This window comes from Pseudonocardia sp. Ae150A_Ps1 (assembly GCF_001932315.1).
Classification (GTDB): domain Bacteria; phylum Actinomycetota; class Actinomycetes; order Mycobacteriales; family Pseudonocardiaceae; genus Pseudonocardia.
The window spans coordinates 1,035,971-1,149,429 of sequence record NZ_MCIJ01000001.1 but is presented as its reverse complement, the minus strand read 5'-3'; the positions used below and the strand labels follow the sequence as shown (position 1 = coordinate 1,149,429).

Annotated in this window: 105 protein-coding genes and 5 pseudogenes (2 of these 110 running past the window's edge); 56 read left to right on the top strand and 54 right to left on the bottom strand. The window is 74.7% G+C overall.

From position 1 onward, the window contains the following. Together Ae150APs1_RS05010 and Ae150APs1_RS05005 are read left to right on the top strand one after the other, a co-directional pair. Positions 1–423: the 3' end of an NDMA-dependent alcohol dehydrogenase gene (locus tag Ae150APs1_RS05010; protein ID WP_075296109.1), read on the top strand. 702 nt of this gene lie to the left of the window's left edge; the window shows 423 of its 1,125 coding nt (coding positions 703–1,125); its start codon lies beyond the left edge, outside the window; the stop codon is at positions 421–423. 72 nt (positions 424–495) lie between these two features. After that, the gene (locus Ae150APs1_RS05005) at positions 496–1,584 is read left to right on the top strand and encodes a dipeptidase (RefSeq protein ID WP_075296107.1); all 1,089 of its coding nucleotides are present in this window, start codon (positions 496–498) and stop codon (positions 1,582–1,584) included. On the opposite strand, the gene Ae150APs1_RS05000 is transcribed toward Ae150APs1_RS05005, so the two are convergent. The 6 genes from Ae150APs1_RS05000 to Ae150APs1_RS04975 form a co-directional block, all read right to left on the bottom strand. Next, complete coding sequence (locus Ae150APs1_RS05000; RefSeq protein ID WP_075296105.1) at positions 1,581–1,865, bottom strand: hypothetical protein; 285 nt, start codon at positions 1,863–1,865, stop codon at positions 1,581–1,583. The genes Ae150APs1_RS05005 and Ae150APs1_RS05000 overlap by 4 nt on opposite strands. Next, the gene (locus tag Ae150APs1_RS34185) at positions 1,862–2,149 is read right to left on the bottom strand and encodes an AbrB/MazE/SpoVT family DNA-binding domain-containing protein (RefSeq protein WP_075301692.1); all 288 of its coding nucleotides are present in this window, start codon (positions 2,147–2,149) and stop codon (positions 1,862–1,864) included. Before Ae150APs1_RS34185 ends, Ae150APs1_RS05000 begins: the two co-directional genes overlap by 4 nt. Positions 2,150–2,231: 82 nt before the next feature. Then, a complete protein-coding gene (locus tag Ae150APs1_RS04990; protein WP_075296103.1) occupies positions 2,232–3,752 on the bottom strand; it encodes a GDSL-type esterase/lipase family protein in 1,521 nt (506 codons plus the stop codon). Positions 3,753–3,816: 64 nt separating this feature from the next. Then, a complete protein-coding gene (locus tag Ae150APs1_RS04985) occupies positions 3,817–4,320 on the bottom strand; it encodes a DUF309 domain-containing protein (protein ID WP_075296101.1) in 504 nt (167 codons plus the stop codon). A gap of 51 nt (positions 4,321–4,371) precedes the next feature. After that, positions 4,372–5,289 (bottom strand): TIGR03854 family LLM class F420-dependent oxidoreductase, encoded by a 918-nt coding sequence (locus Ae150APs1_RS04980; RefSeq protein ID WP_010232801.1) that lies wholly within the window; start codon positions 5,287–5,289, stop codon positions 4,372–4,374. A 32-nt stretch (positions 5,290–5,321) separates the two neighbouring features. Then, entirely contained in the window at positions 5,322–5,903 is a 582-nt protein-coding gene (locus Ae150APs1_RS04975; RefSeq protein ID WP_010232803.1) for a TIGR03086 family metal-binding protein, read from the bottom strand. A 177-nt stretch (positions 5,904–6,080) separates the two neighbouring features. Here Ae150APs1_RS04975 and Ae150APs1_RS04970 point away from each other — a divergent pair, with 177 nt between their 5' ends. Continuing rightward, entirely contained in the window at positions 6,081–6,413 is a 333-nt protein-coding gene (locus tag Ae150APs1_RS04970) for a DUF3817 domain-containing protein (RefSeq protein WP_029239675.1), read from the top strand. A 160-nt stretch (positions 6,414–6,573) separates the two neighbouring features. Here the strand turns inward: Ae150APs1_RS04970 and Ae150APs1_RS04965 are convergent, their stop codons facing one another. The 8 genes and pseudogenes from Ae150APs1_RS04965 to Ae150APs1_RS34535 all read right to left on the bottom strand — a co-directional run. After that, complete coding sequence (locus Ae150APs1_RS04965) at positions 6,574–7,098, bottom strand: hypothetical protein (protein ID WP_075296099.1); 525 nt, start codon at positions 7,096–7,098, stop codon at positions 6,574–6,576. Between the two features lie 11 nt (positions 7,099–7,109). After that, the gene (locus tag Ae150APs1_RS04960) at positions 7,110–7,364 is read right to left on the bottom strand and encodes a helix-turn-helix transcriptional regulator (protein WP_010232807.1); all 255 of its coding nucleotides are present in this window, start codon (positions 7,362–7,364) and stop codon (positions 7,110–7,112) included. 202 nt (positions 7,365–7,566) lie between these two features. Continuing rightward, a complete protein-coding gene (locus Ae150APs1_RS04955; RefSeq protein ID WP_060575651.1) occupies positions 7,567–8,397 on the bottom strand; it encodes an SWIM zinc finger family protein in 831 nt (276 codons plus the stop codon). Beyond that, positions 8,390–11,461, bottom strand: coding sequence for a DEAD/DEAH box helicase (locus Ae150APs1_RS04950; RefSeq protein ID WP_075296097.1), 3,072 nt, complete (start codon positions 11,459–11,461; stop codon positions 8,390–8,392). The genes Ae150APs1_RS04955 and Ae150APs1_RS04950 overlap by 8 nt, the downstream gene beginning before the upstream one ends. Before the next feature lie 42 nt (positions 11,462–11,503). Continuing rightward, positions 11,504–11,986 (bottom strand): SRPBCC family protein, encoded by a 483-nt coding sequence (locus Ae150APs1_RS04945; protein WP_010232440.1) that lies wholly within the window; start codon positions 11,984–11,986, stop codon positions 11,504–11,506. Beyond that, the gene (locus tag Ae150APs1_RS04940; protein ID WP_075296095.1) at positions 11,983–12,345 is read right to left on the bottom strand and encodes a metalloregulator ArsR/SmtB family transcription factor; all 363 of its coding nucleotides are present in this window, start codon (positions 12,343–12,345) and stop codon (positions 11,983–11,985) included. Before Ae150APs1_RS04940 ends, Ae150APs1_RS04945 begins: the two co-directional genes overlap by 4 nt. A gap of 77 nt (positions 12,346–12,422) precedes the next feature. Continuing rightward, positions 12,423–12,590, bottom strand: coding sequence for a pirin-like C-terminal cupin domain-containing protein (locus Ae150APs1_RS34180; protein ID WP_254849423.1), 168 nt, complete (start codon positions 12,588–12,590; stop codon positions 12,423–12,425). A gap of 436 nt (positions 12,591–13,026) precedes the next feature. Beyond that, positions 13,027–13,224 (bottom strand): annotated as a pseudogene (locus tag Ae150APs1_RS34535) (pirin family protein); the annotation flags it as partial. 283 nt (positions 13,225–13,507) lie between these two features. On the opposite strand from Ae150APs1_RS34535, the gene Ae150APs1_RS04930 reads away from it, so the two are divergent. Both Ae150APs1_RS04930 and Ae150APs1_RS04925 read left to right on the top strand, forming a co-directional pair. Further along, entirely contained in the window at positions 13,508–14,404 is an 897-nt protein-coding gene (locus Ae150APs1_RS04930) for an SMP-30/gluconolactonase/LRE family protein (protein ID WP_060575654.1), read from the top strand. 7 nt (positions 14,405–14,411) lie between these two features. Continuing rightward, positions 14,412–14,837 carry a TIGR03668 family PPOX class F420-dependent oxidoreductase gene (locus tag Ae150APs1_RS04925; RefSeq protein WP_075296093.1) on the top strand — a complete coding sequence of 142 codons (426 nt, stop codon included), beginning with the start codon at positions 14,412–14,414 and terminating at the stop codon, positions 14,835–14,837. 376 nt (positions 14,838–15,213) lie between these two features. Here Ae150APs1_RS04925 and Ae150APs1_RS04920 read toward each other — a convergent pair whose 3' ends face one another. Next, the gene (locus tag Ae150APs1_RS04920; RefSeq protein ID WP_249266213.1) at positions 15,214–15,993 is read right to left on the bottom strand and encodes an alpha/beta hydrolase; all 780 of its coding nucleotides are present in this window, start codon (positions 15,991–15,993) and stop codon (positions 15,214–15,216) included. 239 nt (positions 15,994–16,232) lie between these two features. Here Ae150APs1_RS04920 and Ae150APs1_RS04915 point away from each other — a divergent pair, with 239 nt between their 5' ends. Genes Ae150APs1_RS04915 through Ae150APs1_RS04905 form a run of 3 tightly spaced genes read left to right on the top strand, consistent with a single transcriptional unit; the run spans position 16,233 to position 19,320 of the window. Beyond that, complete coding sequence (locus Ae150APs1_RS04915) at positions 16,233–17,204, top strand: glycine betaine ABC transporter substrate-binding protein (protein ID WP_075296089.1); 972 nt, start codon at positions 16,233–16,235, stop codon at positions 17,202–17,204. Continuing rightward, a complete protein-coding gene (locus tag Ae150APs1_RS04910) occupies positions 17,201–18,421 on the top strand; it encodes a glycine betaine/L-proline ABC transporter ATP-binding protein (protein WP_349289872.1) in 1,221 nt (406 codons plus the stop codon). The genes Ae150APs1_RS04915 and Ae150APs1_RS04910 overlap by 4 nt, the downstream gene beginning before the upstream one ends. Further along, positions 18,421–19,320, top strand: a complete 900-nt coding sequence (locus Ae150APs1_RS04905) for an ABC transporter permease subunit (RefSeq protein ID WP_075296087.1) — start codon at positions 18,421–18,423, stop codon at positions 19,318–19,320. The genes Ae150APs1_RS04910 and Ae150APs1_RS04905 overlap by 1 nt, the downstream gene beginning before the upstream one ends. A 7-nt stretch (positions 19,321–19,327) precedes the next feature. On the opposite strand, the gene Ae150APs1_RS04900 is transcribed toward Ae150APs1_RS04905, so the two are convergent. The 4 genes and pseudogenes from Ae150APs1_RS04900 to Ae150APs1_RS04885 form a co-directional block, all read right to left on the bottom strand. After that, on the bottom strand, positions 19,328–19,723 hold the full coding sequence (locus tag Ae150APs1_RS04900) for an MmcQ/YjbR family DNA-binding protein (RefSeq protein ID WP_075296085.1): 396 nt from the start codon (positions 19,721–19,723) through the stop codon (positions 19,328–19,330). Continuing rightward, positions 19,720–20,100, bottom strand: coding sequence for a VOC family protein (locus tag Ae150APs1_RS04895; protein WP_075296083.1), 381 nt, complete (start codon positions 20,098–20,100; stop codon positions 19,720–19,722). Before Ae150APs1_RS04895 ends, Ae150APs1_RS04900 begins: the two co-directional genes overlap by 4 nt. After that, positions 20,097–20,939, bottom strand: coding sequence for an AraC family transcriptional regulator (locus tag Ae150APs1_RS04890; RefSeq protein ID WP_083679935.1), 843 nt, complete (start codon positions 20,937–20,939; stop codon positions 20,097–20,099). The genes Ae150APs1_RS04895 and Ae150APs1_RS04890 overlap by 4 nt, the downstream gene beginning before the upstream one ends. A gap of 27 nt (positions 20,940–20,966) precedes the next feature. After that, positions 20,967–21,493 (bottom strand): annotated as a pseudogene (locus Ae150APs1_RS04885) (LysE family transporter). 142 nt (positions 21,494–21,635) lie between these two features. Here Ae150APs1_RS04885 and Ae150APs1_RS04880 point away from each other — a divergent pair. Then, entirely contained in the window at positions 21,636–22,526 is an 891-nt protein-coding gene (locus tag Ae150APs1_RS04880) for a LysR family transcriptional regulator ArgP (RefSeq protein WP_075296081.1), read from the top strand. A gap of 10 nt (positions 22,527–22,536) precedes the next feature. Here the strand turns inward: Ae150APs1_RS04880 and Ae150APs1_RS04875 are convergent, their stop codons facing one another. The 4 genes from Ae150APs1_RS04875 to Ae150APs1_RS04860 form a co-directional block, all read right to left on the bottom strand. After that, complete coding sequence (locus Ae150APs1_RS04875) at positions 22,537–22,749, bottom strand: hypothetical protein (RefSeq protein WP_075296079.1); 213 nt, start codon at positions 22,747–22,749, stop codon at positions 22,537–22,539. An 88-nt stretch (positions 22,750–22,837) separates the two neighbouring features. Then, a complete protein-coding gene (locus Ae150APs1_RS30275) occupies positions 22,838–25,291 on the bottom strand; it encodes a transglycosylase domain-containing protein (RefSeq protein WP_249266535.1) in 2,454 nt (817 codons plus the stop codon). Positions 25,292–26,694: 1,403 nt separating this feature from the next. Continuing rightward, complete coding sequence (locus Ae150APs1_RS04865) at positions 26,695–27,069, bottom strand: nuclear transport factor 2 family protein (protein WP_075296075.1); 375 nt, start codon at positions 27,067–27,069, stop codon at positions 26,695–26,697. Between the two features lie 19 nt (positions 27,070–27,088). Further along, entirely contained in the window at positions 27,089–28,096 is a 1,008-nt protein-coding gene (locus tag Ae150APs1_RS04860) for an LLM class flavin-dependent oxidoreductase (RefSeq protein ID WP_075296073.1), read from the bottom strand. Between the two features lie 161 nt (positions 28,097–28,257). Here Ae150APs1_RS04860 and thrS point away from each other — a divergent pair, with 161 nt between their 5' ends. The 8 genes from thrS (at position 28,258) to Ae150APs1_RS04820 (ending at position 37,330) form a co-directional block, all read left to right on the top strand. Beyond that, positions 28,258–30,306, top strand: a complete 2,049-nt coding sequence (gene thrS, locus Ae150APs1_RS04855) for a threonine--tRNA ligase (RefSeq protein ID WP_075296071.1) — start codon at positions 28,258–28,260, stop codon at positions 30,304–30,306. A gap of 54 nt (positions 30,307–30,360) precedes the next feature. After that, positions 30,361–30,963, top strand: a complete 603-nt coding sequence (locus Ae150APs1_RS04850; RefSeq protein WP_010232723.1) for an HIT domain-containing protein — start codon at positions 30,361–30,363, stop codon at positions 30,961–30,963. 43 nt (positions 30,964–31,006) lie between these two features. After that, entirely contained in the window at positions 31,007–31,621 is a 615-nt protein-coding gene (gene pgsA, locus Ae150APs1_RS04845) for a phosphatidylinositol phosphate synthase (RefSeq protein WP_075296069.1), read from the top strand. After that, positions 31,614–32,540, top strand: a complete 927-nt coding sequence (locus Ae150APs1_RS04840; protein ID WP_060575667.1) for a phosphatidylinositol mannoside acyltransferase — start codon at positions 31,614–31,616, stop codon at positions 32,538–32,540. The genes pgsA and Ae150APs1_RS04840 overlap by 8 nt, the downstream gene beginning before the upstream one ends. A 5-nt stretch (positions 32,541–32,545) precedes the next feature. Then, on the top strand, positions 32,546–33,709 hold the full coding sequence (locus tag Ae150APs1_RS04835) for a glycosyltransferase family 4 protein (RefSeq protein WP_075301689.1): 1,164 nt from the start codon (positions 32,546–32,548) through the stop codon (positions 33,707–33,709). Further along, positions 33,706–34,290 carry an NUDIX hydrolase gene (locus tag Ae150APs1_RS04830; RefSeq protein ID WP_227012572.1) on the top strand — a complete coding sequence of 195 codons (585 nt, stop codon included), beginning with the start codon at positions 33,706–33,708 and terminating at the stop codon, positions 34,288–34,290. The genes Ae150APs1_RS04835 and Ae150APs1_RS04830 overlap by 4 nt, the downstream gene beginning before the upstream one ends. 16 nt (positions 34,291–34,306) lie before the next feature. Further along, a complete protein-coding gene (pdxS, locus tag Ae150APs1_RS04825; RefSeq protein WP_033199523.1) occupies positions 34,307–35,224 on the top strand; it encodes a pyridoxal 5'-phosphate synthase lyase subunit PdxS in 918 nt (305 codons plus the stop codon). Positions 35,225–36,115: 891 nt separating this feature from the next. Continuing rightward, positions 36,116–37,330 carry a glycoside hydrolase family 16 protein gene (locus Ae150APs1_RS04820; protein ID WP_075324266.1) on the top strand — a complete coding sequence of 405 codons (1,215 nt, stop codon included), beginning with the start codon at positions 36,116–36,118 and terminating at the stop codon, positions 37,328–37,330. Here Ae150APs1_RS04820 and Ae150APs1_RS04815 read toward each other — a convergent pair whose 3' ends face one another. Continuing rightward, positions 37,331–37,885, bottom strand: coding sequence for a helix-turn-helix domain-containing protein (locus tag Ae150APs1_RS04815; protein WP_010240436.1), 555 nt, complete (start codon positions 37,883–37,885; stop codon positions 37,331–37,333). A 54-nt stretch (positions 37,886–37,939) separates the two neighbouring features. On the opposite strand from Ae150APs1_RS04815, the gene Ae150APs1_RS04810 reads away from it, so the two are divergent. From Ae150APs1_RS04810 to Ae150APs1_RS04800, 3 genes are read left to right on the top strand one after another with little or no spacing between them, the layout of a single operon-like run. Then, positions 37,940–38,647, top strand: a complete 708-nt coding sequence (locus Ae150APs1_RS04810; protein ID WP_075296065.1) for an AzlC family ABC transporter permease — start codon at positions 37,940–37,942, stop codon at positions 38,645–38,647. Beyond that, positions 38,644–38,952, top strand: coding sequence for an AzlD domain-containing protein (locus Ae150APs1_RS04805; RefSeq protein ID WP_075296063.1), 309 nt, complete (start codon positions 38,644–38,646; stop codon positions 38,950–38,952). The genes Ae150APs1_RS04810 and Ae150APs1_RS04805 overlap by 4 nt, the downstream gene beginning before the upstream one ends. A 60-nt stretch (positions 38,953–39,012) precedes the next feature. After that, on the top strand, positions 39,013–40,476 hold the full coding sequence (locus tag Ae150APs1_RS04800; RefSeq protein WP_060575670.1) for a DUF2867 domain-containing protein: 1,464 nt from the start codon (positions 39,013–39,015) through the stop codon (positions 40,474–40,476). 4 nt (positions 40,477–40,480) lie between these two features. Here the strand turns inward: Ae150APs1_RS04800 and ugpC are convergent, their stop codons facing one another. Genes ugpC through Ae150APs1_RS04780 form a run of 4 tightly spaced genes read right to left on the bottom strand, consistent with a single transcriptional unit; the run spans position 40,481 to position 44,821 of the window. Beyond that, positions 40,481–41,722 carry a sn-glycerol-3-phosphate ABC transporter ATP-binding protein UgpC gene (ugpC, locus tag Ae150APs1_RS04795; RefSeq protein ID WP_010224895.1) on the bottom strand — a complete coding sequence of 414 codons (1,242 nt, stop codon included), beginning with the start codon at positions 41,720–41,722 and terminating at the stop codon, positions 40,481–40,483. 35 nt (positions 41,723–41,757) lie between these two features. Next, positions 41,758–42,591 carry a carbohydrate ABC transporter permease gene (locus tag Ae150APs1_RS04790; protein WP_029239211.1) on the bottom strand — a complete coding sequence of 278 codons (834 nt, stop codon included), beginning with the start codon at positions 42,589–42,591 and terminating at the stop codon, positions 41,758–41,760. After that, a complete protein-coding gene (locus tag Ae150APs1_RS04785) occupies positions 42,591–43,553 on the bottom strand; it encodes a sugar ABC transporter permease (RefSeq protein WP_010224899.1) in 963 nt (320 codons plus the stop codon). Before Ae150APs1_RS04785 ends, Ae150APs1_RS04790 begins: the two co-directional genes overlap by 1 nt. Further along, positions 43,550–44,821, bottom strand: a complete 1,272-nt coding sequence (locus Ae150APs1_RS04780) for an extracellular solute-binding protein (protein WP_083679934.1) — start codon at positions 44,819–44,821, stop codon at positions 43,550–43,552. The genes Ae150APs1_RS04785 and Ae150APs1_RS04780 overlap by 4 nt, the downstream gene beginning before the upstream one ends. Before the next feature lie 238 nt (positions 44,822–45,059). On the opposite strand from Ae150APs1_RS04780, the gene Ae150APs1_RS04775 reads away from it, so the two are divergent. Beyond that, entirely contained in the window at positions 45,060–46,091 is a 1,032-nt protein-coding gene (locus tag Ae150APs1_RS04775) for a LacI family DNA-binding transcriptional regulator (RefSeq protein ID WP_075296059.1), read from the top strand. Further along, the gene (locus Ae150APs1_RS04770) at positions 46,092–47,366 is read left to right on the top strand and encodes a DUF4032 domain-containing protein (protein WP_075296057.1); all 1,275 of its coding nucleotides are present in this window, start codon (positions 46,092–46,094) and stop codon (positions 47,364–47,366) included. It begins immediately after the preceding gene. 9 nt (positions 47,367–47,375) lie between these two features. Here the strand turns inward: Ae150APs1_RS04770 and Ae150APs1_RS04765 are convergent. After that, positions 47,376–49,477: pseudogene (locus Ae150APs1_RS04765) on the bottom strand (elongation factor G-like protein EF-G2). Between the two features lie 120 nt (positions 49,478–49,597). Here Ae150APs1_RS04765 and Ae150APs1_RS04760 point away from each other — a divergent pair. Continuing rightward, on the top strand, positions 49,598–51,004 hold the full coding sequence (locus Ae150APs1_RS04760) for an NAD-dependent malic enzyme (RefSeq protein ID WP_075296055.1): 1,407 nt from the start codon (positions 49,598–49,600) through the stop codon (positions 51,002–51,004). Between the two features lie 10 nt (positions 51,005–51,014). Here Ae150APs1_RS04760 and Ae150APs1_RS04755 read toward each other — a convergent pair whose 3' ends face one another. Both Ae150APs1_RS04755 and Ae150APs1_RS04750 read right to left on the bottom strand, forming a co-directional pair. After that, the gene (locus Ae150APs1_RS04755; RefSeq protein WP_075296053.1) at positions 51,015–51,725 is read right to left on the bottom strand and encodes a hypothetical protein; all 711 of its coding nucleotides are present in this window, start codon (positions 51,723–51,725) and stop codon (positions 51,015–51,017) included. After that, a complete protein-coding gene (locus Ae150APs1_RS04750; protein WP_139316804.1) occupies positions 51,722–51,904 on the bottom strand; it encodes a hypothetical protein in 183 nt (60 codons plus the stop codon). The genes Ae150APs1_RS04755 and Ae150APs1_RS04750 overlap by 4 nt, the downstream gene beginning before the upstream one ends. A 147-nt stretch (positions 51,905–52,051) precedes the next feature. Between Ae150APs1_RS04750 and pdxT the strand changes: the two genes are divergently transcribed. Together pdxT and Ae150APs1_RS04740 are read left to right on the top strand one after the other, a co-directional pair. Continuing rightward, a complete protein-coding gene (pdxT, locus tag Ae150APs1_RS04745; RefSeq protein WP_075296051.1) occupies positions 52,052–52,666 on the top strand; it encodes a pyridoxal 5'-phosphate synthase glutaminase subunit PdxT in 615 nt (204 codons plus the stop codon). A 97-nt stretch (positions 52,667–52,763) separates the two neighbouring features. Beyond that, the gene (locus tag Ae150APs1_RS04740; RefSeq protein WP_060575679.1) at positions 52,764–53,258 is read left to right on the top strand and encodes a hypothetical protein; all 495 of its coding nucleotides are present in this window, start codon (positions 52,764–52,766) and stop codon (positions 53,256–53,258) included. A gap of 47 nt (positions 53,259–53,305) precedes the next feature. On the opposite strand, the gene Ae150APs1_RS04735 is transcribed toward Ae150APs1_RS04740, so the two are convergent. The 3 genes from Ae150APs1_RS04735 to Ae150APs1_RS04725 all read right to left on the bottom strand — a co-directional run bounded on the left by Ae150APs1_RS04735 (position 53,306) and on the right by Ae150APs1_RS04725 (position 57,866). Then, positions 53,306–54,433 carry a hypothetical protein gene (locus tag Ae150APs1_RS04735; protein ID WP_075329520.1) on the bottom strand — a complete coding sequence of 376 codons (1,128 nt, stop codon included), beginning with the start codon at positions 54,431–54,433 and terminating at the stop codon, positions 53,306–53,308. 903 nt (positions 54,434–55,336) lie between these two features. After that, positions 55,337–57,487 (bottom strand): cation-translocating P-type ATPase, encoded by a 2,151-nt coding sequence (locus Ae150APs1_RS04730; protein ID WP_283160236.1) that lies wholly within the window; start codon positions 57,485–57,487, stop codon positions 55,337–55,339. A 100-nt stretch (positions 57,488–57,587) separates the two neighbouring features. Then, positions 57,588–57,866 (bottom strand): DUF1490 family protein, encoded by a 279-nt coding sequence (locus tag Ae150APs1_RS04725; RefSeq protein WP_249266005.1) that lies wholly within the window; start codon positions 57,864–57,866, stop codon positions 57,588–57,590. Between the two features lie 296 nt (positions 57,867–58,162). Here Ae150APs1_RS04725 and Ae150APs1_RS04720 point away from each other — a divergent pair, with 296 nt between their 5' ends. Both Ae150APs1_RS04720 and polA read left to right on the top strand, forming a co-directional pair. Then, the gene (locus Ae150APs1_RS04720) at positions 58,163–58,912 is read left to right on the top strand and encodes a YebC/PmpR family DNA-binding transcriptional regulator (RefSeq protein WP_010232547.1); all 750 of its coding nucleotides are present in this window, start codon (positions 58,163–58,165) and stop codon (positions 58,910–58,912) included. A gap of 94 nt (positions 58,913–59,006) precedes the next feature. Then, positions 59,007–61,823 (top strand): DNA polymerase I, encoded by a 2,817-nt coding sequence (gene polA / locus Ae150APs1_RS04715; RefSeq protein WP_083679932.1) that lies wholly within the window; start codon positions 59,007–59,009, stop codon positions 61,821–61,823. 4 nt (positions 61,824–61,827) lie between these two features. Here polA and Ae150APs1_RS04710 read toward each other — a convergent pair whose 3' ends face one another. From Ae150APs1_RS04710 to Ae150APs1_RS04700, 3 genes are all read right to left on the bottom strand, one after another. Beyond that, positions 61,828–62,361 (bottom strand): hypothetical protein, encoded by a 534-nt coding sequence (locus tag Ae150APs1_RS04710; RefSeq protein ID WP_060575683.1) that lies wholly within the window; start codon positions 62,359–62,361, stop codon positions 61,828–61,830. Positions 62,362–62,493: 132 nt separating this feature from the next. After that, positions 62,494–63,033 (bottom strand): molybdenum cofactor biosysynthesis protein, encoded by a 540-nt coding sequence (locus Ae150APs1_RS04705; RefSeq protein WP_075296045.1) that lies wholly within the window; start codon positions 63,031–63,033, stop codon positions 62,494–62,496. Positions 63,034–63,040: 7 nt separating this feature from the next. Beyond that, complete coding sequence (locus tag Ae150APs1_RS04700; RefSeq protein ID WP_075296043.1) at positions 63,041–64,186, bottom strand: alpha/beta hydrolase; 1,146 nt, start codon at positions 64,184–64,186, stop codon at positions 63,041–63,043. Between the two features lie 140 nt (positions 64,187–64,326). On the opposite strand from Ae150APs1_RS04700, the pseudogene ruvC reads away from it, so the two are divergent. The 8 genes and pseudogenes from ruvC to Ae150APs1_RS04660 form a co-directional block, all read left to right on the top strand. Beyond that, positions 64,327–64,884: pseudogene (ruvC, locus tag Ae150APs1_RS04695) on the top strand (crossover junction endodeoxyribonuclease RuvC); the annotation flags it as partial. 227 nt (positions 64,885–65,111) lie between these two features. Further along, complete coding sequence (ruvA, locus tag Ae150APs1_RS04690; protein WP_075296041.1) at positions 65,112–65,720, top strand: Holliday junction branch migration protein RuvA; 609 nt, start codon at positions 65,112–65,114, stop codon at positions 65,718–65,720. Between the two features lie 50 nt (positions 65,721–65,770). Further along, positions 65,771–66,799 carry a Holliday junction branch migration DNA helicase RuvB gene (ruvB, locus tag Ae150APs1_RS04685; RefSeq protein WP_075301685.1) on the top strand — a complete coding sequence of 343 codons (1,029 nt, stop codon included), beginning with the start codon at positions 65,771–65,773 and terminating at the stop codon, positions 66,797–66,799. A 406-nt stretch (positions 66,800–67,205) separates the two neighbouring features. After that, positions 67,206–67,580 (top strand): preprotein translocase subunit YajC, encoded by a 375-nt coding sequence (yajC, locus tag Ae150APs1_RS04680; protein ID WP_075296039.1) that lies wholly within the window; start codon positions 67,206–67,208, stop codon positions 67,578–67,580. 146 nt (positions 67,581–67,726) lie between these two features. Then, entirely contained in the window at positions 67,727–69,487 is a 1,761-nt protein-coding gene (gene secD / locus Ae150APs1_RS04675; protein ID WP_075296037.1) for a protein translocase subunit SecD, read from the top strand. Then, positions 69,484–70,650, top strand: coding sequence for a protein translocase subunit SecF (secF, locus tag Ae150APs1_RS04670; RefSeq protein WP_075296035.1), 1,167 nt, complete (start codon positions 69,484–69,486; stop codon positions 70,648–70,650). Before secD ends, secF begins: the two co-directional genes overlap by 4 nt. Beyond that, positions 70,647–71,216, top strand: a complete 570-nt coding sequence (locus Ae150APs1_RS04665; RefSeq protein ID WP_010228317.1) for an adenine phosphoribosyltransferase — start codon at positions 70,647–70,649, stop codon at positions 71,214–71,216. Before secF ends, Ae150APs1_RS04665 begins: the two co-directional genes overlap by 4 nt. A 128-nt stretch (positions 71,217–71,344) precedes the next feature. Continuing rightward, positions 71,345–73,633, top strand: a complete 2,289-nt coding sequence (locus Ae150APs1_RS04660) for a bifunctional (p)ppGpp synthetase/guanosine-3',5'-bis(diphosphate) 3'-pyrophosphohydrolase (RefSeq protein WP_075301683.1) — start codon at positions 71,345–71,347, stop codon at positions 73,631–73,633. Positions 73,634–73,637: 4 nt separating this feature from the next. Here the strand turns inward: Ae150APs1_RS04660 and Ae150APs1_RS04655 are convergent, their stop codons facing one another. Continuing rightward, positions 73,638–73,835 carry a hypothetical protein gene (locus tag Ae150APs1_RS04655; RefSeq protein ID WP_083679931.1) on the bottom strand — a complete coding sequence of 66 codons (198 nt, stop codon included), beginning with the start codon at positions 73,833–73,835 and terminating at the stop codon, positions 73,638–73,640. A 228-nt stretch (positions 73,836–74,063) separates the two neighbouring features. Further along, on the bottom strand, positions 74,064–74,906 hold the full coding sequence (locus Ae150APs1_RS34175) for a peptidylprolyl isomerase (RefSeq protein ID WP_075296032.1): 843 nt from the start codon (positions 74,904–74,906) through the stop codon (positions 74,064–74,066). Between the two features lie 131 nt (positions 74,907–75,037). On the opposite strand from Ae150APs1_RS34175, the gene hisS reads away from it, so the two are divergent. Both hisS and Ae150APs1_RS04640 read left to right on the top strand, forming a co-directional pair. Continuing rightward, positions 75,038–76,345: a histidine--tRNA ligase gene (hisS, locus tag Ae150APs1_RS04645; protein ID WP_075296030.1), complete on the top strand. Its 1,308-nt coding sequence runs from the start codon at positions 75,038–75,040 to the stop codon at positions 76,343–76,345. Between the two features lie 2 nt (positions 76,346–76,347). Continuing rightward, a complete protein-coding gene (locus Ae150APs1_RS04640; RefSeq protein ID WP_075296028.1) occupies positions 76,348–76,893 on the top strand; it encodes a class I SAM-dependent methyltransferase in 546 nt (181 codons plus the stop codon). A gap of 1 nt (position 76,894) precedes the next feature. Here the strand turns inward: Ae150APs1_RS04640 and Ae150APs1_RS04635 are convergent, their stop codons facing one another. Then, entirely contained in the window at positions 76,895–78,385 is a 1,491-nt protein-coding gene (locus Ae150APs1_RS04635; RefSeq protein WP_249266212.1) for a YibE/F family protein, read from the bottom strand. Positions 78,386–78,486: 101 nt separating this feature from the next. Here Ae150APs1_RS04635 and Ae150APs1_RS32615 point away from each other — a divergent pair, with 101 nt between their 5' ends. The 5 genes and pseudogenes from Ae150APs1_RS32615 to Ae150APs1_RS33300 all read left to right on the top strand — a co-directional run. Next, positions 78,487–80,511 carry an intein-containing Rv2578c family radical SAM protein gene (locus Ae150APs1_RS32615; RefSeq protein ID WP_075296024.1) on the top strand — a complete coding sequence of 675 codons (2,025 nt, stop codon included), beginning with the start codon at positions 78,487–78,489 and terminating at the stop codon, positions 80,509–80,511. Between the two features lie 56 nt (positions 80,512–80,567). Further along, positions 80,568–82,412 (top strand): aspartate--tRNA ligase, encoded by a 1,845-nt coding sequence (gene aspS / locus Ae150APs1_RS04625; RefSeq protein WP_075296022.1) that lies wholly within the window; start codon positions 80,568–80,570, stop codon positions 82,410–82,412. Next, positions 82,413–83,354, top strand: a complete 942-nt coding sequence (locus Ae150APs1_RS04620) for a DUF389 domain-containing protein (RefSeq protein ID WP_010235436.1) — start codon at positions 82,413–82,415, stop codon at positions 83,352–83,354. 11 nt (positions 83,355–83,365) lie between these two features. Then, complete coding sequence (locus tag Ae150APs1_RS04615) at positions 83,366–84,568, top strand: hypothetical protein (protein WP_075296020.1); 1,203 nt, start codon at positions 83,366–83,368, stop codon at positions 84,566–84,568. Between the two features lie 33 nt (positions 84,569–84,601). Further along, positions 84,602–85,315 (top strand): annotated as a pseudogene (locus Ae150APs1_RS33300) (SGNH/GDSL hydrolase family protein); the annotation flags it as partial. 245 nt (positions 85,316–85,560) lie between these two features. Here Ae150APs1_RS33300 and Ae150APs1_RS04605 read toward each other — a convergent pair. Continuing rightward, positions 85,561–86,715, bottom strand: a complete 1,155-nt coding sequence (locus Ae150APs1_RS04605) for an aminotransferase class I/II-fold pyridoxal phosphate-dependent enzyme (protein WP_010235448.1) — start codon at positions 86,713–86,715, stop codon at positions 85,561–85,563. Beyond that, positions 86,712–87,227, bottom strand: coding sequence for an Lrp/AsnC family transcriptional regulator (locus Ae150APs1_RS04600; protein ID WP_010235450.1), 516 nt, complete (start codon positions 87,225–87,227; stop codon positions 86,712–86,714). Before Ae150APs1_RS04600 ends, Ae150APs1_RS04605 begins: the two co-directional genes overlap by 4 nt. 121 nt (positions 87,228–87,348) lie before the next feature. Here Ae150APs1_RS04600 and Ae150APs1_RS04595 point away from each other — a divergent pair, with 121 nt between their 5' ends. Beyond that, entirely contained in the window at positions 87,349–87,726 is a 378-nt protein-coding gene (locus tag Ae150APs1_RS04595) for a DUF4282 domain-containing protein (protein ID WP_075296016.1), read from the top strand. Between the two features lie 33 nt (positions 87,727–87,759). Here Ae150APs1_RS04595 and Ae150APs1_RS04590 read toward each other — a convergent pair whose 3' ends face one another. Further along, entirely contained in the window at positions 87,760–87,972 is a 213-nt protein-coding gene (locus tag Ae150APs1_RS04590; protein ID WP_060575695.1) for a hypothetical protein, read from the bottom strand. A gap of 488 nt (positions 87,973–88,460) precedes the next feature. Between Ae150APs1_RS04590 and Ae150APs1_RS04585 the strand changes: the two genes are divergently transcribed. Continuing rightward, a complete protein-coding gene (locus Ae150APs1_RS04585; protein ID WP_075296014.1) occupies positions 88,461–89,336 on the top strand; it encodes a hypothetical protein in 876 nt (291 codons plus the stop codon). Between the two features lie 40 nt (positions 89,337–89,376). Next, complete coding sequence (locus Ae150APs1_RS04580) at positions 89,377–90,765, top strand: replication-associated recombination protein A (protein WP_075296012.1); 1,389 nt, start codon at positions 89,377–89,379, stop codon at positions 90,763–90,765. Between the two features lie 19 nt (positions 90,766–90,784). On the opposite strand, the gene Ae150APs1_RS04575 is transcribed toward Ae150APs1_RS04580, so the two are convergent. Then, positions 90,785–91,849, bottom strand: coding sequence for a S1 family peptidase (locus Ae150APs1_RS04575; RefSeq protein WP_075296010.1), 1,065 nt, complete (start codon positions 91,847–91,849; stop codon positions 90,785–90,787). A gap of 367 nt (positions 91,850–92,216) precedes the next feature. Between Ae150APs1_RS04575 and shbA the strand changes: the two genes are divergently transcribed. From shbA to Ae150APs1_RS04550, 5 genes are all read left to right on the top strand, one after another. Continuing rightward, a complete protein-coding gene (gene shbA / locus Ae150APs1_RS34530) occupies positions 92,217–93,032 on the top strand; it encodes an RNA polymerase sigma factor ShbA (RefSeq protein WP_075296008.1) in 816 nt (271 codons plus the stop codon). A 440-nt stretch (positions 93,033–93,472) separates the two neighbouring features. Beyond that, positions 93,473–96,133 carry an alanine--tRNA ligase gene (alaS, locus tag Ae150APs1_RS04565; RefSeq protein WP_075296006.1) on the top strand — a complete coding sequence of 887 codons (2,661 nt, stop codon included), beginning with the start codon at positions 93,473–93,475 and terminating at the stop codon, positions 96,131–96,133. A 59-nt stretch (positions 96,134–96,192) separates the two neighbouring features. Beyond that, positions 96,193–96,558: a Holliday junction resolvase RuvX gene (gene ruvX, locus Ae150APs1_RS04560; RefSeq protein WP_217695611.1), complete on the top strand. Its 366-nt coding sequence runs from the start codon at positions 96,193–96,195 to the stop codon at positions 96,556–96,558. Between the two features lie 130 nt (positions 96,559–96,688). Continuing rightward, complete coding sequence (locus tag Ae150APs1_RS04555; RefSeq protein WP_083679930.1) at positions 96,689–97,831, top strand: endolytic transglycosylase MltG; 1,143 nt, start codon at positions 96,689–96,691, stop codon at positions 97,829–97,831. Positions 97,832–97,945: 114 nt separating this feature from the next. Then, positions 97,946–98,998 carry a 2,3-butanediol dehydrogenase gene (locus Ae150APs1_RS04550; protein WP_075296004.1) on the top strand — a complete coding sequence of 351 codons (1,053 nt, stop codon included), beginning with the start codon at positions 97,946–97,948 and terminating at the stop codon, positions 98,996–98,998. Positions 98,999–99,509: 511 nt separating this feature from the next. Here Ae150APs1_RS04550 and Ae150APs1_RS04545 read toward each other — a convergent pair. Next, entirely contained in the window at positions 99,510–100,382 is an 873-nt protein-coding gene (locus Ae150APs1_RS04545) for a fused MFS/spermidine synthase (protein WP_075296002.1), read from the bottom strand. Positions 100,383–100,475: 93 nt separating this feature from the next. Here Ae150APs1_RS04545 and Ae150APs1_RS04540 point away from each other — a divergent pair, with 93 nt between their 5' ends. From Ae150APs1_RS04540 to aroB, 4 genes are read left to right on the top strand one after another with little or no spacing between them, the layout of a single operon-like run. Then, entirely contained in the window at positions 100,476–101,114 is a 639-nt protein-coding gene (locus Ae150APs1_RS04540) for an A24 family peptidase (RefSeq protein ID WP_075296000.1), read from the top strand. Between the two features lie 44 nt (positions 101,115–101,158). After that, a complete protein-coding gene (aroC, locus tag Ae150APs1_RS04535) occupies positions 101,159–102,361 on the top strand; it encodes a chorismate synthase (RefSeq protein ID WP_075301677.1) in 1,203 nt (400 codons plus the stop codon). After that, on the top strand, positions 102,358–103,047 hold the full coding sequence (locus Ae150APs1_RS04530; protein WP_075295998.1) for a shikimate kinase: 690 nt from the start codon (positions 102,358–102,360) through the stop codon (positions 103,045–103,047). The genes aroC and Ae150APs1_RS04530 overlap by 4 nt, the downstream gene beginning before the upstream one ends. Then, on the top strand, positions 103,044–104,165 hold the full coding sequence (gene aroB / locus Ae150APs1_RS04525) for a 3-dehydroquinate synthase (protein WP_075295996.1): 1,122 nt from the start codon (positions 103,044–103,046) through the stop codon (positions 104,163–104,165). The genes Ae150APs1_RS04530 and aroB overlap by 4 nt, the downstream gene beginning before the upstream one ends. Positions 104,166–104,226: 61 nt before the next feature. Here the strand turns inward: aroB and Ae150APs1_RS04520 are convergent, their stop codons facing one another. From Ae150APs1_RS04520 to Ae150APs1_RS04510, 3 genes are all read right to left on the bottom strand, one after another. Next, entirely contained in the window at positions 104,227–104,823 is a 597-nt protein-coding gene (locus tag Ae150APs1_RS04520) for a DUF308 domain-containing protein (RefSeq protein ID WP_010228621.1), read from the bottom strand. Positions 104,824–105,000: 177 nt separating this feature from the next. Then, on the bottom strand, positions 105,001–105,516 hold the full coding sequence (locus tag Ae150APs1_RS04515; RefSeq protein ID WP_075295994.1) for a hypothetical protein: 516 nt from the start codon (positions 105,514–105,516) through the stop codon (positions 105,001–105,003). Further along, positions 105,513–106,232, bottom strand: coding sequence for an MBL fold metallo-hydrolase (locus Ae150APs1_RS04510; protein ID WP_075295992.1), 720 nt, complete (start codon positions 106,230–106,232; stop codon positions 105,513–105,515). The genes Ae150APs1_RS04515 and Ae150APs1_RS04510 overlap by 4 nt, the downstream gene beginning before the upstream one ends. 31 nt (positions 106,233–106,263) lie before the next feature. Here Ae150APs1_RS04510 and Ae150APs1_RS04505 point away from each other — a divergent pair, with 31 nt between their 5' ends. Further along, positions 106,264–107,343, top strand: a complete 1,080-nt coding sequence (locus tag Ae150APs1_RS04505) for an aminopeptidase P family protein (protein WP_075295990.1) — start codon at positions 106,264–106,266, stop codon at positions 107,341–107,343. Here Ae150APs1_RS04505 and Ae150APs1_RS04500 read toward each other — a convergent pair whose 3' ends face one another. From Ae150APs1_RS04500 to Ae150APs1_RS04475, 6 genes are all read right to left on the bottom strand, one after another. Then, positions 107,344–108,540, bottom strand: coding sequence for an ABC transporter permease (locus Ae150APs1_RS04500; RefSeq protein WP_075295988.1), 1,197 nt, complete (start codon positions 108,538–108,540; stop codon positions 107,344–107,346). Further along, positions 108,537–109,424, bottom strand: coding sequence for an ATP-binding cassette domain-containing protein (locus Ae150APs1_RS04495; protein ID WP_010229231.1), 888 nt, complete (start codon positions 109,422–109,424; stop codon positions 108,537–108,539). The genes Ae150APs1_RS04500 and Ae150APs1_RS04495 overlap by 4 nt, the downstream gene beginning before the upstream one ends. Before the next feature lie 29 nt (positions 109,425–109,453). Next, positions 109,454–109,735, bottom strand: coding sequence for a CPBP family intramembrane glutamic endopeptidase (locus tag Ae150APs1_RS04490; RefSeq protein WP_075295986.1), 282 nt, complete (start codon positions 109,733–109,735; stop codon positions 109,454–109,456). Between the two features lie 90 nt (positions 109,736–109,825). Further along, positions 109,826–110,197, bottom strand: coding sequence for a hypothetical protein (locus tag Ae150APs1_RS04485; protein ID WP_075295984.1), 372 nt, complete (start codon positions 110,195–110,197; stop codon positions 109,826–109,828). Between the two features lie 35 nt (positions 110,198–110,232). Continuing rightward, complete coding sequence (locus Ae150APs1_RS04480; RefSeq protein ID WP_075295982.1) at positions 110,233–112,020, bottom strand: histidine kinase; 1,788 nt, start codon at positions 112,018–112,020, stop codon at positions 110,233–110,235. Between the two features lie 345 nt (positions 112,021–112,365). Then, positions 112,366–113,031, bottom strand: a complete 666-nt coding sequence (locus Ae150APs1_RS04475) for a response regulator transcription factor (protein WP_075295980.1) — start codon at positions 113,029–113,031, stop codon at positions 112,366–112,368. A gap of 222 nt (positions 113,032–113,253) precedes the next feature. On the opposite strand from Ae150APs1_RS04475, the gene efp reads away from it, so the two are divergent. Beyond that, positions 113,254–113,459, top strand: partial view of an elongation factor P gene (gene efp / locus Ae150APs1_RS04470; RefSeq protein WP_060576593.1) — the 5' portion only. The gene runs 355 nt beyond the window's last position; only the first 206 of its 561 coding nucleotides appear in the window; its start codon is at positions 113,254–113,256; its stop codon lies off the right edge, out of view.

The window sequence follows — 113,459 nt, the reverse complement described above, 5'->3', positions numbered from 1 at the left end:
GCGACGCACGCGGTCGAGTCCATGGAGGAGGCCACCGAGCTCGCCCAGCAGTTCACCAACGGGCAGGGCGCCGACCAGACGATCATCACCGTCGGCGTGGTGAAGCCGGAGCACGTCGGACAGGCGATGGCGTCGATCCGCAAGGCGGGCACCGTCGTCGTCACCGCGCTCGGGGGCATCAACTCCACCGAGCAGCTGCCGGTCTCGCTGGCCGACGTCACCCTGTTCCAGAAGCGGATCCAGGGCGCGATGTTCGGCATGTCCAACCCGAACTGGGACATCCTGCGGCAGCTGGACCTCTACCGCTCCGGCGGGCTGAAGCTCGACGAGCTGGTCACCAAGACCTACTCGCTCGACCAGGTCGCGAACGCCTACGAGGACATGCACGCCGGCGCGAACATCCGGGGCGTCATCCGCTTCTGATCCCCGCGACGACACGGAACCCGGGCCCCGGGGCGCGACGCAGCGCCCCGGGGCCCGGCGCATACTGCGGCCGTGGACGATCTCCTGCTGCTCGACGGGCACAACGACCTGCCGTGGGCGCTGCGGACGCTGGACGGGCCCGGACCCGATCTCGCCGCCGGTGACCCGCGGCTGCACACCGACCTGCCCCGGCTGCGTGCCGGCCGGGTGGGTGCCCAGTTCTGGTCGGTCTACGTGCCCGGCGAGTTCGCCGCCGCCGACGCCGTCACCGCCGTCCTGCAGCAGGTCGACCAGGTGTACCGGCTGGTCGCGCGGCACGGCGACGCACTCGCGTTCGCGGGGTCCGCCGACGAGGTGGAGCAGGTCGTCGCCGGCGGCAGGCTCGCGTCGCTCATGGGTGCCGAGGGCGGGCACTGCATCGCGAACTCGCTCGCGGTGCTGCGGATGCTCCGCACGCTCGGGGTCCGCTACCTGACGCTCACCCACAACCTGAACAACGACTGGGCCGACTCCGCGACCGACACCCCGGTGCACGGCGGGCTGACGGCGTTCGGCCGCGAGGTCGTCGCCGAGATGAACCGGATCGGCATGATCGTCGACCTGTCGCACGTCGCCGACACGACGATGCGCGACGCGCTGGCCGTCACCGACCGGCCGGTGCTGTTCACCCACTCCGGCGCCCGCGCGGTCACCGACCACCCGCGCAACGTGCCCGCCGACGTCCTGGAGTCGCTGCGCGGCAACGGCGGCGTCTGCATGGCGACGTTCGTCCCGCGGTTCGTGTCGGCCGCCGTCACCGCGTGGGACGAGCGCCTCCTCGACGCGATGACCGCCGCCGGTCTCGACCACCGTGACCTCGACGCGCGGGCGCGGTTCGCCGCGGCCTGGGACGGGCCGCCGGCGCCGCGGGCGACCCTGGACGACGTCGTCGCGCACGTCGAGCACCTGCGCGAGGCCGCGGGGATCGACCACGTCGGCATCGGTGGCGACTTCGACGGCACCGCCGGCCTGCCCGACGGCCTGGCCGACGTCGCCGCCTACCCGCGCCTGTTCGACGCGCTCGCCGACCGCGGCTGGTCCCGGGAGGACCTGGACAAGCTGGCGGGGCGCAACGCGCTGCGGGTGCTGCGGGCCGCCGACGACGCGGGAGTGTCCTCCTAGCGGATGGACACGACGCTCACCCCGAGGTCCAGCCCGGTCCACGCGGAGTCGGCGGTGACCGCGGGTCCGCCGAGGCGTGCGGCCGGCGCCAGGCAGCATCGGTCGCCGAGCGACAAGCCGGTCGGGCGGGCGGCAGGCCACAGCTTCGCCGCCGCGAGGTAGGTCTCGACGACGTCGCTGCCGGGCTCGGCGCGCAGCCAGGCCAGCACGGCTGGCGTATCGAGGACCGCGCGGCGGGGCGGGGATCCGTGGCCGGATCCGGTGGGGTCGTGCCCGGTCACGAGGAGGCGTCCTCGGCCGCGGCCTCGGCGCGGCGCTCGGCGATCAGCTCGTCGGCGGCCGAGGTCTGCGATCCGCCCTGCCAGGACTCGTCGATCTCCCTCCGCATCCGCGCGACCAGCTGGGCTCGGGACTCCATCACCACCCGGCCGTCCTCGACCGACAGCAACAGCGTCGACCCTGCAGCGAGGCCCAGGTCGCGACGGACCTGGGCGGGAATCAGTACCCGGCCGTCACGATTGACGACCACTTCCGAGGAATCGGTGTCCCCGCCGTGACCTGACATATCGCAAGTCTGGTACACGACGGATCCACGATCTGTCAGATACCCGCTACATCTGACAGACAGTGAATGCTGGTTGCGCGGGTCAGTCGCCGTCACCCGGCTGCGTCTCGCGGGACACCGCGAGCGCCCCGGCGGCCGAGGCCGCCAGCCGCAGCGACCCGACCGCCGTCGGGTGGAAGGGATCGGGCCGGTCGAGGCCCTGCACGTCGGGACCCATCCCGTCGCTCGACGGCGCGCACAGCGGGGTCAGGTTCGGAGCCGCCGTGGTGAACCCGAAACGGGCCGCACCGTCGGCGAGGACGTCGTTGAGCCGCCGGTTCCGCTCGGCCAGCAGGTCGATCTTGGCCTGGTCGAGGCCGGGTGCCCCGGCCGGGCCGCGCATGTCCGGGCACGAGGCGTCGAACCGGCCCGGGAACGGGTCGTAGGACAGCGTGACGACGACCCGCGGTTGTCCGGGCAGCGAGTCGAGGTCGGTGAACAGGGCCCCGACGTCACGCGCGAACGTCGCCAGCCGGGACTCGAACTCGCCGTCGGAGAGGCGGTCGTCGCAGGTGGGGAGGCCGTAGCAGTACAGGAGGAAGTGCGACCAGGCCAGGTCGTTCGGGCCGATCTCGACGACCACCCACTGCAGCCCCTGGACCTGCTTGAGCCGTCCGACCTGCGGCGGCACGGTGACGCCCGCGCGCGCCTGCGGCCCGCGCAGCCCGGCCGCCACGCTGGCCCCGGCACAGGCCAGGTTGAGGACGTCCTCGCCGCGCAGCAGCGACAGCTGGGCGGCGGTGGAGTCGATGCTGCGGGCGCACGCGTCGTCGTCGGGGTCGACGGTCCCGTCGGGCCGCTGCCGGACGTCGCCGCCGACCCGGGCGGCCCGCGAGTCCCCGATGACGGCGCCGGTCACCCCGGTGACCGGCGGCCCGGCGGGGGAGGGGCTGACCTGTGTCGCCCCGACCAGGTCGGTGACCGAGGTGATCGAGCCGAGCCCGGTCGTCGTGCCGTGCAGGGCGGCGACCCCGGCACCGCCCCAGAGCAGCACCGACGCGGCGACCGCGATCGTCGTCATCCGGCCGATCGGGCCGGCGTGGTCGTCCCAGTGCACCGGCTGCCGGTCGGCGCCCCGGGCCTTGCGCAACGCGAGCACCAGGCGTGCCCAGGCCGTCAGCGCGCTGCCCAGTAGCGCGACCAGCACCATCCCGGCCGCGCCCCACAGGTACCAGGTGGTGAAGCCCTCGGTCAGGGTGCGGACGGCGTCCCCGGCGCCGTCGACCGTCTGCGGCCCGAGCACCGGTCCGTTGTCGGCCGGGCGCTTCAGCGGGCCGATCGACAGCCGCGGGCGGATCGGGCCGTAGACCTCGACGCGGGTCAGGTCGAACTCGGCGTTGCCGAGCTGGACGATCTGCGCGGGGCCGGACAACGACAGCGGGGGGACGCGGGCCCCGACGCCGACGTCCTGCCCGAACACCTCGACGTGCTTCTCCGGCGTCACCATGATCACCAGGGGGACGCCGACGACCGCGATCAGTGCCAGCAGCAGGATCGTGGGGAGCGACCGGGCCTCGCGCAGCAGCGCGCGGACCCGGACCGGGAGCGAGCGGCGCTCGGGCATGGCCGCCATCGTGCACGCACGCGGCACCGCGCGTCACGGCCGAACCGCCCGGATCCGGTGTGCCTCAGCCCACCGCCCGGTCGCGCAGGTGCGGCCGCAGCCGGGCCTCGTCGACGGCGGCCGCACCGTCCCGCTCGATGTCGTCGGCCAGCGCGTCGGCGTGCGCGGTGACGCCGTCCAGGTCCAGCGCGGCCGGCGCGGGCATCCCCATCACCCGCCACAGCCGGATGCCCTCGGCGCCGCGCCGGAGCAGCGAGACCGCGCCGCGGGCGTTGCCGCGCTGGGCGTGGGTCAGCCCGACGGCGAGCTGGGCCAGCGCCCGCCAGAGGTCGCGGGTCGCGTCGCCGGCGTCCTTCCAGGTGCCCTCCGGGATCTCGTGGGCCTGGAAGGGCAGTCCCTCGTCGAGCAGCCTCTGGGCCTCGGCGACGGCCTCGTCCGGCGGGAGCACCAGGTCCTCCGGGACCCGTTCGACGCCGGCCGTCCCGTGCGGGAGCGGGCGACCGGCGGCGTCGCGTGAGCGGGCGTTGCGGGCCCGGCCCTGGTCGTCGCGGTCACGGGAACGCGTCATGGGCCCGACGATGCCAGGTGACCGGCCGGTGCGCGCCACACGGACACGCGCTCAGCCCGACTCGAGCGGACCCAGCTCGGCGCTGAAGCGGTCGAGGTAGGCGAACCAGTCGTCGATCGGGGCGGAGGGGCGCACGACGAACTTGGTCATCCCGCTGTCGACGTGCCTGCGGATCAGCTCGGCGGTGCCCTCCCAGCCGACGCCGACGAGCTCCCGGGGATCGGTGTCGGGGCGCTGGAACGCCGCCCGCTCGAGGGCGGCGTCGACGTCGGTGCCGGGCTCGGCGAGCCAGATGTTGGTGCCGTAGTGGTCGTCGTCGATCCTGCGGCCGGCGTCGCGGGCGGCGTTCTCCACGACGGACCGGCCGCGGGCCGTCTCGGCCGGGGTGAGGAAGCTGGCGAGCCAGCCGTCGGCGAACCGGCCGGCGCGGCGCAGGCCGGCGTCGGCACGGCCGCCGAGCCACAGGTCGAGCGGCTGCGGCGGGCGGGGGAGGACCGTCGCGTCGTCCAGGGTGAAGAAGTCGCCGTGATGGGTCACCGACTCCTCGGTGAGCAACCGGCGGAGCACGACGAGCGACTCCTCGAAGACCGCGGGCAGCCGGCCCGGGACGGGATGGAGCTGGCGGTCCTCCGGGGACGCCGCGCGGATCCCGAACACCGGCAGGATCCGCTTCGGTGCGAGCGTCGCGAGCGACGCCAGCTCGGCGGCCAGGAGCATCGGGTTGCGCCCCGGCAGCACCGTGACGCCGGTGCCGACCTTGAGCCGTCGCGTCCGCGCCGCGGCCCAGGTGCTCCCCACCAGCGGGTCGATCACCGACTTCGAGGCCAGGTCGGCCAGCCACAACGAGTCCACGGCGGACTTGTCGAGGGCGTCGACGAGCTCGTCGAACTCCGGGCCCAGCTCGGGGAGGCTGCGGGCCCCCACCAGGCCGACGCCGATCCGGACCTTGCCGTGCGGGGAGGTGACCACTCACAGCACGTTACGCGGCGGTCACTGCCCGGTCACGAGCTCCAGCGCGGATCACGTCCGCTGAACCCGAGTGCCCGCTCGAACGCCGGCGCGTCCGCCGGGACCGCGACGACCGGCCCGAACAGCCCCGCGCGCGACTCCTCCCCGCCCGGTGCGGACATCGACTCGGTGAAACCGAGGACGACGGCCACGGCGTCACCGTCCGGCGTGAAGTCCTGCCCGGTGGCGACGGCGAGGTCCCAGCCGTGCAGCACCAGCTCGTCGAGCGCGACGGTCCCGGCGATCTCGCCGGGCAGCTCCAGACCGCCGGCGGCGGTCGTGCCGGTCCAGGCGTCCGGGTCGCGCCAGGCGGCGGCGAGCGCGTCGAGCCGGGCCGGGATCGCCGTCCGCCAGTCGGTGGCGAGGTGCGCCGCGTCCGCGCTCGGGGCGGTGCCGGCTGCCTCGGGCGACTTCTCGGCGGCGACGCGGAACGCCCACGCCAGGCCGTGCAGGTGGTCGAGGAGTGCGGCGACGACCATGTCGTCGCACGGGGTGGGTCGTTGCAGCTGGTCGTCCCCGATCCCGGCGACGACGGCGGCCACGGCGCGGGCGGTGGGGGTGAGATCGGTCGGCACGGGGTCCTCCCGGGTCGGTGGGACGGGCGGGCTGAGAGGTCCGACCGCGCCCGCCGCCGGAACTCATCTGTGCGGTCCCGGCCGTGTCTTTCGACACCCGGTAGAAGTTCGGTGGGCGGATGCGGCAGAGTGGACGGTGGCACCGTCCCCCGCACCCGCTCCGAGGAGCCGCCCGTCATGAACGACCCCGCCATCGTCGCCCGCGCGTTCCGGGTGGTCGCGATCGCCGAGGCCCTGTCCTGGACCGGGCTGCTGATCGGGATGTTCGTGAAGTGGGTGCTGGGCACGAGCGAGATCGGGGTGCAGGTCTTCGGGCCGATCCACGGCGCGCTGTTCGTCGCCTACGTGGTCGTCACGCTCTGGACGGCGCGGCTGTTCCGGTGGGACCTGCGGACGACGATCGTCGGGCTGCTCGCCAGCATCCCGCCCCTGACGACGATCTGGTTCGAGCGGCACGCCGCGCGGACCGGACGTCTCGGTGCGGTCACCGGACGCGCGATCGCCGGTTGACACGCACTCCGAGCTGCAGCGACGCCCGCCGCTTGACGACTGAGGTAAGCCTAGGCTGATTTCTACCTCGTCGCTTCGTGGTGGGAGCGGCGCGTCAGTTCGGGAAACGAAGGCCCGGCCGCCCTGATCACAGCGGCCGGGCCTTCCCGCGTTCCCGGGGTCACTCGACGGGATCCGCCCGCTCGCGCTCGCTGTCGCCGTCGCTGTCGCTGTCGCCGGAGTGCAGTCGGCGGCGCAGCAGCAGGGCTGCTCCCATCATCACGGCGAACATCGCACCCCAGGTCAGCGTGCCGACCAGATCGTTGCCGACGAACCAGTAGACGAGCATTCCGAGCGGGACCGTGACCGGCAGGAGCAGCAGCGTCCGGGTCGCGTCCGCCCGCTTGGCCTCCGGCGAGTCGGCCTCGCCGTGCCTGCCCCGCGCGACCATCATCGCGACTCCGCCGCTCACCAGGGCGCCGACGGCCACGGCCAGCACCGCTCCCACCGGTCGCGGCGCCGCGAACGAGGCGCCCTCGCCCGCGGCGCCCCATCCGATGATCAGTATCAGGCCGCCGTAGCCGGTCCAGAGCATCGTGCGCAGCACGATCCGCTCCTTGCGCAGCGCGATCAGCTCGGCACGCTCGTCGCGTTCCCGACGCAGCTCGGCGTTGGCGTCCCGCAGGACCGTCCACGGTGCTCGCATCCGGTGCCTCCTCACTCGTCGTCCCGGCGGGCGCGGAGATCGGCGACCTCTCCGTCGGCGAGCGCGAACAGCTCCCCGACGGGCGTCTCCAGCACGACCGCCATCCGCAGCGCGACCGCGGTGGACGGGTTGTACCCGCCCGCCTCGATCTCGACGACGGTCTGCCGGCTCACCCCGACCAGCTCGCCCAGTCGCTTCTGGGTCAGGCCCGCCCGTCGCCGTGCGGCGGCGACGTCCGAGTGCACATCGGCGGTCACGCGACCCATGGGTCAACTCTACCCGACATATGTCAGGTCTACCCGACCTCGTGCTGCGATCGAGTGATGCGCGGCACGTCGCTTGACGATCGACCAAGGTAAGGCTTACCTCAATCGCGTCGCTTCGTGGTGGGAGCGGCGCGTCAGTTCGGGAACGAGGGCCCGGCCGGTCCGATCGGAACGGCCGGGCCCTTCCCGTCGTGGCCCGCGCTCACGCCTCCGGGCGGGTCATGGCCCGGTAGACCGGTCGCAGCACGTCGGTCAGCCGCTCCCGGCCGGCCCGCAACGACGGCTCGGGCACCTGGTCGAGCACGGCGTCCGGGTCGGTCTCCGGCGGGCTCGGGGGAGCGGCGCCCCCGGCCGGGGCCGTCCAGAAGCCGTCGAGCAGGTCCGCGAGTGCCGCGGGCCCGGACGGCGCGGCCGCCCCCGCGGCCCGGTCGCGCTCCTCGCGCAGCCGTTCCAGCAGCGCGGTGCGGTCGCGGCCGCGCAGCGTGAGCAGGGTGAAGGGATCGGTGTCGCACCGCTCGGCCAGTACGTAGAACACGGCGGCCAGGTGCTTGCAGGGCACCGTCGCGTCGGGGCAGGAGCAGTCCTGGGACAGGTCGGTGCCCGCCGCCGGGAACAGCGACAGGCCGAGCCCGTCGAGCAGCTCCTCGATCTCGGGCGGCACCGTCCCGGCGAGCAGTGCCGCCGCGTACCAGGCGTCGCCGGCGAGGGCCTCCTCCACCCGTCGCCACTCCGGCTTGTCCCAGACCCGCAGCCCGATCCGGACCCGGTACGGCTGCGGCCGGGTGCCCTGCACCAGTGCGACGACCGCGCCGGCGTCGACGTCGACCGACACGATCTGCCCGGACCGGGCGTAGGTCTTCCCGCGGCTCAACCGCCCGCCGACGCCGAGCTGCTCCAGCACCGCGATGAACCGGGCCGACCACCAGGTGCGGGCCACCGGGCCCTTCGCACCGTGGATCCGGATGCCGCCCTCGACCCGGATGGGGCGGCCGCCGGTGTACTCGTCGGACGCCCAGAACGGCCGGTCACTCATCGTTCTCCCCCGCGTCGTCGGCGACGGCGTCCGAGCCGAGCGCGAACACCTCACGCAGCTCGGTGACCGACAGCGACGTCAGCCAGTCCTCCCCGTCGGTCACGACGAGGTCCGACAGCGACCGCTTCGATGCCACCAGGGTGTCGATCCGCTCCTCCACGGTGCCCGGGCAGACGAACTTCCGGACCTGCACCGAGCGCTTCTGCCCGATCCGGAACGCGCGGTCGGTCGCCTGGTCCTCCACGGCGGGGTTCCACCAGCGGTCGAGGTGGATCACGTGGTTGGCCGCGGTCAACGTGAGCCCGGTGCCGCCCGCCTTGAGCGACAGCAGGAACACCGACGGGCCGCCGTCGCCCTGGAACCGGGCCACCATCTCGTCGCGACGCTTCTTCGGGGTGCCGCCGTGCAGGTAGAGCACCTCGGTGTCGAACCGTGCCGACAGGTGCGGCCGCAGTATGGCGGCGAACTCGGTGTACTGGGTGAACAGCAGCACCTTGTCCCCGGCGGCGAGCACCGACTCGAGGATCTCCTCCAGCCGGGCGACCTTGCCGGAGCGGTGCGCGCCCCCGGCCCGGTGGATCGGGGAGCCGTCGTGCAGCAGCTGGGCGGGGTGGTTGCAGACCTGCTTGAGCTTGCTCATCGCGGCCAGGACGTTGCCGCGGCGCTCGATGCCGTTGCTGCCCTCGATCTTCTCCATCATGTCGTCGACGACGGTCCGGTACAGCGACGCCTGCTCGCGGGTGAGCCGGTGGTCCTGCACGATCTCGATCTTCTCCGGCAGGTCGTCGATCACCAGCGGGTCGGTCTTGACCCGGCGGAGCAGGTACGGCCGGGTGATCCGGCGCAGCGTGCGGGCGGCCCCGGCGTCGCCGTGGCGCTCGACCGGGACGGCGAACCGCTGCCGGAACACCTCGGGGGAGCCGAGGATGCCGGGATTGAGGAAGTCCATCACCGACCAGAGCTCGGCCAGCCGGTTCTCCATCGGCGTGCCGGTGAGCGCGATCCGGTGCGCGGCGTCGAGCGACCGCGCGGTCCGCGAGGCCGCCGCGTGCGAGTTCTTGATCATCTGGGCCTCGTCGAGCACGAGCCGGTGGAACCGCCAGGACCGCAGGTCCTCGGCGTCGCGGGTCGCGGTCGCGTAGGTGGTGACGACCAGGTCCACTCCGTCGAGTATCTCGTGCAGGGCGTCGCCGCGCGGGCGGGACGGACCGTGGTGGGCGTGCACCCGCAGGTCCGGCGCGAACCGCCCGGCCTCCCGCTGCCACGTCCCGACCATCGACATCGGACAGACGATCAACGTCGGCGCCGTCGCCCCCGCCGCGCGGTCGTGCGCCTCCAGCGCGAGGAGCTGCACGGTCTTCCCGAGTCCCATGTCGTCGGCCAGGCAGGCGCCCAGGCCCAGCGTGGACAGGAACGCCAGCCACGCCACGCCCCGCTCCTGGTAGGGCCGCAGGGTCGCGGTGAACCCGGGTGGTGCGCCCAGCGGCTCCAGCTCGCGGTCCGCGGTGCCGTCGAGCAGGGCGCCGAGCCGCCCCCGGGCGGCGACGTCGGTGACGGGCAGCGGCGCGTCGACGTCGCCCCGGGCCGCGGCCAGCACGTCCGGCACGGTCGGGGTGCGGTCCCGCGAGCGGCGCAGGAAGTCCAGCCCGCGGGCCAGCGCGTCGGCGTCGACGGCGACCCAGCGCCCCCGCAGCCGCACCAGCGGCGCCTTCGCCGCGACGAGCGCGGCGATCTCGTCCTCGCCCAGCTCGTCGTCGCCGACGGCGAGCGACCAGCGGAAGTGCGCGAGCTCGTCGCGGCCGAGCCCGCCGCGGGTCACCGCGCCCGGCGCCGGCGCCGAGGACGCCGACAGCTTCAGCCCGAGCGCGCGCTGCCCGTCCCACCCGCGAGGCAGCGCCACCCCGAACCCGGCCGCGAGCAGGGCCGCCGCGTCGCGGGTCAGGAATCGGTGCGCCCCGGCGACGTCGAGCGGCAGGGCGGTGGGGCGGGCGTCGCGGAGCGCCCGGACGAGGTCGGGCAGCACCTGCGCGGCACGGCCCAGCTCGGCGAGCAGCACGTCCTGTGCGCCGTCGACCAGCTGGTCCGCCCCACCGGACCAGACCTCACCGGCCTCCAGCTGCAGGCTCGGGTCCTCCGTGGACTGCAGGGCGAACCGCAGCTCCCACCGGGTCCCGTCGCCGGTCTGGTCCAGCGGGTCCGGTCCGGGATCGGCCGGGTCGTGCATCGACGAGACCTCGGTCAGTCGGAACAGCGCCGTGCCCGCGCCGGGTTGCTCGCGGCCGACGTCGTCCCAGGCGGTGAGGGCCTCGCGCAGGGCCGACAGACCGTCGCCGGTCACCGGGATCTCCGGCGACGGCCCCGTCAGTGCGTGCAGCAGCTCCGCGGCCGCGTCGGGCCGGGCCGGGAGCGGCACCGGCATCCCCGCCGCGCGGCCCAGCCGCTCGCGGACCGCGGCGTCGGTGAACCGGGCGAGCGCGGCGTCGACCACCTCGTCCGGGGCCCGGCCTGCGACGTCGCCGGGGCGCCGCTGCTCGGCGCGGGCCACCGGCGGCAGCCTGCGGACCAGCCCGGTGCGGGCGACGGCGTCGAGCCCCTGCACGACCGGCCGCCACCGGGCGGCGGGCCGCCCGGCCTCGCTGACCACGACGGGCAGGACGCGGCCGCGGGAGGCCAGCTCGTCGGCGAACCGGACCAGCTCGGCGAGGTGCGTGAAGCCCTCGCCGTACCGCACGTCGGGATACGGGTCGGTCAGCTCCGAGGGGGCGACCAGCACCGCGGGCACCGTCCACGGGGCGAGTGCCGGTGCGCTGCGGGCCGCCGCCCGCGGCCGCTCGCGCACCAGCCCTGGCGAGTCCTGCGGGCCCGAGCCGTGCGACGGCAGCAGCAGCGTCACCGACGCGGGCTTGCCCGGGTGGACGGCCGCCAGCTCGTCCGCGGGCACCGCGAACGGGTGCGGACGCGCCGTCCGCAGCGAGCGGCGGTCGGACCGGGCCGGGCGCTCCCCGTCCTCGGCCCAGAGCAGGACGCCCCGGCCGGGGGAGTGGAGAGCGTGGACGACCAGCACGCCCCCACGCTAGAGGGCACCCCCGACAGGATGCGGGGGCGCTCAGCCCTCGGCGAGGAGCTCGTCGAGCTGTTCGAAGCCCTCGTTGACGCCGACCTCCATCCCGGAGGCCAGCATCGCGTCCCGCGCCTCGATCGAGTCGACGACCGAGACGCCGACGATGCGGGTCCGGCCACCGGGCAGCGCGGTGAAGGTCATCGTCTCCAGGGAGACGCCCTCCGGGAAGCCCTCCCAGGTGAAGGTCTGCACGATCCGCTCGGCCGGCCGGACCTCGTGGAACGAGCCGTAGAAGCGGTACTCGCCGTCGTCGTCGGCGTGGGTGTAGCGGTAGCCGCCACCGGTCTCGGCGTCCCACCGGTCGATGGTCATCCGCAGCCGGCGCGGCCCGAGCCAGCGCCGGACCTTCTCCGGGTCGACGTGCGCGTCGAACACGCGCTCCGGCGGCGCGTCGAACTCCCGGGTGATCCGGACGATCGGCAGGTCCGGGACGGCCTCGATGGTGGTCTCGCGGGTGGTGGTGCTCATGACGCTGCTCCCTCGTTCGTGCCGGTGACATCGGTGCTGCCGGTGCTCTCCTCGGCGAGCAGGTCGTCGAGGCGCCGGTAGCGCTCCTCGACCTGTCGCCGATACCGCTCGATCCAGGCCGTCATCAGGTCGAACACCTCCACCTCGAGGTGTACCGGACGCCGCTGGGCCTCCCGGCTGCGCCGGACCAGCCCCGCGTCGGCCAGCACCTTGATGTGCTTGGACACGGCCTGGAGGGACACGTCGTAGGGCTCGGCGAGCTCGTTGACGGTCGCGTCGTCGGCGGCCAGCCGGGCCACCATGTCGCGCCGGGTCGGGTCCGCCAGCGCGGCGAACACCTTCGAGAGCCGGTCCTCCACGTTCCCCTCCTCGTTCAACCTCTCGGTTGAACAGAAAGGTAGCGGAGGGTCGGCTCGTAATCAACCCCGAGGTTGAACTAACGGAACGATCCGGGCAGCGAGCCGTGCGGGGTCCAGTCCGCCGGGACCACGCCGAGGCGTCCTCGCTGGTAGTCCTCGAACGCGGTGTGCACCTCGTCCTTCGTGTTCATGACGAACGGGCCCGCCCAGGCGATCGGCTCGCGGATCGGGAGGCCGCCGAGCACGACGACGTCCAGCGGGGGGGGGCGACTCCTGGGAGACGTTGCCGCCCACCGTGATCGCGTCGCCCGGGCCGAACAGCGCGAGCTGCCCGGTGCGGATCGGGCGTCCGTCGGCACCGACCGTGCCGGCCCCGTTCAGGACGTAGCCGAGCGCGTTGTACGACCGCGGCCACGGCAGCCGCAGCTCCGCGCCGGGGGAGACCGTCGCGTGCACCATCGCCATCGGGGTGTGCGTCGCCCCCGGCCCGGAGACGCCCGCGACGTCACCGGCGATCACGCGCAGCAGCGTGCCGCCGTCCGGCGTCGTGGCCAGCGCGGACTCGCCGCCGCGCAGGTCCTGGTACTTCGGCGGGAGCCACTTGTCGGCCTTCGGCAGGTTCACCCACAGCTGCAGGCCGTGGAAGAGGCCCCCGCTGCGGACCAGGGCCTCCGGCGGGCGCTCGATGTGCAGCAGGCCGGATCCGGCGGTCATCCACTGGGTGTCGCCGTCGGTGATGGTGCCGCCGCCCCCGTGCGAGTCACCGTGCTCGAAGGTGCCGTCGATGATGTAGGTGACGGTCTCGAAGCCCCGGTGCGGGTGCCACGACGTGCCCTTCGGCTCCCCGGGCGCGTACTCGACCTCGCCCATCTGGTCCATGTGCAGGAACGGGTCGAGGTCGCGCAGGTCGACGCCCTGGAACGCGCGGCGGACCGGGAAGCCCTCGCCCTCGTACCCGGCCGGAGCGGTGGTGACCGAGCGGACGCCGCGGTCCAGTTCGGTCGGACCGGGGACGGGCACGCGCGGCAGGGTGGCGGTGTCGGAGACGGTGACGGCGGGCATCGGGTCCTCCTCGGATCCAGAGTTGTTGCACGCTCAACCACTACGGTAGCGGCTATGTTCCCGGGTGCCACCCCCGAGTCGACGAGGACGGAGCAGGGACATGGCGGAGACGCCGGGAGAACCGCAGCCGGTACTGACCGGGATGTCGTTCCTGGAGGGGCCGCGCTGGCGCGACGGCCGGATCTGGGTCAGCGACTTCTACACCCACCGGGTGCTCTCCGCCCGGGCCGACGGGTCGGACGTGCGCACCGAGGCGGAGGTGCCGCAACAGCCGTCCGGCCTGGGGTGGCTGCCCGACGGTCGGCTGCTGATCGTGTCCATGCGGGACCGGCGGATCCTGCGCCGCGAGAGCGACGGCGCGCTCGCCGTCCACGCCGACCTGTCCGGTCGTTCCGCGCACGTGCTCAACGACATGATCGTCGACGCCGGCGGGCGGGCCTGGGTCGGCAGCTTCGGCTTCGATCTCATGAACGGCGCGCCGCGGGCTGCCGCGCCGCTGCTGCGGGTGGACCCGGACGGCACGGTGACGACGGCGACCGAGCCGCTGCACTTCGCGAACGGGCCGGCGCTGACCGGCGGCGAGCTCGTCGTCGCCGAGACCTTCGGGAACCGGCTGTCCGCCTTCCCCGTCGGGCCGGACGGGACGCTGGGGGAGCGCCGGGACTGGGCCCGGTTCGGCGAGGTGCCGGTCGAGGAGGACCCGCTCGCGGCGATCGCCCGGCTGACCGTCGCACCGGACGGGATCTCCGCGCCCGACGCCGAGGGCGCGATCTGGGTGGCCGACGCCGCCGGGAACCGCGCGATCCGGGTCCGGCCGGGCGGGGAGATCGCGGACGAGGTCTCCACCGGCGAGGTCGGCACCTACGCCTGCCAGCTCGGCGGTGACGACGGGCGCACCCTGTTCCTCTGCACCGCGCCCGGCTTCGCCGAGCACGAGCGCCGCGACACCCGGGTGGCCGAGCTGCTGGCCGTCCGGGTGCCGGTTCCGGCAGCCTGAGGAGCCGATGCCCTCCCTCGACGACACCGCGGCCCGCTCGCTGCTCGGCTCCGCGCGGGTCGCGCGGCTGGCCACGATCCGCGCCACCGACGGCAGCCCGCGCCTGGTGCCGATCACGTTCGCCCTGGTCGACGGCCTCGTCGTGTCGGCCGTCGACCGGGTCAAGCCGAAGCGGCACTCGAGGCTGGCCCGGCTGCGCGACATCGACGCCGACCCGCGGGTGGGCCTGCTCGCCGACCACTACGACGACGACTGGTCGCAGCTGTGGTGGGTCCGCCTCGACGCGACGGCGTCGGTGCACGAGACCGGCGACCTGCGCGCCCGGGCGATCGACGCGCTGGTGGCGAAGTACGAGCCGTACCGGGCCGAGCCGCCGGACGGCCCGGTCGTGGTCCTCGCTCCGGACCGGTGGACGGGGTGGTCGGCGCGGTGATCGCCGAGCCGCTCGGATGCCGGGCATCCGGTCCGCCGGACCGCGCCGGTCGCGCCGGGCCGATGGGTCGCCAGGTCGCCCGGGTCGCCGGGCCGTTTGGCCGCCGGGCCGTTTGGCCGCCGGGCCACCGGGGTCTCTGTTGCCGAATCGCTGCCTCAGGCAGCGATCTCGCGAGAAGGTCCACCCGGGGCCGCGGGGCCGCGGGGCCGCGGGGCCGCCGTGATGCTTCCTGTTCGGTGTCGCCCATGGGGACCGGAGGCGGTGGTGCCGCCCGGTGGGGCTCGTGAGGTGGTGCCGCCTGGTGGGCCTGTGAGGTGGTGCCGCTCGGTGGGCCCGGACGGCCGCGGCCCTCGGGAAGGCCCGGAGCCGCGCCGCCTCAGCGCAGGCCGGCGAGGAACCCGGTGATCGCCCCGGCGGTCTCGTCGGGCAGCTCCAGGTGCGGTGCGTGCCCGCAGTGCAGCTCCGTCACCGTGACCGGGCCCGCCGCCCGCTCGGCGACCGACCGGACGTGCACGATGCTGCCGTACGGGTCGTCGTCGCCCTGGATGCCCAGCACCGGGGCCGTGATCCCCGGCAGGCGGTCGCGGACGTCCCACCCGCGGAACCCCGGGGCGAGCCACATGTCGTTCCAGCCGCGGAAGGCGGCGTCGGGGTCGTCGTGGTGGCGGGCCATCCGGGTGCGGAGGTCGCCCTCGTCGAACGCGGAGCGGGCCGACCGGATCGCAGCCAGTGCGAAGTCCTCGACCAGGACGTGCGGCGCCAGCACGACGACCCCGGTCACCGGCATCGACGCCGCGGCCAGCAGCGCGATCGTCCCGCCGTCCGAGTGCCCGACGAGCACCGGCCGGTCCAGGCCGAGCGCGGAACACAGCGCGGGGACGACGGTCGCCGCCTCGGTCGCCATGAACGACGTCGTGGGCGCGGTGTCCGGCCGGTCCGACCGCCCGTGCCCGAGCCGGGAGTAGGCGACCGTCCGCCGTCCGGTCTCCGCGGCGATCCGGTGGTGGAACCCGCGCCAGAGCCCGACCGAGCCGAGTCCCTCGTGCAGGAACAGCAGGGGGGCGCGGTCGGCGGCGCCCGGGACGTCGTCGTACTCGTAGCGCGGGCCGTCCGGTTCCAGCCGGATCGTCACGGGAGCGGGCACGGCAGCGGGCACGGAGGAAGATCGTAGTCCGTCCGGTTGCACCGTCACCGCCCGTGATGGAAGCTTCGTCCGTGATCGTGGACCCCCGGCTGGTGACGCGCCTGCACGTCGACCTGTGCCGGATGTGCTCGTCCGCCTGTCGCTGAGACCGGGTCGGCAGACCCCTCCGCGCTCACCGCGACCGTCGTCGTGATCCGGCGCGCCGGCTCGGCGGCGCCGATCGCGCACCCACCCCGAGAGGACGTGCCCGCGTGGCCGATCCGCCACATCGCGTCGTACCCGCCGCCGGACGACGACCGCACCGGACCGCCCGGCTGGTCACCGCCCTGGTGGCCGTGCTGGTCACCGCGACGGGCTGTGCCGCGTCCGGTCCGGACGGCCCGACCGTGCGGCTCACGCAGTTCCCGTGGAGCGCGGCGAAGGTGACCAACGCGATCCTCGCCGAGGTCGTCGCGGGGCACCCGGAGCTCGGGGTCGGCGAGCTGAAGACCATCCAGGTCGGACCGGCCACCGCCTGGGCGGGGGCGCAGCGCGGCGACGTCGACGCCCTCACCGAGGTCGCGATGCCCAACCAGTCCGAACTCGCGGCGAAGGCCGAGGACCGGGTCGGCCTGGTCCACCCGACCTACGACGGCGCCGAGCAGGGCTGGTACGTCCCCAGCTACGCGCTCGAACCGGGCGGTCCGCTCGCCGGTCTGACGAGCGTCTCCCAGCTGAACGACTACGCGGACGCCCTCGGCAACCGGCTCGTCGACTCGGACCCGAGCTTCCTCACCACCGAGTACAACACCAAGCGGCTCGCCGGGTACGGGCTGAACCTGGAGCAGGTCACCTCCAGCGAGGCCGCGCAGATCGCCGAGCTGCGCCGGGCCTACGAGCGGCGGCAGCCGATCCTGGTCTACCTCTACCGGCCGCACTACGTCTTCGAGGAGATGGAGCTGACCCGGCTGAGCGAACCGAACCCGCCGCGCGACGACTGCTACACCACCGGCGACGGCGCCTGCGCCATGCCGGACTACTCCGCGTGGACCGCCGCGGCCGGTGACCTGGGCGCGACGGCACCGCGGTTTGACGCCCTGCTGCGCCGGTTCGAGCTCCCGCTCGACGACGTCGAGAAGATGCTCAAGCGGGTGGACGTGGACAACGCCGACGTCGAGACGGTCGCGCGCGACTACGTCGCCGCGAACCCTGACCGGGTACGGGAATGGGTGGGAACGCCGTGAGCGACACGATGATCGAGGTCAAGAACCTCACCAAGGTGTTCGGCGACGCCGTCGACGACGCGGTCGCGCTGGCCCGCGAGGGTGTGGGGCGCAGCGAGATCCAGAAGCGCACCGGCGCCACGCTGGCCGTGCACGACGTGTCGTTCGACATCGCCCAGGGCGAGCTGTTCGTGATCATGGGCCTGTCCGGGTCGGGCAAGTCGACGCTCGTGCGGCTGCTGAACCGGCTGATCGAGCCCACCTCCGGCAGCATCGGCGTCGACGGCCGCGATCTCGGGTCGCTCGGCGACGCCGAGCTGCGGACGCTGCGCAACGAGCGGATCGCGATGGTGTTCCAGCACTTCGCGCTGCTGCCGCACCGCACGATCCGGCAGAACGCCGAGTACGGTCTGCAGATCCGCGGCGTCGCCGCCGACGAGCGCCGACGCAAGGCGGAGTGGGCGCTGGAGCAGGTCGGCCTGGCCGAGCGGGCCGACGCCTACCCCAGCCAGCTCTCGGGCGGCATGCAGCAGCGGGTCGGGCTGGCCCGCGCGCTGGCCAGCGACACCGACGTCCTGCTGATGGACGAGCCGTACTCGGCGCTGGACCCGCTGATCCGCCGGGACATGCAGCAGCTGCTGGTCCGCCTGCAGAAGGACCTGCGCAAGACGATCGTGTTCATCACGCACGACCTCAACGAGGCGATGCTGCTGGGCGACCGGATCCTGCTGCTCAAGGACGGCCGGCTGGTCCAGGTCGGCACCGGGCCGGAGATCCTCGAGTCCCCGGCCGACGGCTACGTCGCCGAGTTCGTCTCCGACGTCGACCGCAGCCGGGTGCTGACCGCCGCCGACGTGATCCGGGAGCCCCGGATCACCGTGCGGCTCGACGAGCGCCCGTCCAAGGTGCTCGTCCGGCTGGGCCGGGCCGAGGCCACCGGCGCCTACGTCGTCGACGACGAGCACCGCATCCTCGGCGTCGTCCGCGACGACTGGCTGGGCCACGCCGCAGGCAGGCAGGCCGCCCGCATCGACGAGTCCGCGCTGGTCGACGAGTACCGCACCACCGAGCCCGACCGTCCGCTGATCGACCTGCTGCACCAGGTCGGCCGGAACCCGGTGCCGCTCGCGGCGGTCGACGAGGGCCGGCTCACCGGCGTCGTCCCCCGCGGCGCGGTGCTCGCGGCACTCTCCTCGCACCCCGACTCCACCCACGACGACGCGAACGGGACCGTCTGATGCCCAGGATCGAGCTCGGTAGCTACGTCGAGGCGTTCATCCTCTGGCTGCTGCAGAACGCGGCCGGCCTGCTGGACGGCATCGGCGCCGTGATCACCGCCGTGGTCGAGGCGGTGACGGCGGTGTTCACGACGCCGCCGTGGTGGGTGTGGCTGGTGCTCCTGGTGGCGCTCGCGCTGCTCGTGCGGGGCTGGGGCTTCGCGGTGTTCACGCTGCTCGGTTTCGCGCTGGTCTCGTCGTTCGACCTCTGGACCGAGACGATGGAGACGTTCGGCCTGGTGCTGGTCGCGGCGCTGATCGCGGTCGCGATCGGCGTCCCGCTGGGCATCTGGGCCGCGCGCAGCCGGGTACTGCGCCCGGTGCTCGACACCATGCAGACGATCCCGGCCTTCGTCTACCTGATCCCGGTGGTGCTGCTGTTCGGCATCGGGGTGGTCCCCGGCATCGTCGCGACGATCGTGTTCTCGATCGCTCCGGCGGTGCGGCTGACCGAGCTCGGCATCCGCGGTGTCGACTCCGAGGTGGTGGAGGCCGCCCACGCGTTCGGCGCGCACCCCCGTCAGATCCTGCGCGAGGTGCAGCTGCCGATGGCACTGCCGTCGATCATGGCGGGCGTCAACCAGGTGATCATGCTGGCCTTGTCGATGGTCGTCGTCGCCGGTCTGGCCGGTGCGGACGGGCTCGGGACCGTCGTCGTGTCGGCGGTGACGCAGCTCGACATCGCGTCGGGCATCGAGGGCGGGCTCGCCGTCGTCATCGTGGCGATCTTCCTCGACCGGTTCACCTCGGCGCTGGCCGAGCGGCCGGGGTCGAGCCTGCTGACGAAGCTCCGCGCCCGCCGGGCGTCGGCGCCGCAGCCGTCGGCCGGTGTCGCGGCGGGGGCCGGCGCGGGGGCCTGACCGGGTCTCAGACGCCGTCGAGCTCGGCGAGCCGCCGTTTCGGGGCGACGCAGCGGTAGGCGTCGGTGACGATGCCGGTGATCTCGTCGAGCTCGGCGGCGTCGTCACCGGTGCCGTCGAGCACGACGCCCAGCCAGCCCCGGTGCCCGACGTAGGCGGGCCGGAAGAACCGGGCCGGATCGGTGTCGATCATGTCCTCCTGCACGCCGGGCGGTGCCGCACACCAGAACGCGACGTGCGGGTGGCCGTGGTGGTGGTCGGCGTAGGTCACGAACATCCGCTGCACGAACCACGAGGGCGACCCGTGGCTGACCTTCTCCGTCACCCCGGGCAGCGCCCGGCAGATCTCCCGCAGCCAGGGCAGCGGGTCGGCCGGGTCGGGGTGACGCGGGAGGCCGGTCACGTGCCCATCCGGTAGGTCCCCAGCGACCACACGTTGCCCTCCGCGTCAGTGACGGCGAACTCCCGGGAACCGTAGTCCTGGTCGGTGAGGCCCATGACGACCGTGGCGCCGGCCGCGACCGCCCTGTCGTGCAGTGCGTCGGGATCGTCGCAGGTCAGGTAGGTGACGGCGCGTCCGGTGTCGAACGGGTCGTCCGCCCGGCGGGTGCCGAGTGCGAGCACGCCGGTGTCGCCGTGGTCGTCCCAGGCGAGCTCGGCGTGGGCGATCCGGCCGGCGTCGTCGGTGTGGCACCGCAGCTCGCGGAAGCCGAGCGCGCCGGTGAGGAAGTCGATGGCGGCCCGCGGGTCGTCGTAGCGCAGCGTGGTGTGGATGCTCATGGCGCACGATCCTGCACCGGTCCGGCCGCGGTGTCGTGGACGAACGGGAACTCCCACTCCCTGCGGTACGCCGACGGCGTCGTCCCGGCCAGCGCCCGGAACTCCCGGCTCAGGTGGGGCTGGTCGGCGTAGCCGCAGGCCGCGGCGACCTCGGCCAGCGACGTCGTGGACCCGCCGACGAGCCGGGCGGCGCCCGCGAACCGCAGCACCCGCCCCGCGGTGCGCGGGGTCAGCCAGATCTGGGTGCCGAACCGGTCCTGCAGGTGCCGGCGGCTCCAGCCGGTCTCCGCGGCGAGCGCGCGGACGGTGACCGCGCCGCGGGTGCGGTGCAGCCGGCCCCAGGCGTGCGCGACCTCGGGAGCCGGACGGCGGGCCCGCCCGTCGAGCAGCCGTCCCGCCAGCACCCCGGTCACCAGCGCGAACCGCGCCGACCAGGTGGGCAGCTCGGCGAGCCTGCCGGGAAGCGCGGCCAGCACGGAGTCGTCGAGCGCGGGGACCGCGCCACCCGCGACCGGACGACCGCCGAGCACGGTGAACATCCCCAGCGGTGTGAGGTCCACCTGGACCCCGGCCTGGGGGCCGGTGAACTCGGTGAGCACCCAGGTGTCGCTGAGCCCTCCCACGAACGCCGCCGCACTCCCCGCGCCGACCGCCGGGCCGGACAGGGCCAGCGGATGGAAGCCGAGGATCAGCGCGACCGCGTCGGCCGGGGCCTGCCTGCGGCGCAGCGGGCGGGACGCGTGCTCGCGGTAGCCGAGGTAGCGGGTCACGTACGGGCGCAGCGCGGCGGGCGGCCGCGCCGGCACGAACACGGCCGGTTCCCGACCGGCATCGTCCACGACGGCATCGTGCCAGGCCGGGCCCGGTCAGGTCAGGGCCAGACCGGCGGCGAGCCCCAGCATCACGGTGGCCACGACGCCGTCGAGCACCCGCCAGGCCACCGGTCGCGCGAACAGCCCGGCCAGCCGGGCGGCCCCGAACCCGAGCCCGGCGAACCAGGTCAGGCTGGCCGCCATCACCCCGGCGGCGAAGGCCCACCGTCCGTCGTCGCCGTGCGCGCGGCCAGCGAGCCGAGGACCAGCAGGTCGAGCAGCATGTGCGGGTTGAGGAAGGTCAGGGCCGCCGCGCTGCCGAGCACCGGGACGAGGCGCCGCGCCCCGCCGCGGGCGTCGGCCGTGAGCGTGCCCGGCCGCACCGCCCGCCGGGCGGCGAGCAGCCCGTACCCGACCAGGTAGACGACCCCGCCCCAGCGCACCACCTCGGCCAGCCCCGGCACACCCGACAGCGCCAGACCGACACCCGCCACCGCCGCCGTCACCAGCACCAGGTCGGCCAGGACGCAGAACACCACGACCGCCGGGACGTGCTCGCGGCGCAGGCCCTGGCGCAGCACGAACGCGTTCTGCGCGCCGATCGCCGCGATCAGGGACAACCCGGTACCGAACCCCACCACCACACTCACCGGGCGACCGTAGGCAGGGACCAGCCGGATCCACGATCTCGTTCAGGATCGGTCAGGACCTTAAGCTGTGCTCATGTACGACCGGGACCGGCTCGCGACGCTCAGCGCCGTCGTCGAGGAGGGCAGCTTCGAGGCTGCCGCCGAACTGATGTCGATCACGCCGTCCGCGGTGTCGCAACGGATCAAGGCGCTGGAGCGCCAGACCCGCCAGGTCCTGGTGCGACGGTCGCGCCCGTGTGTACCCACGGAGGCGGGCCGCACCCTCCTGCGGCTCGCCCGGCAGGTCGCGGTGCTGGAGGGCGAGGTGTCCCGGTCGTTCGGCGACGACGCAGGCGGGGGCGTGCACCTCCCGATCGCGGTGAACGCCGACTCGCTCACGCACTGGTTCCTGCACGCCGTGGTGCCCCTCGCGCAGCGCCACGGCATGCGGCTCGACCTGCACGTCGACGACGAGGAGCACACCGCGGAGCTCCTGCGGGAGGGCGCGGTCGTCGGGGCGGTGACGACGTCGGCGACCCCGGTCCAGGGCTGCGCGGTCCGTCCGATCGGTGCCACCCGGTACCGCCCGGTCGCCGCCCGCCCGGTGTACGACCGGTGGTTCGCCGGGCGCGACCCGGCCGAGGCGTTCCCGGTGGCGCCGCGTGTCGACTTCGGTCCGAAGGACTGGCTGCAGACCCGCTTCGTACGCCGGCTGACCCATCGCCCGTGCACCGGACCGGCGCACCGGGTACCGGCCGCCGACGGCTACCACGACGCCGTGAGGGCCGGCCTGGGCTGGGGCATGTTCACCGACGCCCCGGCGCGGGCGGCCGCCGACGCCGGACGCCTCGTCCTGCTCGACCGGGAACGCCATCTCGACGTGCCGCTCTACTGGCAGCACTGGAAGCTGAGCACCGAGGTGCTCGACGCCCTGACGGCCGCGGTGCAGGAGGTGGCGGCGCGGACACTCGTGCCGCCGTCGTGACCCGGCCCGGTCAGATGCCGGAACGCCAGGGCCGCCCGAGCCGGATGTCGCAGGTGATCTCGCCCGGGTCGACGCTGGTCAGGTCGGCGATCAGGTCGCGGACCGCGTCCTCCGCCGCGCGGGGGTCGTCGACGGTGGTGGACGCCTCGATCCCGGGCACGTAGAGGGTGAGCCTGCGGTCCGCCCGCCAGGCCACCACCTCGAAGTGATGGTGTCCGGTCACGGATCCACGGTATCCCGGTCACGGAGGTCCGGGCAGGCTCCGTCACGGTGCCGTGCGCCTCGCCCTGCCTGTCCCGCCTCGCCGCCGGTCAGCCGAAGGTGGGTTCGCCGTCCCGGCCGGCGTCCTCGCCGGGACGGCTGTCGCCGTCGGACCCGAACAGCGGGTCCACCGTCTGCTCCGGGGTGCTGGTCGGCTCCGGGGGCGGCGCCTCCTGGACCGGTGGCGGCGGCGCCTGCTCCTGCGGCTCCGGAGTCGGCGACGGCGGCGCGCTGCTGCTGGTCGGTGCGGGCGTCGGGGTGGCGGTCGGCTCGTTCGGGGCCAGCTCCGACGGCTCGTCGCCGAGAGCGCGGAAGGTCGGGAAGTCGACGACCTCGGTGCTGCGCACCGCGCTCGCCATGAACTCCTGCCACATCGAGCCGGGCAGGTCCTTGCCGCTGATCGGTGCGCCGGTCGCGTCCTGGATCGGGTCGTTGCGGTCCGTCCCGACCCAGACCGACGTGGCGAGCTCGGGGGTGAAGCCGGCGAACCAGGCGTCGTTGTTCTGGCCCTCGAAGCGGGACTGGACGGTCCCCGTCTTCGCGGCCGCCTGCTGGCCGCCCGGCAGCGTGAGGTCGTCGTTGGAGACGACGTCCATCATGGCCTCGGAGACGTTGCGGGCGACCTGCTCGGGGAAGCGCTGCTCGCCCTCGCCGGGGGAGTACTCGTAGAGGACGCGGCCGTCGGAGTCGACGACCCGCGACACCAGGTGCGGCGCGTGCCAGACCCCGCCGGCGGCGATCGTCGCGTACGCCGACGCCAGCTGGACCGGGGTCACCTCCTTGTTGCCGAGCGGCAGCCGGGCGTCCGGGTTCTCCAGGGGGGCGGTGATCCCGGCGAGCCGGGCCGCGTCGGCGACCTTCTGCGGGCCGACCTCACCGGCGAGCTTGGTGAAGACGACGTTGTTGGAGATCGTCATGGCCTGCTTGAGGTCGCAGCGCGGGCAGTTCGCCCCGTCGGCGTTGCGCAGGCCCGGTCGCTCGGAGCCGTCGAACTGGGTGCCGAGGCCGACCGGCGGGTCCTCCAGCAGCCCGGCGAGCACCGCGAACGGCTTGAACGTCGAGCCCGGCTGCTTCATGACCTGGGCGTAGTCGAGACCGGCGCCGTTGGCGCCACCGTAGTAGCCGACGATGCCGCCGGTGCGCGGGTCGATCGCGACCGCGCCGGACCGCAGCACCTCGGGCTGGCCCTCCATCCGGGCGCGGACCGCGTCGGTGAGCTGCTGCTGGCGTTGCGGGTCGATCGTCGTCGTGACCTGCAGGCCGCCCTGTGCGAACGCCTGCTCGGAGATGCCCAGCGAGCCCAGCTCGGAGCGGACGGCGTTGAGGACGTGCCCGCGCTCGTCGGTCAGCGACGACGAGCGCGACGTGTTCTCCGCCGGGATCGTCTCCGGGAAGCCGGCCGCCTGCCGGTCGGCCCGGGAGATCCAGCCCTGCTGGGCCATGCCGTCGAGCACGAAGTTCCAGCGCGACTCCGCCTTCTCCCGGGAGTTCTCCGGGTCCCAGTTCGACGGCGACTGGATGATCCCGGCGAGCAGCGCGCCCTCGCTGGGGGTCAGCTGGGCGGCGGGCTTGCCGTAGTAGGCGAGGCTGGCGGACTCGATGCCGTACGCGCCGCGTCCGAAGTAGATCGCATTCAGGTAGTCGTTGAGGATCTCGTCCTTCGACTTCTGCCCGGACACCTTCAGCGAGACGATCAGTTCCTTGTACTTCCGCCAGTACGTCGCGTCGTTGCCGACCAGCGTGTTCTTGACGTACTGCTGGGTGATCGTCGATCCGCCGCCCGCACCGCCGAGGACCTGGTTGAGCGCCGCCCGCAGGATGCCGGTGATGTCGAACCCGGGGTTCGAGTAGAAGCTCCGGTCCTCCGCGGCGAGCACGGCCTCCCGGACGTGCGGCGGGATCGCGTCCATCCCGACCTTGATCCGGTTGCCCTGCTCGGGGACCAGCCGGGCGAGCTGGCCGCCGTCGGCGTAGGACACGGTCGCGATCTGGTTCTGGACGGCCTCGTCGGTGGTGGGGATCGGGAAGACCAGCCAGCCGATCCCCAGCACCAGCAGCGGCAGCAGCACGACCGACGCGGCGGTGCCGATCAGCGACCAGCGGATCTGCGTGCGGCGGCGGGTGCGGCGCTCCTCCGGGGTGAGCGCGGCGCGCTGCTCGGAGTCGAGGATGCCGAGCCGGCGGCGCACGGTGTCGACCCGCGGCCCGACGACCGCGAGCGCCTTCTCCAGCGGTCCGGCCGGTTCGGCGCGGCGACGGCGGCGCGGCGCGCCGGGGAGGACGTCGGCGGCGACGAGCGCCGTCGCGTCGTCCCCGTCGCGCCGGTGGTCCGGCTCGTCCCGGTCGTGCGGAACCCGGTCGTCGCCGGGCGGTCCGGACCCGGCCGGGGTGACGCGGCCGGCGTCGTCGCCGGGGGTGGCCTCGGCCTCGGGCTCGGGCTCGGGACGGCGGCGGCGTCCGGTGCGCGGGGCGGGAGGCTCGGCCGGGGCGCCCGCGCCGGGCACCGCTGCTCCGGTGCCGGACGCACCGGGACCGGGCGCACCGTGGCCGGGTCGGCCGGGGGCGGGCGCGGACGGTCCGCCGGGTCCGCCAGGTGTCTGCGGCGCCCCGGGAACGGGCGGTGCGGGGGCCGCCGCACCACGGGTGACCGGGCCGGACGGTGCGGTACCGGGTGCCGGCGGACCGCCGCGGGGGACCGGGCCGCTGCCGTGGCGTCCGGTGTCCGGGACGGCGGGCTCGCGGCGCTCGGGGGGCACGGGGGCGCCGGGCGTGCGCGGGCCGCGCGCGGGTGCCGGACCGGCGCCCGCCGGACCGGTGGGTGCGGGCCCCGTGGGCGCGGGTCCGGTGGGCACGGGGCCCGCGGGTGCGGGACCGGCCGGCGCAGCGGGGCCCGCTGCGGTCGGACCGGGCCGGCCGGGCGGCGGCGCGGCGGGACCGGGCGGCGGTGTCGCCGGGCGGCGGACCGGCCCCGATCCCTGGCCGGGCGCGGGCGGCGGCGGGGACGCGGTGCCAGGGTCACGCGGCACCGTCCCGCCGCGCACCCGCAGGCCCACCTTGGTCGTACCGCTGGTGCCGGTGGTCGGAGCGGCTCCGTCGGCCGCGCCGGTCCGCGCCGGTGCGCCGTCGGGTCCGTCGCCGTCGGGACGGCGGCGGGACGTCCGCGCGGAGTCCGCCGCGCCCGCGCCGGCCGGGCCCTCGTCGGTACGGGGGGCGGGACGGTCGCCCGCCGCGCGCCGCCCGGAGCCGTTCCCGCTGCCGCGCACGACGTCCTCGAAGGACTGCGGCCCCTCGTCGAAGGACTGCGGCCCCTCGGACGGACGCCCGTGCCGCCCGGCGCCACCGGACGTGGGCCCGCCGGACGGTGCAGGGGGACCGTGCCGGGGCGGGCGGCCCGAGTCCTCCCGGGCGACCTGGTCACTGCCGTGCCGTCCTCCCGGGCGTTCCTCGGTGCGGACGGATCGGGCGAAACCGTACGGATCGGACTCGTCGGCGGAGCGTCGGGACCGCGGGGGCGGGGGCGGGCCTGCGGTCAACCGCCTCTCCTCTCACGGTTCCGGCCGGTGGGGGCCGTCGGTCACGGGGTCCGGGCACGTGCGTGCTCGCCGGGTGAACGAGTTACCGGCGGGTTGCGATGTGCCCACCTGATCGACGTCACTCGAATGTCGGCACGTCATCAGGGTGGTGCGGCAGCGCGTGACCGAACGCCTCGGCCGGTGTCCGCCGCTCGCACCATCGTGCCTGCGCCGGGTGGACCAGGACGACGCCGCCGATCACCCCGTCGGGCAACGGACGTCTGACTGCGACGACGCGCCGGGCCCCGCGGGCCGGACGGCCGCGCACGCACGCGGCCACCGGACCACCGGGCGTCCGGACACGGTGAGCTGCACCCGGCGCCGGACTCGCACGGTCACCCGCCGAGGAGCGGGCCCATCCGGTCACGCAGCGCCTCGGCGGCGGACAGCGGCCGGACCAGGACGGTGAGCTCCCGGACGCGGCCGTCGTCGTCGAACCGGAGGAGATCGACGCCCTGCACCTCGCGGTCGCCCACGGTCGCGGCGAACTCGAGGACGTGCCCGTCCTCGCCGGCGAACTCCCCGACGTAGCGGAAGCCCTCGAACACCGTGACGACCGCGCCGAGGACGGCGCGCAGTGGCGCGCGGCCCCGGTAGGGACGGTGGACGACGGGGGAGCGGAACTCGACGTCGTCGGTGCACAGGTCCACGGCGGCGTCCGGGTCACCGGCCTCGATCGCGGACCGGAACCGGGCGGCGGTGTCGGTCATGGGCCCGATGATGCCGTGCTCACGCCGCGGTCGCGGCCCCCGGCATGCCGACGGCGCCGGCCAGCAGTTCGTAGGACCGCAGCCGGTCCTCGCCGCGGTAGGTCGCCGTCGTCACCATCAGCTCGTCGACGCCGGTGCGCGACACCAGCTCCTCGACCCCGGCCCGCACCGTCGCCGGGTCCCCGATGATCTGGTCGGCCTGCCGCTGCTCGACGAACGCGCGCGCCGCGTCCGTCCACTCGAAGGCGACGACCTCCTCGGGGCCGGGCAGCTCGCGCGGGTCACCGAGCCGCAGGTGCAGGAACTGCAGCGCGGAGGGCAGGGCGAGCTCGCGGGCGGCGTCGCCGGTCGGGGCGCAGAACACCGATGCGGCGATCATCGAGTACGGCTCGGACAGCATCGCCGAGGGCCGGAAGTGCTCCCGGTACAGCTCGAGTGCCGGCATCGTGTTGCGGGCCGAGAAGTGGTGCGCGAACGCGAACGGCAGCCCCAGCATGCCCGCGACCTTCGCCGAGTAGCCGGAGGAGCCGAGCAGCCACAGCGACGGCGCGTTGCCCTTCGCGGGCACCGCGAGCACGTCGGTGTCGCCCCGGAAGTACGAGGCCAGCTCGACGAGCTGGTCGGGGAAGTCGTCGGGGGCGTTCAGCTGCGCGGCGTCGATCCCGCGCAGCGCCGCGGCCGTCGCCGGGTCGGTGCCCGGCGCGCGCCCGAGACCGAGGTCGATGCGGTCCGGGTGCAGCGCCTCCAGCGTCCCGAACTGCTCGGCGACGACGAGGGGCCGGTGGTTGGGCAGCATCACCCCGCCCGAGCCGACCCGGATCCGCTCGGTCGCCCCGGCCAGGTGCGCGATCAGGACCGGTGGCGACGAGCTCGCGATCCCCGGCATCGCGTGGTGCTCGGCCACCCAGTAGCGCGTGAAGCCGAGCTCCTCGGCACGCTGCACCAGCCGGGTGCTGTGGGCCAGCGCGTCGGTGGCGGACGAGCCGTCGGACACGGGGACGAGATCGAGCACGGAGAGGGGGACCACGGTCGGCCCAACGCCACCCGCGCCGTGCGTCTTCCCGCGGGACCGCTCCCGCCGAACGTCACCGCCCGCGGAACCCGGTCGCAGCGCCCTACTAGCATCGACGCCACTCCACCGGGCTCCCCGGGGAGCCCACCGATCGTGACAGCCCTGGAGGCCGCACCGTGTCCGCACCGCCCGCCCCGCCCGCGTCCGCCCCGATCCGGGTGCCGGCCGGGACGACCGCCGGTGCGCGCATCCGGGAGGGCGGGCTGCCGACCAGCGGCCCGGAGGCGATCGTCGTCGTCCGCGACGCCGGCGGGACCCTGCGCGACCTGGCCTGGGCACCCGAGGCCGACACCGAGGTCGTCGCGGTCGCGGCGAACACCGACGAGGGCCGCAGCGTCATCCGGCACTCGGCGGCGCACGTGCTGGCCCAGGCCGTCCAGCAGCTGTTCCCGAAGGCCCGGCTGGGTATCGGCCCGCCGGTCACCGACGGCTTCTACTACGACTTCGACGTCGACACCCCCTTCACCCCCGAGGATCTGAAGAAGATCGAGTCGGCGATGAAGAAGATCGTGAAGGCGGGGCAGAAGTTCTCCCGGCGCCGGTTCGCCGACCGGGACGAGGCCCGTGCCGAGCTGGCGGACGAGCCCTACAAGCTGGAGCTGGTCGACCTCAAGGGCAGCGACGACTCCGAGGTCATGGAGGTCGACTCCTCGGGCGAGCTGACCGTCTACGACAACGTGCACGCCCACACCGGCGACGTCGTCTGGTCCGACCTGTGCCGTGGCCCGCACCTGCCGACCACGAAGTTCGTCCCGGCCTTCACCCTCACCCGGTCCGCGGCCGCGTACTGGCGCGGGGACCAGCGCAACGCGCAGCTGCAGCGCATCTACGGCACCGCGTGGGAGTCGCAGGAGGCGCAGGACGCCTACCTGGAGCGGGCCGCCGAGGCCGAGCGCCGCGACCACCGGCGCCTCGGCTCCGAGCTGGACCTGTTCAGCTTCCCGGACGAGATCGGCTCGGGCCTGCCGGTCTTCCACCCGAAGGGCGGCGTCGTCCGCAAGGAGCTGGAGGACCTCTCCCGGGAGCGGCACGCGGCGGCGGGCTACGAGTTCGTCTACACCCCGCACGCCACCAAGGGACAGCTGTTCGAGCTGTCCGGGCACCTCGACTGGTACGCCGACGGCATGTACCCGCCCATGCAGCTCGACGCCGAGTACGACGCCGAGGGGCAGCTCAAGCGGCCGGCGGTCGACTACTACCTCAAGCCGATGAACTGCCCGATGCACAACCTGATCTTCGCGTCGCGCGGGCGGTCGTACCGGGAGCTGCCGCTGCGGCTGTTCGAGTTCGGCACCGTCTACCGCTACGAGAAGTCCGGCGTCGTGCACGGCCTCACCCGGGCCCGCGGCTTCACCCAGGACGACGCGCACATCTACTGCACCCGCGACCAGATGCAGGACGAGATCCGCTCGCTGCTGCAGTTCGTGCTGGACCTGCTGCGCGACTACGGCCTCGACGACTTCTACCTGGAGCTCTCCACCCGCAACCCGGAGAAGTCGATCGGCTCCGACGAGCTCTGGGAGGAGGCCACCGACGCGCTGCGGGAGGCCGCCGGGAACTTCGGGCTGGAGCTCCGCGACGACCCGGGCGGCGGCGCGTTCTACGCGCCGAAGATCTCCGTGCAGGCCCGCGACGCGATCGGCCGCTACTGGCAGATGTCGACCATCCAGGTCGACCTGATGCTGCCGGACCGGTTCGAGCTGGAGTACACCGCAGGCGACGGTTCCCGGCAGCGCCCGGTGATGATCCACCGTGCGCTGTTCGGCTCGATCGAGCGGTTCTTCGGCGTGCTCACCGAGCACTACGCCGGCGCGTTCCCGGCCTGGCTGGCCCCGGTGCAGGTCGTCGGCATCCCGGTGACCGACACCCAGGAGGACTACGTCCGCGAGATCGCGGCGCGGCTGCGTGCGGAGGGCATCCGGATCGACGTCGACGCCGGCGACGACCGCATGCAGAAGAAGATCCGCACCCACACCCTGCAGAAGGTGCCGTTCCTGCTCCTCGCGGGCGGCCGCGACGTGGAGGCGGGCGCGGTCAGCTTCCGGTTCCGCGACGGCTCGCAGACCAACGGCGTGCCGGTCGACGACGCCGTCCGGTCGATCGTCGCGTGGGTGCGGTCGCGGACCAACACCTCGCCCGGCGCGGAGTCCTTCCAGCCCGCCTGAACCCCCGCCCGAACCCCGGACCGCGTCCCGGCCACCGACCCATAGGATCGGCCCATGGAGCAGGAGTGGGTCCCGCAGGAGGGGGTCGGGACGCCCGACGGGTTCGCCCGGCTCTGGACCCCGCACCGGCTGGCCTATATCAAAGGCGCCTCGGACACCGGCTGTCCGTTCTGCCGGATCGGCCGGGGCGAGACGATCGGTGAGCCCGGCGACGGCGCCGGGACCGGCACGGAGGCCGACGCGGACGCGGACAACCTCGTCGTCGCCCGCGGTGCCGAGGTGTTCGCGCTGCTCAACCTGCACCCGTACAACCCAGGGCACCTGATGGTGCTGCCGTACCGGCACGTCGCGGATCTGGAGGAGCTCACCGACTCCGAGACGGCGGAGCTGATGGACTTCACCCGCCAGGCCGTGGTGACGATGAAGAAGGTCGCGGCGCCGCACGCGTTCAACGTCGGGCTGAACCTCGGCCACGTGGCGGGCGGGTCGCTCGCCGAGCACATCCACCAGCACGTCGTGCCGCGGTGGGGCGGCGACGCGAACTTCATCGCGGTCGTCGGTCAGACGAAGGTGATCCCGCAGCTGCTCGCGGAGACCCGGTCGCAGCTCGCCGCGGCGTGGGAACCACCACGGCGCGCGACCCCCGGGGCCGACTAGGCTGGTCGCATCGGCCCGTCCGTGAGGGAGTACGTCGCCCACGATGCTCAATCTGTTCGCCCGCGGGCACGTCAACCGGCTCACCGACCCGGTGGGGCGCGCACTCGTCGCGCGTGGCGTCAGCCCGGACACGGTGACGGTGCTCGGCACCGTCGGCGCCGTCGCGTGCTCGGTGGGGTTCCTGCCCGCCGGATGGCTCGTCATCGGATCGGTGCTGGTCACGCTGTTCGTGCTGACCGACCTGATCGACGGGGCGATGGCCCGCGCCCGCGGCCACGGCACCCCGTTCGGGGCGGTGCTCGACTCCACCTGTGACCGGATGGTCGACGGTGCCCTCTTCGCGGGACTCGCCTGGTGGGCGCTGACCGCGGGGGACGAGCCGATCGCGGCGGGTGCCGCGCTGGTCGCCCTCGTCGGCGGGCAGATCGTGTCGTACGTGAAGGCCCGCGCCGAGTCGGTCGGGCTCACCGCCGAGGGTGGGCTGGTCGAGCGGGCGGAGCGGCTGATCCTCGGACTGCTCGGCGCGTTCCTGGCCGGGCTGGGCGTGCCGTACGCGCTGACCGTCGCGCTGGTCGTGCTGGCGATCGGGACGGTGGTGACCCTGGGCCAGCGGATCCTGGCCGTGCGGCGGAGCTCCCGCGAGGCGCCGCGTGCCTGACGCCGCCGATCCCGGCGCGGTCGAGCGGGTCCGGGAGGCGCTGGCGGGGGCCGGGTACGCGGCGGGCTGGGCGGTGGCCGGGCGGCTGCCGGCCGGCGTCGTCGGGCGGGTGTCCGACGCCGCCGCCGACCTCGCGACCCGGCGCGACGGCCCGGGGGTGCGACGGCTGCGGCAGAACCTGGCCAGGGTCCGCCCCGGTGCGACCCCCGCCGAGCTCGACGACCTGGTCGCCAGGGGGATGCGGAGCTACGCCCGTTACTGGCGGGAGGCGTTCGCGCTGCCGTCGCTCGACCCGGACGCGGTGCACGACGCGATGCACCCCCACGTGCACGGCATCGGGCCCTCGCTGGAAACGCTGCGGGCCGGTCGCGGCGTGCTCTACGCGCTGCCGCACTCCGGCAACTGGGACGTCGCGGGCGTCTACATGGTGCGCGAGCTCGCCCGGCTCGGGCTGGAGCCCGCCATCACGACGGTCGTGCAGCGGCTGCGCCCCGAGTCGCTGTTCCGGCGGTTCCTCGACTACCGCCGCTCGCTCGGCTTCGAGGTGGTGACGGCGGACGACCCGCGGACGGCGCACCGGGCGCTGACCGCGCGCCTGCGCTCGGGCGGCGTCGTGTGCCTGGTCGCCGACCGCGACCTGTCCGGGACCGGCGTCGAGGTCTCGTTCCTCGGCCGCCCCGCCCGCCTCCCCGCCGGGCCGGCCCGGCTGGCCCGCGCGACCGGCGCCGCCCTGCACCCGGCGTACGCGGTGTTCGCGGGTGACGCGTGGGGCGTGCACGTCGGCCCCGAGATCCCGGTCCCCGACCGGGCCGCCGAGGCGAAGGCGGTGCAGGCACTGGCGGACGCGTTCGGTGAGCTGATCGCCCGGCGCCCGGAGGACTGGCACATGCTCCAGCCGATCCGGGGCGTGCGGGCATGACGGCGCTGCGGATCGGGATGGTCTGCCCGTACTCCCTGGACGTGCCCGGGGGAGTGCAGCACCACGTCCTCGACCTCGCGGCCGCGCTGCGAGCCAGGGGGCACCGGGTGCACGTGCTGGCGCCGTCGGCCGGCCCGGCGCCGGAGTTCGTGACCCCGGTGGGCCGGGCGCTGGGCGTCCCCTACAACGGCTCGGTCGCCCGCGTCACGTTCGGCCCGCGCACCCACCTGCGCGCCCGGCGCTGGCTGGCCGAGCACGACTTCGACGTCCTGCACCTGCACGAACCCACGACGATCTCGGTGTCGGTGCTCGCCCTGCTCGCCGCCCGCGGCCCCATCGTCGTGACCTTCCACACCTCCACCGAGCGCTCCCGCGCGCTGGCCGCGTTCGGCGGGCTCCTGCGCCCCCTGATGGAGAAGGTGACGGCCCGGATCGCGGTGTCGGCCACCGCGCGGCGGGTGCAGGTCGAGCACCTCGGCGGCGACGCGACGGAGATCCCCAACGGCGTCGACGTCGCCCGGTTCGCCGACGGCCCCGCCCTCGACGACCTCGTCCCCGGCCTCCCGCCCGGCCGCCGGATCGGGTTCGTCGGGCGCTACGACGAGCCCCGCAAGGGCATGCCGGTGCTGCTCGACGCCCTGCGCCCGCTGGCCGCGGACCGGCCCGGCCTGCGGCTGCTCGTCGTCGGGCGCGGCGACGGCGACGCCCTGCTCCGCGCCGCCGGGCCCGGTCTGGCCGACCGCATCGACCTGCTCGGCCCCGTCGACGAGACCACCAAGGCGGCGGCGCTGCGCGCGTCGGAGGTGTTCTGCGCGCCGCACCGGGGCGGGGAGAGCTTCGGCATGGTGCTCACCGAGGCGATGGCCGCGGGCACCCCGGTCGTCGCCGGCGACATCGAGTCGTTCCGCCCGGTGCTCGGCGGCGCCGGCCGGCTCGTCCCGGCCGGGGACGCGGCCGCCCTCGGCCGTGCACTGGCCGGCCTCCTCGACGACGACGCGGCCCGCGCCGCGTCGGCCGCCGCCGGACGGTCCCGGGCCGCGCGGTACGACTGGGGCGTGGTCACGCAGGACGTGCTGCGGGTGTACCGGGCGGCGCTCGCCGCAGCGCCGCCCGCGCCGGACGGCGGCGGCCGGTCCGTCCCGGCCCGGTGGGGGAGCGCGCCGTCGTGAGCCCGCTGCTGTGGACGCTGGTGGTCGCGACGGTGCTGGTCGTGGCGGCCCTCACCGTGTGGTGCCGGACACGCGTCGCCCGGCTGCACCGGCTGCACGTCCGCGTCGACGCCGCCCGGGCCGGGCTCGGCACGGCCCTCGACGGACGCGCGGCGGTCGCGCTGCGGGTCGCCGACGCACTCGGGCCGGCCGCGCCCCCCGGGTTGCGCCACGCCGCGACGGCCGCTGCGGCGGGTTCCGCCCCGGCCGCCGACGGCCGCGACCCCGCCGGGAGCCGGGTCGCCCGTGAGACGGCGGAGAACACGCTGACCAGGCAACTCGCCGTCGTCGGGCCGGGGCGGCTGGCGCCGGCGCTGGAGGCGGAGCTCGGCGACGCCCAGCAGCTGGTGATCCTGGCGCGCCGGGTGCACAACGACGCCGTCCGCGACACCCGGGCACTGCGGTCGCGCCGGATGGTGCGCCGGCTGCGCCTGTACGGGACCGCCCCGGAGCCGGTGTACTTCGAGATCGCCGACCCGGAACCGGCGGCCGGTCCGCACGTCTCTGACGTAGACTCGGCGCGTTACCCGACTGTCATGTGAGGAGCTCCGATCACCCGTGTCCGCAGCCGATAACACCTTGGACGACGCCGGTCCGCAGCACGGCACCGCGCGGGTCAAGCGCGGTATGGCCGAGATGCTCAAGGGCGGCGTGATCATGGACGTGGTCACCCCGGAGCAGGCGAAGATCGCCGAGGACGCCGGCGCGGTGGCCGTGATGGCCCTCGAGCGCGTTCCCGCCGACATCCGCGCGAACGGCGGCGTCGCCCGCATGTCCGACCCGGACATGATCTCCGGCATCGTCGAGGCGGTGTCCATCCCGGTCATGGCCAAGGCGCGGATCGGGCACTTCGTCGAGGCGCAGGTCATCCAGTCGCTGGGTGTCGACTACATCGACGAGTCCGAGGTCCTCACGCCCGCCGACGAGGCGCACCACATCGACAAGTGGGCCTACACGGTGCCGTTCGTCTGCGGCGCCACCAACCTCGGTGAGGCGCTGCGCCGGATCTCCGAGGGCGCGGCGATGATCCGCTCGAAGGGCGAGGCCGGCACCGGCAACGTCGTCGAGGCGACCCGGCACATGCGGTCCATCCGCGCCGAGATCGGCCGGCTCGCGTCGCTGGACGCCGCCGAGCTCTACATCGCGGCCAAGGAGCTGCGGGCCCCGGTCGAGCTGGTCGCCGAGGTCGCGCGTTCCGGCAAGCTGCCGGTCGTGCTGTTCACCGCGGGCGGCATCGCCACCCCGGCCGACGCGGCGATGATGATGCAGCTCGGCGCCGAGGGCGTGTTCGTGGGCTCGGGCATCTTCAAGTCCGGCAACCCGTCGCAGCGTGCGTCGGCGATCGTGAAGGCCACGACCTTCCACGACGACCCGGACATGATCGCCAAGGTCTCCCGCGGCCTGGGCGAGGCGATGGTCGGCATCAACATCCCGGACATCCCGGAGGACCAGCGCTACGCCTCCCGCGGCTGGTAGTCCTCCGCACCGTCTCGACGAGCCCCGTCCGGCACCACGCCGGGCGGGGCTCTCGTCGTTCCCGGGGCGTCTCTCCCGGCGGATCCGAGCCCGCTCCGACCCGACCGTTGCGGGGTGAATACTCGGCCGAGTGAACAACTCCGTCACTCGGTCGCGGGGTGTGTCCGATTCGGGCACGTTCTGCACTCACTCGCGGGCAGGGTTGCCTACTCGATGTGATGACCTCGGGGCGCGTGGTGACTGTGTGGCGATTACGTTCCTATGCGAATCACGAGACCACTGGGGCGGAGGAGCCTGATGGGACGCTCTGTGCGAGTCGCGGCGGTCGCCGCCGCGATGATGATCAGCATCCCGGCCGCGGCGTTCGCCGACACCGGGACGACCGATCGACCGGGCGCGACGACGGCGGCCGTGGAGTGCCCCGCCCCGGGCGGTGCGCCCGGATCGGGCGGCTCGGGATCGGGGGACCCGGGGTCGGGCGGATCCGGATCGGGGAGCTCCGGTTCCGGTTCTGGTTCCGGGGACGACGGGGGCGCCGGGTCGGGGAAGCCCGGCGCCCCCGGGTCCGGGGACGACTCCGGTTCCGGCGGTGACTCGGGCTCCGGCGGCTCCGGTGGAGACTCGGCTCAGGGGGGCTCCGGCGGTGACGGCGGCTCGGGTGGCGACGGCGGCTCGGGTGGTGACAGCAGCTCGGGGGATGACGGCGGCTCGGGTGGTGGCTCCGGGTCCGGTGAGGGCGCCGCTGCCGGTGGTGCGTCGCCGGTCGCGCCGGGTGCGCCCGCCGGCGGTCCCGGAGCTCCCGCGGCGGGAGAGGGGCCCGGACGGGTCGCTCCCGGCGCCGCGGTTCCCGACGCTGCTCCTGGTCCGGCCGGCTCGGCTGCTGCGCCCGGGGTGTCCGCGCCCGGTGCCTCCGCTCCCGGCGCGCCGGCCCGGCCCGAGGCGGACGGTCCGGACGGCGACGACTCCGGCGGCGACGGCGGCGGTTCGGGTGGCGACCAGGGCTCGGGCGGCGACAGCGGTGGCGACAGCGGTTCCGGTGGCGACAGTGGTTCCGGCGGGGACGGCGCTTCCGGTGACGACGGCGGCGCGGGCGGCGATCAGGGCTCGGGCGGCAGTGACCAGGCCTCCGGCGGCGGCAGCGGTTCGGGCGGCGACCAGGGAGCCCCGGCCAACCAGAAGTCCGGTGACCAGGGCGGCGACGACCAGGCCGGCTCCGATCCCGCCGACTGCGGGACCGGTGGCGCCGCGGCCGCTCCGGCGGCTCCGCCCGCACCGGCGGCCCCGCCCGCCCCGGCTGACCCGAACGCCCCTCCGGCCGCGGCGTTCCCGGGTGCCGAGAGCAGCGCGGCCGTCGCACGGAACTGGGGACAGCCGAACAAGGTCGACGACTTCGACGGCGACACCATCCAGGGCTGGAACATGTACGGCGGCGAGGGGCACGGCGGCGAGGGCCGTCGCTCCCCGGAGGCGGCGTCGGTGAAGGACGGCATCCTCACCATCAACGGCGACGCCGAGGGCACCACCGGCGGGATGGCCTGGTCCGAGGGCAGCCAGAAGTACGGCCGCTGGGAGGGCCGGGTGCGGGCTCCCGCGTCGGACCCGTCGTACAACGCGCTGCTCCTGCTCTGGCCGACCGCCGAGAACTTCCCGGTCGGTGGCGAGGTCGACTTCATGGAGATGACCGACCACACCCGGCAGAAGACCGAGCTGTTCCTGCACTACGGCGAGGACAACAGCCAGGTGCAGGGCTCGGTCGACATCGACGCGACGCAGTGGCACAACTGGGCGGTCGAGTGGCGGCCGGACGGGATCACCGCGTTCGTCGACGGCAAGGAGTGGTGGCACACCGACGACACGTCGATCCTGCCGCCCGGCCCGATGCACCTGACCATCCAGCTCGACTGGTTCCCGAAGGGAGGCGGCGACGTCAAGCCGTCGCTGATGGAGGTCGACTGGGTCCGTCAGTACCCGCTGCCCGAGACCGAGCCCGGCGGGGGTGCCCCGGGCAACGACGAGGGGCTCGTCGACGGTCTGCTGAACCGGATCACCGAGGGGACCCCGGACCGGGCGCCCGGGGCGGCGACCCGCGGCCCGAGCGGGACCTGATCACCGGTACTCCATGACCAGGACGGCGGCCGCCCCCTCGGTCAGGGCGCGGTAGCCGTGGGGCCGGTCGGCGGGGAAGGTGACGTAGTCACCGGGGTCGAGCTCGACCTCCTCGCCGGCCGGCCCGACGTGCCACCGGCCCGCGGAGACGATCAGGTGCTCGACCGTCCCGGGGGAGTGGGCGTGCGCCTCGCGGGGCTCACCCGGGCCGGACGTGACCACGTGCAGGTCCCGCCGGGCGCCCGGTGGGCACGGCGACAGCAGGGCCGCGGCGAACGGCGAGTCCTCGGAGCGGATCAGGCGCCGCTCGCCGGACCGGACCACCCGCACCGGCGACGACGGTGGCTCCACCAGCGTGCTGAACGGCACCCCGGCGACGACGGCGATCGCCCACAGCGTCTCCACGCTCGGGTTCCCCGTCCCCGCCTCGAGCTGCGACAACGTCGACTTCGCGATCCCGGCGCGGCGCGCGAGCTCGGCCGAGGAGATCCCCAGGCGCTCGCGTTCCCGGCGGATGGCGGCGGCGATCGCCGCCAGTGGTGGCGTTCGTTCCATCGGTCCTCACGTTCGGCTTGACGAACGATGTGCAGTGCGTTCACTGTAGCGGCCATGCGTTCGGTGCAGCGAACACGGCGCGCGGAGTCCCGGTCGGACCTCCGCGACGCCGTCACGATCTCGGTCGCGGTCGGCGTCGTCGGGGTGTCGTTCGGTGCGCTCGCCCCGGCGGCGGGCCTGTCGCCCGCCATGACGATGGCGATGTCGGCCCTGGTCTTCGCCGGTGGCGCGCAGCTGCTGGTCACCGGGGTGCTGGCGGCCGGGAGCGGGATCTGGGCGGCCGTCGCGGCCGGGCTCGTGCTGAACCTGCGGCACCTGCCGTTCGGGCTGGCGCTGGCCCGCCACGTCGGCGGCGGCTGGTCCCGCGTCCCGGCCGCGCACGTGATCACCGACGAGTCGACGGCGTTCGTCCTGGCCCGGACCACGGGATCCGAGGGTCGGGCACGCCGGGCGTTCTGGACGCTCGGTGTGATCAAGTACGGGTGCTGGCAGCTCGGCACCGCCGGTGGCCTGCTGCTGGGGGCCGTGGTGCCGGACCCGTCGGCGTTCGGCCTGGACGCGGCGTTCCCGGCGGCGCTGCTCGCGATGCTCGTCCCGATGCTGCGCCGGATCGACGCCGTACGGGTCGCGGGTGCCGCCGCCGCCGTCTCGCTGGCGTGCGCGCCGTTCCTGCCGGCGGGTGTCCCGGTGCTCGCCGGGCTGCTCGGGGCCGGGGCGGCCGGACGTCCGGCCGAGGAACCCGTCCCCGGTGGTGGGCGATGACCGCGGCCGCGCTGCTCGTCCTGGCCGGTGGCACCTTCGCGATGCGGCTGCTCCCGCTGCTGCTCCACGGCCGGGTCGGCTTCTCCGGCCGGACGGTCCGGCTCGTCGAGCTCGGCGCCGTGGCGCTGCTGGTCGCGCTCGTCGCGACCGGCACCTGGTTCGAGGGCGCGGAGTTCGCCGGCTGGGCCCGGCCCGCCGGCGTCGCGGTGGCCGCCGTCGCGATCTGGCGCCGGGTGCCGTTCGTGCTGGTCGTGGTGCTCGCCGCCGGGACGACGGCCGCCCTCCGCCTCGCCGGCCTGCCCTGAGCGGGCCACCGGTGCGGTCCCACCGCGCGCGGTGGGCCTGCTGCGGCGAGGATCGTCGGCATGCACGTCCTCGTCGTCGGCGCCACCGGCTACATCGGTTCGCGTCTCGTCCCGCGCCTGCTCGACGCCGGTCACGACGTCCGCGTCCTGGCCCGCACCCCGGGCCGGGTCGCGGCGCACCCGTGGGCCGGGCGGGTCGACGTCGTCCCGGGGGACGCCCAGGACCCCGCCGACGTGACCCGTGCCTGCACGGGGACCGACGCCGTCGTCCACCTGGTGCACGCCATGGACGGCCCCGGCTACGCCGACCGCGACCGGGCGGCGGCGCACGCGCTGGCCGACGGCGCCGCCGCCGCGGGCGTCCGCCGGATCGTGTACCTGGGCGGGCTGCAGCCCGATGACGACGCCCGCCGCGTCTCGACGCACCTGCGGTCCCGCCGCGAGGTCGGCGACATCCTGCTGGCCGGACCAGTGCCCGCGGCCGTCCTGCGGGCCGGGATCGTGGTCGGCACCGGGTCGGCGAGCTTCGAGATGATCCGCCACCTCACCGAGACCGCGATGGGCGGCCCGCCGGTGCTGCCGCTGCCGGACCGGGCGTGGAACCGGATCCAGCCGGTCGCCGTCGACGACGTGCTGCACGCCCTCGCCGGCTGCCTCGACCTGCCGGACGACGTGGACCGGGCCTTCGACATCGGTGGACCGGACGTCCTCACCTACCGCGGCCTCATGAGCGGTTACGCCGCCGAGGCCGGGCTGGTGCGGCCGTTCCCGCTGCCGGTACCGCTGTCCGCGCCGCGGCTCACCGCCCGTGCCGTCGCCGCGCTCACCCCGGTCGCCCGCGGGCTCGCCGAGCCGCTCGTCGAGTCCATGCGGCACGAGCTCGTCGCCGACCCCGGCGACATCGCCGCCCTCGACGCCCTGATCGGTCCGCCGCCCGGTGGTCACACGCCGTACCGGACGGCGGTCCGCCGCGCGCTCGACGGCGTCGGCGACGCCGGTCCCGGCCCCGCCGACGCCCCCGGCAGCGGGCCGGTGTCCTGGGAGACGACCGACACCCAGGAGGTCGACGCCCCGGCCGCGGCGGTGTGGTCGGTCGTCGAGACCCTGGGCGGCGAGCACGGCTGGTACACCGTCCCCGGCACGGCGACCCTGACCGGGGTCCTCGACGTGCTCGCGGGTGGACCGGGGAACCTGCCGCGCCGGCACTCCACCGGCCCGCCCCGCCTTGTCACCGGGGAACCGCTGGACCGCTGGGTGATCGAGACCGTCGAGCCCGGTGCCCGGCTGGTGCTGCGCGCGGCGTCCCGGCTACCGGGCACCGCACACCTGGAGCTGCGGGTCCGCCCGACCGGACGCCTGACCAGCCGCTACGAGCAGACCCTCCGGTTCCGCCCGCACGGGCTCGCCGGACGGCTGGCGTGGCTGGCGGCGTACCCGACCCAGCGGTTCGTGTTCGCGGTGATGGCGCAGACGCTGACCGGTGTCGCCGGAACCCGCTACCGCCGGACCGTCCGCGCCCTCTGACCCGTCAGGAGGCCTCGCCCCGGGCCTGGGCCACCTGCTCCGCGCGGTCCTCGGCCGCGATCCGGGTCAGCTCGGCACCGGCGTCGGAGTCGCGGGTGAGGTTCTCGCCGGACTCCGGGTCGAACACGTGGATCTTCCGCGCGTCCAGCCAGAACTCGGCCTCCCGGCCCTCCCGGATCCGGCTCGTCGAGTCGATCGACACGATCGCCTGGGTCCGCAGCTGGTCGGAGTCGAGCTCGCGGGACAGCTCCTTGAGCTTCGCGTCGACCTCGGCGGGCGCCTCGTACGGGATGTAGGCGAACTGCGAGTCGCCCAGCCACTCGGTGACGTCGACCTTCGCGGTGAAGGTCGAGCCGACGTGCTTCTTGGCGTCGTCGACCAGCGACGCGTCCTCGAAGTACTCCGGCCGGATCCCCACCAGCACCAGTTCCTTGCCCTGCACCTTCCCGGCGCGGGCGGCGTCGAGCTCGATCGGCCCGAACGGTGTCTCCAGGGTGTTCCCGGAGACCGTCGCGGGGAGGAAGTTCATCGGGGGCGACCCGATGAAGCCGGCGACGAACAGGTTGACCGGCTGCTCGTAGAGCTCGCGCGGCGAGGCGACCTGCTGGATGACGCCCTTGCGCAGCACGCAGACCCGGTCGCCGAGGGTCATCGCCTCGGTCTGGTCGTGCGTGACGTACACCGTGGTGATGCCGAGGCGGCGCTGCAGCCGGGCGATCTCGGTCCGCATCTGGCCGCGCAGCTTGGCGTCCAGGTTGGACAGCGGCTCGTCGAAGAGGAACGCGTCCGCGTCCCGGACGATCGCGCGGCCCATCGCGACGCGCTGGCGCTGGCCGCCGGACAGGTTGGCCGGCTTGCGCTGCAGGTGCTCGTGCAGCTCCAGGACGCCCGCGGCGTCGTTCACCTTCTTCTGCACCTCGTCCTCGGGCGCCTTGGCCAGGCGCAGCGGGAACGCGATGTTCTCGAAGACCGACAGGTGCGGGTAGAGCGCGTAGTTCTGGAACACCATCGACAGGTTCCGGTCGCGCGGGGCCTTCTCGTTGACCCGGGTGCCGTTGATGACCATGTCCCCGGAGCTGATGTCCTCCAGGCCCACGATCATGCGGAGCAGGGTCGACTTCCCGCAGCCGGACGGGCCGACGAGGATCATGAACTCGCCGTCGGCGATGTCCATGCTCACGTCGTTCACGGCCGGGAAGCCGTCCCCGTACTTCTTGACGATGTTCTTCATCTCGATCGACGCCATGGCCGGTCGGTTCCTTTCTCCTGAGTACGGGGTTCTCAGCCCTTGACGGCGCCGTTGGTCAGACCGGCGACGATCCGCCGCTGGAAGATCAGGACGAGGACGACGACGGGGATGGTCACGATCACCGCCGCGGCCGCGATCGGGCCGTTCGGCGACTCGAACTGGGAGGCGCCGGAGAACAGCCCCAGTGCCGCGGGCACGGGGCGGGACGCGCTGGTGGAGGTCAGCGAGATCCCGTAGGCGAAGTCGTTCCAGGCGATGAAGAACGCGATGATCGCCGTCGTGAACACGCCGGGTGTCGCCAGCGGGACGATCACCTTCCGGAACGCCTGCCAGGTCGTCGCCCCGTCCACCTGCGCGGCCTGCTCCATCTCCCACGGGATCTCGCGGAAGAACGCCGACATCGTCCAGATCGACAGCGGCAGGGTCAGCGACAGGTAGGGGATGATCAGGCCGGGCCAGGTGTCGTAGAGCCCGATCTGGCGCCACAGGTTGAACAGCGGCGTGACGATCGAGATGACCGGGAAGATCGCCACCGCGAGTGCGGTGGAGAGGATCAGCTTCTTGCCGCTGAAGTCGAGCCGGGCGATCGCGTAGGCGGCGAACATCGACAGCACGCAGGCGATGAACGTCGCGATCAGCACGATGCCGAACGAGTTCCGCAGCGCGGGCAGGAACAGCTCGGCGGCGTCACCGACCAGGATCTGCTCGTAGTTCTCCCAGGACAGCGCCGTCGGGAGGAACTGGCCGTTCGCGATGTCGTCGGACGACTTCAGCGACAGCGACACGATCCAGCCCACCGGGAACAGCGCGTAGATCACGATCGCGACACCGGCGACGATCCACAGGACCTTCTCGCGGGTGGACATCACTTCTCCCCTCGGGCCTGGGACAGGTCGACCTTGAAGCCCTTGATGAATCCGACGCAGATGACGACCACCGACAGGAAGAGCAGCACCGACACCGCGGAGCCGAGCCCGATCTCCACCCGGGCGATCGTCTGCCGGTACGCCAGGAACGAGACCGTCTCGGTGTCGTTGGCGCCGTTCGTCATCACGAAGACCGTGTCGAACACCCGGAACGCGTCCAGGGTGCGGAACAGCAGGGCCACCATGATGGCGGCCTTCATGTTCGGGATGGTCACCTTCCACATCCGCTGCCACCAGGTCGCGCCGTCGACGCGGGCGGCCTCCTGCAGGACGTCCGGCACCTGGGCGAGGCCGGCCAGCAGCAGCAGCGAGATGAAGGGCGTCGTCTTCCAGATCTCCGCCAGGCAGATCACGAACAGCGACGAGAACGTCCCGCCGAACCAGTCGGTGTCCGCGGCGACGCCGGGCACCCAGTCGAACCACGAGTTCACGAACCCGGAGTCCAGCGAGAACGCGTACTGCCAGGCGAACGCCGAGACGACCGTGATCACGGCGTACGGGATGAGGATCGCGGCCCGCAGCACCGGCCGGATGGCCTTGAGCGCGTTCATCATCACCAGGGCGAGGGCGAAGCCCAGCACCAGCTCGACCGCGACCGTGACCACGGTGATGAACACGGTGACGCCGAACGAGATCCACCAGATCTCGTCGGTCAGGATCACCGCGTAGTTGTTCAGCCCGACGAACGAGATGTTGTCCGGGTCGGTCAGCCGGTAGTCGAACAGCGAGTACCAGACCGCCTGCACGATCGGGTACGCGGTGACCAGCAGCATGACGGCGAACGCGGGGCCGGCCAGCATCCAGCCGAGCCGCTGCTCGGACCGGGCCCGGTCGCTCGGGTCGCGACCGGCCGGGGAGGCCGCGGTGTCCCCGGTACCGGGCTTCACCGACGTCGTGGTCACAGCAGTTCCTCCTTCGCCAGGACCGCCTTGATCAGGGCGGCGGTCGCCGGGCCGACGCCGGGCGGGTCGATGCCCGCGGTCGGGTGGTAGTTGCGCTGGATCGACTCCGAGACCTCGCTGTAGTACGCGGTCTGCGGGCGGGGCTTCGCCTGCTGCAGCGACTGTGCGATCACCGGCGCCATCGGGAACTCCTCCACGACCTCGGGGTCGGTGAACACCGACGTCTTGGCCGCGGGGTTGCCGTTGGTGAGGAAGTACTGCTTCTGGTTCTCCTCGGACACGATGCACTCGGTGGCGTCGTAGGCCAGGTCGACGTGCGGGCTGAACGCGCCGACGCCCAGGTTGATCCCGCCGTACGGCGGGGCGGCCGGGGTGCCGGCGGTGACCTGCGGGTAGATCGCCCACCCGAAGTCGTCCAGTGTGGCCTGGTCGACGGTGCCGTCCTCGACGGCGCTCTTCACCTTGCCCCAGACGAACGGCCAGTTCACCTGGAACATCGCGTCACCGGCCTGGAACGCGTTGGAGTTCTCGTCCTCCGACGCGGTCGAGAAGCCCGGCCCGCCGGCGGCGGAGACGTTCTTCATGATCTCGGCGGCCTTCGTCGCGGCCGGCGAGTCCAGCCCCAGCTCGACGCCCTCGGGGTCCTCCGGGGAGGGGTTGGTGACGATCTCCCCGCCGCCCGACTCCACCAGCGCGTTGAGCCACACGGTGAGCGACTCGGCGCGGATGCCCTGCGCGGCGATCGTCGAGTTCTGCCGCTGCGCCGCGGCGATCACCTGGTCCCAGGTGACGGGCTTCGACATGTCGAGACCGGTGGCCGCGACCTGCGACGTGCGGTACCAGAGCAGCTGGGTGTTGGCCCAGAACGGGACGGTCACGAGCTCGCCGTTCCAGCTCGCGCCCTCCTTCGCCGAGTTCACGACGCCGGCCGTGGTGCGCTGCGCGACGTCCTGCGGGACGGGGGCGAGGAAGCCGGCCTCGGCGAACTCGGGGATGTAGGGCGGGTCGATCGACATGATGTCGATCGAGCTGTCGTTGGCGGCGAGCCGTCGGATCAGCTGCTGCCGTTGCTCGGAGGACTGGCGCGGCAGGGTCGAGACCTCGATCCGGTACGCCCCGTTCGACGCCGCGGTGCAGGCGGCCGCGATCTCGGCCTGCCCGCCGTCGTCGGGGTTGATGTACCAGTTCAGGACGGGTGGGCCCGCGGGTGCACCCCCGCAGCCGGCCAGGCCGACGAGTGCGGCTGCGGCCACACCGGCGGCCAGCACCCTTCTCCACCGTGCGTGACGCATGGTCAACTCCGAACTCCTGTGTTCGTACCGCGATGCCGCCGACGGCGTTGGAAGCGTTTGCAAACAGACTGTGCGCCAGCGACACGATCGTGTCAAGGGTCACGCCGTTGCCGCAGGTCGGTGCCCGATCCTGGCCGACGGGTCTGATTCGGTCCAGCTCGGACCGGTAACATCCGGGCTTGCAATCGCTTGCAGTATTCGTCATACATGTCCGGTGTCCGGACCGGTCAACCTGGCCGACGTGGCCCGGCTGGCAGGCGTGTCGCCGGCGACCGCGTCGCGCGCGCTCAGCGACCACCCGCACGTCGCCGAGGCCACTCGGGCCCGCGTGTGGGCGGCCGCCCGCGCCCTGGAGTACGTCGTGTCACCGGAGGCGTCCGGACTCGCGCGCGGCCGCACCGGGCGGATCGCGGTCGTCGTCCCGCACCTGGCGCGGTGGTGGTTCGGCGCCGCGCTGGAGGGACTGTCGGAGGTGGCCCGCGCCGCCGTGACCGACGTCCTGCTCTACCGGCTCGGGGACACGGAGTCGCGGCGCGCGTTCTTCGACGAGCTGCCGGCCCGCCGGCGGGCCGACGCCGTCGTCCTGCTCGGGTTCGGTGTGGACGAGCGCGAGCGCGGCCGGCTGGACCGGATCGGCGTCGGGATCGTCTCGGCGGGCACCCGGATCGGCAGCCATCCGTCGGTGTCGATCGACGAGTACGCGGCGGGCCGGCAGGCCGTGGACCACCTGCTGCACCTCGGGCACCGGCGGATCGGGATGATCGTGACGACCGATCCGGAGCTGGACCCGGTCCAGCCGGCGGGGCGCTCGTCGGCGTACCGGCGGGCGCTCGCCGACGCGGGTGTCCCGGCCGACCCCGGGCTGGTCGCGACGGTGCCCTGGAGCCTGGAGGGAGGTGCCCGCGCGATGGGGGAGCTGCTGGGCCTGCCCGAGCCGCCGACGGCCGTCTACGCCCACTCCGACGAGGTGGCCCTCGGCGCCGTGGGCACGTTGCGGCGGGCCGGGCTGCGCGTCCCCGAGGACGTCTCGGTGATCGGCATCGACGACCACCCGCTCGCCGCGCTCACCGACCTGTCCACGGTGGCCCAGCCGGCCGCCGAGCAGGGCGCCGTGGCCGCGCGGTCGGCGCTCGCCGGGATCGCGGGCGAGCCGGTCGAGCAGGCCGTCACGGTCCCGACCCGGCTGGTCATCCGGGGATCGACGGCGCCGCCCGCGGACCGGCGCCCGGCCCGGGGGGTGTCCTGAATGGCCCGCCCCGGCGCGGAGCGGCCGCCCGAGGTGGTGCTGCGCCCCCCCCCCGGTCCCGGGCTGATCGGGCTGCCCTGGGAGCTCCCGCTCGCGGAGTGGGACGAGACCGAGGTCCCGTTGCGCGACATCGAGGTCGGCACCAGCAGGCACCTGGTCCGCTTCGTCGAGGCGGACGGGGCGCTGTGGGCGCTGAAGGACCTCCCCGAGCGGATCGCGCGCCGGGAGTACGAGGTGCTGCGCCGCCTGGAGGACGAGTGCCTGCCCGCGGTGAAGCCGGCCGGGTTCGTGAACCAGCCCGCGCACGAGACCGCGATCCTCGTGACCCGCTACCTCACCGGTTCCTGGCAGTACCGGCGGCTGATCATGCGGCTGCCGCCGAACCGGCCCCGGCACCGCGCCCGGCTGTTCGACGCGATGATCTCGCTGCTCGTCGACCTGCACCGGCACGGCGTGTTCTGGGGCGACTGCTCGCTGAACAACACGCTCTTCGTCCGGGACGGCCAGACCCTGCAGGCCTCCCTGGTCGACGCCGAGACCAGCGAGGTGCACCCGACCGGCCTGTCGGACGGGCAGCGCGAGCTCGACCTGTCGATCCTCGTCGAGAACGTCGCCGCCGGGATGATCGATCTCGCGGAGTCCCTGGACCGCCCGCCGGAGATCGTCCCGCAGCTGATCGACGAGGCCACCGCACTGCCGGACCGCTACCGGCAGCTGTGGGACGCACTGCACACCACCCCGGTGTTCGCCTTCGGTGACCGCTACCGGATCGAAGGCGTGATCCGCGAGCTCAACGACCTCGGGTTCGCCGTCGACGAGGTCTCGCTGCGCCCGGTCGGCGACGGCCGGTCCCGGCTGCAGGTCTCCGTCGGCGACCGGACCTTCCACTGCACGCTGCTGCGCCGGCTCACCGGCGTCGAGGTGGGGGAGGGGCAGGCCCGGATCCTGCTCGGCGACCTCAACGCGCACCGGGAGTGGATGCGCGGGCGGACCGGGCAGGACGTCTCCGAGCGGGTCGCCGCGCGCAGCTGGGCCGACCGCTGCCTGGAGCCGGGGATGCGGGCCGCGCACGAGGCGCTGGGCGGGGTCGGCTCCGAGGTGCAGGCCTACTGCGACCTGCTCGAGGTGCGCTGGCTCCTGTCCGAGAAGGCCGGGGCCGACGTCGGCAACGAGGCCGCGCTCGCGGCGCTCGGCGGGCGGGCGCCGACCGACTCCGCGGCGAAGATGGCGGTCGCCGACACGCGGGACGACCAGCTTCCGCGCAGCACCGACTGAACCGGCCGGTCAGGCCGGGCGCTCGGCCCAGCGTGCGAACGCCCGCGTCACCGTCGCGGCGCCGGAGGTGAGCGCGCGCAGGTCGACCGCGTGCCGCAGGAGCTCGGTGCGCGGGACCTCCGCACGGACGAGGGTGTGCCCGGCCCCGTCCGGATCGGTGCCGAGCACCTTGCCCCGGCGCGCGGCGAGGTCACCGAGGACGGCGCCCAGGCGCTCGTCGTTGATCCGGATCCGCACCTCGTCGATCGGTTCGAGCACGCGCAGCCCGCAGCTCTCCGCCGCGGCGCGCAGTGCCAGGGCCCCGGCGGTCTGGAACGCGGCGTCGGAGGAGTCCACGCTGTGCGCCTTGCCGTCGGCCAGGGTCGCCCGGAAGTCGACGACCGGGTGCGTCGCGCCGCCGTCGCCCACCGGCAGGCCGCGCTCCGCCTGGGCCCGGATGCCCTTCTCGACGCTCGACACGTACTGCGTGGGGACGGCGCCGCCGACGACCGCCGAGGTGAACGCGATCCCGGAGCCGGCGGGCAGCGGCGCGACGTCGACGTGGCACACCGCGTACTGGCCGTGCCCGCCGGACTGCTTGACGTGCCGGCCGGTCACCCGCGCGGCCCGGGCGAAGGTGACCCGGAACGCCACCCGGACCTCCTCGACGTCGACGTCGGCCCCGGCGTCGCGGAGCCGGCCGAGGGCCACGTCGGCGTGCGCCTCGCCCGTGCACCACAGCACGGTCTGGTGCGTCTCGGGATCGCGCTCCAGGCGCAGCCCCGGATCGGTCGCGACCAGCCGGGCGAGACCGCGGGCGACGGCGTCCTCGTCCGCGCGGGTGTGGGGGACCAGCCCCACCGGCAGCAGCGGCGCCGGCCGTTCCCAGGGCGTCAGGTGGATCGGGTCCGCGGGGTCCGACAGCGTGTCGCCCACCGCGGCCTCCAGCCGGGTCAGTGCGCACAGGTCGCCGGCGACGCAGGCGGAGGTCTCCTGCAGCGCGGCGCCCAGCGGGGAGTACACGTGACCGATCCGCTCGTCGGGCTCGTGGTCCGGGGCCGGGCCGGTGCCCGGGCCCGGTGCGGGGCTCCCGACGTGGACCGTCGACTCCGGACGGAGCGTCCCGGAGAACACCCGGACCAGGCAGACCCGCCCGACGTAGGGATCGGCCCCGGTGTGCACGACCTCCGCCGCGAGCGGGCCGGACGGGTCGGCGGTGAGGGTGGGCCCGCCCGGTTCGACGACCGCGGGCGGTGTCCGCTCCGGAGGTGCCGGGAAACCCCGCGTGAGGATCTCCAGCAGCGACCCGAGCCCGGTGCCGGCCGTCGCGCAGACCGGGACGACGGGGTGGAGCGTGCCGCGGGCGACCGCGGTCTCCAGGTCGTCGATCAGCGTCGCGACGTCGAGGTCCGCCCCGCCGACGTAGCGGTCCATCAGGTCCTCGTCCTCGGACTGTTCGATGATCGCCTCGATCAGGGTGGTCCTGGCGTCGTCCGCACCGGGCGGAGCCGCGCCACCCGGCTCGCCGGAGAGCACCCCGTACAGGCCCGTCATCGTCCCGCCGGCGTCGCGCAGCGGGAGGTGGCACGGCAGCACACCCTCGCCGAACGAGCTCCGGCAGGCCGCCACGGTGGCCTCGACGTCGGAGCGGGCGGTGTCGCAGCGGGTGACCGCCACGGCGCGCGGGATGCTGATCGGGGCGCACTCCTCCCACAGCGCGACCGTGCCCGGTTCCAGCTCGCCGTCCCGCCCCTCGGTGGCCGGCACGACGAAGAGCGCGGCGTCGGCGGCGCGCAGGCCGGCGCGCAGGCCGCCGCGGAAGTCGTCGTCCCCGGGGTGTCGATCAGGTTGACGGTCTCGCCGTCCCAGAGCAGCGGCGCGACCGCGATCCCGACCGACCGCCCCCGGCGCACGGCGGCCGGGTCGTGGTCGAGGGTTGTACTCCCCTCGGCGACGCTGCCCGGCGCGTCGATGGTGCCGGCGTGGGCCAGCAGCGCCTCGGCGAGCGTCGTCTTCCCACCGCCCGACGGCCCGACGAGTGCCACGTTGCGCACCCGGGCCGGGGTCGTGACGGCGGCGAGCCGCGTCGTCCGGGCCCGGGCCCGGCCGGGTTTGACCGCCACGGCGACCACCTCCCGTTCCTGTGTCCTGGATCACACACCTGGTGCCGGGATCGCGCAAGGACGCGTGACGCGCGTCGTCACACGGTTGACGCGCCGGTAACCACACGGCCGGCGGTACTGTCCGGCCCCGTGTCCATTCCCGGTCCCGGTTACGCGATCACCGCACGCGTCGACGCCCCTGCCCACCCCACCTCCGCCGGTGACCTGACCGCCGCGGTCGGTCAGGTCGGCGGGGTCGTGACCGCCTTCGACGTCGTCGAGGCACGCACCGAGCATCTCGTCGTCGACATCTCGGTCAACGCGCGCAACACCGAGCACGTCGAGGAGATCAAGGCCTCGATCGACGCGCTCGACGGGTTCTCCGTGCGCAAGGTCTCGGACCGGACGTTCCTGCTGCACCTCGGCGGGAAGATCGAGGTGCGGTCCAAGGTCAACCTCCGCACCCGTGACGACCTGTCCCGCGCCTACACCCCTGGCGTCGCGCGGGTGTCGATGGCGATCGCGGACAACCCGTCCGACGCCCGCCGGCTGACGATCAAGCGGAACACCGTCGCCGTCGTCACCGACGGCTCCGCGGTGCTCGGGCTGGGCAACATCGGCGCCGCCGCGGCGATGCCGGTGATGGAGGGCAAGGCGGCGCTGTTCAAGCAGTTCGCCAACGTGGACGCCTGGCCGGTGTGTCTGGACACCCAGGACACCGAGGAGATCATCCGCACCGTCCAGCTGATCGCCCCCGGCTACGGCGGCATCAACCTGGAGGACATCGCCGCGCCCCGCTGCTTCGAGATCGAGAGCCGGCTGCGGGAGCTGCTCGACATCCCGGTGTTCCACGACGACCAGCACGGCACCGCCGTCGTCGTGCTCGGCGCGCTGCGCAACGCGCTGCGTGTGGTCGGCAAGAAGTTCTCCGACGTCCGCGTCGTCGTCTGCGGCGTCGGCGCGGCGGGGTCGGCGATCATCCGGCTGCTCGGCTCCGAGGAGACCGCCGACGTGGTCGCCGTCGACGTCGACGGCATCGTCCACCCCGACCGCGCCGGTCTCGACGACAACCTCCGCTCGATCGCCGCGCAGACCAACCGCGACGGCAAGCAGGGGTCGCTGGCCGACGCGCTCGTCGGCGCGGACGTGTTCATCGGGGTCAGCGCGCCGAACCTGTTCGGTGCCGAGGAGCTGGCGACGATGAACTCCGACTTGATCGTCTTCGCGCTCGCCAACCCCGACCCCGAGGTCGACCCGACGGTCGCGATGCAGCACGCCGCGGTCGTCGCCACCGGGCGGTCGGACTACCCGAACCAGATCAACAACGTGCTCGCCTTCCCCGGCGTGTTCCGCGGCCTGCTCGACGCCCAGGCGCACGACATCACCGACGGCATGATGCTGGCCGCGGCGGAGGCGATCGCCGACGTCGTCGCCGAGCCGAACCCGTCGTTCATCGTACCGAGCGTGTTCGACCAGAGCGTGGCCCCGGCCGTCGCCGACGCGCTGCGGGCCGCCGCGGCGAAGCAGGCGCGCGAGGGCGAGGTAGACGCGGGCTGAGGCCGGCCGCTCAGGGCGTCCCCGTGCCGGGCACCGCCGTGCCCGGGGCGGGGGCGGCAGGTCCGGCCGGGGGCGTCGCGGGCTCCGGCTGCGGGACCAGCAGGGCGGAGACGGCGACCGCGGCGGCCACCGCGGACCCGACCGCGAACCGCCTGCGGGGGCGCCGGAGCACCACCCCGGGACGCGGGACCGCGGCGACGAACCCGCGCGACGCGTCGTCCAGCGCCGCCGGGTCGGGCGGGGTGCGTGCGGCCGCGGTGCGGACGCGCTCGGCCGCCTCGACGATCCCGGGCACCCCGACGGCCGGGGCGACGGGTAGCGGCAGGCGGTGCACCGGGATCCGGTAGACCGACGCGAGCACGGTCCGCTCCGCCTCTGGCAGGGCGGGTCCGCAGAACAGGACCACCGGCCGTCCGGTGCCGGCCCGCCACCCGCGCTCGCCCTCGACCACGGTGCCCCACAGCGCGACGCAGCCGAGCACCGTCGGGCCGCCGAACCCGAGCCCGCCGACGTCCGCGGGGCGCCGCGCGGCGTAGAGCCCGCAGGTGCACCCCGGGTCGGGCGCCCGGTGGCCGTCCAGCTCGCAGGCGGCGTCCAGCGGCGCGTCCGGCGGCCACTCCGTGGCGATGTGCACCGGAGACCACAGCCGCACCGGTGCGGGGTCGCGGACCCGCCAGGTCCGCCATCCGGGGACGACGCCGGCGACGTCGGGCGCACTCACCCGGCCGGCGGCACGGCCCCGGCGGCCACCGGCACGGCCTCGGTCCGCTCCGCCGGGCGCGGCTCCCGCTCGTCCGGGACCACGCCGGTCCGCGCGACCGGTTCCGGCCCCGGCGGACCGGTGCCGGGAGCGACCAGGGGTTCGGCCCGGAACACCCGGACCGTGCGACCGATGTCCATCGTCGTGCCTCCCCGCGCCGTCCCCCCGCCGGTCCAGGATCCGCCGTCGCACCGGGCGGGCGGCACCACCGGACGGAGTCGTGCCGGTGCCGCGACTCACGCCCGGACGGCCGGTTACCGCAGGTAAGGCCGGGTTATTCTCGGGACATGTCCTCCCCGACCATCGGTGTGCTGGCCCTGCAGGGCAACGTCCGCGAGCACGTCGCCGCGCTCACCGCGGCCGGTGCGCGCGCGCTGCCGGTCCGTCGCGCGGCCGAGCTGGACGCCCTCGACGGGATCGTCCTGCCGGGCGGGGAGTCGACGACGATGTCGAAGCTCCTGGACGCGTTCGAGCTGCTCGACCCGCTGCGTGCCCGGCTCCGGGCCGGGCTTCCCGCCTACGGCTCCTGTGCCGGGATGATCCTGCTGGCCGACGAGAGCCTCGACGGCCGCCCGGACCAGCACCAGCTGGGCGGGCTCGACGTCGTCGTCCGGCGCAACGCGTTCGGCCGGCAGGTCGACTCGTTCGAGACCGACCTGGAGTTCGACGGGCTCCCCGGCGGAGGGGTGCACGCGGTGTTCATCCGCGCCCCCTGGGTCGAGAAGACCGGCAGCGACGTCGAGGTCCTGGCCACCGTCCCGCACGTCTCGGAGGCGGGGGAGGCCGCGGGCCGCGCCGTCGCCGTGCGGCAGGGCCCGGTGCTGGCGACGTCGTTCCACCCGGAGCTGACCGGCGACGGCCGGGTACACGATCTGTTCGTCGGGATGGTGCGCGCCGCCTGACCCGGGGTGGGGCTGTCCCCCACCGCGGCCGGGGAGCGCCGTGTGGGCCGCGGGGCCGGACGGGACGAGGCTGGACGGGCCGTCCCGAGGAGGTCCCATGAGCACGTTCGCCGTCGACGCATCCCGTGCGACGCGACCGGTGCCGCCGTCCGTCGTCACCCTGAGCGTCGCGCTCTGGCTGGGAGCCGTCCTCGCCGGTCTCGCGGAGACCCTCGTGCGGCTCGGCGTGGAGGTGCCGCCCACCGGCGGGGAGATCGCCGCGCGTGCCGGGATCTACCTGGTCCTCGCCGTGCTCGTGGTCCAGCTGCGCAGCGGCCGCGACGGGATCCGCTGGACCGTCGTCGCCGTGCTCGGTGTGCTGGGAACGCTGTCCCTGGTCGTCGAGCCGGCGGGAGCGCTGCTCGCCGGCGGGTCGGTGGGGGAGTTCCTGGTGACCGCGTCCGGGACCGAGCTCGCGGCGGCGGGGCTACGGCTGCTGCACGTCGCCGAGGTGCTGGCCGCACTGGCGCTGCTGTTCCATCCCGCTTCCCACGCGTTCTTCCGGCCCGGCGCGGTGGCTCCGGGCCGCGAGGCGGTGCGTCCCGCCGCCTGACCCGCCTGACCCCGCCGGGCACGGCCGGCGGGGTGGCGGGGTGGTCGTCACGCCGGTCCGCGCCGCACCGGCTCGGGCTCCCGGCGGCCGTGGGCCCGGCGCCCCGGCTGGGTCGACTCCAGCCTGCGGTGCCACTGCTCCCAGGTGTCGGGATCGAGGGTCCGCGCCGCGGGTGGGGTCGACGACGTCCGCTGCCGGGGTACGAACACGCCCGGCCCGGCGTCCTCCGCCGGTCGTGCCACCCGACGGTGTGGGCCCGATGCCTGCGGCGCGGGGGACCGGTGCGCCGGGGCGTCCGGGACCGCAGCGTCCGGCGCCGGGAGGTGGGGAACCGGGACACGCGGGAGCGGGACCCGGGGCGCCGGCGGCGGCGTGGCGTCCGCCCCGGGTGCACCTGTCGTCGTCCTCAGCCGGGCCGGGAGGGCAGGCGTGGGCCACGGCCAGTGCGACTGCACCGCCCGCGAGTGCCAGAACCCCAGCCCCAGCACCAGGCCGAAGATCAGGTGCCCGACCAGGGACAACGACACCGTGACCGGGGTCAGCGGGAACATCAGCTCCTCGCCGCGCGGGGCCAGCGCGACGGTGCCGACCAGCCCGGCCCAGACCGGCGCCACCGCGAAATCGACCGCGGCGAGCACCACCCGCGCCCGCGAGAGCCGGTGCAGCCCGCACGCCGACGCGACGACGAAGAAGGTCAGCCCGATGCCGCCGCCGTCGCCGATGTACCGCCACAGGTACCCCACGACGGCGCCGCCGGCCGTGTCACCGGGGCGCCCGGTGATCCACGTGCCCATGGTGGGGATGAAGTCGCCCCAGAGGCCGAGCATGTACACGGTGTCGAGCCGGAACACGTCGTAGACCGCGCAGGCGACCACGCCCCACGCCAGGCCGTGCGCGACGATCCGGTCGGCGGGATGCGGGTCGAACAGGGTCAGCACGGCCACGGCCGTCGCCAGGGGGACGACGAGCAGCGCCGCCGAGAGCTGCATCGGGACCAGGTCGAACACGTGCGCCGAGATCGCCAGCAGCGGCAGCGCCGCCAGCAGGACGTGCAGCGCCACCCGGCCCGTGCCCGCGGCGGGGGCCAGGGCCGGGACGGCCGCGCCGGCCGGCGCGGCGCGGGTGGGACGGGCGCGGGGAGCGCGCGGGGGCAGCGCGGGTCGAAGTCGCAGCATGGTTCGTTTCCGTGTCGGGGGCCCGGGGCGTCCGCCGCCCTCGGGGGGTGCGCCGCGGGATCGAGGGGGAGCGACCGCGGCGCGACCGGGTACGACGGTAGGGAGCGGGCCGGCGACCGGCCCCGTTCCTGGACGCCCGACCGGTCTCCGGCCCCGCCCCGGCGACGAGCGGGGGCCCGGTGCTCCCTCCGGCACAGCGCGTACCGCCGCCCGGACGGCCGTTTCTCAGGATCCGCGGAGGGGCGCGTCCCGCGTCCGGCGGCGGGACGGAGGACCCTGCCGCGTGCCCGTCCCGTCGCGCACGGTCGGGCCATGACGACACGCACGGCGATGGGAGTGGTGGCCGGGCTCGCGCTCGGGCGCCTCGCGGCTCGCACCCTCGGGGTCACCCCCGCCGAGAGGGTGACACCGCTGCCCGGGGACGGGCTCGTGGCCGACGCGCCGGTGAGCGTCACCCGCGCGATCTCGATCGCGGCGCCGCCGGAGCGGGTGTGGCCCTGGCTGGTGCAGATCGGGCAGGACCGCGGCGGCTTCTACTCCTACGACGCGGTGGAGAACCTGTTCGGGCTGGACGTCCACAGCGCCGAGCGGATCGAGCAGTGCTGGCAGGACCTCGCCGTCGGCGACCCGGTCCGGCTCGCTCCGGGGACGCCGCTCCGGGTCGCCGCGCTGCGTCCCCGGGCGCACCTGGTCCTGGCCGAGGGCCCCGGAGCGGCGTCGCCGCGGTTCTCCTGGGCGTTCGTCCTCCGGACCGAGCCCGGCGGGACCCGGCTGGTGGTCCGCGAGCGCTACGCCGGGGGGCGGCGCCGCCGCCCGGCTCGGCGCCGAGGCGCTCGTGCCGGTCAGCGCCGTGATGACGCGGCGGATGCTGCGCGGGATCCGGGAGCGGGCCGAGCGCGCCGGTCAGGCGGCCCGGCCGGGCTCCGGCCCGGGAGCCGCCACCGCACCGGGGGCGCCGGCCGGGATCCGGTAGCGGATGAGGCGGGAGCTGTTCCCGACGACGGCGACGCTCGACGCGTTGTGCAGGATCGCCGCCACCACCGGGGACAGCGCGCCGCCCGCGGAGACCACGAGACCGGCCGCGTTCACCGCGATCGACATGCCGTAGTTCTGCCGGATCAGGGTGATCGAGCGACGGCCCAGGTCGCGCAGGTCGAGCAGCGCCTCCAGGTCGTCGGCGGCGAGCGCGACGTCGGCCGTCTCGACCGCCACGTCGGTCCCGGCGACGCCCATCGCGATCCCGATGTCGGCGAGCGCGAGCGCCGGGGCGTCGTTGGTGCCGTCGCCGATCATGGCGACGGTGTGCCCCTCCTCCTGGAGCGCGCGCACGACGTCCTGCTTCTGCTCGGGCATGACCTCGGCGCGGTACTCGTCGATGCCGAGCTCCTCGGCCACCGCCTGCGCGGTCCGCGGGTGGTCGCCGGTCAGCATCACGATCCGTGCCACGCCGTCGGCGCGCAGCCGCTCCAGCACCGCGCGGGCCTCCGGCCGGACCGTGTCCCGCAGCGAGACCAGCCCGACGAGGGCCCCGTCGACTGCGAGCAGCAGCGGTGTCTCGCTGGCCCGCTGCAGCCTGCGCACCCAGTCGGCCGGCTTGCGCCCGACGGCGACACCCTGGGCGCGCAGGAGCTCGCGGGACCCGATCAGCAGCGCCCGGCCGTCGGCCTGCACCCGCATGCCCTGCCCGACGAGCACCTCGCACTCCTCGTGTGGCGGGATCTCGATCCGGCGCTCCTCGGTGGAGCGGATGACCGCCTGCGCCAGCGGGTGCCGGGAGTGGATCTCCGAGGACGCCGAGTAGGCCAGGACCTGCTCGGGGGTCCAGTCGTCGTGGAAGGAGATGACGTTGGTGACGACCGGGCGGCCCTGGGTCAGGGTGCCGGTCTTGTCGAAGACGATCGCGTCGACCCGGCCCGCCGCCTCCAGGTGGGCGCCACCCTTGATCAGGATGCCGCGGCGGGCGCCGTTGCCGATGGCGGCGCTGATCGCGGTCGGCGTCGACAGCCCCACCGCGCACGGGCAGGCGACCAGCAGCATCGTCATGGCGCGCCGCACGTCCCGGGTGACGAGCAGGGTGAGCCCGGCCAGCAGGAACGACGCCGGCACGAACCGGCGGGAGAAGTTCTCGCCGACCGTCTGGATCGGCGCCCGGTCGCCCTGGGCCTGCTCGACCCGGTCGATGATCCGGCCGATCGCGGTGTCCTGGCCGACCGCCGTCGCGCGGACGACGATCCGGCCGCGCAGCAGCACCGAGCCGGCGTGCAGGGTGGTGCCGGGTGCGACGGCGACCGGCAGCTGCTCGCCGGTGATGGCGGCCTGGTCGACGACCCCCTCGCCGTCGACGACCTCGCCGTCGATCGGCAGCACGATCCGCTCGTGGACCACGACCTCGTCGCCGAGCACGAGGTCGGCGATGTCGATCTCGACCTCGGTCCCGTCGGTGAGGCGGGTCCAAGTGGTCGTGGTGGCACCGGTGAGCAGCTCGGAGATCGCCCGCCGGGACCGGCGCAGGGTCAGGTCCTGCAGGTACTCGCCGATGTTGAGCAGCCACAGCACGGTGAGCGCGACGACGTTCTCCCGCAGCACGAGGCTGGCGACGGTGGCGGCGGACACCAGCGCGTCGGTCCCCGCGCCGCGGCCCCCGGTCAGCGAGCGCAGGGCGCCGCGCAGGAACGGGTAGCCGGTGAAGATCGTGACGCCGGTGGCCACGGTCCGGCCGGCGGTGCCGAGCACCGGTGGCCGGCGCAGGCCGTAGCGGCGGAACCCGAGCGCGGCCAGTGCGACCCCGCCGACGACGAGCCGGGCGAGCTCACCGTTGTGCGTGTCCGCCGAGCGCGGGGTGCGGGCCGCGGTCGCCCCCGGGTCGGCGCCGAGCCCCTTGCCGATCGCCTCGGTCAGCTCGGTCCGGTCGCACCCGGCCCGGTACCAGACGACCACGTTGCCGGTGCGGGGGTAGGCGTGCACCTGGCGGACGCCGGTGACGTGGTCGAGCTCGTCCTCGACGGCGACGGCCAGGGCGACCCGGCCCCGCAGCGCGGGCGCGGCGAAGCGCACGCGCCCGGCGGCGTCGCTGAGGACGGTGAGGTCCGGGCCGGTGGGGTCGGTGCTCAGGATGCTCGCCTCGCTCGACTCGGTGCTCGACTCGGTGATCGGCTCAGTGCTCGTGGCCGTGCCCGTGCCCGTCGCCGGGTGCGGGGGCCTCCTCGCCGATCCGGCCGCGCGCCTCGCTGACGATGTCGGCCGTCGCCAGCCGGGCCTTCTCGGCGCCGGTCTCGGCGGCGCGCGCGCCGCGCAGGCCCCAGCCGGTCACCGTCACGGCGGCCTCGCGGACCGCGCCGGAGCGGGCGACCCGCTTCACGCCGTCGTACGCGACGGCTCCGGCCAGACCGCTCGCCACCAGGCCCGCGGCCTTTCCCACCACTGCTCCGAGCACGTGCCCGCTCCTCTCCGGTGCGACCACCCAGCCGGGTGACAACGGTGGTCGACAAGCCTCCACGGTAATCCCGCCGCGACGACGGCGCGGCCCGGGGACCCGCATGATCGCCGGACGAGCGCCGGTGCGGGCCCGGCGGTCCCGGCGGGCCGGACCGGGCGGTGCGGTGTGCCGCCGGTAGCATCGTGGGGTTCCCGCAGGTCCGGTGGTCCCAGCTCGCGCTGCCCGCCCGGGGCCTGCCCCGGCCACGCGCGGGCTGCGCGCGGCCCGAGCACGAGAGGTGGGCAGACGAGCCGATGAGCGGCCACTCCAAGTGGGCGACGACCAAGCACAAGAAGGCCGTGATCGACGCCCGCCGCGGCAAGATGTTCGCCAAGCTGATCAAGAACATCGAGGTCGCGGCCCGCACCGGTGGTGGTGACCCGGACGCCAACCCGACGCTCTACGACGCGATCCAGAAGGCGAAGAAGAGCTCGGTCCCGAACGACAACATCGACCGTGCGGTCAAGCGCGGCTCGGGTGCGGACGCGGGGGGCGCCGACTACCAGGCGATCACCTACGAGGGCTACGGCCCGAACGGCGTCGCGGTGCTGATCGAGTGCCTGACCGACAACAAGAACCGGGCCGCGACCGAGGTCCGGACGGCGATGACCCGCAACGGCGGGACCATGGCCGACCCCAACTCGGTGGCCTACCTCTTCACCCGGCGGGGCGTCGTCGTGCTCCCCAAGGGCGACCTGTCCGAGGACGACGTGCTGATGGCCGTCCTCGACGCCGGGGCCGAGGAGGTCAGCGACCTCGGCGACAGCTGGGAGGTCCTCTCCGAGGCCACCGACGTCGTCGCGGTGCGCACCGCGCTGCAGGAGAACGGGATCGACTACGACTCGGCGGACCAGGAGTTCCGGGCGTCGATGAACGTCGAGGTCGACGTCGACGGCGCGCGGAAGATCATCCGCCTGATCGAGGCGCTCGAGGACTCCGACGACGTGCAGAACGTCTGGTCGAACTTCGAGGCCTCCGACGAGGTCATGGCCGAGGTGGACTGAGCGCCACCGGTCACCGCACTACACGAGCCGCGGCCGTGCCCGTACCGGGCGCGGCCGCGTTCGTTGTCGGGGGTCGGTTCTACACTCGCCGCCGATGAGCACCGCGACGGAGAGCACCCCGAAGAAGGGGGCGCAGCAGAAGGCCCCGGGATCGTCCGGCAGGAAGGCCCCGGACCGGCCGCGCCTGCTGCTGCTCGACGGTCACTCCCTGGCCTACCGGGCGTTCTTCGCGCTGTCCGCGGAGAACTTCCGCACCGGCACCGGGCAGACCACGAACGCGGTCTACGGCTTCACCTCGATGCTGATCAACCTGCTGCGCGACGAGGAGCCGACGCACCTGGCGGTGGCGTTCGACGTCTCCCGGAAGACGTTCCGCTCCGAGCGGTTCGCCGACTACAAGGCGAACCGGACGACCACGCCGGACGACTTCCGCGGCCAGATCGACCTCATCAAGGAGGTCCTGGGTGCGCTGAACATCCCGGTGTTCGCGGTCGACGGCTTCGAGGCCGACGACCTCATCGCCACCCTCGCGACGCAGGCCGAGGGCCAGGGCTTCCAGGTGCTCATCACTACCGGCGACCGGGACGCGTTCCAGCTGGTCACCGAGGACGTCACGGTGCTCTACCCGAAGCGCGGCGTGTCCGACCTGGGCCGGATCGACCCGGCAGAGGTCGACAAGCGCTACGGGCTGACCCCGACCCAGTACCCCGACTTCGCGGCGTTGCGCGGCGACCCGTCGGACAACCTGCCCTCGATCCCGGGGGTCGGTGAGAAGACGGCGGCGAAGTGGGTCCGCGAGTTCGGCTCGCTCGCCGAGCTGACCGACCGGGTCGACGAGGTGAAGGGCAAGGCAGGCGACAACCTGCGGGCCAACCTGGCCAACGTGCTGCTGAACCGGCAGCTCACCGAGCTGGTCCGCGACGTCGACCTCGGTGCGGGCCCGGAGCAGCTCGAGGTGCGCGCCTGGGACCGCGACGCGGTGCACCGCCTGTTCGACGAGCTCGAGTTCCGGGTGCTGCGCGAGCGCCTGTTCTCCACGCTGTCGTCGGCCGAGCCGGAGGCCGAGGAGGGCTTCGAGATCTCCGCGGAGGTCGTCGAGCCGGGGTCGGTGCGGTCCTGGCTCGACGCCCACGCCCGCGACGGGCGGCGGATCGCGCTGAGCTTCGCCGGGGTCGCCGGGCCGGTCGCGGGCCGCGACGTCGCGGGGATCGCGCTGGCGGTCGGGGAGCCGACGGTCGAGCAGCGCGCGGCCGGGGCGACGGCGGGCGTCCCCCGGGCCGGCTACCTCGGTCTCGCCGGTCTCACCCCGGACGACGAGGCCGCACTCGGCGACTGGCTCGCCGACGCCGACGTGCCCAAGGCCGCGCACGACGTGAAGGCCGTCCTGCACGCGCTGCGGTCCCGCGGCTGGTCGCTGGCCGGGCTGACCAGCGACACCGCGCTCGCCGCGTACCTGGCGCGGCCGGGGCAGCGGACCTTCGACCTGGCCGACCTGGCACTGCGCTACCTGCGCCGCGAGCTGCGCACCGAGGAGCCGGCCGACGGGCAGCTGTCCCTGCTCGGCGGGGCCGACGAGGCGGACGCGCAGGCCGCGCAGCAGGAGATGTTGGCCGCGTCGGCGATCGCCGAGCTGGCCGACGCCCTCGACACCGAGCTCGCCGAGCGGGGCGGCACCGAGCTCCTCGCCGACCTGGAGCTCCCGCTGGCGTTCGTCCTCGCCGACTGCGAGGCGGCCGGGATCGCGGTCGACTCCGAGACGCTCTCGGACCTGGAGTCCGACTTCGGCGGCCAGGTCCGCGAGGCCGCGCAGAACGCGTACCGGGTGATCGGCAAGGAGATCAACCTCGGGTCGCCGAAGCAGCTCCAGGTGGTGCTGTTCGACGAGCTGGAGATGCCGAAGACCAAGCGCACCAAGACCGGCTACACCACCGACGCGGACGCGCTGCAGAGCCTCTACGAGCAGACCGGTCACGAGTTCCTGCAGTTCCTGCTGCAGCACCGGGACGCGACCCGGCTGAAGGTCACCGTCGACGGGCTGATCAAGTCCGTCGCCGACGACGGCCGCATCCACACCACCTACTCGCAGATGATCGCGGCGACCGGCCGGCTCTCGTCGACCGACCCGAACCTGCAGAACGTGCCGATCCGCACCGCGGCCGGCCGCCGCATCCGGGACGCGTTCGTCGTCGGGACCGGGCCGGAGGGCGGGGCCTACGCGGAGCTGATGACCGCGGACTACAGCCAGATCGAGATGCGGATCATGGCGCACCTGTCCGAGGACGAGGCGCTGATCGAGGCCTTCCGCTCGCAGCACGACTTCCACGCCGAGACCGCGGCCCGGGTGTTCGGCGTCGAGGCGGCCGGGGTGTCGGTCGAGCAGCGCGCCAAGATCAAGGCGATGAACTACGGCCTGGCCTACGGGTTGTCGGCCTACGGCCTGTCCGGGCAGCTGCGGATCTCCACCGACGAGGCCAAGGGCCTGATGGACGACTACTTCGCCGGGTTCGGCGGGGTGCGCGACTACCTGGCGGGCGTCGTCGACCAGGCCCGCAAGGACGGCTACACCGCGACCATCCTCGGCCGTCGCCGCTACCTGCCCGACCTGACCAGCGACAACCGCCAGCGCCGGGAGATAGCCGAGCGGATGGCGCTCAACGCGCCGATCCAGGGCAGTGCCGCGGACATCATCAAGGTGGCGATGCTCGGGGTGCGCCGGGCACTGTCGGCCGAGGGACTGCGGAGCCGGATGCTGCTGCAGGTCCACGACGAGCTCGTGCTCGAGGTGGCCGACGGCGAGCGCGAGACCTGCGAGGCGCTGGTCCGGCGGGAGATGGCGGCCGCCGCCGACCTCTCGGTGCCGCTCGAGGTGTCGGTCGGCTACGGCCGCAGCTGGGACGCCGCCGCGCACTGACCGGTCACGACCCGGCGAACTCCGGGGCACGGGGCCGCAGGTGGGCGGGTGCGAGCAGGCGGGCCGCCCGCCCCAGCTCGGCGACGAGCTGCTCGGCCGCGACGTCCTGCCGCAGCGCCTCGCGGTGCAGCGCACCGGTGACGGGGTCGCCGGCGTGGTGGCCGCACCGCAGCATCGGCGCCCGCTCCCGGCGCAGCAGGTCGGCGAGCGCCCGCCCGGCGGCGGCGAGGACGTCGACGTCGTCGAGGTCGACGGCGAACACCGCCCGGGACCCGTGCTCCGGTGCGGCCGCGGCCAGCAGGGCCGGTTCCGCGGAGCGGGCCCAGGCCCGCAGCGCGTGCCGGTCGGCGAGCGGGACGGGCAGCGTCACGCCGTCGGCCTCGATCCCGGCGAGGGTGAGCAGCAGGCCGGTGATCCGCGCCGAGCGTGTGGTCCACGCCGGGCGGCCACCGGGCAGGCCGAGCAGCATCACGATCCGGATGCCGGGGGCGGCCCGCCGGTGGTCGGCGGGGCGGTGCGGGGCGAGGACCGGCGACATCGGGTACCTCCCGTCGGGGACGTCGGGTTCCGGCTCGCCGCGCCCCGGCCTGCCGTTACGCCCCGCCGACGGGCGGTGCCACGGCCCCGGTGGGCGGTCGCGCGACGGCGTCGGGTGGTGCCGGCCGTCGCGTCAGGCCGCAGCCGGTTCGAGGACGGTCAGGACGGCCCCGCCGACGCGGAGGACGCCGTCGTCGAGGGGCTCGCAGCGCCCCCCGCCCCGCTCGCGCAACGCCGCCCACGCGCCGTCGCCGATCGCCGTGTCCATCCAGCGGCACGGGCGAGCCGGCCGGTGCACCCGGAACCGGACCGGACCCGCACCGGAGTCGAGTGCGACCAGCGCGCCGTGGCCGTCCCGGCCCACGGCGGCGAGGGCGTCGACGTCGGCGCCGCGCAGCACGACGTTCCGCCGGGCCGCCTCCGGTGTCGCCTCGACGCCCAGGAGCGCACCGGTGTGGTCGAGGGCCTCGGCCGCGAACAGGGTCACGGCGGCCCGGCGGTGCGCGGGCCGGCCGGCGTAGCGGTCGCCGACGATGCCGTGCCCCGCGCGGACGGTCACCTCCGTGCGGCGCAGCGGCTCCGGGTCCGGGCGGGGCCCGTCGGACGGCCGTCCCTCGTACGCGTGCTGGGGCGAGACCAGCAGCGCGACGATCTCGATCCGGGTCCCGGCCATCGGCGGGTCAGCCCGGGTCCGTGAGGAACCGGAGCACGGCCTCCCGGGCGAGCTGGGCGCCCGGACTGCCGAAGGGACGGTCGAAGACGTGGTCGGCGTAGGGGACGGTGACCAGGCGGCCGGGCACGCCGGCGGCGCGCAGCTCGGCGTCGTAGGCGACGACCCGGTCCGGGAACACGTAGTGGTCGGCGGAGCCCAGGAGGATCAGGGTCGGCGGCAGCTCGGGGCGCACCTGCTCGGCGGGGGAGAGCAGCCGCAGCAGGCCCGGGGCATCGGCGGCGGCACCGCCGAGCAGGGTCTGCTGCAGGCCGGGGTCGATCAGGGTGAGGTCGACCGGCGGGTGGAACGCGACGACGCCCACCGGCGGCGGCCCCGGCGCCGGCGGCGGGGCGTCGGCCGGACCGGTCCCGCCGAACGCCGCAGGGGCCTCCGAGCAGGCGAGCGTGCCGTCGAGCAGGCCCGACGCGGCGCCGAGGGCCAGCGTGGCGCCCGCGGACTGCCCGCCGAGGACCAGCCTGCCCGGATCGAGCTCGCCCTCGGCGCCGGACCGGATCCGGTCGACGGCGCAGGCCACGTCGCGCTGCTGCTCCCGGCCGATCGGCTCGGGCGGCGGGAACCGGTAGTCGATCGCCGCGACCGCCCAGCCGCGGTCGGCCAGCCAGCGGTGCATCGCCGTCCGGTCGGTGCGGTCGCCGCTGGTCCAGCTGCCGCCGTGCGTCCACACCATCGTCGGGTGCGGGCCCGGCCCGGCGGGCAGGTAGAGGTCCATCGAGCGGCCCGGCGCGTACTCGACGGTGCGGTCCGGGTTCCCGGACGGCTGCCCGATCCCGGTGAGCGCGGACGTCCAGTCCAGCCGCACGCCCTCCCCGGCCGCGGCGCGGCCCTGCGCGGCGAGCACCGTCACCATCCCGACGGTGACGGCGAGGGCGACCGTCGCCGTCGCCCAGCCGACGACCGGGGCCCCGGCCTTGCGCGCCGCCAGCCCGATCAGGATGCCGAGGACGGCCGCGATCGCGGCGTGCAGCGGGTACTGCCCGGTGACGAACGACCCGGCGAACCCGATCACCGGCGTCTCCGGGCGGAACGCACCCACCAGGACCACCAGCAGGACCGCCGCCCAGACGAGCGCGGACCGGCGGAGGAAGGACGTCACCCGCGCACCCTGCCATCCGGGTCTTTCCCACCGGCGGGCCGGGCACGGACGGGCGAGTCGCGGCGCGCCCCGGCCGGGCTGCCGGCGGACGGCCGGTAGCGTGCGGGGTTCGAACGGACGTGCGGGAAGGGTGTGACGCGGTGCGGGTGCTCGGGGTCGACCCCGGCCTGACCCGGTGCGGGATCGGTGTCGTCGAGTCGGGGGAGGGGCGCTCGGTCTCGTTCGTCGACGTCGGGGTCGTGCGCAGCGGGACCGACCTCGCGCTGGAGCGCCGGCTGCTGACCGTGGCCGACGAGGTGGAGCGCTGGATCGCCCGCCACCGGCCGGACGTGATCGCCGTCGAGCGGGTGTTCAGCCAGCACAACGTCCGCACGGTGATGGGCACCGCGCAGGCCAGCGGCGTCGTCGCGCTGGTCGCGGCGCGCGCGGGGCTGCCGGTCGCGTTCCACACCCCCAGCGAGGTCAAGGCCGCGGTGACCGGCGAGGGCCGTGCCGGGAAGGCCCAGGTGACGACGATGGTGACCAAGGTGCTGGGCCTGGACACACCGCCGAAGCCCGCCGACGCGGCGGACGCCCTGGCGCTCGCGATCTGCCACTGCTGGCGCTCGCCGATGCTCGACCGGATGGCGCAGGCCCGGGCACGGGCCGACGAGCTGGCGGCGACCCACCGGGCCCGGCTGGCCCAGGCGCAGGCCGCCGACGACGGTGCCGCACCGACGGCGGCCGCCCAGTGGGCCGCGGCCCGGGCGGCGGCCGAGCGGTCCGGCGGTGCCTGGCAGGCGTCCACGGGGCGGCCCGGCGGCCCGGCGGCCCGCCCGGCCCGTGGGGGACCCGGCGGTGCGCGGCGCGGTACGGCCGCGCCGGGCGCCCCGGAGGCCCCCGGTAGCGTCCCGCGGCGGACGAACTCCTGGAAGGGGACCCCTCGGTGATCCACTCGGTGCGCGGCCCGGTCCTGGAGATCGGGCTCGACCACGTCGTCGTCGAGGTGGGCGGGGTCGGGCTCGCGGTGCACGCCACGCCGTCGACGCTCGGCGGGCTCCGCCGGGGCGAGGAGACCCGGCTCGCCACCACCCTGGTGGTGCGTGAGGAGTCGCTGACCCTGTTCGGGTTCGCCGACACCGAGGAGCGCGAGCTCTTCCTCCTCCTGCAGACGGTCTCGGGCATCGGGCCGCGGCTGGCGCTCGCCACCATCGCCGTGCTGGAGCCGGACACGCTGCGCCGCGCCCTCGCCGACGGGGACCTCGCCGTCCTCACCCGGATCCCGGGCGTCGGGCGGAAGAGCGCCGAGCGGCTGGTCGTGGAGCTGCGCGACAAGGTGACCGCACCCGCCGCCGCCCCGGCCGGGGCCACCGCCGCGGCGGCGCCGTCGCCGGTCCTCGGCGTGCGGGAGCAGGTCGTCGAGGCGCTGCTCGGGCTCGGGTTCCCGCAGCGACCGGCCGAGCAGGCCGTCGACGGGGTGCTGGCCGAGCAGCCCGACACCTCCGCGAGCGGGCTGCTGCGCACGGCGCTGTCGTCGCTGGGCCGGTCGCGGTGACACCGGAGCCGGAGCCCGCGGCGGACCCGTACGCCGACGCGTTCGACCGGATCCGCGAGATCGACGCCGTCGCGCGGCCGGGGGAGGCCGACGTCGAGGCGTCGCTGCGCCCGCGGTCGCTGGACGAGTTCGTCGGGCAGCCGCGGGTCCGCGAGCAGCTCGAGCTCGTGCTGGAGGGCGCACGCCGTCGCGGCGACCCACCGGACCACATCCTGCTCTCCGGTCCGCCCGGCCTCGGCAAGACCAGCCTCGCGATGATCGTCGCCCAGGAGCTGGGCGCCTCGATCCGGCTCACCTCCGGGCCCGCGCTGGAACGCGCGGGCGATCTCGCGGCGATGCTGTCCAACCTCGTGCCGGGCGACGTCCTGTTCATCGACGAGATCCACCGCACGGCCCGGCCCGCCGAGGAGATGCTGTACCTGGCGATGGAGGACTTCCGGGTCGACGTCGTCGTCGGCAAGGGACCGGGTGCGACGTCGATCCCGCTCGACGTCGCCCCCTTCACCCTGGTCGGGGCCACCACGCGGGCCGGGTCGCTGACCGGGCCGTTGCGCGACCGGTTCGGCTTCACCGGGCACATGGAGTTCTACGAGGACCTCGAGCTCGAGCACGTCCTGCACCGCGCCGCGGGGATCCTCGGCATCGACCTGCGTGCCGACGGTGCGGAGGAGATCGCCGGGCGCTGCCGGGGCACCCCGCGGGTCGCGAACCGGCTGCTGCGCCGGGTGCGGGACTTCGCGGAGGTCCGGGCCGACGGCGTCATCCACCGCGAGGTCGCCCGCGCCGCCCTCGCCGTCTACGACGTCGACGAGCTCGGCCTCGACCGCCTCGACCGCGCCGTGCTGTCCGCGCTGGTCCGCTCGTTCCACGGCGGGCCGGTCGGCGTCTCCACGCTCGCCGTCGCGGTGGGGGAGGACGCGGGCACCGTCGAGGAGGTCTGCGAGCCGTACCTGGTGCGGGCCGGGATGCTCGCCCGCACCCCGCGCGGCCGGGTCGCGACCCCGCTCGCCTGGACGCACCTCGGGCTCACCCCGCCGGCCGACGCCCCGGCCGGGCACCGCATCGACCCGCTCTTCTGACGGTCCCGCCGGTCCTCCCGGCACCGGCCGGGCCGGCTCCGGGCCGGCTCCGTGCCGGTCCGCTACGGCGTGTGGGTGAGAGCGGGCGTCCGGGTCCGGCGGTCGCATGGGAGGATCCGGACGGACCGAACGGATCGGGCACACGTCCGGGGCCGCCGGGGGCATGCTGGACCGTCCGCACACCGCGCGGGAGCACCCGGACGGCGCGCGGAGCCCCGGTGTCCGGCGAACACGCCGCCGGAACGATCCGGGCATCCGGCCCGTTACCTCGCGGGCCGGGCGCCCGGGGCGCCGCTCGGCCCCGGTGCACCGCGACGAGCGGTCCAGGCCCGGGAGGGCCCCGCCCGTCGGTGTCCGCCCCGGCTGGCACACTCACGATTACGAGACGAGACGGAGAACCCGCACGATGGATCTGAACCTTGCGCAGGAGGCCGGTGGTTCGGGCCTGCTGTCCCTGCTGCCCTTCCTCATCATCCTGCTGCTGTTCGTGCCGCTGTTCCTGAACGGCCGCAAGCAGCGCAGGCAGATGGCGGAGACGCAGGCGATGCAGCAGGCGCTGGAGGACGGCGACGTCGTCGTCACCACGTCCGGGCTGCGGGGCACGATCGTCGACGCCTCGTACGAGGACACGATCGACCTCGAGATCGCCGACGGTGTGGTCACCACGTGGCTGCGCGCCGCGATCCGGGAGAAGGTCGCCGCCGACGAGCAGGCCGAGACGGCACCGTCCGAGAAGACCGAGCAGTCTGAGCAGTCGGAGAACAAGCCGACGATCCACTGAGCACGTCGGGAGCGGGCCCCGAGGCCCGCTCCGGCGGCCCCGGCGCCACGGCCGGGCCCGGCACCCGGGCCGGCCTGGCCGGGTGAGCAGGCCGTGAGGCAGGCCGGCCGAGGCCGCCTCGCGAGTCGGATTCGGGAGAACACCACGTGGCAACGTCGTCGGGGCAGCAGCGTGTGCGCCCCTGGCGCTACCTGACCGCCTTCCTGGGCATCGTCGTGATCCTCTACACCCTGGTGCTCTTCACCGGGGGCGGGAACCTCACGCCGAAGCTGGGCATCGACCTGCAGGGCGGAACCCGCGTCACGCTCACCGCCCGCGCCGTCGACGGGCAGCCGCCGCCGCGCGACCAGCTGGTCCAGGCCGAGTCGATCATCGAGCAGCGCGTCAACGGGCTCGGTGTCAGCGGCGCCGAGGTCCAGCTGGACGGCAGCAACATCGTCATCACCGTCCCCGGCGACCAGGGCGAGCAGGCCCGGTCGCTCGGCCAGACCGCCCAGCTGCGGTTCCGCGAGGTCGTCGAGGGACCGATCCCCGCGGACCCGGCCGCGCAGCAGCAGCCGGCGCCCGGCGGCCAGCCCGCCCCCGGCGCGCAGCCCGGCCAGGAACCGGCCGGGGCGCCGGCGGGCCAGGCTCCCGCGGCACCGCAGCCGCAGGGGATGGGGGCGCCCGGCGAGCAGAGCCGCGCCGTCGCCCCGGTGGCGCAGAGCTCCCCGCTGCAGGACCCGCCGCCCGCGCCCGAACCCCCGGGCCCGACCGGCGCCGCGACCCCGACCGACCCGCGGGTCGCCGCCGAGGTCGAGCAGCTGCGCGCGACCCGGCAGAGCAGCGACCAGGCCACCCAGGTGCAGGCACTGCTCGCGCTGAACTGCGCGGGCCCGGATCCGCTGCAGGGCTACGACGACCCGGCCCAGCCGCTGGTCACCTGCGGTGAGGACGGCACGACCAAGTACATCCTCGGCCCGTCCTTCCTCGAGGGCACCGAGATCGCGTCCGCGCAGCCGCAGCAGAGCCAGGGCGCCGCCGGCTGGGCGGTCGGCCTGACCTTCAAGCCGCAGGGCGCCGAGACGTGGGGCCAGTACACGACCGCCAACGTCGGGAAGAACGTCGCGTTCGTCCTCGACGGCGACGTGGTGTCCGCGCCCTCGATTAACCAGCCGATCTACGGCCAGACCCAGATCAGCGGGCAGTTCAACCAGGAATGCGCCCAGGACCTGGCGCAGACCCTGCGATACGGCTCGCTGCCGCTGGCCTTCGACCCGGGCACCGCACAGACCGTGTCCGCGACGCTCGGCCTGGCCTCGTTGGAGGCCGGACTGATCGCCGGTGCGGTCGGCCTGGCCCTGGTCTTCGTCTACTGCCTGTTCTACTACCGGCTGCTCGGGCTGCTGACGATCCTGTCGCTGGTCCTGTCCGGCGTGGTCGTGTACGCCGTCCTGATCCTGCTCGGGCGGTGGATCGGGTTCACCCTCGATCTCGCGGGCGTCGCCGGCTTCATCATCGCGATCGGCATCACCGCGGACTCGTTCGTGATCTTCTTCGAACGCCTGAAGGACGAGATGCGGGAGGGCCGGACGTTCCGCTCGGCGGTCCCGCGCTCGTGGGAACGGGCCAGACGGACGATCCTCACGGCCGACGCGGTCAGCTTCCTGGCCGCGGCCGTGCTCTACATCCTGGCCGTCGGTGAGGTCCGCGGGTTCGCCTTCACCCTCGGCATGTCCACCGTCCTCGACCTGGTCGTGGTCTTCCTGGTGACGTTCCCGCTGGTCGTGCTGATCTCCCGGTCGAAGTCGCTGGGCAGGCCCGGCCTGTCCGGGCTCGCGGCGGTCGACCGGATCGGTGCCCGGCACCGGCGGGACAAACCCGCCGTCGGGCAGCGTGCCACCAGCGGGAAGGGAGCGGGAGCATGACGGCCCCCGAGCGGACGTCGGGCTGGACCCGGCTCACCACCGGCACCGCGAGCGTCGACATCGTCGGCCGGAAGAAGCTCTGGTACATCGGGTTCGGCGTGCTGCTCGCGGTCTGCGTGCTGTCGCTGGTGTTCCGCGGGTTCAACCTCGGCATCGACTTCACCGGCGGATCGCAGATCCAGCTGCCGGCCACCGGTGCGAACGGGCCCATCAGCGTCGAGCAGGTCGACCGGATCTACACCGACGTCGTCGGGACCGCCCCCGAGGTCAGCCAGGCCGTCGGGACCGGGGACTCGGCGTCGATCGTGATCCAGTCCGAGCCGCTGACTCCGGAGCAGCTCGTCCCGCTGCGGGAGGCGCTGTTCCAGCAGCTCCAGCCGATCGGCGGGGGCGGCGTCCCGAGCGAGGCCGCGATCAGCGACTCCCAGGTCTCGGGCACCTGGGGCGGTGAGGTCACCACCCAGGCACTGATCGCGCTGCTGGTCTTCATCGTGCTGGTCACGATCTTCCTGGCGGTCTACTTCGAGCGGGCGATGGCCGCGGCGGCGCTGGTGGCGCTGATCAACGACATCGTCGTCACCGCGGGCGTCTACTCGGTCATCGGCCTCGAGGTCACACCGGCGACGGTGATCGGGCTCCTGACGATCCTCGGGTTCTCGCTCTACGACACCGTCGTCGTGTTCGACAAGGTGCGGGAGAACTCGCGCGGGCTGCTCAAGCTGACCCGCCGCAGCTACGCCGAGGCCGCGAACCAGGCGCTCAACCAGACGCTGATGCGGTCGATGAACACCTCGCTCATCGCGATCCTGCCGGTACTGGGCCTGCTGGTGATCGGCGTCGGGCTGCTCGGCGTCGGCACGCTCGCCGACCTGGCGCTCGTCCAGCTCGTCGGCATGATCTCCGGTGTCGTCTCCTCGCTCCTGCTGGCGACCCCGGTGCTGGTCGACATCAAGATGCGCGACGGGCGCTTCCGCGACCAGGCCGAGCGGGTCGCCGCCCGCCGGGCCCGCGCCGCGGCCGTCCGGGACGGTGAGGAGGTGCCGGACGCGGCCGAGCCCGCCACCGACACGTTCGCCGCGGTGAGCAGCACGTCGCGCTCGGCCCCGGCCGCGCCGCGGCCCGGGGTGCGCCCCACCGGCAAGACGGGCAGGAAGCGCCGGTGACCGCCGTCGACGGCATCCGGGTCGGCCCCGGCATCGACGGGGAGTCCGCCGAGGACCTGCTGCAGGTCGCCGGCCTCGTCCGCTCGGTGCCCGACTACCCGCAGCCGGGGGTGCTGTTCCGCGACATCACCCCGGTGCTCGCCCACGGCGGCTCGTTCGCGACGGTGACCACCGAGCTGGCCGCCCGCACCGGCGACGCCGACGTCGTCGTCGGGGTCGAGGCGCGCGGCTTCCTGCTCGGGGCGGCGGTCGCGCTCGTCGCCGGCGTCGGGACGGTGCCGGTCCGCAAGGCAGGCAAGCTGCCCGCCGTCGCCGCGTCGCGCAGCTACGAGCTGGAGTACGGCACCGCGACGCTGGAGCTCCCGGCCGGCGTGCTCGAACCGGGCACCCGGGTGTACGTCGTCGACGACGTGCTGGCCACCGGCGGCACCGCCGCCGCGGCGTGCGCGCTGCTCGCCGACGCGGGGGCCGACATCGTCGGCTTCGGCACGCTGATGGAGCTGACCGCGTTGAACGGCCGCACGAAGCTGGGTGACCTGCAGGTGGACGCCTTGTTGAGCGCGTAGGAGCACACGTTCCGCCCCGGGACGGTCCGCGGACTATCCTCGGGGCGGGACCACTCCCGCTACCGGCACGATCAGGAGGTGCGGTGACCGAGGTCGACCGGACGACGGCCCATCCCGCGACGCGGCCGCTGACCCCCGCCGACGACGAGCCTCCCCGCCCGTCCGCGACCCGGCGGGTCCGCGCCCGGATCGCCCGGCGGATGACGCCGCAGCGGGTCGCCATCGTCAAGCCGGTCCTGGAACCGCTGGCCGCGGTGCACCGCTCGCTGCACCCCAAGGCCGACCTGATGCTCCTGCAGCGGGCCTACGACGTCGCCGAGTCGAAGCACGAGGGCCAGACCCGCAAGTCCGGCGACCCGTACATCACCCACCCGCTCGCCGTCTCGACGATCCTCGCCGAGCTGGGCATGGACACGACGACGCTGGTCGCCGCCCTGCTGCACGACACCGTCGAGGACACCGACTACTCGCTGGAGCGGCTGCGCACCGACTTCGGCGACGAGGTCGCGCACCTGGTCGACGGCGTCACGAAGCTGGACAAGGTCGAGTTCGGTACCGCGGCCGAGGCCGAGACGATCCGCAAGATGGTCGTGGCGATGGCCCGGGACCCGCGGGTGCTGGTCATCAAGCTGTCCGACCGGCTGCACAACATGCGCACGATGCGCTTCCTGCGGCCGGAGAAGCAGGTCAAGAAGGCGAACGAGACCCTCGAGGTGTTCGCCCCGCTCGCCCACCGGCTCGGCATGGCCACGGTGAAGCTGGAGCTCGAGGACCTGTCGTTCGCGATCCTGCAGCCGAAGAAGTACCAGGAGATCGTCCGCCTGGTCGCCGACCGGGCGCCGTCCCGGGACACCTACCTGCGGCAGGTCATCGACGAGGTGACCTCCCAGCTCGACTCGGCACGGATCCCGGCGAAGGTCGAGGGACGGCCGAAGCACTACTACTCGATCTACCGCAAGATGATCGTCAAGGGCCGCGACTTCGACGACATCCACGACCTCGTCGGCGTGCGGGTGCTGGTCGAGGAGGTCCGCGACTGCTACGCCGCGATCGGCATGGTGCACGCGCTCTGGCAGCCGATGCCCGGCCGCTTCAAGGACTACATCGCCCAGCCGCGGTTCGGCGTCTACCAGTCGCTGCACACCACCGTCATCGGCCCGGACGGCAAGCCGCTCGAGGTACAGATCCGGACGCACGCGATGCACCGCACCGCGGAGTACGGCATCGCCGCGCACTGGCGGTACAAGGAGATCAAGGGCGGCCAGAGCAAGGAGGTCGAGGTTGAGGAGATGGCGTGGATGCGCCAGCTGCTCGACTGGCAGCGGGAGGCCGCCGACCCGGGCGAGTTCCTCGACTCGCTCCGTTTCGACCTCGCCGCCCGGGAGATCTTCGTCTTCACGCCGAAGGGCGACGTCGTCACCCTGCCCACCGGGTCCACCCCGATCGACCTGGCCTACGCCGTGCACACCGAGGTCGGGCACCGCTGCATCGGCTCGCGGGTCAACGGCAAGCTCGTCGCGCTCGAACGGCAGCTCTCCTCCGGCGACGTCGTCGAGATCTTCACCTCCAAGGCCGAGGACGCGGGGCCGTCCCGGGACTGGCTCGCCATCGCCAAGTCGCCGCGGGCCAAGGCGAAGATCAAGCAGTGGTTCGCGAAGGAGCGCCGCGAGGAGGCTGTCGAGGAGGGCAAGGAGGCCATCACCCGGGAGGCGCGCCGCACCGGGATGCCGCTCCAGCGGCTCATCTCCGGCGACGCCATGTCCGCGCTCGCCCGGGAGATGCACTACTCCGACGTGTCCGCGCTCTACGCCGCGGTCGGCGAGCACCAGGCCAGCGCCCAGCACGTGGTGCAGCGCCTCGTCGCCTGGTTCGGCGGCGAGGAGGAGGCCGAGGAGGAGCTCGCCGAGCGGGCGACGCCGTCGACGGTCCGGCACCGGCGGCCGTCCGGGAACGCCGGCGTCGTCGTGCAGGACGGCGACGGCCACGAGATGGGCGACCTCTACGTCAAGCTCGCCCGCTGCTGCACCCCGGTGCCGGGCGACGAGATCCTCGGCTTCGTGACCCGCGGCGGCGGGATCAGCGTGCACCGCACCGACTGCACCAACGCGGGTGACCTCACGGCCCGCGAGGAGCGGCTGGTCGCCGTCGCCTGGTCGGTGTCGCCGGAGTCGGTGTTCCTGGTGGCGATCCAGGTCGAGGCGCTGGACCGGCACCGGCTGCTCTCCGACGTCACGAAGGTCCTGGCCGACGAGAAGGTCAACATCCTGTCGGCGTCGACGACGACGTCGCGGGACCGGGTGGCGGTCTCCCGTTTCTCGTTCGAGATGGGCGACCCGAAGCACCTCGGGCACCTGTTGCAGGCGGTGCGCAACATCGAGGGCGTGTACGACGTCTACCGGGTCACCAGCGCGGCCTGACCGGTCACGCGGCGGCGAGCAGTGAGCGGCCCGCGTCGGTGAGGTGCGGCCGCAGCGGGGCGGCGCCCGACGCCTCGACCAGCCCGTCGTCGGCCAGCCGCACCCCGGCGAACTGGTCGCAGAAGCACACGCCGTCGATCGTGAGCGAGTGGCACTCGCCGTCGGTGACGGTGCAGCGGTCCGCGGCGATCGCACGCAGCACGGCCCGGTCCCGGTGGTTGAGCAGGGGGGCGGTTGGTGGTGGACATGATCGCCGCCTTTCCGTGCGGGGCAGGTGGGCCGTGCGGTCGTTCCGGACGGTTCCCAGACTGTCGCGGCGGATCCCGCCCGGCCATCGAGCGGGCCCCACCACGCCCGGGGTGGACCCCCGGACGCAGGTAGGGACCACCCCCGCACCGCGATCTCATCGGTGCGGGGCGGGGGTGGGCGTTCAGCCGACGGTCGCGCCCTGGATCTCCACCGGGACGTTCGGCGTGCCGTCACCGGACCCGACCGACTCGCCGCCCTTCGCGACCGTGTCGAGGGTCGACAGCCCCTGCGGGCCGATGGACCCGAACACGGTGTAGTTCGGCGGGAGCTGGGCGTCGCCGTAGATCATGAAGAACTGGCTGCCGTTGGTGTCCGGGCCCGCGTTGGCCATCGCGAGCAGCCCGCGGCCGTAGGTGAGCTCGGGGAAGACCTCGTCGGCGAACGAGTAGCCGGGGCCGCCGCTGCCGCGCCCGGTCGGGTCGCCGCACTGCAGCACCTGCAGGCCCGGGCTGGTCGTCAGCCGGTGGCACGACGTGCCGTCGAAGTAGCCCTGCTGCGCCAGGTTCGCGAAGCTGTTCACGGTGCACGGCGCGAGTGCCCGGTCCAGGGTGAGGTCGATGGTCCCCGCGCTGGTCTGCAGCGTCGTGGGGACCTGCCCCTCCGCGGAGACCTGACCGCCCGGGGGCGGGATGGCCGGCTTCGAGGCGGGCTCCGGCGACGCCGGGTAGGCGCAGTCGACCGACGCGGGCAGCGCGGTGGGCCGCTGCGGCAGCGGCACCGTGGGCAGGCCGGAGGTGTCCGGCCCGTCACCCTGCGCCTGGGCGGGCGGCGCGGCCTCCTCGGGTCCGCCCCACGCCGCGGTCAGCGCGTAGACGCCCCCGGCGGCCAGCGCGACGACCAGTACCGTCGCGACGGCGGCGATCGTCGTCGTCCGCTTCCGCTTCTCCGCCCGCTCGGCCCGGTGGGCCTGCTGGGCAGCGAGCTTCCGCTTCGCCGCCTCCCGGCGCTGCTCGTTCGTCGCCACGCTCCGCCACTCCCTGCTTGATCATTCGTTCCGACGGAGGGTAGCGGGGCGACCTGAGAGGGATTCTGAGAGACGGCGGTCCTAGGCTGGAGGGGCTTCCGGACGACAGCACGAGAGGACGTGGACCTGCAGTGACCGCCACCGAGCAGCGGGCGGACGGGCCCCGGGCACGCAAGCCCGAGCCGTTCGCCGCGCCGAAGGGCATCCCGGAGTACCTTCCGACGGATTCGGCGGGCTTCGTCCATGTCCGGGACACCCTCGCCGCGGCTGCCGCCCGGGCGGGGTACGGCTACATCGAGCTCCCGGTGTTCGAGGACACCGGGCTGTACGCCCGCGGGGTGGGGGAGTCCACCGACGTCGTCTCCAAGGAGATGTACACCTTCGCCGACCGCGGCGAGCGGTCGGTGACGCTGCGCCCGGAGGGCACCGCAGGCGTCGTCCGGTCGGTGATCGAGCACAACCTCGACAAGCAGGGGCTGCCGGTCAAGCTGCGTTACGCCGGGCCGTTCTTCCGCTACGAGCGCCCGCAGGCCGGCCGGTACCGGCAGCTGCAGCAGGTCGGGATCGAGGCGATCGGCGTCGACGACCCGGCGCTCGACGCCGAGGTCATCGCGGTCGCCGACGAGGGCTTCAAGGCGCTCGGCCTGACCGGCTACCGGTTGGAGCTCACCTCGCTCGGCGACGCCGAGTGCCGTCCCGCCTACCGCGAGCGGCTGCAGGAGTTCCTGTCCGGCCTGGACCTCGACGAGGCGACTCGCGAGCGGGCCGCGATCAACCCGCTGCGGGTGCTCGACGACAAGCGTCCCGAGGTGCGCGCGGCGATGGCGGGGGCCCCGCTGCTGATGGACCACCTGTCCGACGCCTCGGCCGAGCACCACGCGCAGGTCCTCGCGCACCTCGACGACCTCGGCGTCGCCTACACGGCGAACCCGCGAATGGTGCGCGGCCTGGACTACTACACGAAGACGACCTTCGAGTTCGTCCACGACGGCCTCGGCGCTCAGTCCGGGATCGGCGGCGGCGGCCGGTACGACGGCCTGATGGCCACCCTCGGCGGGCCGGAGCTGTCCGGCGTCGGGTTCGGCATCGGCGTCGACCGGACGCTGATGGCCTGCGCGGCCGAGGGCGTGCAGCCGTGGACGACCGCCCGGGCCGAGGTGTTCGGGGTGCCGCTGGGCGACGCCGCGAAGCGCAGGCTCGTCGTCGTCGCGGCGGAGCTGCGGGCCCGCGGGGTGCGGGTCGACCTCTCCTACGGCGGTCGCGGCCTCAAGGGCGCGATGAAGTCGGCGGACCGCTCCGGCGCCCGGTTCGCGCTGGTCCTGGGCGACCGCGACCTCGAGAACGGCACCGTCGGGCTCAAGGACCTCGCCTCCGGCGAGCAGCAGGACGTCCCGCTCGACGCCGTCACCGGAGCCGTCGTCACGGCCCTCGCGAGCTGACCGTGGCCGTCGACGACCAGGAGCGGTGGGACGCCCGGCACCGCGCGGCCGGCGTCGGCACCCCGCAGCCACCGGACGCGCTGCGGCCGCACACCGGGCTGCTGCCGGCCACCGGCCGGGCGCTCGACGTCGCCTGCGGCCGCGGGATCGTCGCCGCGTGGCTCGCCGCGCAGGGGCTCGACGTCGTCGCGGTGGACGTCTCGCCGGCGGGGCTCGCGGCCGGGGCGGCGCTCGTCGCGGCCGAGCAGCCGCCCGGGCGGGTCCGCTGGGTCCAGGCGGACCTCGACCACGGGTTCCCCGCCGACGACGACGTGTACGACGTCGTCGTCTGCCAGCGGTTCCGGGCCCCCGCGCTCTACCCGGCGCTCGCCGCGGCCGTCGCGCCCGGCGGGCTGCTGGTGGTCACCGTGCTCTCCGAGGTCGGCGACACCGGCGGGCAGTACCGGGCCGCCCCCGGCGAGCTGCCGGCGGCGTTCGGCGAGCTGGAGGTCGTCGCCCACCACGAGGGCGGTGGCGAGGCGCACCTGGTGGCCCGCCGGCCCGCCTGAGTCAGCGACGGGCGGCGACGAGCGCCGCGAGACCGGTCGTCACCGGCACCGCGGCGACCAGCCCGATGCTTCCGACCAGCGTCCGGACGATCTCGGTCGCGACGTCCTGGCTGGTCAGGACCTCCGTCACGCCGCCGGCCGCCACCGAGAACAGCAGCAGCAACGGCAGCGCGGCGCCGGCGTAGGCCAGCACGAGGGTGTTCACCGCCGACGCCACGTGGTCGCGGCCGATCCGCATCCCGGCGGCGAACAGCTCGCGGGGCCCGAGCCGCGGGTTCGCCGCACCGAGCTCCCAGACCGCCGACGCCTGGGTGACCGTCACGTCGTCGAGCGCACCGAGCGCGCCGATCACGAGCCCGGCCAGGACCAGGCCGCGCGGGTCGATCGGGACGCCGGGGCCGAGCGTCCCGATCAGGTTGGCCGTCGTGTCGTCCAGCCCGGTGAGCCGGGTGGCCGCGGTGAAGGCGTAGCCGAGCACGCCGATCAGGGCCAGCGACGCGAGCGTCCCCAGTACCGCGCACGACGTACGGGCGCTGAACCCGTGGGTCAGGTACAGCACCACGAACATGATCAGGCACGACCCGGTGACGGCCACCGCGAGCGGTGACCCGCCCGACAGGATCGCCGGCAGGACGAACCACAGCAGCACGGCGAAGCTGAGCAGCAGGCCCACCAGGGCGGCGAACCCGCGCAGCCGCCCCAGCAGCACGACGGCCACCGCGAACGCCGCCGCCAGCCAGCCCAGCGCGGGCCCGCGCTGGAAGTCGTTGAGCTGGTACGAGCCCGCCTCGTCCGGGTTCCCGCCGGACCAGGCCATCGTCACCGGGTCGCCGACGGCGAACCGCGGGCTGGACGGCTCGGTCGGGACGAGCTGCACGAGGTCCCGCCCGGCGCGGGGGCCGTCGGTCATCCGGACGGTGACGCCGGTGCAGGCCCCGTCGCCCGAGCCGGGGGAGCAGTCCGCGACCTGGACGGACTGCACGTCGCCGTGCACCTGCTCGGTCGGCGGCAGCTCGGGTGCCGGGACCGGTCCCGGCCACAGCAGGACGAGACCGGTGAGGGTCGCGAGGGCGCAGGGGACGAGCAGCGCGACGAGGAGGTTCCGCACCCGTCGGCCTGCGGGGGAGGGGGCGCCGTGTCCGTGTCCGTGTCCGGTGCCGGCGTGGTCCTCCTCGGCCCGGCGTCGCGCCGCACGGCGCCCGGTGCCGGTCGGGGCGCCGGCGGGCACCGGCCCGGTGGCGTACCCGCCGCCGTGCTCCTGCCCGGCGCCCTCCGTTCCCGGGGCCCACGGCGCGTCGGGACGACGACCGGCCCGCTCCGGCGGCGGGCCACCGGGACCGGGACGCCCCGGCACGGGCGGTGTCGCACGGGGCCGGGGGACACCGTGCCCGTGGCCGTCGCCGGGCTCGGGACGGCGCCGCCTGCCGGACGGCCGCCCGCCCCGCGGTTCCCCGGGGTACGGGTGCCGCGGGCCGGGATCGTCGGGATGCACGTCCGCATCCTCGCAAGCGATCACCGCACCGCCGACCGGTCCTCGCCCGGAGGCGGCCGCCGGGCGACGACCGGTTGCCCGGCATTCGAACTTGTGTTCGAATGACTCTCGTGCGGTGGAACGGGCAGCAGGTGGGAATCGACGGGATCGGCGCGGACGCGGCGCTGCCGGGGATGCGCGGGTTGCTGCGCACGGTGCGTACGCCGGAGTTCGCGGGGACGGTGTTCCACGAGGTGGAGGCGCGGTCGGTGCTGAACCGGGTGGCGTCGTCCTCGCCGGTGCCGTTCGGGTGGACGGTGAACCCGTACCGCGGCTGCTCCCACGCGTGCACCTATTGCCTCGCGGGCGACACCCCGGTGCTGACGGCCGACGGCCGGTCCCGCCCGATCGGGGAGCTCCGCCCGGGCGACGAGGTGGTCGGCACCACGTCCGACGGGCGGGGCCGCCGCCGGTTCGTCCGCACCCCGGTGCTCGCGCACTGGTCCACCCGGCGCCGCGCCCAGCGGGTGTCCCTGACCGACGGCACGGTGCTGGTCACCTCGGCCGAGCACCGCTTCCTGACCGGCGAGGGCTGGGCCCACGTGCGCCCGGGGCGGTGCCGGGCCTCGGCGGACCGTCCGCACCTGCGGCCCGGCTCCGCGCTGGTGGGGCCCGGCGCGGCGGCGATGCCCCGCGGCGCCCGGCCGCCCGGCTACGACGAGGGCTACCTCTGCGGTCTGGTCCGGGCCGACGCGGTCCGGTCCCGGGTGACGGCCGAGGCGTTCCCGTCGGCGTGGGTGGAGCTGGAGGCGGTCGCCCGCGCCCACCACCTGATCGGCCTGATCGGCGAACCGGCACGGGCCGCCGCACCGTCGGCGGCCCCGGCCGTGGCGCAGCGGCCGTCGCCCACGGTGTGGCCGGAGCACCCCGGGCCGGGTTGGTCGGCGGGATTCGTCGGCGGTGTGCTCGACGCCTGCGGCCAGGTCTCGGCGGGGGTGCTGCGGATCGTCCCGGGCGACGAGCAGCTCACCCGGGCCACGGTCGGGGCGGTGCGCCGGCTCGGGTTCCGGGTGGCGTCCGAACCGTCCGGGCGGCCGGGTGCGCGCGCGTTGCGGGTCCTCGGCGGCGCGGCGGAGCAGCTGCGGCTGGTCGCGGTCGCGGACCCGGCCGTCGCGCGGGTCCGCGACGTCACCGGTGCACTCGTCGAGGAGCCGCCGGAGGGGGCCCCGCAGGTCACCGGTGTTCACGACACCGGCCGGGTGGTCCCGATGTACGACATCACCACCGGCACGGGTGACTTCGTCGCGGCCGGGGTCGTCAGCCACAACTGCTTCGCTCGCAACACCCACACCTACCTCGACCTCGACGCGGGCGCGGACTTCGACTCCCAGATCGTGGTGAAGGTGAACGCCGCCCGGGTGCTGGAGCGTGAGCTGGCGCGGCCGTCGTGGCGGCGGGAGCACGTCGCGATGGGCACCAACACCGACCCGTACCAGCGGGCCGAGGGCCGCTACCGGCTGATGCCCGGGGTGATCGGGGCGCTCGCCCGGTCCGGCACACCGTTCTCGATCCTGACCAAGGGCACCGTGCTGACCCGGGACCTGCCGGACCTGGCCGCGGCGAACCGGGACGTCCGGGTCGGTACCGGGGTCTCGGTCGCGTTGCTCGACCGGGAGCTGCAGGCGCGCCTGGAACCGGGGACGCCGAGCCCGCGGGCCCGGCTCGACCTGGTCCGGCGGATCACGGAGGCGGGCCTGCCGTGCGGGGTGATGGTCGCGCCCGTCCTGCCGTGGCTCACGGACTCGGCCGAGGCGCTCGACGCGCTGCTCGGGGAGATCGCCGCGGCCGGTGCCCGCCGGGCCACCGTGCTCGCGCTGCACCTGCGGCCCGGGACCCGCGAGTGGTTCCTGCAGTGGCTGGGCCGCGAGTACCCGGCCCTGCTGCCCCGTTACGAGAAGCTCTACCGCCGGGGGGCGACGGCCGACCGCGAGTACCGCGCCGCCCTCCGGAGCCGCGCCGCGCCACTGCTGGCACGGCACGGCCTGGACGGTCCGGAGGCCGATCCGGGCGACCCCGGGTGGACCCGTCAGGAACCGGCCGCACCCCCGCCACGGGAGCCTCGTGACGAGCAACTCAGCCTGCTGTGACCCGACGGCAAGCCTGGTGACGGGCCGGTCGGGGGCGGCGGATAGCCTTGTCCGCCGTGATGCGAACCCACCCTGTCGGCACGCTGCGTGCCGAGAACGCCGGCCAGACCGTGACCCTCGCCGGATGGGTGGCCCGCCGCCGCGATCACGGCGGCGTGATCTTCATCGACCTCCGGGACCGGTCCGGTTCCGCGCAGGTCGTGTTCCGCGAGGGCGAGATGGCCGAGCGGGCCCACCGGCTGCGGTCGGAGTTCTGCGTGCAGGTCGTCGGCGAGGTCGTCCGGCGCCCCGAGGGCAACGAGAACTCCGAGCTGCCCACCGGCGACATCGAGGTCACGGTCACCGGGCTGACCGTGATGTCCGAGGCCGCGCCGCTGCCGTTCCCGATCGACGAGCACACCGGGGTCGGCGAGGAGATCCGGCTGACCCACCGCTACCTGGACCTGCGCCGCTCCGGCCCGGCGTCGGCGATGAAGCTGCGCAGCGACGTCAACAAGGCCGCCCGCGACGTGCTCGCCGCCGAGGACTTCATCGAGGTCGAGACGCCGACCCTGACCCGGTCCACCCCGGAGGGCGCCCGCGACTTCGTCGTCCCGGCCCGGCTGCGTCCCGGTTCCTGGTACGCGCTGCCGCAGAGCCCGCAGCTGTTCAAGCAGCTACTCATGGTCGGCGGCCTGGAGCGCTACTACCAGATCGCGCGCTGCTACCGCGACGAGGACTTCCGCGCGGACCGCCAGCCCGAGTTCACCCAGCTCGACATCGAGATGAGCTTCGTCGAGCAGGACGACGTCATCGCGCTGGCTGAGAAGGTGCTCGTCGCGCTGTGGAAGCTGGTCGGCTACGACATCCCGGCGCCGATCCCGCGCATGAGCTACGCCGAGGCGATGTCCCGCTACGGCTCGGACAAGCCCGACCTGCGGTTCGGCTTCGAGCTGACCGAGCTGACGTCGTACTTCGCGGACACCCGGTTCCGGGTCTTCCAGAACCCCTACGTCGGCGCCGTCGTCATGCCGGGCGGCGCCTCGCAGCCGCGCAAGGTGCTCGACGGCTGGCAGGAGTGGGCGAAGCAGCGCGGTGCCCGCGGCCTGGCCTACGTGCTGATCGGCGAGGACGGGCAGGTCGACGAGCGCGGCCCGGTGGTCAAGAACCTGTCCGAGACCGAGCGGGCCGGCCTGGCCGCGGCCGTCGGCGCGAACCCCGGCGACTGCATCTTCTTCGCGGCGGGGACGCCGTCCGACGCCCGCGCCCTGCTCGGCGCCGCCCGCGGCGAGATCGCGCGGCGGGTCGGCGCGATCGACGAGTCCGCCTGGTCGTTCGTGTGGATCGTGGACGCCCCGCTGTTCGAGTCCACCGCGGACACCGACGACGTCGCCGTCGGCGGGGGTGCCTGGACCGCGCTGCACCACGCCTTCACCTCGCCGACCCCGGACTGGATCGACACCTTCGAGCAGAGCCCGGGCGAGGCGCTGGCCTATGCCTACGACATCGTCTGCAACGGCAACGAGATCGGCGGCGGCTCGATCCGTATCCACGACGCCGACGTGCAGAAGCGCGTCTTCGAGATCATGGGCCTGTCCGAGGCCGAGGCCAAGGAGAAGTTCGGCTTCCTGCTGGACGCCTTCTCCTACGGCCCGCCGCCGCACGGCGGGATCGCGTTCGGCTGGGACCGGATCACCGCGCTGCTCGCCGGGGTCGACTCCATCCGCGAGGTCATCGCGTTCCCGAAGACCGGCGGCGGCTTCGACCCGTTGACCCAGGCCCCGGCGCCGATCACCGCCGCCCAGCGCAAGGAGGCCGGGGTCGACGCGAAGCCGGCCCAGCCGGCGCCCGGCGGCTCCGCGCCCGGCAGGCCGGCCGAGACCGGCGGCGGCGCACCGGAGAAGCCCGGCCCGGCCGCGTAGGTGCTGCACCTGCGGGTGGTCTGCCCGTCCGGGCGGACCACCGAGGTCTGCGAGGTCCTCACCGCCGAACCCGGGGTGGCCCACCTGGTGGTCCACCCCGGGGCGGCGGTGCGCCCGCCCGGCGACCTGGTCGAGGCCGACGTCGCGCGCGAGTGCACCGACGACCTCCTCGGCCGGCTCGCCGATCTCGGCGTCGACCACGACGGCGGGATCACCCTCGAGCAGCTCGACACCGTGCTCTCCGACCGGGCCGACGCCGCCGAGGAGGCCGCCCCCGGGGACGGGGCGGACGCCGTCGTCTGGGACGAGCTGATCCACCGGACCGGCGAGGAGTCCCGGCTCTCGCTCACCTTCCTGACGTTCCTCACGATCGCGTGCCTGCTCGCCGCGGTCGGCGCCGTCACCGACTCCCCGGTGACGGTCGTCGGCGCGATGGTCCTCGGCCCCGAGTTCGGGCCGATGGCGGCGATGGCCGTCGGGCTGGTGCTGCGCCGTGCCGACCTGATCCGGCGGGGCGCGGCCGCGCTGCTGGTCGGGTTCCCGTTCGCGATGGCCGTCACCGCACTGGCGACCGTCCTGTTCGACCTGTTCGGCTGGCTGTCGTCGGCGTCGCTGGACGGGCTCGAGCAGATGGACTTCATCTACGAGGTCGGGCCGTTCTCGCTGGTCGTGGCCGTCCTCGCGGGTGCCGCGGGGATGCTGTCGCTGACGTCGGCGCGGTCGTCGGCGCTGGTCGGCGTGTTCATCTCGGTGACGACCGTCCCCGCCGCCGCGTACGGCTCGGTCGCGGCCATCGAGGGCCGCTGGGTGGAGGCCGCGCTGTCGGTGCTGCAGCTCGGTCTCAACCTGGCCGGGGCGATCGGATCGGCGGCCGTGGTGCTGCTGCTCGCCCGGCACCGGTCCCGGCGTCGGGGCGCAGACCGCACGCTCTCCGAAGGGTAGGGTTTCCGGCGATGACCGATCCGCAGGCGACCCCCGGCGCGGTCGAGGCGGTGGCCGGCGCCGCACGGCTGCTGTCCCGCCGGGCGGGGTCCGAGGTCGAGCTCTCCGAGCCGGAGGATCTCGGTGGCAGCGGCCGCTCCGTGGTGGCCCGGGCACGCATGGGGCAGAACCCGTTCTCCGACCGCCGCAGCGTCGTGATCAAGCAGTACACGTCGCGGGCCGGCGACGGCGACGCGGAGGCCGCGTCCGACCCGTTCCGCTACGAGGTCGCCTCGTGCCAGCTGTTCACCGCGCTGCCGACCGAGATCCGGCCCAGCCCGGCGATCATCGCGCACGACCCGGAGCAGCGGCTGCTCGTCCTGGAGGACCTCGGCCGCAGCATGACCCTCGCCGACAAGCTGTTCGGGCCCGACAGGGAGGCCGCCCGCAACTGCCTGCTCGGCTGGGCCCGCGGCCTCGGGCGGATGCAGGCCGCCACCGCGGGCCGCGAGGGCGACTTCGGGGCGTTGCTGCGCCGGCTGGGGGAGAAGGCGCACCGCGACCCGATCGCCGACCAGGCCCGCGCCGCGCTGGCCCGGCTGCCGCAGCTGCTCGCCGAAGCGCTCGGCGTCACCGCCGGGGACACGGCGGTGCTGGAGGCACGCGGTGGGGTGCGGCTGCTCGGCGGCACCGGGTTCCGGGCGTTCAGCCCGTCCGACACCTGCCCGGACAACAACCTGGTCACCTCGCGCGGCGTGCGGTTCGTCGACTTCGAGTGGGGCTGTTTCCGCGACGTCGTGCTCGACGCCGCGTACGTCCGCATCCCGTTCCCCGGGTGCGCCAGCAGCTACGCGCTGCCGGCCGCGGTGTCCGCGCAGATGCTGGAGGCCTGGCGCGCCGAGGTCGCGCCGGTCTGGCCCGAGCTCGACGACCCCGACGTGCTGGAGTCGCGCCTCACCGACGCGCACCTGCTGTGGGTGTGGTGGTCGACCTGGATGCTGCTGCCGCGGGTACTGGAGCACGACGGCCCCATCGGCGACGACGCCGGCCGCTCACCCCGGATCTCCACGGCCCTGCGCCACTACTGGCGGGGGCTGGGTGCCGCCGCCGCGGCGACCGACCGGCGCGGCAACGCGGAGCTGGCCGGCGCCGTCGTCGAGGCGCTGGACGAGCGGTTCCCGGACGCCCCGTCCGAGCTGGCGGTGTTCCCCGCGTTCCGGACGGGCGAGCGGTAAGAGTTCGCGTGCCGGTCCGGGGCGCGTCACCGCGTGCACACCGCGGCGGTGCGCACGCGGGTGATCGTGAGGGTCGTGCGCCCGACGATCGCGTCCTCGCCCGTCGCCGATCCCGCCTCCCGACACGTACCCGCCCGCCCCGCACCCGCCCGGACCGGCGCCACCCCGCCGGGGCCCGGGCGCCCCGTCCGGCATCTCGCCGTGCTGGGCGACTCCACCGCCGTCGGGCTGGGTGATCCCCGGCCCGGCGGCGGGTGGCGCGGTTTCGGACCGCTCCTGCGTGACGCCGTGACCGATCCTGACCGTCCCGACCCGGTGCGCCTCGACAACCACGCCCGGACCGGTGCCCGGATGGCCGCCACCCGGCACGAGCAGGTGCCCGCGGCGGCCGCCGCCCGGCCGGACGTCGTCGTCCTCTGCGCCGGGATGAACGACACCCTGCGCTCCGACTTCGACCCCGAGGAGATCCGCCGCGACTGCGCGGAGGCCCTCGACCTGCTCGGCCGGGCCGGGGCGACCGTCCTGCTGGTCCGGTTCCACGACCACACCCGGGTGTTCCGGTTGCCCGCCGTGATGCGCAGGGCACTCACCGCCCGGATCCTCGCCCTCAACGCGGCGCTCGACGACGCCGTCGCCGCGGCCGCGCCGTCCGTCACCGTCGGGATGCTCGACCTGGAGACGACGTCGCCGTACGACCCGGCCGCATGGAGCGTGGACCGGCTGCACCCGTCCGAGCTCGGGCACCGGCTGCTCGCCCGCGGGCTCGCCGAGCTCCTCGCGGCGGAAGGCTGGGCCGTCCCCGGCACGGTCTCGCTCGACGCCGCGGGCGGCCGGGTCGTGAGGTCGTGGGAGCGCGGGGCGTGGCTGGTCGGGAAGGGGGTGCCGTGGCTGTGCCGCCGTGGGCGCGACCTGGGGCCGGTGATGGTCCGCGGCCTGGCGGAGGGGATGCGGCGCGGGGCCCCCGCGCGTGCCCGGCCGTGCGCCCACCGGCGTCACAACCGGCCCAGGAAACTCCCGATCCGCTCGACGGCCTGCTCCAGCTGCGGCAGCGCCGTCGCGTACGAGCAGCGGATGTGTCCCTCCCCGGAGGGACCGAACACGGTCCCCGGGACGACGGCGACCGACTCCTCGCGCAGCAGCCGCTCCGCGAACGTCTCGGCATCCAGCCCGGACGCGCGGATCGACGGGAAGGCGTAGAACGCGCCGGCCGGTTCCGGGCACTCCAGCCCGGCCTCCCGCAGGCCCTTCACGAACACCCGGCGGCGGCGGTCGTAGTCGGCCACCATCTCGGCGACGTCGCCCTCGGCGTTGGTCAGCGCCTCGACGGCCGCCACCTGCGACACGTGCGGCGCGCACAGCATCGTGTACTGGTGCACCCGCAGGCACAGCTCGGCGATCGCGCGCGGCGCGGCCAGCCAGCCGACCCGCCACCCGGTCATCGCCTGGGCCTTCGAGAAACCGCCCAGCACGACCGTCCGCTCCCGGGCGCCCGGCACCGCACCGAGGCAGGTGTGCGCCCCGGTGTAGGTCAGCCGGTCGTAGATCTCGTCGGAGAGCAGGTAGAGGTCGTGCCGCTCGGCGAGCGCGACGAGCGCGCGCAGCACCTCGGGTGACTGCACCGCCCCGGTCGGGTTGGCCGGCGAGCCGATGAGGATCGCCTTCGTCCGCGGCGTGACGGCGGCCTCGACGGCGGCGACGTCGATCGCGAACCCGTCCTCGGCCCGCGTCGGCACCCCCACCGGCGTCCCACCGGCGAACGACACGCACGGCTGGTAGGCCACGTAGCAGGGCTCCGGGACGATGACCTCCTCGCCCGGGTTGAGGATCACCCGGAACGCCAGGTCGAGGCCCTCGGAGACGCCGGTGGTGACCAGGCACTCGGTGGCCGGGTCGTAGTGGGCGTCGTAGCGCGACGCCAGGTCGGCGCAGATCAGCTCGCGCAGCCGCGGGAGCCCGGCGTTGCCGGTGTAGGTGGTGTAGCCGTGCTCCAGGGCGTAGATGCCGGCCTCGCGGATCCGCCACGGCGTCACGAAGTCGGGTTCGCCGACGCCGAGCGAGATGACGTCGTCCATCTCCGCGGCGATGTCGAAGAACCGGCGGATCCCGGACGGCGGGATCGCGGTGATCGTCTCGTTCAGCGGCTTCACGGGGTCACCGGGAGCCGGTGGTCCGGCTCGGGCTCGGCGAACGTGTCGCCGTCGCGCTTGTGCGTGGCCAGGACGAAGTGGGTCGCGGTCGACCGGACGCGGTCGATCGTCGACAGCTTCTGGGAGACGAAGTCGCTCACCGCGCGGATGTCCGGGCCGACGACCGTGCACCGCAGGTCGTGCCCGCCGGAGACGAGGAAGCAGTCGCGGACCTCGTCGAACCGGGAGATCCGGGCGGCGACGTCGTCGAACCCGACACCGCGGGCGGGCGCCACGCCGACGTCGATGAACGCCGTGACCTGCGCGCCGGACCGGCCGGCTCCCTCGAGGGCGGCGGTGCCGTCCTCGTACCGGGCCCAGTCGACGACCGCCTTGTGCCGGCGGATCACGCCGGTGCGCTCCCACTCGGCGATCCGGGCGTCGACCTCGGAGACGGGCAGGCCGACCATGGTCGCGACGGTGTCGTGGCTCAGCGACGCGTCGCGTTCGAGCAACTCGAGGATCTCGCGCACGGCCGTGACCCTACGACGGCGGGGCCGCGGTCCGCCGGGCGGCGCCACGGGGCCGTGGCGCGCCCCTGATCAGGCGACACCGGGGGTGCCGGCACGCACATGCGGCATAGCGTGCGGCCCCATGACGCAGACACCGCCACCCGGTGGACCTTCCGACCCGTACGCCGCCGGCGCCTACCCCGGTGGTTCCACGCCGCCGCCCGCCCCGCCCTCCAACCCGCTGGCGGCGCTGTTCGACTTCGGGTTCAACCAGTTCGTGACGCCGCACATCGTCAAGTTCGCCTACATCCTGCTGACCGTGGTGCTGGCCGTCGGTTACGTCGTCGTCGTGGTCGGCGCGTTCCTCCGGGGCGGCCTGTTCGGCGGCCTGCTCGCGCTGATCGGCGGAGCCGTCGCGGCGCTGGTCTACCTGATCCTGATCCGCGTGACGCTGGAGTTCTACTACGCCGTGGTGCGGATGTCGGAGGACATCCACCACCGGATGCCGAACCGGTCCTGAACCGGTCCTGAACCGGTTCTGAACCGGGCCTGCTCAGGCCGCCCGCTGGAGGCGCCCCGGCCCGGTCCGGTCGGTCCGGGCCGGGTCGAGCAGGCCCGTCTCCAGGTCGAACAGGTGGGTCCGGGTGCAGGGGCCGCAGACGAAGACGACGCCGTGCGGGCCGTGGTGGCTGCTCCACGCCAGGCCACGGGCGTCGGCCGTGGTGCGGGGGCGTGAGCAGAGCGGGCAACCGTGGATCGTGTCCATGCCCCATGAGGATGCACCGGCACTGTTGCCGGGTGGTGACTCCGCGCGTCGCCGGCGTTGCGTTCCGGCGACGATCCGGGGTCGCGGCCGATCATGCGGCGCCGGTCACGAAATCGGGGGCGGCGGGGCGGAGGCGCACCCCGTCGTCGGCGGTCGGGACTAGTGTCCGCGCGCATGAGCGACGAACCGCCGGAGGGTGGTGCCGCCCGGTCGGGCCACGGGGGGCCGGAGAGCGACGCGCCCGGGACGCAGCCCGGGCAGCAGCCGTACGGGACGCCGTACCCGCAGCAGCCCGCCGGCGGGTACGGGCAGGTGCCCGGGCACCCGCCGTACGGCCACCAGGAGTACCCGGCCGGCCGGGAGTACGGCGGCGATCCCCGCCACGGGGCCGGTCCGCGGTACGGAGCCACGCCGCCGTACGGCGCTGGCCCGCAGTACGGGGGCGGGCCCGCCCCGTACGGAGCTGCTCCGTACGGCGGGGGCAGTACGTGGGGCAGTACGGCGCGCCGTACCCGCCGCCCCACGGCGCGTACCCCGGCCGGCCCGGTCCGCCCGGCGGCACCTCGCCGGACCCGCTCGTCCCGTTCTCGCTGGGCGACTGGTTCGGGAAGGTGATCGCCACCGTGCAGCGGTCGTGGAAGCCCCTGCTGGTCGTCCAGGCGCTGATCCTGGTGCCGGCCCTGCTGCTGCAGGTCGTGCTGGTGGTTTCCGGGATCGGGGGCGGGTTCGTCCTGCCCGGGCGCGGGGCGCTGGCCGGGACGGCCGTGCTCGTCCTGCTGTTCGGGATCCTCTCGGTCGCGGTGAGCGCGCTCGGGGCGATGGCGGCCGTGTTCGTCACCGTCCGCGACGCGGCACAGCGGCCCTACACCCGTGACCAGGTGATCGCGTTCGTGCGGAACCGCGCCGTGCCCGCGATCGGCTGGACCGCCGCGGTCGCCGCGGCGGCAGGGGCCGCCGTCGCGGTGCTCGTGCTCGCGTTCGGCCCGTTCCTCGCGGTCCTGCCGATCCTCGCCGGCGCGCTCTACGCGGGCACCGTGCTCACCGCGCTGCCCGGCGTCGTCGGCGTCGAGCGGGGCGGGATCGGGCGGGTCGTCACCCTGGTCCACCGCCGGTTCTTCCCGACGCTCGGCCGGTTCGCGCTGTTCGGGCTCGCCGCCTGCGTCGCCGGCTTCGTGATCGGCCTGGTCGGAGCGGCCGTCGGCGTCGTGAGCCCGCTGGCCGGGGCGCTGGTGAACCTCGTGCTGGCGCTGCCGATCGGTGTCGTGGGCACGGCGGTCGTCGTGGTGCTCTACGCGGAGAACCGGTTCCACGAGGACCACGCCGTGCACACGCCGGTCCTGGCCGACGAGATCGACCGACCCTGACGCGGGTCCGGCCCCGCCGGATTTGGCAGGCTGGGCGGCGATGAGCACCGACGGCCTGTTCGACATCGACCCCTCCCCGGGGGACACCCCCGGGGAGGGGGACGGGTCCGCGCCCCGCCCGGACGCCCCGCTGGCCGCGCGGATGCGCCCGCGCAGCCTCGACGAGGTCGTCGGGCAGTCCGAGCTCCTCGAGCCGGGCGCGCCGCTGCGCCGGCTGCTCGAGGGTGGCGCGGCGGCGTCGGTGCTGCTCTACGGGCCACCCGGGACGGGGAAGACGACGCTCGCCCGGCTGATGGCCGGCGCGGGCGGCGCGGAGCGGCACTTCGTCGCCCTGTCCGCGCTGTCCGCCGGGGTGAAGGAGCTGCGCGCCGTCATCGAGGAGGCACGCCGCCGCCGTGACCGCAGCGGTACGTCGACGGTGCTGTTCATCGACGAGGTCCACCGGTTCTCCCGCACCCAGCAGGACGCGCTGCTCGGCGCCGTCGAGGACCGGCTCGTCCTCCTGGTCGCGGCCACCACCGAGAACCCGTCGTTCTCGGTCGTCTCGCCGCTGCTGTCCCGCTCGCTGGTCCTGCAGCTGCAGTCGCTGGGGGAGGACGACGTCCGCGCGCTGCTGCGCCGTGCCGTCGCGTCCGAGCGCGGTCTCGCCGGGACGGTCACCCTCGCCGCCGACGGCGAGGACGCGCTGATCCGGCTCTCCGCCGGCGACGGCCGCCGGGCCCTGACGGCGCTGGAGGCGGCCGCCGACGGTGTCCTCGGCGCGGGTGCCGCAGCCGGGGACGGTGCGGCGGTCGTCGACCTCGACGCCGTCGAGCGGGCCGTCACCGAGGTCGCCGTCCGCTACGACCGGGCGGGCGACCAGCACTACGACGTCATCAGCGCCTTCATCAAGTCGATCCGCGGCTCCGACCCGGACGCCGCGCTGCACTACCTCGCCCGCATGATCGTCGCGGGGGAGGACGCCCGGTTCATCGCCCGGCGGCTGATGGTCCACGCGTCCGAGGACATCGGCCTCGCCGACCCGACCGCACTGCCGGCCGCGACGGCCGCCGCCCAGGTCGTGCAGCTCGTCGGCATGCCGGAGGCGCGGATCGCGCTCGCCCAGGTCACCGTGCACCTCGCGACCGCGCCGAAGTCGAACGCCGTGATCACCGCGATCGACGCGGCGATGGCCGACGTGAGGTCCGGCAAGGTCGGCGGCGTGCCCCCGCACCTGCGCGACGGGCACTACGCGGGGGCGCAGAAGCTCGGCAACGCCGTCGGCTACCGGTACCCGCACGACGACCCGGACGGGGTGCTGCGCCAGCAGTACCCGCCGGACGACGTCGTCGGGACGGACTACTACGCGCCGTCCGTCCGCGGGTTCGAGCGCACGCTCGCCGAGCGGGTCCCGAAGCTGCGCCGGGTCGTGCGGGGCGAGCGGGGCTGAACGGCCCCGGCCCGCCTGCTCAGCCGGTCGTGAGCGTCAGGCCGAGCGCGCTCGTCGCGGTGCCGATCGGGGTGAAGTAGCTCGTGCAGTTGTCCGAGCCGCCCGCGCCGGTGTGCACGCCCTGGGCCTGCCCGCTCGACGTGATGTAGGGGGCGCCGGAGTCGCCCTCCTGCGCGCAGGCACCGACGGCGGTGAGGCCGGACTGCTGCTGGCCGTCGAAGTTCACCGTCATGTCGGTGCGCTCGACGCTCCCGCAGGAGCGACCGCTGGTCGAGCCGTAGAGGCACACCGTCGAGCCGACCGGGGCCGCGCTCGTGCCCGCCACCCGGGTGCCGGAGACGGTCGGCGAGGCGCTGCCCTCGGCGACCGGGATCGCGCCGACGTCGACGGCGCCGCCCGCCGACCGGGCGCCCGTCCCGATCGTGCTCTGCTCCGAGTCGTACCAGGTCGAGGAGCCGCGGGTGCAGTGCCCGGCGGTGAGCACCCAGTCGTCGCCGGACGAGTCCGACGCCGCGAAGCCCGCGGTGCAGCGCCGGCTGCCGTCGGTGATCGTGTCGCCGCCGGCCACGGCGGCCTGCTGCCGCGGGCCCGCCGGGACCCGCTCCACCCGCACCGCCGACGGGTCCAGTCCCGCGGTCAGGGCATCGGCGAGTGCGTCCGCCCCGGCGCCGTCGACGACCTCGAGCACGACCTGCTCGGTACGCGGGTCGATCCCGTACGACGCGAGCCCGGCCGGCATCGCCGTCGCGGTGCGGGCCGCGAGCTCGCCCAGCACGGCACCCGGGTCGCGCCGGGGCTCGTCCCGGACGACCGGGGTGGCGCCGAGGCGTGTCAGCACGGGCGCGAGTGCCGGGTCCCAGGTGCCGACCATCAGCCGGCCGTCCTCGAACCAGCTCCCCGCCAGCGACGTCCCCGCGGCCTCACCCACGGCCGGCAGCAGGCCGGCGGCGGCGTCCTCGGTCAGGATCGGGAGATCGACCGGCAGCGTCGGGGCGGCCGTGGCGGGGACGGCGACACCGAGCCCGATCGCGGCGGTCCCGGCGAGGGCGGCGAGGAGCAGTCGGTGCGGGCGGCGCAGGGGCACTGAGGGTCCTTCGGGCAGTGATCGGGCCGTGACACCCGGCTCAACGATGCTGCTCCACGCGGGTCACGCTTCGCTACGCCATCAGATCTGATGACGCCCGAACGGCGCTTCCCGCCCCGCTCGATTGCCTCGTAGGGACCAACGCCCGTACCGCGTGTCGTCGTATACCGCAAATTGAGCATGTTGATTGACCCCGAACGGGTGCCTGGCCAGGGTTGATCGCAGACCGGGGCGCGGCCGAGCGGAGTCGCCGGAGAGCCGACGACCCCGGTGACGACCACCGAGCGTGCCGAGGACCCGGGGGAGGGTCCCGCGGCGGCGCGGCGACGGGGTGCGGGGGCGCCGCACGGAAGGAGCACTGGGCACGATGCACGAGGGAACCGCGGTGATCGATCCGCCCGTCGAGGACGACACCGTCGAGGAGCGGCCCACGGATCCGGTCGAGCGCACCACGGGCGCCGGGCCCGACCTCCTCCCACCCGAGCTCCTCCGGGCCGCGGTCGCCGGCGAGCCCGCGGCGGTGGCGCTGCTGCTGTCGAAGGTCCAGCCGCAGGTCGAGAGGTTCTGCCGGGCCCGGCTCGGCCGCCGGGAGACGACCCTGGGCTCGGCCGACGACGTCGCACAGGACGTGTGCATGGCCGTCCTCGCCGTCCTCCCGGAGTACCGGCTGTCCGGCATGTCGTTCCGCGCGTTCGTCTTCGGCATCGCCCGGCACAAGATCGCCGACGCGTTCCGGGCGATAGCCCGCAACCGCTGCGACGCCGTCGAGGAGATCCCCGAGCGGATCAGCCGCGACGACGACCCCGAGCAGGTCGTGCTCGACGCCGAGCGCAACGAGCGGCTCGGTGACCTGCTCGACATCCTCGGATCGCGCCAGGTCGAGATCCTCACGCTGCGGATCGCCGTCGGGATGACGGCGGAGGAGACCGCCCAGGCGCTCGGCTCGACCCCGGGCCCGGTTCGCGTGGCCCAGCACCGGGCGCTGCAGCGGCTGCGTCGTGAGCTCGAGGGCCGCGCCGCGCGCCGGGCCGCCGAGCGGGAGGGCGAGCGGGCGGCCGGCACGCCGGGGCCGCGCCCCGTGCGCCCGCCGGTGACCGTGCCGCACCCCGCCCCGGGTGCGATCCCCGCCCCGCGCCGTCCGGTCGTCGTGGCCGACGGCCCGGAGCTGCGCGTCGCCGTCTGAGCCCACCACGTGGGGCGGCGAGAGAACGGCGGACCGGCCGGACCGGTCACCGGTCACACCCCCGGACCGGTGACCACGGCACGGGCCGCAACCGGCCGGTGCCGGAGTGCTCGGGCGCACTCCGGCACCGGCCGACCCCGTTCCCGGCTCCCCGGCATCGCTCCCCGGCACCGTCGTCGACCGGCGGAAACCCTCTCGCACACGGGGAGTAGCCTGGCCGGTGACCGCGTGTCGAGGGGAGGGTGCCGCGTGAGCAGGACCGGCGTGCCCTTCCCCGTGCCGCGCGAACCGTTCCGGGACCGAGCGCCCGGCGCGGGTGCCTGAGGCCCCGCGTCACCCGAGCCTCCCCGGCGCGCCCGCGCCGGGCCGCCGTACGGTGTCCCCGCGCAGCGTCGCCGCTGCGCACCGCCGTCGCCGTACCCGTCACGAGAGACCTTCCGGTGCAGACCCACGAGATCGTCCGCCGTTTCACCGCCCACTTCGAGCGGAACGGGCACACGCCCGTGCCCAGCGCCTCGCTGATCCTCGAGGACCCGCAGCTGTTGTTCGTCAACGCGGGCATGGTGCAGTTCAAGCCGTACTTCCTCGGTGACGTACCGGCGCCGTACCCGCGCGCCACGTCGATCCAGAAGTGCGTCCGCACCCCGGACATCGACGAGGTCGGCAAGACGACCCGCCACACCACCTTCTTCCAGATGGCGGGCAACTTCTCGTTCGGCGACTACTTCAAGCGCGGCGCGATCGAGTTCGCCTGGTCGCTGATCACGAACAGCCAGGACGAGGGCGGCTACGGCTTCGACCCGGAGCGGATCTGGGTCACCGTCTACAACGACGACGACGAGGCCATCGCGCTCTGGAAGGACATCGCGGGGCTCCCGGAGCAGCGGATCCAGCGCCGCGGCGGGGACGACAACTACTGGGACATGGGCGTGCCCGGTCCCGGCGGCCCGTGCTCGGAGATCTACTACGACCGGGGCCCCGAGTTCGGCGCCGAGGGCGGCCCGGAGGCCGACGAGGACCGCTACCTCGAGATCTGGAACCTCGTCTTCATGCAGGACGAGCGCGGCGAGCTGTCCCCGAAGAAGGGGCACCCGCCGATCGGGACGCTGCCGCACAAGAACATCGACACCGGCATGGGCGTCGAGCGCGTGGCCTTCCTGCTGCAGGAGGTCAACAACGTCTACGAGACCGACCTCGTCCGGCCGGTGATCGCCAAGGCCGAGGAGCTGTCCGGCAGGCGGTACGGGCGGAACGAGGAGGACGACGTCCGGTTCCGGGTCATAGCCGACCACGCCCGGTCGTCCATGATGATCGTCGGCGACGGCGTCACCCCCGGCAACGAGGGCCGCGGCTACGTGCTGCGCCGTCTGCTGCGCCGCATCGTGCGCTCGGCCCGGCTGCTCGGCGTGACCGGGCCGTGCCTGGGCGAGTTCGCCGCCGTCGTCCGGGACACCATGTCCCCGACCTACCCCGAGCTCGCCACCGACTTCGAGCGGATCTCCGCCGTGATCCGGGCGGAGGAGGACACCTTCCGGGCCACCCTCACCGCCGGCGAGAAGATCTTCGAGGGGGCCGTCGCCGAGGCCCGCTCCACCGGTCGCACCACGCTGCCCGGTGACCAGGCGTTCCAGCTGCACGACACCTACGGCTTCCCGATCGACCTCACCCTGGAGATGGCCGACGAGGCCGGGCTCGCGGTGGACCGGGAGCGGTTCACCGCGCTGATGGACGAGCAGCGGTCCCGCGCCAAGGCCGACGCCGCCGGTCGGAAGGTCGGCTTCGTCGACGCCTCGGTGTACCGGGCCGTCCTCGACACCCACGGTGCGACCGACTTCCTCGGCTACCAGTCGCTGAACTCCGAGTCCCGGATCGTCGGCCTGCTCCGCGACGGGCAGACCGTGCCCGCCGCCGAGCAGGGCGACCAGGTCGAGGTCCTGCTGGACCGCACCCCGTTCTACGCCGAGGCCGGCGGCCAGCAGGCCGACACCGGCGTGCTCCGGGGCGGCTCGTTCGAGATCCGGGTGGACGACGTCCAGTCCCCGGTGGCCGGGCTGCGGGTGCACCGCGGCGTCGTCACCGCCGGGACCGTCACGCTCGACGCCGAGATCGTCGCCGAGGTCGACCCGGCCCGCCGGTCCGCGATCTCCCGCGCGCACACCGCCACCCACCTCGTGCACGCCGGTGTCCGCGGTGCGCTGGGCAGCTCGGCCGCGCAGGCCGGTTCGCTCAACGCCCCGGGCCGCCTGCGGTTCGACTTCACCTCGCCGACCGGGGCCGTCGACCCCGCCGCGCTGGTGGAGATCGAGGAGGAGGTGAACTCGGTCCTGCAGCAGGACCGGGAGATCCAGACCTACGAGACGTCGATGGACTCCGCGCGCAAGCTCGGCGCCATGATGCTGTTCGGCGAGAAGTACGGCGACCGGGTCCGCGTGGTCGACATGGGCGACTACTCGCGCGAGCTGTGCGGGGGCACGCACGTGCGCCGCACCGGCGAGCTGGGCCTGGTCCGGGTGCTGTCCGAGGCCTCCATCGGGTCCGGCGTCCGGCGCGTCGAGGCGCTGGTCGGGCTCGACGCCTTCCAGCACGCGACCACCGAGCACCTGCTGGTCAACCAGCTCGCCGAACAGCTCAAGGCGCGCCCCGAGGAGCTCCCGGACCGGATCCAGGGCCTGGTGGAGCGCCTGCGCACCGCCGAGCGGGACCTGGAGAAGCACCGTGCCGACGCCGTCCTCGCCTCGGCGGGGAGCCTGGCCGACGCGGCCGAGGACCTCGACGGGACCGCGCTCGTCGCCGTCACCGCCCCGGACGGGGTGGCCGGCAACGACCTGCGGACCCTCGCCGCCGACGTCCGCGGCAAGCTCGGGGACCGGCCCGGCGTGGTCGCCCTGTTCGCCGTCGCCGACGGCAAGGTCTCGTTCGTCGTCGCCACCACGAAGGCCGCCCGGGACAACGGCGTGGCCGCCGGGAAGCTCATCCCGGAGTTCGCCGCGGCCGTCGGTGGGCGCGGGGGCGGCAAGCCCGACCTGGCCCAGGGCGGTGGCACCGACCCGGCCGGGATCGACGCCGCCATCCAGAAGCTGCGTTCCGCCCTGCGCGCGTGACCCGGACGCGGGGCCGGCGGCTCGGCGTCGACGTGGGCGCCGTCCGCGTCGGGGTCGCGATGTGCGATCCCGACGGGATCCTCGCCACACCGGTGGAGACCGTCCCGCGGGACGCCGAGCACGGCGCCGACGTCCGCCGGATCGCCGAGCTGGTGGCCGAGCACGACGTCGTCGGCGTCGTGCTCGGCCTGCCCCGCAACCTGCGGGGCGAGGACGGCCCGGCCGCGCGGGCGGCGCGGGAGTTCGCCGACGCGCTGCAGGCCGGGCTCGACGTGCCGGTGGAGCTGACCGACGAGCGGATGACGACCGTGGTCGCCGCCCGGCAGCTCTCCGGACGGGGGGTGAAGGGGCGCAAGCAGCGTTCCGTCGTCGACCAGGCCGCCGCGGTGCAGATCCTGCAGGGCTGGCTCGACCAGCACCGTTGACGGTTGCGCGGGCACATGATCGACACCGCCGGGCGGGTGCCCGTCCGGGCAGCGCGGCGGTTACCCTCGGGCACGTGACCGGCGCCGGCGAGAACGACGTGAACCGACGGTCCCGGGCACGGGACCGGGTGTGAGCGCACCGGTGACCACCCCGCCCGTCCGGCACCGGCCGACGCCGGCGGACTTCCGCAGGCGGCGGCTCGCACTGCTCGCCTCGGCCCTCCTGGCGGGCGCCGTGCTCGTCGCCGGGTCCCTCTACCTGCTCGGGCCGGACGACTACGCCGGCGGTGGCAGCGGGTCGGTCGTCGTCCGGGTGGAGGCGGGCGACTCGACCAGCGCCATCGGCGAGTCCCTCGCCGAGCAGGACGTCGTCCGGTCGCGGGTGGCGTTCGTCTCCGCCGCCTCCGACGAACCGGCCGTCCAGCGGGTCCAGCCCGGCTACTACGAGCTGAGGTCCCAGATGTCGGGCGGCGCCGCGGCGGAGGCGCTCGTCGACCCGGACCGCCGGGTCGGATTCATGGACGTCAAGGGCGGGGTGCAGCTCGACGACACCCGTGCCCCGAACGGCGCGGTGAGCCCGGGCGTCCTCTCCCAGATCTCGCAGGCGACCTGCCTCGGCGCGGCCGACGGCGAGGCCACCTGCACCGGGGTCGAGGAGCTGCGCGCCGCCATGGCATCGGCCGATCCGGAGGCGATCGGCGTCCCGGACTGGGCGCACGACGGTTTCCGCGCCGCCGCCCCGGAGCGCCGGATGGAGGGCCTCGTCGCACCGGGCCCCTACGACATCGACCCGCGGGGCAGCCCCGAGGACGTGCTGCGGGAGGTCCTCGCGATCTCCGGGCAGCGGCTCGACGAGGGCGGCCTGACCGGGGCGGACGCCTACCGCACCCTGGTCCTCGCCTCGATCGTCGAGAAGGAGGCGCTCGCCCCGGACATGCCGAAGGTGGCCCGGGTGATCGAGAACCGGCTCGGGGTGAACCAGCGGCTGGAGATGGACTCCACGGTCAACTACCCGCTGGACGTGCAGGCGCTGCGGACCACGTCCGAGGCCCGCGGGACGCCGGGCCCCTACAACACCTACCTCAACACCGGGCTGCCGCCGACGCCCGTCGCGTCGGTGTCGACGACGGCCCTGCGCGCCGCGGAGGCCCCCGAGGCCGGGCAGTGGCTGTTCTTCGTCCGGTGCGCCACCGAGGGCACGTCCTGCTTCGCCGTCACCTACGACGAGCACCGCGGCAACGTCGCGCGGGCCCAGGCGGCCGGGGCGTTCTGACCTCGTCCTGAGCCCGGCGCGTCCCGACAGGTCGCGGGATGCGCATGCAACCCTCGCCCAACCCGTGACCGGGACCCTCGGGGGTTGGTAGACCCGTCGGCGAAGGGAACAGCCATGCGTGCGGTCGTCTACCGGGGCCCCGGACAGCTCGACATCACCGACGTGCCCGAGGCACCCGTCGGCGCCGGGGAGGTGCGGCTGAAGGTCGGGTTCAACGGCATCTGCGGTTCCGACCTGCACGAGTACTACGCCGGCCCCATCTTCATCCCGAACGGCGAGAAGCGCCCGCTGACCGGCCGCGAGCTGCCGCTGACCCTGGGCCACGAGTTCTCCGGCACCGTCGTCGAGGTCGGGTCCGGGGTCGACGGTGTCGAGACCGGCGACCGGGTCGCGGTGATGCCGCTCTACACCTGCGGGACCTGCGCGCGGTGCAGCGAGGGCCGCTACAACGTCTGCGCGACGATCGGCTTCCACGGCCTGATGGCCGACGGCGGCATGGCCGAGTCGACCGTCGTCCCGGCGCACATGCTGCACAAGCTCCCCGACGACGTGTCACTGGAGATGGGCGCGCTCGTCGAGCCGATGGCGGTGGCCTACCACGCGGCGAAGCTCGGCGACGTGCAGCCGGGCGCGACCGCACTGGTGTTCGGCGCGGGCCCGATCGGGATCGGGCTGTGGTTCGCGCTGCGCGGGACGGGCGTCGACAACGTCCGGGTGGTCGAGCCGTCGCCGACCCGCAGGCAGGCGATCGAGCGGCTCGGCGCCGACACCCTCGACCCGACCGCCGTGGACGTGCCTGCGGTCGTCGCCGACCTGACGAACGGGCGGGGCGCCGACGCCTGCTACGACGCCGCCGGCGTGGCCCTTGCCGTCGCGACCGCCCTCGACTCCCTGGGCGAGGGACGGCCGATGGTCAGCGTCGCGATCTACGAGACGCCGCTGGTGACGCCGCTGCTCAACCTCGTGCTGGGCGAGTCCCGGGTCCAGGGCTCGCTCTGCTACACCCACGAGGACTACCGCGCCGTCATCGAGCTCATGGCGAACGGGCACTACGACACGACCGGCTGGATGGAGAAGATCGCCATGGCCGACGTCGTGGAGGAGGGGTTCGAGGCCCTCCACGCCGGCCGGAAGATGAAGGTCCTGGTCGACCCCTCCGTGGCCTGACCCCGCTGCTCCGTCACCCACCCCGCTCCGTCACCCACCCCGCTCCGTCACCCACCCCGGCCGCCCAGGGACGCTCACGAGTTCGGGGCACGCTCACCGGATCCGGTGAGCGGGCGCCGATCTCGTGAGCGACCTCGGGTTCCGTGAGCGCCTGGGCCGGGCCCCGGTCCAGCCGTGGGTGGTCGGCGGACTCGCTCACCCGGTGGCGCGGGTCGGGGAACGAGGACGCTCACCGATTCCGGTGGTGCTTGCCGGATCGGGTGAGCGGGCTCGGGTCTCGTGAGCGGGCTCGGGTTCCGTGAGCGCCTGGCCCGGGCGCCGGTCCGGCCCGGCCGTGGGTGGACCGCGGATTCGCTCACCCGGTGGCGCGGGTCGGGGAACGAGGACGCTCACCGATTGCGGTGGTGCTTGCCGGATCGGGTGAGCGGCCCCGGATCTGGTGAGCGTCTGCCGGGTGCCGGGTGCCGGGTGCCGGGTGCGGGGCGGGTGGGCGGTCGCGGTGTCTGTGGGGTCACTGGCCCCAGAGGCCGGCGGGGGGTTTCGGGGACGGGGTCGCCGTCGTGTCCGCGACGACGGCGGCGCCCCGGGCCAGTGCGCGGGTGTCGTCGTCGTCGAGGACCCGGGCCGGGAAGGGGTCCGCCGCGGCGCGGCGCACCAGGCCGGGGACCGGCAGACCACGGTCCGAGCCGACAAGCACGAGGTTGCCGAACCGGCGACCCCGCAGCACGTCCGGGGCCGCGATCAGGCCCAGCTCGGCGAAGGCCGCACCGGCCGTGGCGACCTGCCCGGGCAGGAACGGCCACGGAGCACCGTCGCCCAGATTGGCGACATGGATCCCGGTCGGTGCCAGGACCCGGCGCACCTCCCGCAGGAACTCCGCGGTCGTGACCTGGGAGGGTGTGCGGGCACCCGCGAAGACGTCGAGCACGACGAGGTCGAACCCGCCGGCGGGGAACAGGGCCAGGCTCGCCCGTGCCTCCGAGGTGACGACCTCCAGGCCGTCCGACCCGCCGGGGCCGGGAAGGCGGTGCGCGACCAGTCCGGCCAGCGCCGCGTCGAGCTCGACGACCGTCTGTGCCGACCCCGGACGCGTCGCAGCCACGTACCGGGCCAGGGTCCACGCGCCACCACCGAGGTGCAGCACGCGCAGCGGCACCGACGGGGGCGCCGCCAGGTCCACGACGTGGGCGATCCGCCGGACGTACTCGAACTCCAGGTGCTCCGGGTCGGCCAGGTCGACGTGCGACTGCGCCGGCCCGTCGAGCAGCAGCGTCCAGGACTGCGGGCGGTCGGGGTCCTGCACCAGCTCGGCGACGCCGTGGTCGACCTCGGCGCGGATCACCGCCGACGCGTCGCGCTCGTCCTGCGTCGCACCGGAACCCATGGTCCCCATCCTGCCTGCCCGGTCCCCGGCCGAGTTGTCCACAGGCCACGAGATCGTGGGTGCGATCCGGCCGGGAGCCCGCAGGCTGGACGCATGGACCTGCTCGCCCTCATCACCGTCCCGCTCCTCGCCGCCGGTGCCGGTGCGCTCGCCGGAGCGCTCACCCGCCGCGGGCTCTCGCGGATGCGCCGGGGCGCACCGGTCGAGCCGCCGTGGTGCGAGGCAGGGACCGGCACGCTGTGGGCGGTCGTCGCGGCGCTCGCCGTCACCGGCCTGGTCGAGACCCGGTGGGTGCCGCTGCTGGCGGCCCTGGCCTGGCTCGGCGTCGCCGGCTCGGCGACCGACCTGCTGCGCAGGCGGCTGCCGAACGCGCTGACCCTGCCCGCGCTCCCGCTGGTGGTCGGCGCACTCGTGCCGGCCGGTGCCGCCGCGGTGCTGCGCGGCATGGCCGGGGCGGTGCTGCTCGCCGCCGCGTACGCGGCCGTCCACCTGGTCTCACCGCCGGCGATGGGCGCCGGTGACGTGAAGCTCGCGCTGCCCGTCGGCGCCGCGGTGACCGGTCCGGCCTGGTCGACGCTGCCGGCGGCGGCGCTGCTCGCCGCGGTCCTGTCGGCCGTCGTGGCGGGGTGCGCGCTGGCGGTCGGGCGGGCTCGCTGGGGGAGCAGGCTCCCGCACGGGCCGGTCCTCCTCGCGTCGGCACTCGCGGTGGTCGGGGCGGGTGCGGCAGCGTGAGTACCGACGGTCGGCCCGGAACCCCGGGTGAGAGGATGGACGCCGTGCTGCGATGGATCACCGCCGGGGAGTCCCACGGTCCGGCGCTGGTGGGCGTGCTCGAGGGCATGGTCGCCGGTGTCGGGGTCACCACCAAGGAGTTGCAGGCCGAGCTGGCCCGCCGGAAGCTCGGCTACGGCCGGAGCCCGCGGATGGCGTTCGAGGCCGACGAGCTCGAGGTCGTCGGCGGGATCCGGCACGGTCTCACCCAGGGTGGCCCGGTCGCCGTGCGGATCGCCAACACCGAGTGGCCCAAGTGGGAGACGGTGATGGCCGCCGACCCGGTCGACCCGGAGCTCATCGCGCACCGTGCCCGCAACGCGCCGCTCACCCGGCCGCGCCCCGGGCACGCGGACCTCGCCGGCATGACGAAGTACGGCTTCGACGAGGCGCGCCCGGTCCTGGAGCGGGCCAGCGCCCGGGAGACGGCGGCCCGCGTCGTGCTCGGCACCGTCGCGAAGGCGTTCCTCGAGCAGGCACTCGGGGTACGGATCGTGTCTCACGTCGTCGGGATCGGCGCCGTCGACGCCCCCGACGACGAGCCGCTCCCCGGCCCCGACGACCTGGAGCGCATCGACGGCAACCCGGTCCGCGCCTTCACCGACGAGACCGGCGCCCGGATGGCCGCCGAGATCGACGCCGCCCACGACGACGGCGACACCCTCGGCGGCGTCATCGAGGTCATCGCGTACGGGATGCCGGTCGGCGTCGGTACCTACGTGCAGGCGGACCGCAGGCTCGACGCCCGGCTCGCGTCCGCACTGATGGGGATCCAGGCCATGAAGGGCGTCGAGATCGGTGACGGGTTCCGCACCGCCCACCGTCGCGGGTCCGTCGCGCACGACGAGATGGTTCCCTCCGGAGCGCGCGGCGAGGGGCCCGCGGGCACCGTCCCCGTCACCCGGCTCAGCAACCGCGCCGGGGGCATCGAGGGCGGCATGACGAACGGCGAGCCGGTCCGCGTCCGGATCGCGATGAAGCCGATCTCGACCGTGCCGCGGGCGCTGCGCACCGTCGACACCGTGACCGGTGAGGAGGCCACCGCCATCCACCAGCGCTCCGACGCCTGCGCCGTCCCGCGGGCCGGTGTCGTCGTCGAGACGATGATGGCGCTGGTGCTGGCCCAGGCGGCGCTGGAGAAGTTCGGCGGCGACTCGATCGCCGAGACCCGGCGCAACGTCGCCGCGTACCTGGCGGGTGACCGGTGAGCGCCCCCGGCCCGGACGACGCGGGCCGCCCCTGGGTCGTCCTGGTCGGTCCGCCCGGCTCGGGCAAGACGACCGTCGGCACCCTCCTCGCGGAGCGGCTCGGCCTGGTGTTCGCCGACACCGACACCGCCGTCGTCGAGCGCATCGGCAAGCCGATCGCCGAGATGTTCGTGCAGGAGGGCGAGGCCGCGTTCCGGACGCTGGAGCGCGAGGTCGTCGCCGAGCAGCTCCGCGCCGGGCACGGGGTGCTCGCCCTCGGCGGCGGATCGGTCCTCGCGGCCGAGACCCGTGAACTGCTGGGGGAGCACCGGGTCGTCGCGCTGGACGTCGATCTCGCCGACGGGATGCGCCGCACCGGGATGTCCACGGCGCGGCCGCTGCTCGCCGGGGTGAACCCGCGGGCGACGTTCCGGTCGCTGCTCGCCGACCGGGCACCGCTCTACGCCGAGGTCGCCACCGTCCGGGTGCAGACCGCGCGGCGCAGCCCGAACCAGGTCGTGGCCGAGGTGCTGACGGCGTTCGGGCTGCCCGGCGAGGCCGCCGACGCCGACCCGGCCTCGGCCGACCCGCACGACCTTCCGACGCCGCGGCAGGACTCCGCCCTGCCCAGCCCCGGCTTCGGCGCTCCCGACGACGGGTCCGGCGACACGGCGGACGGCCCGCAGGACCGGCTGGAGGCCCGATGACCACCGAACTCCCCGACGCCTCCGGCGTCCTCGAGAGCGACGGTGCCGTCCGCATCGACGTGAACGCCGAGCGGCCCTACCCCGTGCTCGTCGGTGCCGGCGTGGCGTCCCGCCTGGCGGGGACCGTCGCCGCGACCGGGGCGGGCCGCGCGCTGGTCGTCCACCCGCCGACGCTGGCCGACCGGGCCGGAGCCGCCCGCGACGAGCTGGCCGCGGCCGGGATCACCGCGACCACGATCGAGGTCGCCGACGCCGAGGCCGGCAAGTCGCTCGACTCGCTCGCCGCCTGCTGGCAGGCGTGCGCCGACGCTGCGCTGACCCGCGCCGACGTCGTCGTCGGGTTCGGCGGGGGAGCGGTGACCGACCTCGCCGGGTTCGTCGCGGCGAGCTGGATGCGCGGCATCGCGGTCGTGCACGTCCCGACCACGTTGCTCGCGATGGTCGACGCCGCGGTCGGGGGCAAGACCGGCATCAACACCGCGGCGGGGAAGAACCTCGTCGGGGCGTTCCACGAGCCGTCGGCGGTGCTCGTCGACACCGACACGTTGCGGACGCTGCCCCGCGCCGAGCTCGTCGCGGGGTCGGCCGAGGTGTGGAAGGCGGGTTTCATCGCCGATCCCGTGATCCTCGACCGGGTCCGCGCCGACCCGGCCGCCGCGCTCGACCCGGCCGGCCCGGTGCTCACCGAGCTGGTGCGCCGGGCGATCCGGGTGAAGGCCGACGTCGTCGGCGCCGACCTCCGTGAGTCCCACCTGCGGGAGATCCTCAACTACGGCCACACCCTCGGCCACGCGATCGAGCGGCGCGAGGAGTACCGGTGGCGGCACGGCAACGCGGTGTCCGTCGGCCTGGTCTTCGCCGCCGAGCTCGCCCGTGCGGCCGGGCGGCTCGACGACGCCACCGCCGACCTGCACCGGGAGGTGCTGGAGCTGGTGGGCCTGCCGACGGCGTACGAGCCGGGCGTGCTGCCCGAGCTCACCGCGTCGATGCGCGGGGACAAGAAGTCCCGGGCGGGCACGCTGCGGTTCGTCGTGCTCGACGGCCTGGCGAAGCCGGGCCGCCTGGAGGGCCCGGACCCGGTCCTGCTGGAGACCGCCTACGCGGCGATCACCGGCTGAGCCGGCCGAGCGCGGTCCGGCCGAGCAGCATCGGGTCGGCCGAGCATCGGGCCGGACCGCGTCAGCCGACCGCGGGGTGCGACTCCGACCGGAACGCCTGCACCACGAACACGATGCCGGTGACGACCGCGAACAGGCCGAACAGCCAGAGCAGCGCCATGATGCCGGTCGCCGGCCACACCAGCAGCAGGATGCCGATCAGCACGTTCAGCCCGGCCCGGACCGCGATCCAGCCCCACGGTCCGTCGTGCTTGCGGACCTCGTTCGCCGAGATCGCGGTGACGATGCCGGCGAGGATCGCCCAGAACGCGATCACGAACAGGATCGCCATCGCGGCGGCCGCGGGCAGCGCGAACGCGATCAGACCGGCGAGCACCGACACGACGCCCTGGGCCACCGTCCAGCCCCAGCCGGGGCGCTCCGCGCGGTGCCGGATCCCCAGGACGATCGCGGTGATGCCGTCGACCAGCGCGTAGGCGCCGAAGACGTAGATCAGGGCGAGGAGTGCGAATCCCGGGATCAGCAGCACCGCCAGGCCGAACGCGAGGAGCAGCACCCCGCGCAGCACGACCAGCGCGCGGACCCGCCGCGACGTCTCGGTCCCCGTACCGCGGGCGGTCGGGGCCGCCCCACCCGTGTTGTCGGCCGCGTCGACCATGTCCGGCTCCTCCGCTCGGGATCATCGGCTCGTCGTCGTCCTGCCACCCGGGCCGTCGGCGCGGGTGGCCGGACGCCGTCGGCGCCGATGATCCCGCTCGGGCGATCCGCCCGACCGGGTCGAAAGTCCTGGTCGTGGCAGGGCCAGGGGGAGGCGGGTGCGGCTCGGGGCGGGCTCTCAGAGACCGACGTCGTCCAGTGCCGCACCCAGCGGCTCCGGCAGCGCGGCGAGGTCCAGGGCCGCCGCGAGCACGGCCCCGTAGCGGGCCTTGCGCCCGGACCGCACCCCGAGGAACCGGTGCAGGTGCTGCGCCGAGGTCCGTCCGCGCTGGGCGGGCTGGCGCTCCAGGGTCCGCAGCCCGGGCAGCTCGCCCTGCTCACCGACGAGCCCACGCACCCGCTCCACCCCGAGGGCGCGGATCATCTCGTCCTCCAGGTCCTCGCGGCAGACCCGGCAGCGCGTCCCGGGGACGAGAGCACGCTGCACCCACGCCTCGGCACCGGCGTCGCACAGCACGGTGACCCGCTCCGGGGCCGCCGGGGCGAGCGCTCGCAGCGCCGCCGGGAGGTTCGTGTAACCGTGCAGCACGACGATCGCGACGCCGTCCGGCGGGCGGCCGCGCCGGCGGGCGAGGGTCTCGTTCGCGGCGGCGTCGCTGGCCCCCTCGACCAGCAGGACCGCGCGGGGGCTCACTGCCCGAAGGCCGCCACGAACTGCTCGGCGGAACCGGCGCGGTAGACCATGTTCGTGCGCTGCACGTCGTCGAGCGGGGCACTCGGCGCGTCCGAGTAGCGGTGCCCCGGGTAGACGGTCGGGTTGCCCTTGAGCGACGCCAGCTGCTGCAGCGAGTGGTACATCTGCGCGGCGTCGCCGCCCGGGAAGTCGGTGCGCCCGCAGCCCTGCAGGAACAACGTGTCGCCGGCGACGAGCTTGTCGCCGCCCTCCGGGTCGGGAACCAGGAAGCACTGGCTTCCCGGGGTGTGCCCGGGGGTGTGCAGCAGCCGGATCGCGACGTCGCCGACCTCGATGACGTCGTCGTGGTCGTGCGCGGTTAGGTCGGTCGCCGACAGCCCGGTCACCCGGGTCACGTAGTCGGCCTCCGGGAGCTGCACGTGGATCGGCACCGGGTTCTTCCCCAGCAGGTCCGCGACGCCGACGAGGTCGAAGCCCATCATCGAGCCGCCGACGTGGTCGGGGTGGTGGTGGGTGGCCAGCACTCCGGTGAGCCGCATGCCGTCGGCGTCGAGGGTGGCCAGCAGCTCGTCGGGGGAGTAGGCGGGGTCGACGACGACGGCCTCCCGCGTCCCCGTGTCCCCGATGAGGTACGAGAAGTTGACCATCTGGGTGGCCACCGGGTCGCCCACGGCGTAGTCCTGCCCGGAGAGCAGCTGGCGGAAGTACAGGCCCATGCTCGTGACCCTAGGACATAGGGTCGGGCGCATGGGCCACCCCGACCGCCGTGACTCGCTGCGCGGGCTCCTGCGCACCGCCGGGCTGGACGCGCTGCTGGTCACCGACCTGCTCGACGTCCGCCACCTCACCGGGTTCACCGGGTCCAACGCGGCCGCCGTCGTGGCCGTCGACCCTGCGGGGGACCTGCTCTGCACCGACGGGCGCTACCGGATCCAGGCGGCCGAGCAGTGCCCGGGCCTCGCCGTCGTGATCGACCGGCCGAGCGCGCCCGCCGCGGCGGCGCAGGTCCCGGCCGGTCGGGTGCTCGGCTACGACTCGGCGACCGTGACCGTCGACGGCCTCGCCGCCGTCCGCGACGCCGTCCCCGGCCGTCTGCTGCGCCGCGCGCCCGGCCTGGCGGGGCGGCTGCGCGCGGTCAAGGACGACGGCGAGGTCGCCGCGATCCGCGCCGCCTGCGAGCTGGCCGACACCGCCCTGCGCGACCTGCTCGACGCCGGCGGGCTGGTACCCGGCCGCACCGAGCGGGAGGTGGCGCTCGACCTGGAGGACCGGATGCGGCGGCTCGGTGCGGCCGGGCCGTCGTTCGAGACGATCCTGGCCGCGGGGGCGCACTCGGCCGTCCCGCACCACCGGCCCACCAGCACGCTGCTGCGGCGCGGGGACCTCGTGAAGATCGACTTCGGGGCGGCGCTGGACGGCTACCACTCCGACACGACCCGCACGTTCTGCCTCGGCCCGGCCGCGGAGTGGCAGCGCGAGCTGCACGCGCTCGTCGACACGGCCGCCGCGGCCGGGCGGGACGCGCTGGCCGACGGCGCGTCCGTCGCCGCCGTCGACGCCGCCGCCCGCGAGGTGATCGAGAAGGCCGGGTACGGCGAGCAGTTCCCGCACGGGCTCGGGCACGGCGTCGGCCTCGCCGTGCACGAGCCGCCCTGGCTGTCGAAGGCCGGGACCGGCCGGATCGCCGCCGGTCAGGTCGTCACCGTCGAGCCTGGGGTCTACCTGGACGGCCGGGGCGGGGTGCGGATCGAGGACACGCTGCACGTCGTCGCCGGCGGGCCGGCCGTGCCGTTGACGACGCTGCCCCGCGAGCTCGTCGAGGTCTGATCAGCGGCTCCTGCCCAGCGCCTCCCGCCACGGGACCGCCGCGCCGATCCGCAGCACCGACCGGTGGTAGATCCGCGCGCTCGCCCACGCCAGCGCGGCGACCGCCGCCAGCATGAGCAGCACGGTCGCGACGATCTGGACGACCGTCGCCGACCCGTCGGCGATCCGCAGCGGCATCAGGATCGCCGAGAACGGTGGGATCCAGGAGAGCACCGTGACCAGCGTGTCGTCCGGCGAGCTCACGTGGTAGAACGCCGCGCCGTAGAGCAGGAACAGGCTCAGCATCAGCGGGCCGGTGGTCGTGTTGATGTCCTCCTGACGGGAGACCATCGACCCGGCGGCCGCGTAGAGGACCGAGTAGAACGCGAACCCGAGCACGAACCAGCCGAGCACGCTCGCGAACACCCCGACCGCGGTTGCCGTCAGCGTGAGCACGCCGGTGGCGAGCCCGGCGGTCAGCCCGACGACGCCGTACAGCGCGAGCTGCAACAGCCCGACCGCGCCGATGCCGACGATCTTCCCCCACAGCAGGTGCAGCGGCTTGATCGTGGACAGCAGCAGCTCGACGACGCGGCTCGACTTCTCCTCGACCACGCCCATCGCCACGTACGTGCCGAACCCGAGGATCTGCCCGAACAGCAGGAACAGCGCCACGAAGCTCAGCGCGGTCCGCTGCCCGGCCTCCGGGTCGGGCGGGTCCGCGGCGTCGACGGTGAGCACCGCCGGTGCGGTGCTCCGGTCGAGCTCGGCCGGGTCGACGCCCAGCCCGGTCAGCGCGGTGTCGCGGGCCTGCTGCTGCAGGGCGGCGTCGAGCACGGCCCGGACCGGTCCGGGCACCTCCTCGGTGACGATCGCGACGGCGCCGTCGGCGGCGGGGACCACTGCGACGTCGAGGTCCCCGGCGAGCACGGCGTCGCGCCCGGCGTCGGCGGAGCCGACCGGCCGCACGTCGACCGGCAGCCCGAGCCGGTCGCCGGCCGCGGTGACGGTCGCCGCGAGCGCCGGCGGGCCGGCCACACCGACGGCGGGGCGGTCGTCGCCGGAGCCGCCGAACACGGCGAACGCGACGATGCCACCGGCGATGACCAGCAGCACGATCACGTTGCTGATCACGAAGCTCTTCTTCACGACCTGGGCGCGGAACTCACGACGGGCGACCAGCGCGACGGCCCGGGACGCGGGCAGCGGGCCCCTCATGCGACGACCTCCCGGTAGAGATCGGTCAGGGACGGGGTGCGGACGGTGAACCCGTGCACCGGCCCGGTGGCGAGCGCGGCGGCGAGGACGTCCTGGTCGTTCGCACGGTCGTCGAGCAGCAGGGTGGTGCGGCCGTCGGCGAACCGGTCGACGACGACGCCGGGCAGGCCGTCCGCCCAGCCCGGCGGGGCGGCCGGGGCGTGGACCTCCAGCCGGGTCCCGCCGCCGCGGCGTACCGCCGCGACCGTCCCGACCGTCCGCATCCGGCCCGCCGCGATGATCCCGACCCGGTCGCACAGGCGCTGCACCAGGTCGAGCTGGTGGCTGGAGAACAGCACCGGCACCCCCGTCCGGGCCTTCTCCTGCAGCACCTCGCTCATCACGTCGACGGCCACCGGGTCCAGCCCGGAGAACGGCTCGTCCAGCACGAGGACGGCCGGATCGTGGACGAGCGCCGCCGCCAGCTGTACCCGCTGCTGGTTGCCGAGGCTGAGCGCGTCGACGGTGCTCTCCAGGCGGGACTCCACCCCGAGCCGTTCGGCCCAGCGGAGCACGGCCCGCCGCGCGCCGGCCCGGCCGACGCCGTGCAGCTCGGCCAGGTAGGCGAGCTGCTCGCCGACCTTCATCTTCGGGTACAGCCCGCGCTCCTCGGGCATGTAGCCGATGGTGCGGCGGACGTCGAGGTCCACCGGCCTGCCGCCGAGGCGGACCTCACCGGCGTCGGCGGCGAGCACGCCGAGCGCGATCCGCATCGTGGTCGTCTTGCCGGCGCCGTTCGACCCGACGAAGCCCAGGATCTCGCCCGGGCGGACGTCGAGGGTCACGCCGTCGAGCGCGACGGTCGACCCGTACCGCTTGGTCAGGGAGTCGATCTCGAGGGTCATCGCGGTGTCCTTCACCGCAGCGGTGCCCCTCACAGGAGCAGCGTCGCGATCGCGAAGCCGGACGCGTTGAACACCGCGTGCGTCACGACGGCGGGCCAGATCGAGCGGCTCCGCTCGTAGAGCAGCGCGCAGGCCACGCCGAGCAGGAACGCGATCACCAGGACGACGTTGACGCCGTGCGCGATCGCGAAGACCGCGGCGCTCGCCGGCGCCGCGACCCACACGCCGTAGCGGCGCAGCGCCCCGTAGCCGATCCCGCGGAACAGCACCTCCTCGGCGAACGGCACCAGCACCGCCCCGGCGAGCATCATTCCGGCGAGGACGAGCAGGTCGTCGCCCGCCAGTGCCTCGCCCAGGAACGCCTGCGGGTCCGACAGGTCCCCGGTGATCTCCTGGTACGCCTAGCCGACCCCGAAGGCGAGGCCGCGCGCCACCAGGCCGGCGCCGACGCCCACCAGCAGCCACCGCGCCGTCGTCGCGCGCAGGCCGATCGCGGGCATCCACCGCACCCGGATCGCGAGCACGGCGAACGCGGTCAGGAGCGTGGCGGTACCGGTGAGCGCGAGCAACGGCACGGCCGCGCCGAGCACGGCCATGCCGCCCACCAGGAACAGGGTGAACCCGGCGAGCCCGCTGAGCACGAGGTACAGCGGGGCCGCGACCAGCAGCTCGGTCCAGCCGACCGACGGGCCGCCCGGCCGTCCGGTCCCCGGAGGCGGGGCGGCACCCCTCGTCGCCGCCCCGCCGTCGGTCCCGTCACGCAGGTCCGTCATCGCCCCTCCCGGCTGCTCCGTCGGTGGCACCGACGCTAGGTGGCGAGGGGGTCGCTCCGGATCGGCGCGGAGGACGAGATCGGGGCGGGCGCGGCCTCGTCCCCGCGGACGAGCGGCGCCCGGGGGAGCACGGCGTGCACCGTCCAGCCGGCCCCGTCGCCGGGGCCCGCGTGCAGCGTGCCGCCGAGCAGCTCGACCCGTTCGCGCATGCCGACCAGGCCCAGGCCGGAGCCCTGGCCGTCGGGCCGGTGGCCGGGGACCGGGCCGTCGTCGGAGATCTCGACCTCCAGCACCGGCTCCCGGCGCACGACCCGCACCCGGGTCCCGGACCGGCCCGCGTGCCGGAGCGCGTTGGTCAGCGACTCGGTGAGGATGCGCTGGGCGAACAGCTCCGCGTCGCCGGTGTCGGCGGGCGGCGTGCCCTCGACGGAGACGGTGACCGGCAGGCCGGCGACCCGCGACGGGCCGACGAGCTCCGCGACACCGGCCGCGTCCAGCGGGACACCGTGCGGGTCCGGCGTGAGGCCCTCGAGCTCGGGCAACGCCTCGGCGACCCGGCGCCCCGACTCGGCGACGTGCGCGACGGCCTCCGCGCGGACGGCGGGGTCCGCGGCCATCCGTGCCGCCCCGGCCTGCACCGCGATCGCGCTGACGTGGTGGGCGACGACGTCGTGCAGGTCGCGGGCGACCCGCAGCCGCTCCCCGGTGACGGCGTCGCGGTCACCGGCCTCCGCGCGGTCCCGGTGCCGCTGCTCGGTCTCCAGCCGGTGCCGCCGCACCAGCACGCCCGCGACCCACACCGGCACCGTGCCGAGGCAGGCGAACAGCAGCCACGCCGTGCCGCCGACCGCGCTCGCGTAGCCGAACGTCATCGCACCGGCCAGCCAGGTCAGCGTCGACACCGTGACGGCGGGCCCGGACCACCGGGGCCGGGTGTACGCCGCGGCACCCCACACGAGCAGCAGCCAGGACGTGTCGGCGAACAGGTTGGTGGCACCGAGCCCGGCGGCGACGACCGTGCACACCCCGGCGATCAGCACCGCCGGGACGGGCGCGGTGCGCCACCAGGCGATCAGCGCGAACTGCAGCGCGACCACCAGCAGCCCGGGGAGCGACTCGAACGGCAGCCCGAAGGTCCCCAGCAACCGTGCGAGATCCGGGTCGAGCGACGGCGGCACGGGCAGCGCCGCCGCCGGCAGCGCGACGACGAGGAACGCGGCCTGCGCGGCCAGCCCGGCCCGGTCCGGCAGCGGCCATCCGCGCCGCCGGTCCGGGGCACGCGGCTCCTGGCCGGCGGGGCCCGGTGAGCCGGTCCCGGAGTCCGAGGAGCCGGTCCCGGAGTCCGAGGAGCCGGGCGAGCCGGCCGGGTCGGCGGGGTCGGGTGAGTCGGGGGAGCGCAGGATCCCCAGCACCCGCCGCATCGCGGCGAGCACCGACCGGGCCTGGTCGCGGAGCGCCCGCAGCTCCGCCTCGGACGCCACCGGGACGGCCGCACCGGCACCGGCCGGCTCCCACCGCCGGGTCAGCCCGACCAGCCGGTGCAGCCCGGACAGCACGCCGCTGCCGATCTCCTCGGCGATCCGGGCCCGTTCGGTGCGCAGCGCCGCCGAGCGCCGGGCCCGCTCGGTCTCCTCCCGGATCCGGTCCTCCCGCCGCGCCGCGGCCCGGGTGTAGCGCCCGGCCGCCCCGCCCGCCAGCACCAGCACGGCGATGACCAGGCCGCCACCGACGGCGGCGCCCGCGGCGGTGCCGAGGTCGCCGAACATCGGCACACCGGCCGCGGTGAACCCGGCGACCGCCCCGGCCCAGCCGAGCACCAGCACGGCGGCGGCGCGCCCGGGGCACGCGCGACCGCGAACGCGAGGACCGGCCACACGTACGTCGTCGGGGTGGCGATCATCGCGAACTGGACCACGGACACGATCGCCACCAGCGCGTACGCCCGGCGCGGCCGGTACCGGCGCACCAGGACGATCGCGGCCAGCGCCGTCGCGGTCAGCGTCCCCGCGACCGTGCCGGCCGCCCCGGGGAGCAGGCCGGGGAGTACGGGCGCCCCGGGCACCCGCGTCGACAGCACCTCCATCAGCGCGGTGAGCAGGACCGCCGAGGCCAGTGCCGCGTCGCCGGCCCGGGTGCCCGGCAGCGGGCCGGGCCGGTCGTCGCGCGGCTCAGCCGTCGTCACCGGCGGCCCCCACCAGCCCGTGCTCGTAGGCGAACACCACCAGCTGCACCCGGTCGCGCAGGTCCAGCTTGGTGAGCAGGTTCGACACGTGCGTCTTGACCGTCGTCCCGCCCAGGACGAGCCGGGCCGCGATCTCGGCGTTCGACAGCCCGGCGGCCACCAGGCCGAGCACCTGACGCTCGCGCTCGGTCAGCGCACCGGCGGGCCCGGCGCCGGGCTCCGGGTCGGCGGGCACGAACGACCCGACCAGGCGCCGGGTGACCGAGGGTGCGAACAGCTCGTGGCCCGCGTGGACCGTGCGGACCGCGACCTGCAGGTCCTCCGGCTCGACGTCCTTGAGCACGAAGCCGGACGCCCCGGCCCGCAGCGCGTCGTACACGTGCCGGTCCAGGTCGAACGTCGTCACGACCAGCACCCGGATGCCGGGGTCGCGCAGGGCCCGGATCCGCCGGGTGCCCTCGATGCCGTCGGTGCCGGGCATCCGGACGTCCATGAGCACCACGTCCGGGGTCAGCGACTCGACCAGCTCGGCCGCCGCGCCGCCGTCGGACGCCTCGCCGACGACCTCGATGTCCGGCGCCGCCGCCAGCACCGTCCGCAGCCCCGCAGGCACCACGGCCTGGTCGTCGGCCACCACCACCCGCACCGTCATGGGCACATCCTGGCAGGCGGCCCGGAACGGGCAGGTGAACAGCGTGCCGGTACCCTTGACAACACAGGTGCGCACCGCCCGCGCGGGAGGGTGCGCCCGAGGCACCCGGGACGTCCCCCGCGACGCGCCGCCCGCCCCGCCGGCCGGGCCGTGGGCGCGCCGGCGCGGGCCGTCGGCGGTGCCCGACCGCAGGACCCGACACCCGATCAGGAGAACGCGCACGTGGCGACCACGAACGACCTGAAGAACGGCCTGGTGCTGAACCTCGAGGGCCAGCTGTGGACCGTGACGGCGTTCCAGCACGTCAAGCCCGGCAAGGGCGGTGCGTTCGTGCGCACCACCCTCAAGAACGTGATGTCCGGCAAGGTCGTCGACAAGACCTTCAACGCCGGGACCAAGGTCGACACCGCGACCGTCGACCGCCGCGA

Coding starts and splice junctions, on each gene's coding strand:
- Ae150APs1_RS04970 (WP_029239675.1), top strand. CDS start 6,081: ATGAACGACCCCGCCATCGTCGCCCGCGCGTTCCGGGTGGTCGCGATC.
- ugpC (WP_010224895.1), bottom strand. CDS start 41,722: ATGGCGTCGATCGAGATGAAGAACATCGTCAAGAAGTACGGGGACGGC.
- Ae150APs1_RS04810 (WP_075296065.1), top strand. CDS start 37,940: ATGCGTTCGGTGCAGCGAACACGGCGCGCGGAGTCCCGGTCGGACCTC.
- Ae150APs1_RS04925 (WP_075296093.1), top strand. CDS start 14,412: ATGCCCTCCCTCGACGACACCGCGGCCCGCTCGCTGCTCGGCTCCGCG.
- polA (WP_083679932.1), top strand. CDS start 59,007: ATGAGCACCGCGACGGAGAGCACCCCGAAGAAGGGGGCGCAGCAGAAG.
- Ae150APs1_RS04580 (WP_075296012.1), top strand. CDS start 89,377: ATGAGCACCGACGGCCTGTTCGACATCGACCCCTCCCCGGGGGACACC.
- Ae150APs1_RS04880 (WP_075296081.1), top strand. CDS start 21,636: ATGTACGACCGGGACCGGCTCGCGACGCTCAGCGCCGTCGTCGAGGAG.
- Ae150APs1_RS04815 (WP_010240436.1), bottom strand. CDS start 37,885: ATGGAACGAACGCCACCACTGGCGGCGATCGCCGCCGCCATCCGCCGG.
- Ae150APs1_RS04495 (WP_010229231.1), bottom strand. CDS start 109,424: ATGACCCTCGAGATCGACTCCCTGACCAAGCGGTACGGGTCGACCGTC.
- ruvX (WP_217695611.1), top strand. CDS start 96,193: ATGTGCGATCCCGACGGGATCCTCGCCACACCGGTGGAGACCGTCCCG.
- Ae150APs1_RS04800 (WP_060575670.1), top strand. CDS start 39,013: ATGCACGTCCTCGTCGTCGGCGCCACCGGCTACATCGGTTCGCGTCTC.
- Ae150APs1_RS04540 (WP_075296000.1), top strand. CDS start 100,476: ATGGACCTGCTCGCCCTCATCACCGTCCCGCTCCTCGCCGCCGGTGCC.
- secF (WP_075296035.1), top strand. CDS start 69,484: ATGACGGCCCCCGAGCGGACGTCGGGCTGGACCCGGCTCACCACCGGC.
- Ae150APs1_RS04740 (WP_060575679.1), top strand. CDS start 52,764: ATGAGCACGTTCGCCGTCGACGCATCCCGTGCGACGCGACCGGTGCCG.
- Ae150APs1_RS04965 (WP_075296099.1), bottom strand. CDS start 7,098: ATGCGAGCACCGTGGACGGTCCTGCGGGACGCCAACGCCGAGCTGCGT.
- Ae150APs1_RS04930 (WP_060575654.1), top strand. CDS start 13,508: ATGGCGGAGACGCCGGGAGAACCGCAGCCGGTACTGACCGGGATGTCG.
- Ae150APs1_RS04720 (WP_010232547.1), top strand. CDS start 58,163: ATGAGCGGCCACTCCAAGTGGGCGACGACCAAGCACAAGAAGGCCGTG.
- Ae150APs1_RS04960 (WP_010232807.1), bottom strand. CDS start 7,364: ATGGGTCGCGTGACCGCCGATGTGCACTCGGACGTCGCCGCCGCACGG.
- Ae150APs1_RS04490 (WP_075295986.1), bottom strand. CDS start 109,735: ATGATGCTCGCCGGGGCGGTGCTGGTGCCGTTCGCCGAGGAGGTGCTG.
- Ae150APs1_RS04475 (WP_075295980.1), bottom strand. CDS start 113,031: ATGACGGTGCGGGTGGTGGTGGCCGACGACCAGGCCGTGGTGCCTGCG.
- Ae150APs1_RS04520 (WP_010228621.1), bottom strand. CDS start 104,823: ATGGTCGACGCGGCCGACAACACGGGTGGGGCGGCCCCGACCGCCCGC.
- Ae150APs1_RS04505 (WP_075295990.1), top strand. CDS start 106,264: ATGGGCCACCCCGACCGCCGTGACTCGCTGCGCGGGCTCCTGCGCACC.
- yajC (WP_075296039.1), top strand. CDS start 67,206: ATGGATCTGAACCTTGCGCAGGAGGCCGGTGGTTCGGGCCTGCTGTCC.
- Ae150APs1_RS04945 (WP_010232440.1), bottom strand. CDS start 11,986: ATGAGCACCACCACCCGCGAGACCACCATCGAGGCCGTCCCGGACCTG.
- Ae150APs1_RS04990 (WP_075296103.1), bottom strand. CDS start 3,752: ATGCCCGAGCGCCGCTCGCTCCCGGTCCGGGTCCGCGCGCTGCTGCGC.
- Ae150APs1_RS04545 (WP_075296002.1), bottom strand. CDS start 100,382: ATGGGTTCCGGTGCGACGCAGGACGAGCGCGACGCGTCGGCGGTGATC.
- Ae150APs1_RS04895 (WP_075296083.1), bottom strand. CDS start 20,100: ATGAGCATCCACACCACGCTGCGCTACGACGACCCGCGGGCCGCCATC.
- Ae150APs1_RS04710 (WP_060575683.1), bottom strand. CDS start 62,361: ATGTCGCCGGTCCTCGCCCCGCACCGCCCCGCCGACCACCGGCGGGCC.
- Ae150APs1_RS04590 (WP_060575695.1), bottom strand. CDS start 87,972: ATGGACACGATCCACGGTTGCCCGCTCTGCTCACGCCCCCGCACCACG.
- Ae150APs1_RS32615 (WP_075296024.1), top strand. CDS start 78,487: ATGACTCTCGTGCGGTGGAACGGGCAGCAGGTGGGAATCGACGGGATC.
- aroB (WP_075295996.1), top strand. CDS start 103,044: ATGACCACCGAACTCCCCGACGCCTCCGGCGTCCTCGAGAGCGACGGT.
- Ae150APs1_RS04705 (WP_075296045.1), bottom strand. CDS start 63,033: ATGGCCGGGACCCGGATCGAGATCGTCGCGCTGCTGGTCTCGCCCCAG.
- Ae150APs1_RS04850 (WP_010232723.1), top strand. CDS start 30,361: ATGGAGCAGGAGTGGGTCCCGCAGGAGGGGGTCGGGACGCCCGACGGG.
- Ae150APs1_RS04735 (WP_075329520.1), bottom strand. CDS start 54,433: ATGCTGCGACTTCGACCCGCGCTGCCCCCGCGCGCTCCCCGCGCCCGT.
- pdxT (WP_075296051.1), top strand. CDS start 52,052: ATGTCCTCCCCGACCATCGGTGTGCTGGCCCTGCAGGGCAACGTCCGC.
- pgsA (WP_075296069.1), top strand. CDS start 31,007: ATGCTCAATCTGTTCGCCCGCGGGCACGTCAACCGGCTCACCGACCCG.
- Ae150APs1_RS04750 (WP_139316804.1), bottom strand. CDS start 51,904: ATGGACATCGGTCGCACGGTCCGGGTGTTCCGGGCCGAACCCCTGGTC.
- Ae150APs1_RS34185 (WP_075301692.1), bottom strand. CDS start 2,149: ATGTCAGGTCACGGCGGGGACACCGATTCCTCGGAAGTGGTCGTCAAT.
- shbA (WP_075296008.1), top strand. CDS start 92,217: ATGCACGAGGGAACCGCGGTGATCGATCCGCCCGTCGAGGACGACACC.
- Ae150APs1_RS04615 (WP_075296020.1), top strand. CDS start 83,366: ATGACCGATCCGCAGGCGACCCCCGGCGCGGTCGAGGCGGTGGCCGGC.
- Ae150APs1_RS04985 (WP_075296101.1), bottom strand. CDS start 4,320: ATGACGCGTTCCCGTGACCGCGACGACCAGGGCCGGGCCCGCAACGCC.
- Ae150APs1_RS04510 (WP_075295992.1), bottom strand. CDS start 106,232: ATGGGCCTGTACTTCCGCCAGCTGCTCTCCGGGCAGGACTACGCCGTG.
- Ae150APs1_RS04865 (WP_075296075.1), bottom strand. CDS start 27,069: ATGACCGACACCGCCGCCCGGTTCCGGTCCGCGATCGAGGCCGGTGAC.
- Ae150APs1_RS04955 (WP_060575651.1), bottom strand. CDS start 8,397: ATGAGTGACCGGCCGTTCTGGGCGTCCGACGAGTACACCGGCGGCCGC.
- Ae150APs1_RS04595 (WP_075296016.1), top strand. CDS start 87,349: ATGACGCAGACACCGCCACCCGGTGGACCTTCCGACCCGTACGCCGCC.
- Ae150APs1_RS04550 (WP_075296004.1), top strand. CDS start 97,946: ATGCGTGCGGTCGTCTACCGGGGCCCCGGACAGCTCGACATCACCGAC.
- Ae150APs1_RS04805 (WP_075296063.1), top strand. CDS start 38,644: ATGACCGCGGCCGCGCTGCTCGTCCTGGCCGGTGGCACCTTCGCGATG.
- Ae150APs1_RS04790 (WP_029239211.1), bottom strand. CDS start 42,591: ATGTCCACCCGCGAGAAGGTCCTGTGGATCGTCGCCGGTGTCGCGATC.
- Ae150APs1_RS04485 (WP_075295984.1), bottom strand. CDS start 110,197: ATGACGGACCTGCGTGACGGGACCGACGGCGGGGCGGCGACGAGGGGT.
- Ae150APs1_RS04905 (WP_075296087.1), top strand. CDS start 18,421: ATGCCCAGGATCGAGCTCGGTAGCTACGTCGAGGCGTTCATCCTCTGG.
- Ae150APs1_RS04500 (WP_075295988.1), bottom strand. CDS start 108,540: ATGAGGGGCCCGCTGCCCGCGTCCCGGGCCGTCGCGCTGGTCGCCCGT.
- Ae150APs1_RS04770 (WP_075296057.1), top strand. CDS start 46,092: ATGGCCCGCCCCGGCGCGGAGCGGCCGCCCGAGGTGGTGCTGCGCCCC.